This window comes from Arthrobacter parietis (assembly GCF_039530425.1).
Taxonomy (GTDB): Bacteria; Actinomycetota; Actinomycetes; order Actinomycetales; family Micrococcaceae; genus Arthrobacter_D; species Arthrobacter_D parietis.
The window spans coordinates 1412557-1526741 of record NZ_BAAAON010000001.1 but is presented as its reverse complement, the minus strand read 5'-3'; the positions used below and the strand labels follow the sequence as shown (position 1 = coordinate 1526741).

Annotated in this window: 107 protein-coding genes, 2 pseudogenes and 1 riboswitch (2 of these 110 only partly in view); of the genes and pseudogenes, 55 read left to right on the top strand and 54 right to left on the bottom strand. The window is 63.6% G+C overall.

Going from position 1 to position 114185, the window contains the following annotated elements; translation table 11 throughout:
- Positions 1-1922, top strand: the 3' portion of a protein-coding gene (locus ABFX19_RS07265) for a DNA polymerase III subunit gamma and tau (protein ID WP_346027913.1). The gene continues 634 nt to the left of window position 1, outside the view; only the last 1922 of its 2556 coding nucleotides appear in the window; the start codon falls outside the window, past its left edge; the stop codon is at positions 1920-1922.
- 51 nt (positions 1923-1973) lie between these two features.
- Positions 1974-2570: a recombination mediator RecR gene (gene recR / locus ABFX19_RS07260; RefSeq protein ID WP_056546101.1), complete on the top strand. Its 597-nt coding sequence runs from the start codon at positions 1974-1976 to the stop codon at positions 2568-2570.
- Between the two features lie 68 nt (positions 2571-2638).
- Here recR and ABFX19_RS07255 read toward each other — a convergent pair whose 3' ends face one another.
- Together ABFX19_RS07255 and ABFX19_RS07250 are read right to left on the bottom strand one after the other, a co-directional pair.
- Positions 2639-3769 (bottom strand): ABC transporter permease, encoded by a 1131-nt coding sequence (locus tag ABFX19_RS07255; protein ID WP_277358806.1) that lies wholly within the window; start codon positions 3767-3769, stop codon positions 2639-2641.
- The gene (locus ABFX19_RS07250; RefSeq protein WP_277358807.1) at positions 3766-4698 is read right to left on the bottom strand and encodes an ABC transporter ATP-binding protein; all 933 of its coding nucleotides are present in this window, start codon (positions 4696-4698) and stop codon (positions 3766-3768) included. The genes ABFX19_RS07255 and ABFX19_RS07250 overlap by 4 nt, the downstream gene beginning before the upstream one ends.
- A gap of 215 nt (positions 4699-4913) precedes the next feature.
- Between ABFX19_RS07250 and ABFX19_RS07245 the strand changes: the two genes are divergently transcribed.
- The gene (locus ABFX19_RS07245; RefSeq protein WP_277358808.1) at positions 4914-6200 is read left to right on the top strand and encodes an aspartate kinase; all 1287 of its coding nucleotides are present in this window, start codon (positions 4914-4916) and stop codon (positions 6198-6200) included.
- Positions 6201-6208: 8 nt separating this feature from the next.
- On the opposite strand, the gene ABFX19_RS07240 is transcribed toward ABFX19_RS07245, so the two are convergent.
- Both ABFX19_RS07240 and ABFX19_RS07235 read right to left on the bottom strand, forming a co-directional pair.
- Entirely contained in the window at positions 6209-6487 is a 279-nt protein-coding gene (locus tag ABFX19_RS07240; RefSeq protein ID WP_346027912.1) for a hypothetical protein, read from the bottom strand.
- A 138-nt stretch (positions 6488-6625) separates the two neighbouring features.
- A complete protein-coding gene (locus ABFX19_RS07235) occupies positions 6626-9700 on the bottom strand; it encodes a S8 family peptidase (protein WP_346028051.1) in 3075 nt (1024 codons plus the stop codon).
- A gap of 346 nt (positions 9701-10046) precedes the next feature.
- Here ABFX19_RS07235 and ABFX19_RS07230 point away from each other — a divergent pair, with 346 nt between their 5' ends.
- From ABFX19_RS07230 to ABFX19_RS07205, 6 genes are all read left to right on the top strand, one after another.
- Positions 10047-10979 (top strand): 3-methyladenine DNA glycosylase, encoded by a 933-nt coding sequence (locus ABFX19_RS07230; RefSeq protein WP_346027911.1) that lies wholly within the window; start codon positions 10047-10049, stop codon positions 10977-10979.
- A gap of 239 nt (positions 10980-11218) precedes the next feature.
- Entirely contained in the window at positions 11219-11614 is a 396-nt protein-coding gene (locus ABFX19_RS07225; RefSeq protein ID WP_346027910.1) for an SSI family serine proteinase inhibitor, read from the top strand.
- A 193-nt stretch (positions 11615-11807) separates the two neighbouring features.
- Positions 11808-12065: a phosphoribosylformylglycinamidine synthase subunit PurS gene (gene purS / locus ABFX19_RS07220; protein WP_277358811.1), complete on the top strand. Its 258-nt coding sequence runs from the start codon at positions 11808-11810 to the stop codon at positions 12063-12065.
- Complete coding sequence (gene purQ, locus ABFX19_RS07215) at positions 12062-12838, top strand: phosphoribosylformylglycinamidine synthase subunit PurQ (RefSeq protein ID WP_056546083.1); 777 nt, start codon at positions 12062-12064, stop codon at positions 12836-12838. Before purS ends, purQ begins: the two co-directional genes overlap by 4 nt.
- Before the next feature lie 11 nt (positions 12839-12849).
- Positions 12850-15123, top strand: a complete 2274-nt coding sequence (gene purL / locus ABFX19_RS07210; protein WP_428831026.1) for a phosphoribosylformylglycinamidine synthase subunit PurL — start codon at positions 12850-12852, stop codon at positions 15121-15123.
- Positions 15124-15237: 114 nt separating this feature from the next.
- Positions 15238-15624, top strand: a complete 387-nt coding sequence (locus ABFX19_RS07205; protein WP_346027908.1) for a DUF1304 domain-containing protein — start codon at positions 15238-15240, stop codon at positions 15622-15624.
- A gap of 6 nt (positions 15625-15630) precedes the next feature.
- Here the strand turns inward: ABFX19_RS07205 and ABFX19_RS07200 are convergent, their stop codons facing one another.
- Both ABFX19_RS07200 and ABFX19_RS07195 read right to left on the bottom strand, forming a co-directional pair.
- Positions 15631-16179, bottom strand: a complete 549-nt coding sequence (locus ABFX19_RS07200) for a DUF1990 domain-containing protein (protein WP_277358814.1) — start codon at positions 16177-16179, stop codon at positions 15631-15633.
- A gap of 10 nt (positions 16180-16189) precedes the next feature.
- Positions 16190-16288 (bottom strand): annotated as a pseudogene (locus ABFX19_RS07195) (MmcQ/YjbR family DNA-binding protein); the annotation flags it as partial.
- Positions 16289-16346: 58 nt separating this feature from the next.
- Here ABFX19_RS07195 and ABFX19_RS07190 point away from each other — a divergent pair.
- A complete protein-coding gene (locus tag ABFX19_RS07190; protein WP_346027907.1) occupies positions 16347-17174 on the top strand; it encodes a DUF1206 domain-containing protein in 828 nt (275 codons plus the stop codon).
- Between the two features lie 17 nt (positions 17175-17191).
- Here ABFX19_RS07190 and ABFX19_RS07185 read toward each other — a convergent pair whose 3' ends face one another.
- The 3 genes from ABFX19_RS07185 to ABFX19_RS07175 form a co-directional block, all read right to left on the bottom strand.
- Positions 17192-17608: a CoA-binding protein gene (locus ABFX19_RS07185; protein WP_277358815.1), complete on the bottom strand. Its 417-nt coding sequence runs from the start codon at positions 17606-17608 to the stop codon at positions 17192-17194.
- A gap of 67 nt (positions 17609-17675) precedes the next feature.
- Positions 17676-18455: an alpha/beta fold hydrolase gene (locus ABFX19_RS07180; RefSeq protein WP_277358816.1), complete on the bottom strand. Its 780-nt coding sequence runs from the start codon at positions 18453-18455 to the stop codon at positions 17676-17678.
- A gap of 12 nt (positions 18456-18467) precedes the next feature.
- A complete protein-coding gene (locus ABFX19_RS07175; RefSeq protein ID WP_346027906.1) occupies positions 18468-19421 on the bottom strand; it encodes an aldo/keto reductase in 954 nt (317 codons plus the stop codon).
- Positions 19422-19558: 137 nt separating this feature from the next.
- On the opposite strand from ABFX19_RS07175, the gene ABFX19_RS07170 reads away from it, so the two are divergent.
- A complete protein-coding gene (locus ABFX19_RS07170) occupies positions 19559-20605 on the top strand; it encodes a D-2-hydroxyacid dehydrogenase (protein WP_346027905.1) in 1047 nt (348 codons plus the stop codon).
- A 25-nt stretch (positions 20606-20630) separates the two neighbouring features.
- Here the strand turns inward: ABFX19_RS07170 and corA are convergent, their stop codons facing one another.
- The 4 genes from corA to ABFX19_RS07150 all read right to left on the bottom strand — a co-directional run bounded on the left by corA (position 20631) and on the right by ABFX19_RS07150 (position 23322).
- Positions 20631-21647, bottom strand: coding sequence for a magnesium/cobalt transporter CorA (gene corA / locus ABFX19_RS07165; RefSeq protein WP_277358819.1), 1017 nt, complete (start codon positions 21645-21647; stop codon positions 20631-20633).
- 124 nt (positions 21648-21771) lie between these two features.
- On the bottom strand, positions 21772-22023 hold the full coding sequence (locus tag ABFX19_RS07160; protein WP_346027904.1) for a helix-turn-helix domain-containing protein: 252 nt from the start codon (positions 22021-22023) through the stop codon (positions 21772-21774).
- On the bottom strand, positions 22023-22514 hold the full coding sequence (locus ABFX19_RS07155; protein ID WP_346027903.1) for a DUF2975 domain-containing protein: 492 nt from the start codon (positions 22512-22514) through the stop codon (positions 22023-22025). The genes ABFX19_RS07160 and ABFX19_RS07155 overlap by 1 nt, the downstream gene beginning before the upstream one ends.
- A 166-nt stretch (positions 22515-22680) precedes the next feature.
- On the bottom strand, positions 22681-23322 hold the full coding sequence (locus tag ABFX19_RS07150; RefSeq protein WP_346027902.1) for a nucleoside/nucleotide kinase family protein: 642 nt from the start codon (positions 23320-23322) through the stop codon (positions 22681-22683).
- A gap of 59 nt (positions 23323-23381) precedes the next feature.
- Between ABFX19_RS07150 and ABFX19_RS07145 the strand changes: the two genes are divergently transcribed.
- Entirely contained in the window at positions 23382-24050 is a 669-nt protein-coding gene (locus ABFX19_RS07145; protein ID WP_346027901.1) for a ThuA domain-containing protein, read from the top strand.
- Here ABFX19_RS07145 and map read toward each other — a convergent pair.
- A complete protein-coding gene (map, locus tag ABFX19_RS07140; RefSeq protein WP_346027900.1) occupies positions 24047-24823 on the bottom strand; it encodes a type I methionyl aminopeptidase in 777 nt (258 codons plus the stop codon). The genes ABFX19_RS07145 and map overlap by 4 nt on opposite strands.
- A 96-nt stretch (positions 24824-24919) precedes the next feature.
- Positions 24920-25017: riboswitch (SAM riboswitch) on the top strand.
- 5 nt (positions 25018-25022) lie between these two features.
- On the opposite strand from map, the gene ABFX19_RS07135 reads away from it, so the two are divergent.
- The 8 genes from ABFX19_RS07135 (at position 25023) to ABFX19_RS07100 (ending at position 33894) form a co-directional block, all read left to right on the top strand.
- Positions 25023-25847 carry an ABC transporter ATP-binding protein gene (locus ABFX19_RS07135; protein WP_346027899.1) on the top strand — a complete coding sequence of 275 codons (825 nt, stop codon included), beginning with the start codon at positions 25023-25025 and terminating at the stop codon, positions 25845-25847.
- A 132-nt stretch (positions 25848-25979) separates the two neighbouring features.
- Positions 25980-27008 (top strand): aliphatic sulfonate ABC transporter substrate-binding protein, encoded by a 1029-nt coding sequence (locus ABFX19_RS07130; RefSeq protein ID WP_277358826.1) that lies wholly within the window; start codon positions 25980-25982, stop codon positions 27006-27008.
- A gap of 68 nt (positions 27009-27076) precedes the next feature.
- On the top strand, positions 27077-27922 hold the full coding sequence (locus ABFX19_RS07125) for an ABC transporter permease (protein WP_346028050.1): 846 nt from the start codon (positions 27077-27079) through the stop codon (positions 27920-27922).
- Positions 27913-29955 (top strand): acetate--CoA ligase, encoded by a 2043-nt coding sequence (gene acs, locus ABFX19_RS07120; protein ID WP_346027898.1) that lies wholly within the window; start codon positions 27913-27915, stop codon positions 29953-29955. Before ABFX19_RS07125 ends, acs begins: the two co-directional genes overlap by 10 nt.
- On the top strand, positions 29945-31306 hold the full coding sequence (locus ABFX19_RS07115; RefSeq protein WP_346027897.1) for an O-acetylhomoserine aminocarboxypropyltransferase/cysteine synthase family protein: 1362 nt from the start codon (positions 29945-29947) through the stop codon (positions 31304-31306). The genes acs and ABFX19_RS07115 overlap by 11 nt, the downstream gene beginning before the upstream one ends.
- Positions 31303-31797 carry a CoA-binding protein gene (locus ABFX19_RS07110; RefSeq protein ID WP_277358830.1) on the top strand — a complete coding sequence of 165 codons (495 nt, stop codon included), beginning with the start codon at positions 31303-31305 and terminating at the stop codon, positions 31795-31797. Before ABFX19_RS07115 ends, ABFX19_RS07110 begins: the two co-directional genes overlap by 4 nt.
- Before the next feature lie 196 nt (positions 31798-31993).
- Positions 31994-32767: an ATP-binding cassette domain-containing protein gene (locus tag ABFX19_RS07105; RefSeq protein ID WP_277358831.1), complete on the top strand. Its 774-nt coding sequence runs from the start codon at positions 31994-31996 to the stop codon at positions 32765-32767.
- Between the two features lie 263 nt (positions 32768-33030).
- Positions 33031-33894, top strand: coding sequence for a hypothetical protein (locus tag ABFX19_RS07100; protein WP_346027896.1), 864 nt, complete (start codon positions 33031-33033; stop codon positions 33892-33894).
- Here the strand turns inward: ABFX19_RS07100 and ABFX19_RS07095 are convergent.
- From ABFX19_RS07095 to ABFX19_RS07085, 3 genes are all read right to left on the bottom strand, one after another.
- Positions 33881-35140 carry an FAD-binding protein gene (locus ABFX19_RS07095; protein ID WP_346027895.1) on the bottom strand — a complete coding sequence of 420 codons (1260 nt, stop codon included), beginning with the start codon at positions 35138-35140 and terminating at the stop codon, positions 33881-33883. The genes ABFX19_RS07100 and ABFX19_RS07095 overlap by 14 nt on opposite strands.
- Positions 35141-35218: 78 nt before the next feature.
- Complete coding sequence (gene araA / locus ABFX19_RS07090) at positions 35219-36733, bottom strand: L-arabinose isomerase (protein ID WP_277359335.1); 1515 nt, start codon at positions 36731-36733, stop codon at positions 35219-35221.
- A complete protein-coding gene (locus ABFX19_RS07085) occupies positions 36730-37461 on the bottom strand; it encodes an L-ribulose-5-phosphate 4-epimerase (protein ID WP_277359334.1) in 732 nt (243 codons plus the stop codon). The genes araA and ABFX19_RS07085 overlap by 4 nt, the downstream gene beginning before the upstream one ends.
- A gap of 186 nt (positions 37462-37647) precedes the next feature.
- On the opposite strand from ABFX19_RS07085, the gene ABFX19_RS07080 reads away from it, so the two are divergent.
- On the top strand, positions 37648-39273 hold the full coding sequence (locus tag ABFX19_RS07080) for a xylulokinase (protein WP_277359333.1): 1626 nt from the start codon (positions 37648-37650) through the stop codon (positions 39271-39273).
- Positions 39274-39312: 39 nt separating this feature from the next.
- Here the strand turns inward: ABFX19_RS07080 and ABFX19_RS07075 are convergent, their stop codons facing one another.
- Positions 39313-40362 (bottom strand): LacI family DNA-binding transcriptional regulator, encoded by a 1050-nt coding sequence (locus ABFX19_RS07075; protein ID WP_277359332.1) that lies wholly within the window; start codon positions 40360-40362, stop codon positions 39313-39315.
- A gap of 662 nt (positions 40363-41024) precedes the next feature.
- On the opposite strand from ABFX19_RS07075, the gene ABFX19_RS07070 reads away from it, so the two are divergent.
- The gene (locus ABFX19_RS07070) at positions 41025-41474 is read left to right on the top strand and encodes a GreA/GreB family elongation factor (RefSeq protein WP_277359331.1); all 450 of its coding nucleotides are present in this window, start codon (positions 41025-41027) and stop codon (positions 41472-41474) included.
- Here the strand turns inward: ABFX19_RS07070 and ABFX19_RS07065 are convergent.
- Positions 41471-42127, bottom strand: coding sequence for a cyclodeaminase/cyclohydrolase family protein (locus ABFX19_RS07065; protein ID WP_346027894.1), 657 nt, complete (start codon positions 42125-42127; stop codon positions 41471-41473). The two genes, ABFX19_RS07070 and ABFX19_RS07065, sit on opposite strands and share 4 nt — an antisense overlap.
- Before the next feature lie 73 nt (positions 42128-42200).
- On the opposite strand from ABFX19_RS07065, the gene ABFX19_RS07060 reads away from it, so the two are divergent.
- On the top strand, positions 42201-42572 hold the full coding sequence (locus ABFX19_RS07060) for a hypothetical protein (protein WP_346027893.1): 372 nt from the start codon (positions 42201-42203) through the stop codon (positions 42570-42572).
- Between the two features lie 29 nt (positions 42573-42601).
- A complete protein-coding gene (locus ABFX19_RS07055) occupies positions 42602-42958 on the top strand; it encodes a VOC family protein (RefSeq protein WP_346027892.1) in 357 nt (118 codons plus the stop codon).
- A gap of 34 nt (positions 42959-42992) precedes the next feature.
- Here ABFX19_RS07055 and ABFX19_RS07050 read toward each other — a convergent pair whose 3' ends face one another.
- The 5 genes from ABFX19_RS07050 to ABFX19_RS07030 form a co-directional block, all read right to left on the bottom strand.
- Positions 42993-43979, bottom strand: a complete 987-nt coding sequence (locus ABFX19_RS07050) for an AEC family transporter (protein ID WP_346027891.1) — start codon at positions 43977-43979, stop codon at positions 42993-42995.
- Positions 43980-44019: 40 nt separating this feature from the next.
- Entirely contained in the window at positions 44020-45348 is a 1329-nt protein-coding gene (locus tag ABFX19_RS07045) for an enolase C-terminal domain-like protein (RefSeq protein ID WP_346027890.1), read from the bottom strand.
- Entirely contained in the window at positions 45345-46991 is a 1647-nt protein-coding gene (locus ABFX19_RS07040; protein ID WP_277359326.1) for an aldehyde dehydrogenase (NADP(+)), read from the bottom strand. The genes ABFX19_RS07045 and ABFX19_RS07040 overlap by 4 nt, the downstream gene beginning before the upstream one ends.
- A gap of 51 nt (positions 46992-47042) precedes the next feature.
- Positions 47043-47990, bottom strand: coding sequence for a 5-dehydro-4-deoxyglucarate dehydratase (kdgD, locus tag ABFX19_RS07035; protein WP_346027889.1), 948 nt, complete (start codon positions 47988-47990; stop codon positions 47043-47045).
- A gap of 142 nt (positions 47991-48132) precedes the next feature.
- Positions 48133-49017 carry a LysR family transcriptional regulator gene (locus tag ABFX19_RS07030; RefSeq protein ID WP_056546006.1) on the bottom strand — a complete coding sequence of 295 codons (885 nt, stop codon included), beginning with the start codon at positions 49015-49017 and terminating at the stop codon, positions 48133-48135.
- Between the two features lie 156 nt (positions 49018-49173).
- Between ABFX19_RS07030 and ABFX19_RS07025 the strand changes: the two genes are divergently transcribed.
- From ABFX19_RS07025 to ABFX19_RS07010, 4 genes are read left to right on the top strand one after another with little or no spacing between them, the layout of a single operon-like run.
- Positions 49174-50178 carry a Bug family tripartite tricarboxylate transporter substrate binding protein gene (locus tag ABFX19_RS07025; RefSeq protein ID WP_056546004.1) on the top strand — a complete coding sequence of 335 codons (1005 nt, stop codon included), beginning with the start codon at positions 49174-49176 and terminating at the stop codon, positions 50176-50178.
- Positions 50179-50228: 50 nt separating this feature from the next.
- Positions 50229-50780 (top strand): tripartite tricarboxylate transporter TctB family protein, encoded by a 552-nt coding sequence (locus ABFX19_RS07020; protein WP_346027888.1) that lies wholly within the window; start codon positions 50229-50231, stop codon positions 50778-50780.
- Between the two features lie 25 nt (positions 50781-50805).
- Positions 50806-52320, top strand: a complete 1515-nt coding sequence (locus ABFX19_RS07015) for a tripartite tricarboxylate transporter permease (protein WP_277359322.1) — start codon at positions 50806-50808, stop codon at positions 52318-52320.
- A gap of 22 nt (positions 52321-52342) precedes the next feature.
- On the top strand, positions 52343-52744 hold the full coding sequence (locus ABFX19_RS07010; protein ID WP_056545999.1) for a universal stress protein: 402 nt from the start codon (positions 52343-52345) through the stop codon (positions 52742-52744).
- Here ABFX19_RS07010 and ABFX19_RS07005 read toward each other — a convergent pair whose 3' ends face one another.
- From ABFX19_RS07005 to ABFX19_RS06990, 4 genes are all read right to left on the bottom strand, one after another.
- Positions 52745-53008: a glutaredoxin family protein gene (locus ABFX19_RS07005; protein WP_277359321.1), complete on the bottom strand. Its 264-nt coding sequence runs from the start codon at positions 53006-53008 to the stop codon at positions 52745-52747. It abuts the gene before it with no gap.
- 19 nt (positions 53009-53027) lie between these two features.
- Positions 53028-53726, bottom strand: a complete 699-nt coding sequence (locus ABFX19_RS07000) for a FadR/GntR family transcriptional regulator (RefSeq protein ID WP_346027887.1) — start codon at positions 53724-53726, stop codon at positions 53028-53030.
- Positions 53727-53794: 68 nt separating this feature from the next.
- Complete coding sequence (locus ABFX19_RS06995; protein WP_346027886.1) at positions 53795-54928, bottom strand: L-talarate/galactarate dehydratase; 1134 nt, start codon at positions 54926-54928, stop codon at positions 53795-53797.
- Between the two features lie 65 nt (positions 54929-54993).
- The gene (locus tag ABFX19_RS06990; RefSeq protein WP_277359769.1) at positions 54994-55800 is read right to left on the bottom strand and encodes a carbon-nitrogen hydrolase family protein; all 807 of its coding nucleotides are present in this window, start codon (positions 55798-55800) and stop codon (positions 54994-54996) included.
- Between the two features lie 61 nt (positions 55801-55861).
- Here ABFX19_RS06990 and ABFX19_RS06985 point away from each other — a divergent pair, with 61 nt between their 5' ends.
- Positions 55862-56356, top strand: coding sequence for a DUF427 domain-containing protein (locus ABFX19_RS06985; protein ID WP_277359770.1), 495 nt, complete (start codon positions 55862-55864; stop codon positions 56354-56356).
- Between the two features lie 3 nt (positions 56357-56359).
- On the opposite strand, the gene ABFX19_RS06980 is transcribed toward ABFX19_RS06985, so the two are convergent.
- Positions 56360-57472 (bottom strand): alanine racemase, encoded by a 1113-nt coding sequence (locus tag ABFX19_RS06980; protein ID WP_346027885.1) that lies wholly within the window; start codon positions 57470-57472, stop codon positions 56360-56362.
- A gap of 101 nt (positions 57473-57573) precedes the next feature.
- Here ABFX19_RS06980 and ABFX19_RS06975 point away from each other — a divergent pair, with 101 nt between their 5' ends.
- Positions 57574-58314, top strand: a complete 741-nt coding sequence (locus tag ABFX19_RS06975; protein ID WP_346027884.1) for a SurA N-terminal domain-containing protein — start codon at positions 57574-57576, stop codon at positions 58312-58314.
- 66 nt (positions 58315-58380) lie between these two features.
- Here the strand turns inward: ABFX19_RS06975 and ABFX19_RS06970 are convergent, their stop codons facing one another.
- Both ABFX19_RS06970 and ABFX19_RS06965 read right to left on the bottom strand, forming a co-directional pair.
- Positions 58381-59670 (bottom strand): adenylosuccinate synthase, encoded by a 1290-nt coding sequence (locus ABFX19_RS06970; protein WP_277359773.1) that lies wholly within the window; start codon positions 59668-59670, stop codon positions 58381-58383.
- A gap of 145 nt (positions 59671-59815) precedes the next feature.
- Positions 59816-60385 carry a hypothetical protein gene (locus ABFX19_RS06965; protein ID WP_277359774.1) on the bottom strand — a complete coding sequence of 190 codons (570 nt, stop codon included), beginning with the start codon at positions 60383-60385 and terminating at the stop codon, positions 59816-59818.
- A 203-nt stretch (positions 60386-60588) separates the two neighbouring features.
- Between ABFX19_RS06965 and ABFX19_RS06960 the strand changes: the two genes are divergently transcribed.
- The 8 genes from ABFX19_RS06960 to ABFX19_RS06925 all read left to right on the top strand — a co-directional run bounded on the left by ABFX19_RS06960 (position 60589) and on the right by ABFX19_RS06925 (position 68133).
- A complete protein-coding gene (locus ABFX19_RS06960; protein ID WP_346027883.1) occupies positions 60589-61473 on the top strand; it encodes a DUF72 domain-containing protein in 885 nt (294 codons plus the stop codon).
- Between the two features lie 76 nt (positions 61474-61549).
- On the top strand, positions 61550-62782 hold the full coding sequence (locus ABFX19_RS06955; RefSeq protein ID WP_346027882.1) for a saccharopine dehydrogenase family protein: 1233 nt from the start codon (positions 61550-61552) through the stop codon (positions 62780-62782).
- A gap of 107 nt (positions 62783-62889) precedes the next feature.
- The gene (locus tag ABFX19_RS06950; protein ID WP_277359933.1) at positions 62890-63669 is read left to right on the top strand and encodes a GAF domain-containing protein; all 780 of its coding nucleotides are present in this window, start codon (positions 62890-62892) and stop codon (positions 63667-63669) included.
- 244 nt (positions 63670-63913) lie between these two features.
- Positions 63914-64153 (top strand): hypothetical protein, encoded by a 240-nt coding sequence (locus tag ABFX19_RS06945; RefSeq protein ID WP_277359932.1) that lies wholly within the window; start codon positions 63914-63916, stop codon positions 64151-64153.
- Positions 64154-64275: 122 nt separating this feature from the next.
- Positions 64276-64779, top strand: a complete 504-nt coding sequence (locus tag ABFX19_RS06940; protein ID WP_277359931.1) for a MarR family winged helix-turn-helix transcriptional regulator — start codon at positions 64276-64278, stop codon at positions 64777-64779.
- Between the two features lie 189 nt (positions 64780-64968).
- Positions 64969-66087, top strand: coding sequence for a tyrosine-type recombinase/integrase (locus tag ABFX19_RS06935; protein WP_346027881.1), 1119 nt, complete (start codon positions 64969-64971; stop codon positions 66085-66087).
- 4 nt (positions 66088-66091) lie between these two features.
- Positions 66092-66412, top strand: coding sequence for a helix-turn-helix domain-containing protein (locus ABFX19_RS06930; protein WP_277357932.1), 321 nt, complete (start codon positions 66092-66094; stop codon positions 66410-66412).
- Positions 66413-66876: 464 nt separating this feature from the next.
- Positions 66877-68133 carry a hypothetical protein gene (locus ABFX19_RS06925; RefSeq protein ID WP_346027880.1) on the top strand — a complete coding sequence of 419 codons (1257 nt, stop codon included), beginning with the start codon at positions 66877-66879 and terminating at the stop codon, positions 68131-68133.
- A 129-nt stretch (positions 68134-68262) separates the two neighbouring features.
- Here ABFX19_RS06925 and ABFX19_RS06920 read toward each other — a convergent pair whose 3' ends face one another.
- Positions 68263-68793, bottom strand: a complete 531-nt coding sequence (locus tag ABFX19_RS06920) for a hypothetical protein (RefSeq protein WP_277359943.1) — start codon at positions 68791-68793, stop codon at positions 68263-68265.
- A gap of 38 nt (positions 68794-68831) precedes the next feature.
- Positions 68832-69302 carry a M57 family metalloprotease gene (locus tag ABFX19_RS16080; protein ID WP_428831014.1) on the bottom strand — a complete coding sequence of 157 codons (471 nt, stop codon included), beginning with the start codon at positions 69300-69302 and terminating at the stop codon, positions 68832-68834.
- Positions 69303-70141: 839 nt separating this feature from the next.
- On the opposite strand from ABFX19_RS16080, the gene ABFX19_RS06915 reads away from it, so the two are divergent.
- Positions 70142-71170, top strand: coding sequence for a trypsin-like serine peptidase (locus ABFX19_RS06915; protein ID WP_346027879.1), 1029 nt, complete (start codon positions 70142-70144; stop codon positions 71168-71170).
- Positions 71171-72040: 870 nt separating this feature from the next.
- A complete protein-coding gene (locus ABFX19_RS06910) occupies positions 72041-72352 on the top strand; it encodes a hypothetical protein (protein ID WP_346027878.1) in 312 nt (103 codons plus the stop codon).
- Positions 72353-72382: 30 nt separating this feature from the next.
- On the opposite strand, the gene ABFX19_RS06905 is transcribed toward ABFX19_RS06910, so the two are convergent.
- Positions 72383-73498, bottom strand: coding sequence for an FUSC family protein (locus tag ABFX19_RS06905; protein WP_346027877.1), 1116 nt, complete (start codon positions 73496-73498; stop codon positions 72383-72385).
- Between the two features lie 156 nt (positions 73499-73654).
- Here ABFX19_RS06905 and ABFX19_RS06900 point away from each other — a divergent pair, with 156 nt between their 5' ends.
- From ABFX19_RS06900 to ABFX19_RS06890, 3 genes and pseudogenes are all read left to right on the top strand, one after another.
- On the top strand, positions 73655-74839 hold the full coding sequence (locus tag ABFX19_RS06900) for a N(5)-(carboxyethyl)ornithine synthase (RefSeq protein ID WP_277357346.1): 1185 nt from the start codon (positions 73655-73657) through the stop codon (positions 74837-74839).
- A gap of 24 nt (positions 74840-74863) precedes the next feature.
- Positions 74864-75028: pseudogene (locus ABFX19_RS06895) on the top strand (spore photoproduct lyase family protein); the annotation flags it as partial.
- Between the two features lie 148 nt (positions 75029-75176).
- On the top strand, positions 75177-75650 hold the full coding sequence (locus tag ABFX19_RS06890) for a cupin domain-containing protein (protein ID WP_277357344.1): 474 nt from the start codon (positions 75177-75179) through the stop codon (positions 75648-75650).
- Positions 75651-75728: 78 nt separating this feature from the next.
- On the opposite strand, the gene ABFX19_RS06885 is transcribed toward ABFX19_RS06890, so the two are convergent.
- The 3 genes from ABFX19_RS06885 to ABFX19_RS06875 are packed head-to-tail and all read right to left on the bottom strand — an operon-like array spanning position 75729 to position 79784.
- The gene (locus ABFX19_RS06885) at positions 75729-76880 is read right to left on the bottom strand and encodes a mannitol-1-phosphate 5-dehydrogenase (RefSeq protein ID WP_346027876.1); all 1152 of its coding nucleotides are present in this window, start codon (positions 76878-76880) and stop codon (positions 75729-75731) included.
- The gene (locus ABFX19_RS06880) at positions 76880-78997 is read right to left on the bottom strand and encodes a PTS mannitol transporter subunit IICBA (protein WP_346027875.1); all 2118 of its coding nucleotides are present in this window, start codon (positions 78995-78997) and stop codon (positions 76880-76882) included. Before ABFX19_RS06880 ends, ABFX19_RS06885 begins: the two co-directional genes overlap by 1 nt.
- Positions 78998-79055: 58 nt before the next feature.
- Positions 79056-79784: a TetR/AcrR family transcriptional regulator gene (locus ABFX19_RS06875; protein WP_346027874.1), complete on the bottom strand. Its 729-nt coding sequence runs from the start codon at positions 79782-79784 to the stop codon at positions 79056-79058.
- Between the two features lie 66 nt (positions 79785-79850).
- Here ABFX19_RS06875 and ptsP point away from each other — a divergent pair, with 66 nt between their 5' ends.
- Positions 79851-81551: a phosphoenolpyruvate--protein phosphotransferase gene (gene ptsP, locus ABFX19_RS06870; protein WP_346027873.1), complete on the top strand. Its 1701-nt coding sequence runs from the start codon at positions 79851-79853 to the stop codon at positions 81549-81551.
- A gap of 91 nt (positions 81552-81642) precedes the next feature.
- Positions 81643-81858: a hypothetical protein gene (locus ABFX19_RS06865; RefSeq protein WP_346027872.1), complete on the top strand. Its 216-nt coding sequence runs from the start codon at positions 81643-81645 to the stop codon at positions 81856-81858.
- A 25-nt stretch (positions 81859-81883) separates the two neighbouring features.
- Here ABFX19_RS06865 and ABFX19_RS06860 read toward each other — a convergent pair whose 3' ends face one another.
- The 8 genes from ABFX19_RS06860 to ABFX19_RS06825 form a co-directional block, all read right to left on the bottom strand.
- Positions 81884-84577 carry a multicopper oxidase domain-containing protein gene (locus tag ABFX19_RS06860; RefSeq protein ID WP_346027871.1) on the bottom strand — a complete coding sequence of 898 codons (2694 nt, stop codon included), beginning with the start codon at positions 84575-84577 and terminating at the stop codon, positions 81884-81886.
- Positions 84578-84617: 40 nt separating this feature from the next.
- Positions 84618-85787, bottom strand: coding sequence for a globin domain-containing protein (locus ABFX19_RS06855; protein ID WP_277357337.1), 1170 nt, complete (start codon positions 85785-85787; stop codon positions 84618-84620).
- Between the two features lie 105 nt (positions 85788-85892).
- Positions 85893-86342, bottom strand: a complete 450-nt coding sequence (locus ABFX19_RS06850; protein WP_056545952.1) for an RrF2 family transcriptional regulator — start codon at positions 86340-86342, stop codon at positions 85893-85895.
- 57 nt (positions 86343-86399) lie between these two features.
- Positions 86400-87638, bottom strand: a complete 1239-nt coding sequence (locus tag ABFX19_RS06845; protein WP_056545950.1) for an MFS transporter — start codon at positions 87636-87638, stop codon at positions 86400-86402.
- A 21-nt stretch (positions 87639-87659) separates the two neighbouring features.
- Positions 87660-88412: a respiratory nitrate reductase subunit gamma gene (narI, locus tag ABFX19_RS06840; RefSeq protein ID WP_056545949.1), complete on the bottom strand. Its 753-nt coding sequence runs from the start codon at positions 88410-88412 to the stop codon at positions 87660-87662.
- Positions 88413-88414: 2 nt separating this feature from the next.
- Positions 88415-89092 carry a nitrate reductase molybdenum cofactor assembly chaperone gene (gene narJ / locus ABFX19_RS06835; protein ID WP_277357335.1) on the bottom strand — a complete coding sequence of 226 codons (678 nt, stop codon included), beginning with the start codon at positions 89090-89092 and terminating at the stop codon, positions 88415-88417.
- Entirely contained in the window at positions 89089-90789 is a 1701-nt protein-coding gene (narH, locus tag ABFX19_RS06830; RefSeq protein ID WP_346027870.1) for a nitrate reductase subunit beta, read from the bottom strand. Before narH ends, narJ begins: the two co-directional genes overlap by 4 nt.
- A complete protein-coding gene (locus tag ABFX19_RS06825; RefSeq protein ID WP_346027869.1) occupies positions 90789-94505 on the bottom strand; it encodes a nitrate reductase subunit alpha in 3717 nt (1238 codons plus the stop codon). Before ABFX19_RS06825 ends, narH begins: the two co-directional genes overlap by 1 nt.
- 173 nt (positions 94506-94678) lie before the next feature.
- Between ABFX19_RS06825 and ABFX19_RS06820 the strand changes: the two genes are divergently transcribed.
- Positions 94679-95314: a hypothetical protein gene (locus ABFX19_RS06820; RefSeq protein ID WP_277357332.1), complete on the top strand. Its 636-nt coding sequence runs from the start codon at positions 94679-94681 to the stop codon at positions 95312-95314.
- A gap of 5 nt (positions 95315-95319) precedes the next feature.
- Here the strand turns inward: ABFX19_RS06820 and ABFX19_RS06815 are convergent, their stop codons facing one another.
- From ABFX19_RS06815 to sigK, 4 genes are all read right to left on the bottom strand, one after another.
- Entirely contained in the window at positions 95320-96705 is a 1386-nt protein-coding gene (locus ABFX19_RS06815) for an MFS transporter (RefSeq protein WP_346027868.1), read from the bottom strand.
- A gap of 180 nt (positions 96706-96885) precedes the next feature.
- Complete coding sequence (locus ABFX19_RS06810) at positions 96886-97308, bottom strand: DUF3151 domain-containing protein (RefSeq protein ID WP_056545938.1); 423 nt, start codon at positions 97306-97308, stop codon at positions 96886-96888.
- Positions 97308-98327, bottom strand: a complete 1020-nt coding sequence (gene fbaA / locus ABFX19_RS06805; protein WP_277357329.1) for a class II fructose-bisphosphate aldolase — start codon at positions 98325-98327, stop codon at positions 97308-97310. The genes ABFX19_RS06810 and fbaA overlap by 1 nt, the downstream gene beginning before the upstream one ends.
- A 96-nt stretch (positions 98328-98423) precedes the next feature.
- Complete coding sequence (gene sigK / locus ABFX19_RS06800; RefSeq protein WP_346027867.1) at positions 98424-99029, bottom strand: ECF RNA polymerase sigma factor SigK; 606 nt, start codon at positions 99027-99029, stop codon at positions 98424-98426.
- A gap of 168 nt (positions 99030-99197) precedes the next feature.
- Between sigK and ABFX19_RS06795 the strand changes: the two genes are divergently transcribed.
- Positions 99198-99707 carry a MarR family winged helix-turn-helix transcriptional regulator gene (locus ABFX19_RS06795; RefSeq protein ID WP_346027866.1) on the top strand — a complete coding sequence of 170 codons (510 nt, stop codon included), beginning with the start codon at positions 99198-99200 and terminating at the stop codon, positions 99705-99707.
- On the opposite strand, the gene ABFX19_RS06790 is transcribed toward ABFX19_RS06795, so the two are convergent.
- Entirely contained in the window at positions 99708-100352 is a 645-nt protein-coding gene (locus tag ABFX19_RS06790) for a TrmH family RNA methyltransferase (protein WP_346027865.1), read from the bottom strand.
- Between the two features lie 69 nt (positions 100353-100421).
- On the opposite strand from ABFX19_RS06790, the gene ABFX19_RS06785 reads away from it, so the two are divergent.
- Positions 100422-101201 carry an HAD-IIA family hydrolase gene (locus tag ABFX19_RS06785; protein WP_157359012.1) on the top strand — a complete coding sequence of 260 codons (780 nt, stop codon included), beginning with the start codon at positions 100422-100424 and terminating at the stop codon, positions 101199-101201.
- Between the two features lie 122 nt (positions 101202-101323).
- Here ABFX19_RS06785 and ABFX19_RS06780 read toward each other — a convergent pair whose 3' ends face one another.
- The 4 genes from ABFX19_RS06780 to ABFX19_RS06765 form a co-directional block, all read right to left on the bottom strand.
- Positions 101324-102322, bottom strand: a complete 999-nt coding sequence (locus tag ABFX19_RS06780) for a thioesterase domain-containing protein (RefSeq protein WP_346027864.1) — start codon at positions 102320-102322, stop codon at positions 101324-101326.
- Positions 102323-102332: 10 nt separating this feature from the next.
- Complete coding sequence (pyrE, locus tag ABFX19_RS06775; RefSeq protein ID WP_056545924.1) at positions 102333-102896, bottom strand: orotate phosphoribosyltransferase; 564 nt, start codon at positions 102894-102896, stop codon at positions 102333-102335.
- Positions 102897-103134: 238 nt separating this feature from the next.
- On the bottom strand, positions 103135-103968 hold the full coding sequence (locus tag ABFX19_RS06770; RefSeq protein WP_346027863.1) for a sugar phosphate isomerase/epimerase family protein: 834 nt from the start codon (positions 103966-103968) through the stop codon (positions 103135-103137).
- A gap of 557 nt (positions 103969-104525) precedes the next feature.
- Complete coding sequence (locus ABFX19_RS06765) at positions 104526-105734, bottom strand: ROK family transcriptional regulator (RefSeq protein ID WP_346027862.1); 1209 nt, start codon at positions 105732-105734, stop codon at positions 104526-104528.
- A 240-nt stretch (positions 105735-105974) separates the two neighbouring features.
- On the opposite strand from ABFX19_RS06765, the gene ABFX19_RS06760 reads away from it, so the two are divergent.
- From ABFX19_RS06760 to ABFX19_RS06730, 7 genes are all read left to right on the top strand, one after another.
- Positions 105975-107042, top strand: a complete 1068-nt coding sequence (locus ABFX19_RS06760; RefSeq protein ID WP_277357322.1) for a sugar phosphate isomerase/epimerase family protein — start codon at positions 105975-105977, stop codon at positions 107040-107042.
- An 80-nt stretch (positions 107043-107122) separates the two neighbouring features.
- Positions 107123-108373, top strand: a complete 1251-nt coding sequence (locus tag ABFX19_RS06755; RefSeq protein ID WP_346027861.1) for an inositol-3-phosphate synthase — start codon at positions 107123-107125, stop codon at positions 108371-108373.
- Complete coding sequence (locus ABFX19_RS06750) at positions 108370-109263, top strand: SCO3242 family prenyltransferase (protein WP_346027860.1); 894 nt, start codon at positions 108370-108372, stop codon at positions 109261-109263. Before ABFX19_RS06755 ends, ABFX19_RS06750 begins: the two co-directional genes overlap by 4 nt.
- The gene (locus ABFX19_RS06745; RefSeq protein WP_346027859.1) at positions 109260-110747 is read left to right on the top strand and encodes an EboA domain-containing protein; all 1488 of its coding nucleotides are present in this window, start codon (positions 109260-109262) and stop codon (positions 110745-110747) included. Before ABFX19_RS06750 ends, ABFX19_RS06745 begins: the two co-directional genes overlap by 4 nt.
- 13 nt (positions 110748-110760) lie before the next feature.
- Positions 110761-111639: a TatD family hydrolase gene (locus ABFX19_RS06740; protein WP_346027858.1), complete on the top strand. Its 879-nt coding sequence runs from the start codon at positions 110761-110763 to the stop codon at positions 111637-111639.
- The gene (gene eboE / locus ABFX19_RS06735) at positions 111639-112763 is read left to right on the top strand and encodes a metabolite traffic protein EboE (protein ID WP_277359035.1); all 1125 of its coding nucleotides are present in this window, start codon (positions 111639-111641) and stop codon (positions 112761-112763) included. The genes ABFX19_RS06740 and eboE overlap by 1 nt, the downstream gene beginning before the upstream one ends.
- Positions 112764-112822: 59 nt before the next feature.
- A protein-coding gene (locus tag ABFX19_RS06730) for an alkaline phosphatase family protein (RefSeq protein WP_346027857.1) crosses the window boundary here: on the top strand, positions 112823-114185 show its 5' portion. It continues 59 nt past the right edge of the window; 1363 of the gene's 1422 nt are visible here — the first part of the coding sequence; it begins with the start codon at positions 112823-112825; the stop codon falls past the right edge of the window.

Below are 114185 nucleotides of genomic sequence, written 5' to 3'. Positions count from 1 at the left end.
GCGGATCAGTCCGCGATTCCCTGTCCGTGCTGGATCAGCTGATGGCCGGGGCGGGGGCGTCCGGCCTTGATTACGAGCTGGCGGTTTCGCTGCTCGGTTACACGCACGCATCCCTGCTCGACGACGTCGTCGATGCCATTGCAGCCGGTGATTCCGCGACCGTCTTCGGTGCCGTTGATCGCGTCATCCAGACGGGCCATGACCCGCGTCGCTTTGTTGAGGACCTGCTGGAGCGCTTTCGGGACCTGATCATCGTCAATGCAGTCCCCGACGCCGCCGCGTCCATCCTCCGGGGCATCCCTGATGACCAACTGAACCGGATGCGGACCCAGTCGCAGCAGCTTGGACGCGCCGAGCTTTCCCGAGCTGCTGACATCACCAATACCGCGTTGACCGAAATGACTGGCGCAACCTCTCCGCGATTGCACCTCGAACTGCTCTGTGCCCGCATCCTGCTGCCCGCTGCGGACCAGTCGGAGCAGGGCACGCTTGCCCGTGTTGACCGGATTGAGCGCCGGCTCAGCTACGCGAGCGGCCTCCCCGAGGCGGGAGGCTCCGCTGGTGCGGGTACAGCGGGATCGCTGCCCGCGCCATCCGTGGTTCCGGCTGGTCCTGCCTCGGCTGCGAAGCCGGAACCGGCGCCGGCCGCCGTTCTCCAACCCGCTGCCTCCAACACATCAGAAGATGCACCGCCCGCAGTTTCGGCATCCCGAGGCGCCGGCCAACAGCCGCCCGAGACTCAGCAGGAAGCTCCGGCTTCAGCGGCAACACCGGCCCCCGCAGAGAAACTGGAGCGGGTCTCGGAGCCTGCCCAGGAACCTGGTGCTGCCGACTGGGGCGGCGGATGGGGTTTGCCCTCCGATGCACCCAACACCGAAGAGCGTCCTTCGACCGCTACGCGCGAGCCGCACGCGCCGGCATCTCCCGCCACGCAACCCTCGCAGGAGCAGGCAGCGCAGTCTCCTTCGCAATCAGCGCAGGCGTCCGGTCAGATCGAGATGATCCGCAGGGCGTGGCCGGAGATCATGGACGAGCTGGCTCGTATCAAGCGCAGCACCTGGCTGAACGTCAACGCCGACGCGAAGCCGCGTTCCTTCAGCGACAACCAGCTCATACTGGCGTTCGCTTCGCAGGGCAATGCGCTCGGTTTCCAGCGCGGCCAGCACACAGACAACCTGAAGCAGGCCATCAATAAGGTGCTCGGCCTGAGCTGCAGCATCGAAGCCATCCACGACGGCTCCGCGGCAGCGGGTGAACCCGACCCAAAAGTATTAACTAGCCGGGATCAGCCGGCAGAGGCGCAGGAACCGCGGGTCGTCAGTCCAGCCGTTACCGCCGTCGCTCCAGCCGTCACTCCCGTCACCCCCGTCACCCCCGTCACACCCGTTCCATCAGCTACGCCCGTTCCGGCGGGCGAAGCCAAGTCAGCAATGGTGGACGATGCGTGGGGGCTTCCTACCGCCGCTCCGGCGTCCCAGCCGAGCGGTGGCACGACCTCAGTGCCGTCAACACCCGTAGCTGCGCCTGCGCCCGCCGTTCAACCTACTCCCCCAGACCGGTCACCAGCCGATCGGGCAACAGGAGACCCGTCACCAGCCGACCCGTCACCAGCCGCCGACAGTTGGCTGGCGGCGGAACCGGCGAAGGATCCTGATGACCCGGGCCCTGAGGAACCCTCGTTCGAGGGGGAACCTCCGGCCCGTCCCAGCCGCTACCAACAGCTGCTCGATGAAGCTGCACGTGCAGAAGCCGCCCGACCGAAGCAGCAGGAGCGCCCGGCCGGCGCCGTAGACTTGAGCTACGTTGAGGACATTCCCAGTGCGGATGATGAGACCATCGAACAATCCGGATTGGTCGGCCGCCAGGCCATCGAACGGATCCTCAACGGCCGGTTGATCGAGGAACGCAGCCTCGATCAGTAGTCGGGCCGTCCAGAACCAGCCCAGCACCACCTACAGCTAAGGCATACACCCGTGTACGAAGGCGCAGTTCAGGAGCTCATCGACGAGCTGGGACGCCTTCCCGGCGTGGGCCCCAAATCGGCACAGCGCATCGCGTTCTACATCCTCGAATCTGACGGGGAAGACACCAAGCGCCTCGTCAACGCCATTGTCACCGTGAAGGAACGGGTCAAATTCTGCACCATCTGCGGCAACGTTGCAGAGCAGGAAACCTGCGGGATCTGCCGCGATCCGCGGCGGGACCCAAGCGCAATCTGCGTGGTCGAAGAGTCCAAGGACGTCATCGCCGTTGAACGCACCCGTTCTTTCCGCGGCAAGTACCACGTTCTCGGGGGGTCCATCAACCCGATCGCGGGAATCGGTCCCGAGCAGTTGCGCATCCGTGAACTGTTAAGCCGCCTCTCGGATGACCAGGTCCAGGAGATCATCATCGCCACCGACCCCAACCTCGAGGGCGAAGCAACAGCAACGTACCTGGTGCGCATGCTGAAAACCATCGGCATCAAGGTCACGCGCCTGGCCTCCGGACTCCCCGTGGGCGGGGACCTCGAGTATGCCGACGAGATCACCCTTGGCCGCGCCTTCGAGGGCCGCCGCACCGTCTCCTGAATTTTGCGCTGGCCAAGCGTGCCCGCTCCGGTTTCATCAGGCTGGTGCGCAACTTCCATCAGGCGCGGTCACGCGATGCGCGTGCCCCGCGCGAGACGACGAACCGGCGTCACCAGCTTCCGACGGCCCGCCCATAGCACCAGGCCAGCCAGTGCACCCTGCAGGGCAAGGCCCAGCGGCCAGATCGGCAGTGGCTCGGAGTCGATGTCACGGGAACCGGGTCCAAAGAACTGCGCCTCCTCACAGGTGACCTCGTAGTCCGGACCGGCTTGGGCAAGGCGGACCTGCTCGCTGATGCTTTCCATCACTCCGGGAGCACGGTAGTTTGCGGTCAGTACGCCGGAGTTCGCATCTCCGGCATCACGGTCATACGGCACCGCGTCGGCCACAAGCACAAACGGATTGGCAGCGAGAAGCCACGCAGTTCTTTCGGTGTGCAGGACCGGCGTGAGCACCTCGTTGGTGACGCACTCCAGATCCTCCTCGGTGAGCATCTGCCCGCTCTCGATGGCTTCCTGGGGATAGTCGTAAAAGGACTGCGTGACCCGCACGTCCTCCTCGATCACCAGCGACATGCTCAGGCCGAAGGCAATCAGCGTACCGATGCACAGCAGCGCAACCATCATGTAGGTGGTGACGATCGAGAACAGGGGCCTGCCCGCAAGCGCCGAAATCCCGACACCGAGTGCGCACACAAGACCCAACTCAATGGCCAGCACCAGCAGCGAGACGAACGCCTCAAGCGGGTTGACCCCTCCCAGGGCCAGCGCCCAGAAGATAAACGGCGAGCTCAGTGCAAGAAACCCCAGTGACGCAACCCAGGACGCCAGCCATTTACCCCACAGGATCTGCCCTGGCGTGAGCAGCGTGATCTGGAGAATGGCAAGGGTTCCGCCAGTCCGGTCGCCATTGATTGCGTTCGCTGAAAGCCCCGGCGCCACCAGCAGGCCAAAGAGCAGGACAAAGCCGACCACCAGGTCAAACAGGAACGGACCCGCGCCGTCCATGGTCGCCGTCGTCAGTGTGGCGAGCAGGAACACCAGGCCGATCACAAGGAACCAGACGGCCATCATGATGTACCAGGCACGGCCCCGCAGCCGCTGCTTCATCTCCAACCCGAAGATGGTGCGCACTCCCGTCACGTAGCCAAGGTGGTGTGTACTGCTCTCCTGCAGGGACTGGGTCTCCATGGCGCTCATTGCCGCTCCGTATCCAGGCTCATGTAAGTCTCTTCAAGGGCGCCGCCCGCAGGCGCGAAGGCGGTGACGACGACGTCCGCCAGGATGAGCGTGCGCAACAGCCACGCTGCCTGTTCGGTGCTGCTGAGGAGCACCTGATACTCGACGCGCCGGGAATCACCGGGCTCCTCGAAGACGACGCCGTGGCTCGTCAAGGCGTCGGCGAGCGCTCCCATCGGTTCAGCCTGAATGCAGTATCTGCGCAGCTGCGTTCCTGCCTCATCCAGTGTCTGGCTCTTCACGGATTCACCGCGGTTGACGAAAACGGCGCGGTCCGCGATCTCATCCAATTCCGACAGGACGTGGCTGGACACAACGATGGTCTTGCCTTCTCCTGCCAGCCGCCTCAGCATGATCCGCAGTTCCACCCGGGAACCCGGGTCCAGTCCGGATGCCGGTTCATCCAGAAGGAGGACCTCCGGGTTGTGAATGAGCGCCCGGGCCAGGCTGAGCCGCTGCTGCTGGCCACGGGACAGTACCCTCGCGGGGGCATCGGCGTAGTCGCTGAGCCGAACTTCTGCCAGCAGTTCAGCGGCGCGGTGAGCCGCCGCCGTCGGGCTCAGTCCGTAGAGCGCACCGACGGTGGTGAGAATCTCCCGGGCCTTGAGGGATTCCCACACGCCCAGCGTGTCAGGCATCCAGCCGACCTTGCGCCGTACGGCCGCCGTGTCCTTCCCCGGATCTGATCCGCCGACGGACAAAGTGCCGGCATCCGGCGCCAACAGCGAGGCGAGGATCAGCAGCAGGGTGGTCTTGCCGGACCCATTGGGCCCGATCAGCGCTGTCACCTCTCCCGGCGGCGCCTCAAAATCGATGTTGCGGACGGCAGCAACCGAACCGAAACTTCGTTGAATACCCCTGGCAATGATTCCCCCATACCCATTGGTCATGATGTGACACTAGCAAGGCACACTGACATCCCGGCACAATTCGACTTCCAATTGGGTGAGCCGAATCCGAACAGTTAACATGGTGTGCGGTTACCGGTGGTTCATTTCGATCCCACGGCCGGTCTCCAGCACGGGAGCAATCCCGCGCAACTGACCAGTTTCGGGCGCCGAAGACGCCGCCGGACATCATCTCCCAAGTTTCAGCGAGCGTGCGCATGGCCCTAATTGTCCAGAAGTTCGGTGGCTCGTCCGTGGCGGACGCCGAAGGAATCAAACGCGTCGCCAAACGCGTCGTCGAGACACAGGCCGCAGGCAACCGGGTCGTCGTCGTCGTTTCCGCCATGGGAGACAGCACCGATGAACTGCTTGATCTGGCCGGGCAGGTCAGCTCGTCCTCCAACCCGCGGGAGATGGACATGCTCCTCAGCGCGGGGGAACGCATCTCCATGGCACTGCTCGCCATGGCCATCCATGAAGCAGGCTCCAGCGCGCAGTCCTTCACCGGCAGCCAGGCCGGCATGATCACCGATGCCATCCACGGCAAGGCCCGGATCATCGCCGTATCGCCGCACCGGATCAAGACCTCAATCGACAAAGGCGACATCGCGATTGTCGCCGGGTTCCAGGGGATGAGCCAGGACAGCAATGACATCACCACTCTCGGCCGCGGAGGTTCGGACACCACGGCTGTTGCGCTCGCAGCGGCGCTGAATGCCGACGTCTGCGAAATTTATACCGACGTCGACGGCGTCTACACGGCTGATCCGCGTGTTGTCCCTGCCGCCCGGAAGATCTCCACCATCTCCAGCGAGGAAATGCTCGAGATGGCCGCCTCAGGGGCAAAAATCCTGCACCTTCGCTGCGTGGAGTACGCTCGCCGGTTCGGCGTTCCGCTGCACGTCCGCTCATCCTTCAGCCAGCTCGAGGGGACCTGGGTACTGCCCAACCCCGATGACACCATCAAGATTCAAGAGGGAGAACCCTTGGAACAGCCCATCATCTCCGGTGTTGCCCATGATCGGTCAGAAGCAAAGGTCACCGTGGTCGGCGTGCCGGACATCCCGGGCAAGGCAGCTGAGATTTTCGGGATCGTTGCAGGCGCCCACTCGAACATCGACATGATCGTCCAGAACGTTTCGACGCACGGCTCCGGGCGCACGGATATTTCCTTCACCCTGCCGATTGTTGAAGGCGCAGATGCCCGCGCGGCATTGAAGACCGCCCAGGCGGATGTCGGCTACGAGAGTGTTGAATACGACGAGCAGATCGGCAAGCTGTCGCTCATCGGCGCCGGCATGCGATCAAATCCCGGCGTCTCCTACAAGTTCTTCAAGGCACTGTCCGACGCCGGTGTGAACATCGACATGATCTCCACCTCCGAGATCCGTATCTCGGTAGTGACCAGCGCAGATTTGCTCGACACTGCGGTACGCGCGGTGCATGCCGCGTTCGACCTCGACGGTGAGGCCGTCGCCACCGTCTATGCGGGCACGGGTCGCTAAACCACGCGTCAATCCTCGGTGTGAAGGACAGGCTTCGTGAAGTAGTCCGGGTACTTCTGGACCGGTTCGGTACGGCGCACCGCCTCGTGGTCCGGATGCCTCCGGACGGCGTAGTGATGCCCGTCCGAGTCCACCTCGATGTTGAGTTCAGCGAGTTCAGTTTCTGAAGCCAGCTCGAACTCATCATGCCGGTGTACTACAGGCCCATCGAGATCGTCCCTCTCGGCAGGACCGAGGAAGATCGGTATCGGATTCCTGATCCAGCGGCGCCGGTTTCTCTCAGCCATGGGTATCGCCTTCTCTCTGCGGCTGGTCGAGTACCCACATCTTAAGTCCGTACGGGGTAAAAAGAGCCTGCTGAACGCAGAAATCCCCCGCACCGTTACCAGTGCGGGGGATTTGCTGTGCTTTCCTACCGGCGAATGCTACTTACCGTTTGTCGAAGTAGCGTCCCCCTGAGGGGCAGTGCGCAGCTTGTCTGCATCACCGGTCGATGACACTGCCGTCGGTGCCGCTACACCGTCAGCGCCTACAACAACCGAAACGAACGTTACGGCTGCGGACCCTTCGTAGGTCACGCGACCTACGTAGGAGCCCGGCTCGAGGCCGGTCCAGTTCAGCGTGACTTCACCGGACTCACCGTTGGCGAGCTCCAGCGGGTTCGGTGTGAGCGAGGCGTTGCCCTCATCGGCGCCCAGGATGGCGGCGTCGAAGGTTCCGGCAGTTGCCCGACCGTCAGGGCTAGCGAACAGGTTGACGATCACCCTGTAGGTACCCGGAGTGGGATTCTGCAGGTTCAGGCTCTCGCTTGCCGAGCCCGTAGCTGCCTGATAAGCAATCTGATTGCGCGAGTTGACCACGAAGAAGTCAAAGTCCGCAGTCGGATCGGCGGAGACAACGGACAGCTTCGCGAACGGAGTGCCCTCAGGGATAGTCAGGGTACTCACGTAGTTTGATGCGTTCGTTGAGAGGGAAAGTCCTCCGCCATTCGGGACCAGTGAGAAGTCTTCACTGGTTGCCTTGGACAAACCGAGAAGTTCCATGGCGATAGGAGCGTTGGATCCCGAGGTTACCGGGATCGTTCCGCTGCCGTCAGGACCCTCGGAGGTGAAGGACACCTCGGACGGAGCCTCTACCGACTGGGGCCGAACTGCAACAGGCGACGTAACCGCTTCCTGCTTGCTCTGCCAGGTGAGCGAGCCCTTGGCGAACTGGCCGAGGGCCGCTGTGTCGTTCTCGAAGGTCACCGTGAAGCTCTGGCTCTCGCCCGGCTTGGTGAACTTCAGGACCGACGGGGTAACCGTCACATCCACACCAGGCACGTTCGCTGATGCGGTGTAGGTGCCCGGCTTCATACCGGTGACCGTACGGGTGACGGTGACCTTACCGGTCAGGTTGCCCACGGCGAAGGACGGGACGTTCATGTCCTTGGCGTCGATGCCCTCGAGGCCATCGACGTCCGCAAAGCCGGTTCCCTCAACGAACTGCAGGTATTCTTTCAGACCGGCGTCGTAGATGAGGCCCGGGCTGAGCACGCCAGAAGGGTTGACCTGGCCTGCGCCGGTTGCGAAGACGTCGCCGTCTACGCCGCCTTCAGCGTTCTTCACGGGGGTTGCAGTGGTCATCATGGCGGACTTGACCGCAGCGGGTGACCACTTGGGGTTCTCGGCCAGAATAAGGGCTCCGACGCCGGCAACATGCGGGGACGCCATTGAGGTTCCGGAAAGGAACCCGAACTCGTCACCACCGGTACCGATCGGTGAAACACCTGCGAGAACGGCCACGCCGGGAGCTGCGATGTCCGGCTTCAGGAGGTCCGAACCCGTTGCGAGCAGCGGACCGCGTGAGGAGAAGCCTGCGATCTGCGGGACGGGAGGCAACGGCTCTCCGGTGGTGTCCTCCGGGACCAGCGCTACCTTGATGTCCGGGTTGGCTGCAACCTTCTCCTTGAGCGCGAGGCTCTGGGGAGCATTGACGTGCACGGTAGGTACCGAGTGCTTGTCCGTGTCCATCGAGGAATCGGTGAGGTTGACCAGGATCATGCCGATGCCGCCCGCTCGTTTCACCTCAGCGGACTTGGCAACGCGGTCAAAGACACCGCGATCACAGACAACGATCTTGCCGGTCACCAGTGCGGGGTCAAGCGAATCGGGTCCACACAGGGCAGGACTGACCCCGCCTGCTGCAGCCGCGTCGGCACTGAGAATAACCGGGCTGGCGGGTACGCCGGCGTTCATGATGCTGGCGCCGCGGAACTTGGTCCCGTCGGAGAACTCGGCAGTGCCCTGCAGCGCGTGGCTGAAGGTGCTCGCGGCGACGGTCGTGACCCATGGCGCACCGTGGTTGACGGTGCTGGCGGTCGGACCGGAGTTACCGGCCGAGGCTGCCACGAAGACTCCTGCGGATGCTGCGCCGAGGAAGGCCAGCGACACAGGATCGGTGGTGGTGGTCGCGCTGCCTGAGATCGAGTAGTTCAGCACGTCTACGCCGTCCAGAGTTGCCTGCTCGATGGCAGCAACTGAGGAGGACGAGTAGCAGCCGCCGGTAGCGGGATCATCATCGGCCCAGCAGACCTTGTAGACCGACAGCTTGGCCGCTGGAGCTACGCCCGCAGACACACCGAAGTCGCGGCCGTCAACGGTCTGCGTGACGCCGCTGTTGCCCGCGGCGGTGCTCGCCGTGTGGGTTCCGTGCGTGTCGACGTCGACCGGGGACAGGAGCTCCTCCGGTGCACGATTCGCTTCGGGAACGAAGCGGATGAAGTCCTCGGCAAAGTACTGTGCCGCAAGAACCTTGGAGTTGCACTCCTCGCCGGTGAAGCCTTCGCCGGCCTGGCACTCACCGAGGAAGGTGGAGCCGTCCGCCTTCAACATGGCGATCTGGCCTTCAGCGTTGAGGTAGGGGACGCCGACCTTCGGCTTCGCGTTGCCCTTGAGCGGCTGTACTTCCTCGCCGGCGAAGAACGCGCTGCCCGGTGCGTACCCGGTGTCGATGACGCCGACAACTGTCCCGGCGCCTGCGTTCTTCTCGCCGCCGAACTCGGTCTTCCAGGCACCCTTCTTACCGCGGAGTTCAAGGATGTCCATGCTCGAGTAATCGTCCGGCGCGTTTTCGACGTCCGGAGCAACCATGCGCACGTTCGGATCCTTGGCGAGTTCAACCGCCTGCTCCGATGTCAGCTTGGCACTGAAGCCGTTGAGCGCGGCAGCGTAGGAGCGGTTGATTTCCACACCCTCCGCGGCGGCCACAGCCCGCTGATTTTGCTCCAGGTGCTTCTTGTACTTCTGGAAGTCCTTCTTGCCGGTGAGTTTTTCGCCCTTCCCCGGCTTGGTGGCTTCGATGCCGGGCACACCGCCGTCGTATGTAGCCGCAGGCTCTTCATTGAGCACAACGATGTAGCGGCCGTCCGGGTAGTTGCTGGGGTCCACTTTCTTGACCGGCTGGATCTGCTGGGTAGCAGTAGGACCAGCGGGTGCTGCAGCGGCAGGTACCGCTGTCATGGATCCGAGAATCAGCGGCAGGCCAAGTACGAGAGCTGTAGCTCCACGCAGACCACCTGCCCGCGGATTCCTGTGTTGGGGGTCTTTCACGCGAGATTACCTTTCATCGAAAAAGCGCCCGGACCTGCCGGACTGAAAGCAGCTGGTGTGGGGCTGTGCCCTGAATCACAACCGAGCCTCACATAGGCTACCCCCGAGTAACGTCATGAGGGCATACTCCTGAGCAGATCCTGCCGGTAAACAGAGACTTCCAGCAAAATCGGGTTTTCATAACGCTCGTTCATTCACTTTGGACGGCCAGGATGGTAGAAGACGGTTGCTTGAGGCCATCAGGTAATAATGGAGGGTGCCTCTGACTGTCCTTGCTCCGGAAGAGTGGGAGCCGCGAGCCCTCGCCCACGCGGAGCGCGCACGCGCCTACACCGAGCCGTACCTGCGTCGCCGCGCGCAACAGCGCAAGCATCCGGTGGAGGACTTCCTCTTCACTTACTACACCCAGAAGCCCGCCCAACTGCTGCGGTGGCATCCGGGTGCGCATACGGTGCTGACCGGACCGGCCGCCGTCGAACGCGCCGGTTGGAAGTTCTACCGCCCGCTCACGGTCAGGGAACAGCAGCAACTGAACCTGAACGACGACGACGGCGCAGTCACCGTGGATCTCGCCGCATTCCTGGCTGCGCGGCGCGAGGCAGTGGACTTCGCGCGAATCATCCTGTCCGGCACGGCTGCCCGTCCGGCGCAGCTTGGCTGCTTCGGGCTGCATGAGTGGGCCATGGCGTACAAGTCGGAGGACAACGCCATCCGGCACGAATACCTGAACCTCCGGCTTGGCTCCAGCGGGACGGACGAGGTGGTGGAGACTAACCGCATCCGGTGCACCCACTTCGATGCCTTCCGCTTCTATGCGCCGCAGGCGGTCCCGCTGAACGAACTTCAACCGACTCGCACAACACAGCGGACCCTTGAACAGCCAGGCTGCCTGCACGCGAACATGGACCTCTACAAGTGGGCGTACAAGCTGGTGCCGGCGCTTCCGAGCGAGCTCGTGATGGACTGCTTTGAACTCGCCTGGCGGATCCGGATCATGGACATGAAGGCATCTCCCTACGACCTTGCCGAGTGGGGCTACCCTCCGATCGCCATCGAGACGCAGGCAGGCCGGGCAGACTATGTGCGGGCGCAACGTGAGTTCTCGGCTGAATCCCAGCTAAAGCGTGCACAGTTAAGCAAGTACATCAATCAACTTCAGCCGGGAAATCAACCCGGCGTCGGGCGCTGAGCGCGGGGATCACCCTGCGAAAAGGTGCTTCGAGGGTGACTAGGAGTTTTCCCATGGGACTGGCACACGGCGCTGCCGTCAGGATAGCCTGCATCCTTACCGCCACGGCACTTTCGGCTACCCTGGCAGCGTGCGGCACGGCGGGTCAGCCCGCTACGGAGCTGACCGCTGCCCCTCCCACGACGCCCAGTACCGAATCAGCGGGACCATCCTCGTCGCCGACAGCCACGGAGAGCAGCATGCCAACAGATTCACAGAAGCCCACCCCCAGCCTGCCGTCGGACCCCGACGCCGTGGGTACCGCCATGCTGGCCATCAGCATCAAGCCCACCCCGGACTCCCAGCCAACCGAGTACTTCCTCGAATGCACTCCGGACGGCATCGGCGAAACCACAACTGTGCCCAACCCGGAAGCGGCGTGTGCAGCTGTGAAACGTCTGGGCGCTGCCTTCTTCAACGCACAGCCGGACCCCAACCAGATGTGCACCCAGCAGTATGGCGGTCCGCAGACAGCAACAGTCAAGGGCACCGTCGACGGACACCGGGTGTACGCCTCCTTCTCGGCCACGGACGGCTGCGAGATTGCACGATGGAATGCCCTCGAAACCGTGCTGGGCGCTGCCGGCGCACGCTAGTTCTTCGCTGACGCACGCTGATTCCGGGCGAACGGACGCGAGTTTCCGGGCCGGGGAGTTCGGCCGGTAGAATGGAACGGCAAGCTCGCGGAGCGCTGGAACAGGCTGTAAATATCCAAGCGTGAGACGGCACCCGTCGGGCACCCGCATTTAACCGCATTTTCCAGTGCGCACACTTCACAGGAGTTGCCGGATGCCCCGGATCGTTGTTGACGTCATGCCCAAACCCGAAATCCTGGATCCGCAGGGCAAGGCCATTGCCGGCGCCCTCCCCCGCCTCGGATTCACCGGCTTCGCTGAAGTGCGGCAAGGGAAGCGGTTCGAGCTGTCCGTCGAGGGCGATGTCACGGAAGAAGTGCTGCAAGCCGCCCGCGATGCGGCCGCTACCCTGCTCTCCAATCCGGTGATCGAGGACGTGACGCGCGTCGAGGTTATCGAGGACGCCCAGTGACCGTCGAAACTCCGCTGATCGGGCATTCGAATGCCGCGGTGGTGGATTCGAGTTTGTCGGGCGTCCGCGTCGGTGTTGTCACGTTCCCCGGATCGCTCGACGATCGCGATGCCCTCCGGGCCGTCCGCCTCGCAGGAGGCACCGGCGTCGCGCTGTGGCACGGCGACCATGACCTCAAGGATGTGGACGCAGTCATCATCCCCGGCGGTTTTTCCTACGGGGATTACCTGCGTGCAGGCGCAATCTCGCGTTTCGCTCCGCTGATGGAGCAGATCACCGCTGCTGCAACCGGTGGTTCACTCCCCGTGCTCGGCATCTGCAACGGCTTCCAGGTCCTCACCGAGGCACACCTCCTCCCCGGCTCAATGGTCAAGAACAACCACCTGCACTTCCTGTGCAAGGACCAGCGCCTGAAAGTGGAGAACAGCTCGACGGCGTGGACCTCCTCCTACGCCGAGGGCAGTGAGATTGTGGTTCCGCTGAAGAACCAGGACGGCCAGTTCGTTGCCGACGAGCGCACTCTTGACGAGCTTGAGGGCGAGGGGCGCGTGGTCTTTCGTTACCTGGGCGGCAACCCCAACGGCTCACGCCGCGACATCGCCGGCATCACCAATGAGCACGGCAACGTTGTTGGCCTCATGCCCCACCCTGAGCATGCAGTCGAGGCGGGCTTCGGTCCTGACTCCTCAGCTCTCGGTGAGGTTGAGGTCCGCGGCGGCGTGGACGGACTCGGCATTTTCACCTCGGTACTGCAGAAGCTGGTTAACAAGTGACCACAGAGACAATGTCCAAGAAGTTCAATATCGACACGGTCGAGCACGCGGAGCAGACTCCGGAGCAGCCCCTGCCCTGGGCTGAACTGGGCCTGAAGGAAAACGAGTATCTGCGGGTCGTCGAGATTCTCGGACGCCGGCCAACCGCTGCTGAGCTCGCCATGTACTCGGTCATGTGGAGCGAGCACTGCTCCTACAAGTCCTCGAAGGTGCACCTGCGCCAGTTTGGTGACAAGGTCACCGAGGCCATGAAGGAGCACCTGCTCGTCGGTATCGGTGAGAACGCCGGCGTCGTGGATATCGGTGACGGCTGGGCGGTGACCTTCAAGGTCGAGTCCCACAACCACCCCTCGTTCGTGGAGCCCTATCAGGGCGCGGCGACAGGCGTCGGCGGCATTGTCCGCGACATCATCTCGATGGGTGCGCGCCCGGTTGCGGTCATGGATCCGCTGCGTTTCGGAGCTATCGATCACCCGGACACCCCGCGCCTGGTGCACGGCATCGTCTCCGGCATCGGCGGGTACGGCAACTCCCTCGGCCTGCCGAACATCGGCGGCGAGGTGGTGTTCGACTCCGTCTACCAGGGCAACCCGCTGGTCAACGCCCTCGCAGTGGGCGTCCTTCGCCACGAGGATATCCGGCTGGCCAACGCGTCCGGCGTCGGGAACCGCGTGGTGCTCTTCGGTGCGCGGACGGGCGGCGACGGAATCGGCGGCGCATCGGTGCTGGCGTCGGAATCGTTTGATTCCTCCAAGCCGTCGAAGCGGCCCGCCGTTCAGGTAGGTGACCCATTCGCTGAGAAGGTCCTCATTGAGTGCTGCCTTGAGCTGTTCAAGGCCTCAGTGGTGGAGGGCATCCAGGATCTCGGCGCAGCCGGTATCTCCTGCGCAACGTCGGAGCTGGCTTCGAACGGCGACGGCGGTATGCACGTCGAGCTCACCAGCGTCCTGCTGCGGGACCCGTCGCTGACTCCGGGCGAAATCCTCATGTCGGAATCGCAGGAACGCATGATGGCGGTGGTGACACCGGAGAATACCGCCGCGTTCGAGGCCATCATGGACAAGTGGAACGTCGAGTACTCCTGGCTGGGTGAGGTCACGGACACCGGCCGCCTCATCATCGAGTGGGCCGGCGAAAAAATTGTCGACGTCGATCCCCGTACCGTTGCCCACGACGGCCCGGTCTACGAGCGCCCGTACTCCCGCCCCAAGTGGCTGGACGGTGTGCAGGCAGATTCCTTCGCCGGAGACCGGCCTTCCGACCTCAGGGCAGCGGTGCTCGAACTCATGGCCTCCCCAAACATGTGCTCCAAGGACTGGATCACCAACCAGTACGACCGCTACGTCCAGGGCAACACTGCCCTGGCCATGCCGGATGATGCCGGTGTGGTCCGCGTTGACGAGGAAACCGGCCTGGGCATCGCGCTCTCCACTGACGCAAACGGCCGCTACTCCTACCTCAACCCTTACGACGGCGCCCGCCTGGCTCTCGCGGAGGCCTACCGTAACGTTGCTACCTCCGGTGCGAAGCCGATGGCCGTCACTGACTGCCTCAACTTCGGATCCCCCGAGGACCCGGAGGTGATGTGGCAGTTTGCCGAGTCCGTTCGCGGTCTCGCTGACGCCTGCCAGGAACTGGGCGTACCAGTGACAGGCGGCAACGTGTCGCTGTACAACCAGACGGGCGGCGTGGCAATCCACCCCACGCCGGTGGTCGGTGTGCTGGGCGTGTTCGACGACGTCGCCCGCCGCACGCCGTCGGGCTGGCGGGAGGACGGGCAGGCTATCTACCTGCTCGGCACCACCCGCGATGAGCTCGACGGCTCCGAGTGGGCAAACCTTCACGGCCACCTCGGCGGGCAGCCCCCGGCGCTGGATCTCGGTGCCGAGAAGACGCTCGCGGCGATCCTCATCAACTCCTCCCGCGACGGCATGATCGATGCGGCACACGACCTCTCCGAGGGCGGGCTCGCCGCCGCACTGTCGGAGGCAGCCCTGCGCTTCGGTGTAGGTGCGCGGATCGCAATTGACGAGCTGTGCGAGCGCGACGGAATTGACGCGTTTACCGCGCTGTTCAGTGAAAGCCAGGCCCGCGCCGTCGTTTCCGTTCCCCGTTCGGAAGAGGTGCGGTTCAACGATATGTGCGCCGCGCGGAACTTCCCGCGTACGCGGATCGGTGTTGTGGATGTCGAGAGCAACGCGCTCGACGTGCAGGGTCACTTCACCCTCCCGTTGACGGAGCTGAAGGAAGCACACGAAGCCACGCTTCCGAAGCACTTCGCGTAAGCCTTCGGGCGAGCTCTGATATGGCAGAGCACCGGCGTACTGCACGCCGGTGCTCTGCCATATCGTTACGTGAGCTGTCCATGGGTAGAGCAACCCAGCAGATAGGGTTGATGTATGACATTTCCGCTGTTGAGTGCGCTTTTCGCCATGATTGCGGGTCTGTTGCACGTGTACATCTTTGTGCTCGAAAGTGTGCGTTGGCGTCACCCGTCCGCGTGGCGGAAGTTCGGGATTGCCTCCCAGGAACACGCAGACATCATTCGGCCCATGGCGTTCAACCAGGGCTTCTATAACCTCTTCCTGGCTGCCGGTGTGATCGTGGGCCTGGCTCTGTCCGGCACCCTCGTTGGTTACGGCATGATTGTCCTCGCGCTGGCAGTCATGGTGCTCGCCGCCGTCGTGCTCGTGGTCACCAACCGGACGCTATGGATTGCCGCCCTGGTCCAGGGAGCCCCTCCTCTTCTTGCGCTGTTGACCCTGCCCATGGTGCAGCAGGCCTGAATCTGCTTACGCTGGACCCGCCGCCAGCTGGCGGGCAGCATTAAGGTACCAGCGGGTAGCGAGTTCCTGGCAGAACCGCGCTACCGGAGCACCGAGACGGTAGAACCAGTTCCCATGCCGGCTGTAGGCGTGCAGTTCGAAGAACACCGAGCCGTCGGCCTCCAGCACTGCAACGAAACTCTCCTCGCCGGTCTCCGGATGACCCGGCAGGGTGGCGTAACCAAAGCCGGCCCGGCGGGCGCCGCGAGCGGCACCGCCGTCGTCGTCGCTGGTTGGGTTCACTTCTTCCACCCATACCACTTCACACGGCGCATTCAGGCGTAAATTGCCCACACCGAACCCCACGGTTACGGAGCCTCCGACGGCGGCTCGTGGTTCCGCCGCGATACGCAGGTTGGAGCGGCGGTGGAGTTCAAACGTGAGGATGCCCTCGGCCAACCGGCGAAAGGCGGCTTCTCCCGTGCCCACCCGGATTCGGTGGCGCATGGGCCGAAAGCCTGCCGGCCAGGCGCCAAGCCGCGTCCACCCTATTGCGGTGTGAGTGATATCAGGCATCACTGCCCTGTGCGCGCACCTTGAAAACGAAGGCTTCCGGCCCGAACGGGAAGTCCTCGAACGTGCCGGGGAAGGCCAGACAGGCCACCCGAAGCTGTTCTGCATCCACGTAGTGAGCCTACAGCGAAGCGGTGACACACTATAGGGACCACGATCAAGGAGTGCACATGTCAGACCTGGGCCGACAGGCGCGGAAGGTTGCAGACGGAGCCGAAGACGCAGCTGATTCCAAGCCGTTCATCATTGCTGCCCGTGCAGGGTATGTCGCGGCGGGCCTGCTGCACATCCTCATCGGCGTGATTGCTGTGCGCGTTGCCTCGGGAGGATCGGGCAGCCCCGATCAGGCCGGGGCCATGTCATCGCTCGCCAGCACGCCGTTCGGCGGGATCCTGCTGTGGGCCTGTGCAATCGGGTGCTGTGCCCTTGCGCTGTTCCTGCTGAGCGAGGTGTTCTTTCCGCCGCAGCGCCTCGACGGCAAGGAGGATGTCATCTACCGGCTGAAAAACGGTGGAAAAGCCATGGTGTATGCGGCAATCGGAATCGGGTTTGCCCAGTACGCGCTGGGCGGAGGCGGAGGCGGAGGCGGCTCAACCCAGTCGACCAGTGCGGCCCTGATGGCGAGCCCCGCCGGGCCGGCGCTCCTGCTCGCGATCGGCGTCGGTATTCTCATTGTGGCGGGGTACTTCGTCTACAGCGGCGTTACCCAGAAGTTCGAAGAGCATCTGTCAGGCAAGCCCTCGGGCTCGACAGGCAAGGCCATCACCACGCTGGGGACCATCGGCTATGTCGCCAAGGGGATCGCGCTGGGCGTGCTGGGCATTCTAGTCATCACCGCGACCGTCACACACGACCCGGAAAAGTCGAGCGGGTTGGACGGCGCACTCAAGTCACTGCAGGAGCAGCCATTCGGCGTCTACATCCTGGGCGCGGTTGCACTGGGGCTGATCGCGTACGGCGTCTTCATGGTGGTGCGCTCCCGCTACCAGCGCATGTGAGTGCGGGGGCTTCGTGCTTACAGCCCCAACCTCGGAGCCTCGATGGCGGGGCAGGTGTTCATGACAACGTCCAGTCCTGCATCAGCCGCCCGCTGGGCCGCCGCCTCGTCGATCACTCCGAGCTGCAGCCAAACCGCCTTGGCGCCCACTGCGATCGCATCGTCGACCACCGCGCCCACCCGTTGGCTGTTCACGAAGCAGTCGACGACGTCGATCTCTCCCTGCACGTCGGCCAGCCGCTTGTATCCGGTGCGGCCGTAAACGTCGTCACCTTTCAGACTGACCGGAACAACCTCCATTCCGAGCTGGTCGATCAGGAAGCGCGATACCCCCATAGCGGCCCGCCGCGGATTGTTCGAGAGCCCGACGACGGCCCAGCGCGCCGGAGTGGTCAGCAGCCGTTTGATGGTGGCTGGGTCATTGGAGTGCGGCATGGAGTCTCCTTCTCAGACAGGCTGCCAGTGTGGCAGGTTTGCGACCTATAGGTAATATCCAGCCACGCTAGAGATGCGGTGCTTTCCGGGCGATGAACTGTCCGATCCAGTCGACGGTTTCGGGATGGTCGAGATGAAACCCGTGCCGCCCCTTCGCTACTTTCACCAGTACCGAGTGCGGAATAAGTTCACGAAGGGCCAGTGCGTTGTCCAGCGGGGTGAGGGGATCATCTGTGCCGTGAAGGATGAGCGTCGGCGCCTCCAGCGAGCCGAGGAGGTTCCGCGCGTCGTGCTCTGTGCTTGCACGGAAGTGCCGGCGTTTGGCCTGCTTCGATGCGCGTGATGTGAAGAAAGTCCGGACAGCCGAGCTGTGCGCGGTTGCCCAGTCTGCGTCGAAGAAGAGCGGTTCGAGCTGGGCCGGGTCGCCGCTGGTGAGCGCCCGGGTGGCGTCGGGATCGCGGTTCTTCCCGAGGAACCCGCCCGCCGAGGTGGCAGCGAGAATGAGGGCGCCAACCCGGTCCGGATGATCGATCGCGAGCCACTGCGCAACGCGGCCGCCCATCGAGTGCCCGTAAATGTGCGCGCGTTCCACACCGGCGGCGTCGAGGACTACGAGGGCATCGGCGGCGAAGTCCCTGGTGTTGAGGTGTCCGGTGGGGCCGTCATCGCTCTCGCCTACCCCTCGATGGTCAAAGCGAATGACGCGGAAATCCTCGGCCAGACTGGGAACGATCGGTTCCCAGCCGGTCAGCGCGGTTGCCTGGCCGGCGATGAGCAGGAGCGGAGTCCCGGAGCCGTCCGACCGCCAGGCCAGGCGGGTGCGGTCCGCAGTAACCGCGAAGTTCACGGGCCGACCCGCTCAATCGGTGATGGGCGACGGCGGTGTGCCCAGGTTGTCCAGTTCCTCCCAGAACGACGGCGGCACTTCTGACTGCCGCGCTTGTTCGAGCTGGTCGATGCGCTTCACCGATGAGATGCCGACGATGGTGGAATCGACCAGAGGTGAGCGCAGGGAGAAGTGGAGTGCCGCCGTCGGGAGGTCGATTCCATGTTTGGCGCAGAGGCCCTCGACCCGAGCTACCCATTCGAGGAGTTCCGGCGGGGAATCGTTGTAGGCGTAGGTTGCGCCGCTGGCGGAGCCGCGAGCGAGGAGTCCGCCACCGAAGGGCGCAGCGTTGAACACGCCCATCCCCTGCTCCACTGCCTCTTCGATGAGCGGAAGTGCACTTCGGTCGACCAGCGTGAACCGGTTGTGGGTGAGGAGTACGTCGAAGGCTCCGGTGGCGACGTACTGCCGCATCAGGCTGACAGTTCCTGCGGCGATGCCGATGGCATCTACCAGCCCCTCTTCCTTCAGTTCCAGCATTCCGGCGATTGCGCCACCCGGCGCTGCCGCCTCTTCGAAGGTGATGGAGTAGGGGTCGTGCAGGTGCAGCAGTCGAAGCCGGTCCACTCCCAGCCGCCGGCAGCTCTCTTCGAAGGACCGCCGGACCCGGTCCCGGTCGAAGGAGCCGGTTTCGGGGTCCTGGTCCGCCTTGGTGACAACTGACCGGCCCTCGGCAGCGCCGCCGTCGGCGAGGGCAAGCCCCAGGACGGCCTCGCTTCTGCCTTTTGCATAGTTATTGGACGTGTCGACGAGTGCGTACGGACCGTGCAGCATTGCCTGGGCGAGTTCGATGGCGGCCGCCTCCTCACGGTCCCCGGAGCTGGTTCCGGCACCGAGCGATGAGGTGCCGAGCGTGATGGGACTGGCCAGGAGACCGGTACCGCCCAGCGGCCGGGGATCGACGGGGTGGTGAATCTGCTGGGGCACAGTGTCTCCGTTTCGCGGGTCGAGGTGTTTGGCTGGGACTCTGCTTAGGAACTTACCGCGAAGCCCGGGTTCCGGCGAAGAACCGTTGTCAGTGAACTCCCCTATGCTTTTTCAAGAACCCCGTCGACTGGAGAACCGTGGCCGAGCTTCGCGTCTTTGTACCCACTCCCCTGCCCGAGCCCCTCTGCGAACTGATCGTAGAGCTGGAGCCGCGCATCGAGTTGGTCCGGGACCAGTCGCTGCTGCCGCCCCAGCTCTACGCGGGCGACCACCAGGGCGCCAGGGACTTCCGGCGGACGCCGTCGCAACAGGCAAAATACGAACGCCTCATTGACAGCGCGGAGGCCCTGTACGGCGTACCGGGCCAATCGGGGCAGGAGTTGCGCCGCACTGCCCGTGCCAACCCGCACCTTCGGTGGGTCCACACCACGCCTGCAGGCGGCGGCAGCCAGGTGAAAGCGGCGCAGCTCACTCCAGAGGAGCTGGAGCGCATCACGTTCACCACTTCAGGCGGCGTGCACGCCGAACCGCTGGCCGAGTTCGCAGTGTTCGGCGTCCTTGCCGGCGCCCAAGGTGTGCCCGAGCTGTTGGACGATCAACGCAACCGCGTCTGGGGAGCACGGCGCCCGGTGCCGCTCGTGGCAAACCAGCGTGTCGCCGTCGTCGGGCTGGGCGGAATTGGGCGCGCGGTGGCGCGCAAGCTGAGTGCGCTGGGGGCGGACGTCATCGGTGTGCATCGGCGCGAGATTGAAGCGGAAGGTGTCTCGGGCATCGTCCCACCGGAACGCCTTGGCGCTCTTCTTCCGGACGTTGACGCCGTGGTGCTGTGCCTACCCGCTACCGAATCGACCCATCACATGCTCAGCCGGGACCTGCTCGAGCAGGTGAAGGAAGGCATCACCGTGGTCAACGTCGGCCGGGGTGCCACCGTGGACGAGGAAGCGCTCATCGGGGCGCTCAGGGACGGGCGGGTCGGTTTTGCCGCGCTCGACGTTTTCGAACAGGAGCCGCTGCCGGGTGACAGCCCGTTGTGGGAGCTTCCGAACGTCCTCGTAAGCCCCCACAATGCCGGCACATATGAGGAAGAGGAACGGAAAATCGCGGAGCTCTTCGCGGAGAACGCCCGGCGGCTGCTCGACGGCGAACCGCTCCTCAACGTTGTTGACACTGTGGAGTTCTATTGAGCGGGTGTCCCGGTGGGGCGGGGTTCTAGAGCCATTTCTTGCGTTTGAACGTCAGATACAGGCCGACGCCCATCAGCAGCATCAGCGCAAGCGCGAAGGGGTAGCCCAGCGGCCAGTCCAGCTCCGGCATGAATTCGAAGTTCATCCCGTAGACGGTGCCCACCAGGGTGGGCGCGAAGAGGATTGCAGCCCAGGACGAAATGGCCTTGACCTCTTCGCTCTGCGCCAGGCTCGCTTCCGAGAGGTGCCGCATTTCCTCGTTCTGCCGCTGCGTCACGAGGGTCGCATGGACCGAGAGGGCGTTCTGGAGCAGGATCCGGAAGGAGTCGATCCGCTCGATGATGCGCAGCACGTGGTCCTGCACATCCCGCAGGCGGGGCTGCAGTTCCGAATCCATGTCCTCCTTTTCGGCGTCAGCCAGGAGCGCATCGAGCATTGGCCGCAGCGGGTGAGTGGCGCGCTGAAAGCCGATCACTTCGCGGGAGAGGTCATAGATGCGGCGTGCTACGTCAGGAGCGGAGCTGAAAAGCTCGTCCTCGATTTCGTCGATGTCATTCTCGAGCCCCGCGACAACGGGCGCGTACTGGTCAACGACCTCGTCAAGGATTGCGTAGAGCACTGCCTGGGGTCCGAGTGCGAGCAGTTCGGGCCGCGCTTCCAGACGCCGCCGGACCTTCGCGAGGTCGGGTGATTCAGCCTGGCGGATTGTGACAATGAAGTCCGGGCCTACGAAGACGTGCAGTTCCCCGAACTCCACCATTTCCTCGGCATCGAGATACCTGGCCGGCCGGAGGACCGCGAAGAGGGTTTCCCCGTAGCGCTCGAGCTTGGAACGCTGATGGCCGTGCAGCGCATCCTCGACGGCGAGTTCGTGAAGCGCAAACTCATCCGCCACCCGCTGGATTTCAGCATCATCCGGCCGGTACAACCCGATCCAGGCCATTCCGCCGTGATCACGCTTGAGTTCAAACGTCTGGTCCAGATTCTCCGGGTTGGCGGTCCGTTGGCCGTCCACATACACGCCGTTGTCAACGATGGCCACCGTGCCGTCCTCACTCTTGTCTGCTGCGCTCCGCCGCATTCCGTCCGTCGGAAACGGGGCTTAGGCGAGTTTCTCACAGCATCGGCGGCCGCTGCGGTACCGCGCCCGAATCTCGGGTGCGCGGTCAGCGCCTGCTGTTGCCGCCGTCGTCGTCGTTGCTTTCCACAGTGCCTCCCGGCTCCCAACGCAACACGTCTCCGGGCTGGCAATCCAGAATCTCGCAGATCGCCTCGAGGGTGGTGAAGCGGACGGCTTTGGCGCGGCCGTTCTTCAGGACAGCCAGATTCGCCGGTGTGATGCCGATGCGTTCAGCCAGTACTCCCACGGGCATCTTGCGCCTGGCCAGCATCACGTCGATATCCACGATGATGGGCATCAGATGACCTCGTCGAGTTCGTCGCGCAGGTTTTTCGCTTCGGCATCGCGGGCTACTGCCTGGGCGAGCAGCACCCGCAGGACCAGCACGATCAGCGCAACACCGCCGATCAACAATGAGGCACCGCAGATGAGCAGGATGACCCCCGGAGCAATTTCCCCCGGAGCCAGGAGAACCGCGAGACCGAACACCAGGACCGACGCAGCGGCGATGGCCCCGAAGATGATGTCGACATACCGGAATGCTCCATCGGAGAAGACCGTGCCGCTGCGGACCATGGTGAGCAACTTCCACAAGCAGACGGCGCTCACTTGAACCGTCAGGATGCCGAAGACGACGATCGCGTTGAACGTGATGCGCAGCCCAGTGGGCACGCCCGACTGCTCAAGATCAGCGGAGATCAGCGGAACCATCCAGAGCTGGATGAACAACGAGCCCGCAATGACCATCGCGATGACGACCTGCAATGCGAGGACGGCCAACTTTCCCATCGGGATTCTCCTTCGATTGATTAACAAGGAGAATATATCGAGAAACGATAGGTGGTCAAGCGTGGAGCAGCCTTGAGGCAGCAAAGGTGCCGGAGATGCGCAGGAACGTGGTGACGTCCCCACGATCCTGCGCATCCCCGGCACCTTTGCGTTCGAACCCGACCGGCTACTCGACCCGAATCACCAGATCCGCTCGGTTCTTCGTCGCCTCGATCAATCGCGCGTTCGGTTCATCCACCCGCTCTACCCACTCCGCCGCCGCAGCCGGACTCTTTCCGAACAGGATGTGCCGCTGGATCAGCCGGTCCAGCCGCAGGTTCTCATCCTGCTCGCAGTACCAGACCTCAGTGCACTGAGCCTGGGCCTGCCGCCAGCCCGGGCGACCGAGCAGCAGGTAATTGCCCTCCGTGAGAATGGTGCGCACCGACGGATACACAGGGATCACGCCGGCAATGGGCTGCTCGATGGTGCGCTCGAAACCTGGGGCATACACTACAGAATCCCGCCGTCCACGAAGCCGCTTCAACAGAGCAGCATAGCCATGCTCGTCGAACGTCTCGGGTGCGCCCTTGCGTTCCAGAAGACCCAGGCGCGCCAGCTCCTGATCGGACAGATGGAACCCGTCCAAAGGAACATGGGCGAAGCGCTGCTGATCCGGGTCGGGTTTGTTCTGGTTCAGTGAAGCCATCAACTGCTCCGCCAAGGTTGTCTTGCCGACTCCCGGCGCGCCGACAATCCCAACAACCACGACGCCGGCCTCGCGCGCCGATATGCGCTCTATTCGATCAACAAGTTCCGACAGCGTCACCGTGCCATCCTGACATGTGACCCGGGTCGAGAACGCCGTTTATGGGCAGAATGGGTCCCATGACAACGGCACTCATCCTCAGCGGCACCGGCCGGTACGCGGACCCCTGGCACCCGTTCGCGGAAACTTCCGCGGCCATCGCGGACCTGCTCCGCGGTCACGGACTCACCGTAGAAACAGCCGACGACGTCGACACCACCCTCGGTAGCTTCCGTGACTCTGCTGCCTGGCCGGATCTGCTGGTGGTGAATGTCGGCCTCCCGCGGGACGGCGGCACTTCCCCCGGTACAGACGCCGCCCGTGATGGCCTGGACGCCTGGGAAGCCGGCGGCCGTCCGCTGCTCGCCCTGCACTCGAGCGCCACGAGTTTTGTCGATTCCGAGTCCTGGGAAGCGGCGCTCGGCGGACGCTGGGTACGCGACGTGTCCATGCACCCGGAGTACGGCGCGGCAACCATCCTGCTCGAGGGCTCCTTCCCCGTCGGTATTCCCGACTTCACTCTCGCCGACGAACGCTACAGCTGGCTGCGCACCTCACCGGACGTCGTCGTTCACGCCCGCCACGAACACGAGGGGCACTTGCACCCACTGGTGTGGTCGCTGGAGCGACAGGTTGAAACTGGACCGGCACGAAGCTTCTATGACGCGCTCGGGCACGACGCGGCGTCGTACTCCTCACCGGAACACCGCGAACTGATGAAGCGCGCGGTGGACTGGCTGCTTGGCTAGGTCTCTTGTCGCAGGGTCAGGATCTCCGCGCCATCGTCGGTGATCGCGATGGTGTGCTCACTGTGCGCGGTCCGGCAGCCCGTAGCGCTGCGGAGTGTCCACCCGTCGGCGTCGACTGCCAGTTCAGCGGTATCCGCCATGACCCATGGCTCCAGCGCCAGCAAAAGCCCCGGGCGCAGCACGTATCCCCTGCCGGGCCGTCCGGTGTTTGCCACGTGGGGATCCTGGTGCATTGTCGACCCGACGCCGTGACCGCCGAATTCCGTGTTGATCGGATATCCCGCGGCGCTGAGGACTGAACCAATGGCAGCGGAGATGTCGCCGATGCGCGCGCCTGGTCTGGCGGCGGCAATCCCGGCAGTCAATGCACGTTCGGTGGCATCAATCATCGCGACGCTCTCCGCCGGCTTTGACTCGCCAACGATGAAGCTGATGGCGGAGTCTGCGACGATTCCGCGCTGGGAGACGGCGAGGTCCAGGGAGAGCAGGTCGCCGTCGGCAAGCGAGTAGTCATGCGGCAGACCGTGGAGCACGGCATCGTTGACGGACGTGCAGATATAGGCGCCGAACGGGCCGCGCCCAAACGGCGGCTCGTAGTCGACGTAGCAGGACACCCCGCCTGCCTCAGCGATCATCTCTTTGGTCCACTGGTTGATCTCCAGCAGGTTTGTCCCGACCGTGCTGCGGCTCTTCACCGTCTGCAGAATGTTGGCGACCAGCGCACCCGCTTCCTTTGCCCTGGCCAACTCGCTCGCGTTCAGAATTTCAATCATGTAGATGACCCTCTCACGCTGCCGATGTCCGGCTGAAGCGTTCCTTTGTTACGACACATATTGCGCCGGACCCTTGCAAAAGCGTTTAGTGGAATTCCACCATCCCGAGCGGCCGAGAGACCTGGATCGTTGACGCCGCAGCAACCCTTACCTGCTTGCAGGAGAACGGGTGCTACTGCCAGGAGCGATGGAGTTATACATGAGCACCGTTCTTCGAGCGCACCGTACCCAGGCCATTTCCACTGATGGCAACCAGACACTGCCGCTGACTTTCTCTTCGTTGACCCGAAGTTTCGGGAGCGGAAGCGAGCAGCACGTGGTGCTTCGCGACGTGACCCTGGACGTTGAAGCAGGCGAGGTTCTCGCCATTGTGGGCGCCAGCGGTTGCGGGAAATCAACCCTCCTGCGAGCCGCGGCAGGACTGGACGCTCCCACCAGCGGTGCGGTACTCATCGACAGCACAGCAGTGGACGGGATCGATCCCCGCTGCGCCGTCGCGTTCCAGGAACCCCGACTCCTCCCCTGGCTCTCGCTGCGCGAGAACGTTGCTATCGGCCTGCCCAGGGAAACCAGTTCCGCCGCGGGCAAGGCGAAGGTGGAGGAGCTTTTGGGCCTCGTGGAACTCGACGGGTTCGCCGGCCACCGGCCCCGCGAAGTGTCCGGAGGCATGGCACAGCGGGCATCGCTGGCACGTGCACTGGCACGCAACCCGGGCGTCCTGCTCCTCGACGAACCCTTCGGCGCACTCGATGCCCTGACGCGGCTGAAGATGCAGGACCTCCTGCTGCGTATCCACCAAACCACCCCGACCACGGTCCTGCTGGTCACCCATGATGTTGACGAAGCGCTGCAGCTCGCCGACCGGGTGATCGTTCTCGCGAAGGAGCCTGACGTCCAGGGTGCAACCATCAGCCGCGTGCTGGAGGTTCCGGGCGACCGTCCGCGCGACCGCGGCTCAGCCGAACTTGCCGCGCTACGCAGTTCGCTGCTGAGCAGCCTCGGCGTCGACAGCCACCAGCACTAACCGCGCGCCTGCGGCCAGTTCGCAGCGCCGTATCCCAGCGCGTGCGGCGCCCACCGTGCCGCCATGTTGCGCCGACACCCCCAAGAACAAGCCCCCTACACCCGTCCCACGCACTCTCCGAAAAGGATCACCATGAAGAGCACCGCACGTTTTCAGTTCGCCGCCACCGCCGCAATCGCCGCCCTCGCCCTTAGCGGCTGCGTTGCCGGGGAAAACGCCGACGGCTCAGTCGGCGAAGCCGCAGCCGCGACCGGCGGAGAACTCACGGTGGACTTCGCCACCTACAACCCGCTGAGCCTCATCATCAAGGACCAGGGCTGGCTCGAGGCCGAGTTGGAAGATGAGGGCGTAACGGTCAAATGGGTCCAGTCCGCCGGATCGAACAAGGCCAACGAACTGCTCCGCTCCGGCGAAGCTGACGTCGCCTCAACGGCCGGTTCGGCAGCGCTGATGGCCCGCGCCAACGGCTCCCCCATCAAGACCATCGACATCTACTCACAGCCCGAATGGTCCGCACTGGTCACAACGGCGGATACGGGTATCGAATCCGCGGAGGATCTCCGCGGCAAGTCCATCGCCGCCACCAAGGGCACCGACCCCTACTTCTTCCTGCTCCAGTCACTGGCAGAGCACAACGTTGACCCGAGCGAAGTGACCATCCAGAACATCCAGCACGCCGATGGCTGGGCCGCCCTCAACACCGGCTCGGTGGACGCCTGGTCCGGCCTCGATCCCATCATGGCCGCAGCCGAAGAAGACGGCGCCGAGCTGTTCTACCGCAACGTGGACTTCAACACCTACGGCTTCCTCAATGCCACCGAGTCCTTCCTGGAGGAAAGCCCTGAGCTCGCCCAGGCCGTGGTCAACGCCTATGAGAAGGCACGCCAGTGGGCTCAGGAGAACCCGGAGGAAACCGCAGCGATCCTCGCCGAGGTTGCGGGCATTGAAGAATCCGTGGCCACCAAGGTCATCACCGAACGGTCCAACCTCGACGTCAACGGCACCCCCGGTCAGGCCCAGCTGGACGTGCTCGAGGTAGTCGGCCCGATGTTCGTCGAATCCGGTGACGTCGCAAGCCAGGAAAACATCGACGAAGCCCTCTCCACCCTTCTTGATGACACCTACGCAACCAACGCCGATCCGTCCGCTATTGGAGAGTAATGAGCAACCCCTACCTCACCGGTAACAGCATCGTGCCCGGCGGCGTCGGCACCGGCCCCGCCTCGGTCATCTCCTCCAAGGGGACAAGCTCCCCGCACACAACAAACCCGAACGACGACGACGGCAGGCAGGGCAATGCCCTCACCCGGCGCAAGCCGCGAGGCAAGGCAGTCGCCAAGCTCGGACTGGGACTCATTGTTCCGCTGGCGCTGTTGGCGGCCTGGCAACTGGCCGCCGTCGTCGGTTTGATCAGTCCGGTCACCTTGCCGGCGCCAACCGCTGTCTTTGACGCCGCCGTCGATCTGATCCAGCGCGGGGAACTTCGCATCCACATTGCTATTTCGACCCAACGCGTGGTCATCGGCTTCCTGATCGGTGCCATCGCCGGTCTCGTGGTCGGAGCGTTTGTCGGTCTGTCCCGGTGGGTGGACACCCTGTTCTCGCCGACCATCGGTGCCATCCGCGCCGTGCCGTCACTGGCGTGGGTTCCCCTGCTGATGCTCTGGGTGGGAATCGGTGAGGATTCGAAAGTCATCCTTATCTCCATCGGCGCCTTTTTCCCCGTTTTCACCACCGTTGCCATGGCCCTGCAGCACGTGGACAAGAACCTGGTCGAGGCCGGAAGGGCCTTCGGGCTGAACGGGCTGAGGCTGTTCACCACGGTGCAGCTGCCCGCCGTGGTCCCCTCGGTGATCTCGGGGCTGCGGCTGGCGCTCGCGCAGGCGTGGTTGTTCCTCGTCGCGGCTGAGCTCCTGGCGTCCTCGATGGGCCTCGGCTTCCTGCTGACCGATTCTCAGAACAATGGACGGGTGGACCGACTGCTCCTGGCAATAGTGCTGCTGGCAATCCTCGGCAAGCTCACGGACGCGATCCTGGGTGTCTTCGAGAAGTGGGCTATCCGCAAATGGGCGTAACTGCCGTAGATTCCCTTGTTCACGGGGGCTTCACCAACGAGGAAGAGCGGATCGCCTTCTGGGAGGAACAGGCGCGGCGGCTGCACTGGTCCTCCGACTGGCATACGGCCCACACATTCGATCCGGCACGGCAGGGACCGGACGGCGAGCTGTCGGTGCCGCGCATTGAGTGGTTCGCCGGCGGCACCCTGAATGCCGCCTACAACTGCGTGGACCGGCACGTCGCTGCAGGCCTGGGCGACAAGCCTGCCCTGTTCTTCGAGGGCGAGTCGGGAGACCGCCGCACGGTCACCTACTCCGAGCTTCAGGACGAGGTGTGCCGGGCGGCCAACGCCCTGACTGCCCTGGGGATCGGCAAGGGCGACCGCGTGGTCATCTACCTTCCCGTGCTGGTGGAGACCGTCGTCGTGACCCTGGCGTGCGCGCGTATCGGCGCCGTTCACTCGCTCGTCTTCGGTGGCTTTTCCGCCGAGGCGCTGCGCTTCCGGGTCGAGGACACCGGCGCCAAACTGCTGGTGACCACCGATGGGCAGTACCGACGCGGCACCGCGGTGCCGGTGAAGGACAACGCCGATGCCGCCGTCGTCGGGAAGAACGCCATTGAACACGTGCTGGTGATCCGGCGGACGGGCAGCAATGTCGCGTGGACCGAAGGCCGCGACGTGTGGTGGCACGACGTTGTTGGCACCGCCTCCCCCGTACACGAGCCGCAGGCGTTCGACGCCGAGACGCCGCTGTTCATCATGTACACCTCCGGCACCACCGGCAAGCCGAAGGGCCTGGTGCACAGCACCGGCGGTTACCTGACGCAGGCGTCGTGGAGTTACGAGTTTCTCTTCAGTGACCCGGATCCCGCGGGCCGCTTGAACGACGTCCACTGGTGCACCGCCGACCTCGCCTGGGTCACTGCCCACACCTACGAGATCTACGGCCCGCTGTCCAACGGCGCTACTCAGGTGATCTTCGAGGGCACACCGAACACCCCGCATCCCGGGCGGCACTTCGAGATCATCGAACGCTACGGCGTCACCAGCTATTACACGGCGCCCACGCTGATCCGTTCGCTGATGGGCTGGTTTCCCGACGGCGTTCCGTCCTCCTATGACCGCTCTTCCATCAAAGTCCTGGGCACGGTCGGCGAGGCAACCAATCCCGAGGCGTGGCGCTGGTTCCGGGAGAAAATCGGCTCCGGTACCGCTCCCGTTGTGGACACGTGGTGGCAGTCGGAAACCGGCGCGACAATCCTCAGTCCCCGTCCCACCGATGATTCCTTCAAACCCGGCTGCGCCTCACGCGCCCTGCCCGGTGTGAGCACGCGCATCGTGAACGACGACGGCGAGCCAGTCAGTTCCGGAGAGCAGGGGCTGATCGTGGTGGACCGGCATGGCCCGGCGATGGCCCGCACAGTGTGGGGAAATCCGCAGCGTTACCTCGATTCCTACTGGCGGAAGTTCGCTGCGCAGGGCTGGTTCCTTGCCGGTGACGGCGCCAAATACGACGACGACGGCGACACCTGGATCCTCGGGCGCGTTGACGACGTCATCAATGTGTCCGGGCACCGGCTCTCGACAATCGAGATCGAATCAGCGCTGGTGTCCCATCCCCTTGTAGTTGAGGCGGGCGTTTGCCCGGTGGCTGATGCGGTGACGGGGCATGCGATCGCCGCCTTCGTCGTCGTGCATGGCGAGGCAGGTAATCCAGCGTTTGAACAGGACCTGCGCAACCATGTCGCGAAGGCCATCGGTCCGATTGCCAAGCCGCGCGCCGTCGTCGTCGTGGAGGATGTGCCGAAGACGCGTTCCGGGAAGATCATGCGGCGACTGCTGACCCAACTGTACGAGGGAACGCCGCTCGGCGACACCACCTCGCTGCAGAACGAGGGCTGCGTGCCGCGGATCGCGAAAGTCCTCGCCCTGAAGAACCTACCGGGGAAGGCACCGGAAGTTTCGGGCACGTATGGTGGATTTGAACGCCCAGAAGTCACCGCAGGTGCACAAAAGTTGGATCAATTTGGAGGAAACATTGGGCACTGACCGCACCTTCGGCTTCCGCACCCGTGCGTTGCACGCCGGCGGAACCCCGGACGCCACACACGGCGCACGAGCCGTACCGATCTACCAGACCACGTCGTTCGTCTTCAAGGACACCAATGACGCCGCCAACCTTTTCGCGCTGCAGAAGTACGGCAACATCTACTCGCGCATCGGCAATCCCACCGTTGCAGCCTTCGAGGAGCGCATCGCCTCGCTTGAGGGCGGCATCGGTGCCGTAGCGACGGCATCAGGCATGAGCGCAGAGTTCATCATCTTCGCTGCACTGTGCCAGGCCGGCGATCACATCGTTGCAGCAGCCCAGCTCTACGGCGGCACCGTTACGCAGCTCGATGTGACGCTCCGTCGCTTCGGCATCGAAACCACGTTTGTTCCGGGCAGCGATCCGGCCGACTACGCCGCCGCCATCAAGGACAACACCAAGGCGGTCTTCACAGAGATCATCGCGAACCCGAGCGGTGAAATCGCGGACATCGCGGGCCTGGCAAAGATAGCGCACGACGCCGGTGTCCCCCTGATCGTCGACTCCACCCTCAGTACGCCCTACCTCATCCGCCCCCTTGAGCATGGTGCTGACATCGTGATCCACTCGGCCACCAAATTCATTGGCGGGCATGGCACCACGCTGGGCGGGGTCATCGTTGAAAGCGGCAGATTCAACTGGGGCAACGGCAAGTTCCCCACCATGACCGAGCCTGTCGCTTCCTACGGGAACATCCAGTGGTGGGCAAACTTCGGTGAGTACGGTTTCCTCACCAAGCTGCGCACCGAACAGTTACGGGACATCGGGCCGTCGCTGTCGCCGTCGTCGGCCTTCCAATTGCTGCAGGGCGTTGAGACGCTGGCGCAGCGCGTCGATGAGCACGTGGCAAACGCTCAGGCCGTTGCCGAGTGGCTTGAGAAGGATCCGCGGGTTGAGTACGTGAACTATGCGGGGCTCCCCTCGCACGTGCACCATGAGCGGGCGAAACAGTACCTGCCGCAGGGTCCCGGCTCGGTGTTCAGCTTCGGCGTGAAGGGAGGCCGGGAGGCCGGGCAGAAGTTCATCGAAGCCCTGCAGTTGGCGTCCCACCTCGCCAACGTCGGCGATGCCCGGACACTCGTGATCCACCCCGGATCCACCACGCACCAGCAGCTCTCAACCGAACAGCTTGCGGCCGCCGGCATCCCGGAGGATCTCATCCGGATCTCCGTTGGCCTTGAGGATCTGGACGACATCCTCTGGGATATCGACCAGGCGCTCGAGACCGCCGTTGCAGGAACATCCGAGCACCTTGAACGGGCGCTGGACGTCAGCGAAGAGGAAATCGCCGCAGAGGGAGTGAAGGCATGAGCACACAGGACCGCACCTGGGAGGGCCCGTCGGCCCCCGAACGCCTGAACATCCTCCGCAACGCGAAGTCGATCGCCATCGTCGGGGCCTCGGACAAGCCGTCACGAGCGTCGTATTTCGTGGCGACGTACCTGCAGTCATCCGCGCCGTATCGGCTGTACTTCGTGAATCCGACAGCGACCGAGATTCTCGGGCAGCCGGTTTACAAGTCCCTGGCGGACTTGCCGGAGCAGCCGGACATCGTTGACGTGTTCCGCAAGCACGATGACCTCCCCTCGGTCCTGGAGGAATCCAAAGCCGCCGGCGCGAAAACTCTATGGCTTCAGCTGGGTTCCTGGCACGAGGACGTGGCGCGGGACGCCGAAGCTGCCGGCATGAACGTGGTCATGGATCGCTGTGTGAAGATCGAGCACGCACGTTTCCATGGCGGCCTCAACCTGGCTGGCTTCAACACTGGAGTCATCTCCTCGAAGCGTCAGGTGACCGCTTAGCACGACGGCAGGCGGGATCAGCTTGAGTGCGGCAGGAATCGAAGAAGCGTTCCGCCCGTGCCGGTGACATGCCGTTCGTAATGTTTCGAGACATATCCCCGAGGTGGCCATATGCAGTCCAGCTCCGGCTAGGTTAGTGGAGATCACTGGCGGGCGGACGGGGCTGCCCCGCCACCTGGATGCTACGGAGTAACCGATGAGTCCCAGCACGGTTCCACCCCCTCACGCCGCGGTGAAGCGCGCTTCCATGCCGTTGCCCGTCTCCTTTGTGAGCCTCCACGCCGAGGGCTTGCGGGATGTCAATCTCGAAATTCGCGCGGGCGAAGTGCTCGCCTTCGTAGGAGCCACGCCCGGCACCGAGAACCTCGTGGGAACAGAGAGCCTTCTGGGCACAGAGAACGACGGCGCCTCCCGCCTGCTGCGTGCAGTCGCCGGTCTCGATCATCCCCGGTCAGGATCGGTTCTGGTTGGCGGGGAACCTGTTCGCCGGACCGACGACCGCTGTTCCTGGACGCCGAGCGATGCCGCTCTGCAGCCGACCCACTCGCTGCAGGCGAACCTCGCGCTCGGGCTTCGTAAGAGTTCCAGCGCCAGCGAAGGCAAGGCGAAGATCGCTGAACTGCTCGACCTTGCGGGCCTCCATCGCTTCGCGAAGCTGCTGCCGACCGACGTCACCGCTGAAATAGTCCGCCGGGCGGCACTGGCTCGGGCTTTGGCCAGCGGGCCGGGCGTCATGCTGCTGGACAATCCGTTTGCAGCCGTCGAGGGCGCTGCCCGCACCGTGCTGCACAACGTACTGCAGACCCTTCACCGCGCGCTTCCCACCACCGTCCTCCTGGCGACCAACAGCATGGAAGAGGCGCTCCGGCTGGCCGACCGCGTGGTGGTGCTCGGCCGATCAGCCGCCGAAGACGTCACCGGAGCGCTTTCCATCCGCGAGATCCGGGACGGGCAGCGGAAGCAGCGCTGACTGTTCACACCCCGTGGATAACTGAAGCTACGGGGGACCGTTCCCTTCTCCCTGGTTAGCGCACGAACAATGATTCCCGAGTTGATTGCATGGATGGGCGCAGGCTTCGGCGGGTGAAACTGAACCCGGCGGGATACAAATCGGGAGCCGCTGTGTAAACTCGTAAGCACACTGACGGTCAAGCAATCGGCCCTCCATCAAGCGGGCACCAGCCCGCGTTGAGCTGTACCGCGTATTTCGACCGGCAGCGTTGGGAGAATGCCGTGAATAGCACTGAAAACTGGTTCAGATATACCGCAGGGGTTGCACTGATCATCGGTGCAACGCTCACCGCTGCTCCGCCCGCCAGCGCGGATCCCAACTCGGATTCTGGTCCTTCTCCATCAGGTCCTGCAACGGGATCCGACGTCGGGCCGCTATCTCAGGTTGGACCGCCTGACACCGATATCGAGCCGCGACGGAATCGCGATCGCGATGATGACGGCGAGCGTGATCGCGATGATCCGACGACGCCACCTCCCTCGCCAAGCGAGCCGCCGGCAACCGGGCCGGTGACGCCGCCGTCCTCGCCTGCCGAGCCCCCGCCGTCCTCCGAACCCGAGCCCGACCCCGCGCCTGCCCCGCCGGCCAAACCTGCGCCGGCACCGCCGGCCAAACCTGCGCCGGCACCGCCGGCCAAACCTGCGCCGGCACCGCCCGCTCCAGAACCCGCTCCCGCACCTGCCCCGGCACCCGATCCAGAGCCCGCTCCGGTTCCTCCGCCGCCAGCACCAGCACCAGCCCAGATCCCCCAGCAGTTCATATCTCCCGCACTGCCCGCGCCGGTGCTGACCGTGCCGATGCAGATTGTCCCGGCCGAGCAGCCAGCGCCGGAGAAGACCAAGGACGCCGAAAAGGAGCCCGCTCCATTCGCGATGCCGCCCTATGCCTGGGCACCCATGTACGTGGAGCCGACAGAATCACCCACTGCCGCACCACCGGCTGCCGAAAGCGCATCACCGGATGTCGTGTCAGCAAGCTCCCCACCGGTGGTCGGAATCAGTGCTGCGCTGCTGATCCTCCTGGCCGCGGGAGTGGTTGTGCTCGGAAGACGCTCCCGCGGACCGAAGGGCGTTAACGGGCCATAAGGCTTGCGGTGAACGGGTTAGCGAAGATGCCCTCGGGATCCAGCCGCTTGGTCAGGAGCCGGAAGTCCTCAAGCCGCGGGTACAACCGATCGAAGTCGTGCGCTCCGGGGGTGAACACTTTCCCCCAGTGCGGCCGGGCCAAGAATGGTTCCAGTGCAGCCTCGAGGGTGGGCAGCAGTGCCTCGACGGCCGGCTGATCCTGAACCCAGGTGAAGTGCAGCCCAATGGCGTCGGTGGCGTAGCTTGAGCTGAGCCACAAATCGTCAGCGGCAACGGTCCGGATTTCATTGACCTGCAGCAACGGCACAATCTCCGGGCTGAGCTCCCGAACCGCACGAATCGCGTCAACGGCGTGTTCGCGGGGAACCAGGTACTCGGATTGAAGTTCCACGCCGTTGCTCGGCGTGAAGTCCAGCTTGAAATGCGGCAGCCTGTTGTACCAGGGACCGGCCACGCCCAGCTGCGGAGTACAGCCGATTGCAGGCAGCCCGGGAAGCGGGTGACGCTCATCCTTTGCAGCCACCGCACCGAACAGAGTCTCCTCAAGGGGCGCATCCTGATCGGGGCGGCGCTTCACCCATACCGAGTCGGCAACATCCGGATCCCGCCAGGTGGTGAAGACGCTGACGCTGTACGCGGCGCCGGTCACGCCGTCGAAATTTTGAAGCAGGTTCTCCAGCGGAAGCCGCTCGAAAACAGTTTGCTCAACCTCGAAAGCGGGCTCAACCTTGAGCTCCAGTCTGGTCACAATACCCAGCACCCCGAGGTTGATCACCGCACCCTCGAAGTCCGGGTCGCTGGTAGTGAACCGCACCAGGTCACCACTGCCGGTCACCAGCTCCAGCCCGACGACGGCGGCAGCCAGACTGCGGTTCCGCTTACCGGACCCGTGGGTCCCCGTAGCGACAGCCCCTCCCACCGAGATGTGCGGCAAGGACGCAAGATTCGCCAGCGCAATGCCTTCCCGTTCCAGTTCCTGCGCCAGTTCTCCGTAGCGGATCCCGGCGCCGACAGTCACGGTCGAGCGATCCCGGTCAACCGTCACCGGACCGGTCAAAGCCGCCGTCGACAGCAGCTCAGCTGTGCCGTCCGCAATGCTATTGAAGGAATGCCGCGAACCCAGCGCACGGATGGACGACACCCCGGCGACTATCCGGCGCACCTCGTCCACCGACGTCGGCTCATGCAGGGTGGAAGCTCCATAGGCGAGGTTCCCCGCCCAGTTGGTGCCGACGTCGTTCGCCATCATGTTCTCCTCGCGTGAGTTGGCAGGACACTCCCCTAATGGAGACCCATAAGGGGTGTGTCCTGCGAAATGAACGGGTTAAAGCTTCTGCGCCAGCCGGTAGTAGGCCGAGTTCCACCGCAGTTCACGCTGGAACTCGCGCAACGTCGTCGTGCTGTCGATGCGCAGGAGCTCCGTGCCGGCAATGTCTGCGAAGTCCTCGAACACATCAAGCCCGACGGCGGTGCTCATCACAGTGTGGTGCGCAGCACCCGCGCTCAACCAGGCCGCTGCGGACGTCGCCAAATCCGGCTGCGGCTTCCAGACGGCGCGCGCCACCGGAAGGTTGGGCAGCGGCGCGTCCGGCGGAACCACTTCGACGGCGTTGGCAGTCAGCCGGAAGCGGTCGCGCATGTCGGACATGGCGACCACGACGGCGTCCCCTGAGTCCGTATCGAATACCAGCCGGACGGGGTCCTCCTTGCCGCCGATTCCCAGCGGGTGCACCTCGAGGGTGGGCTTCGAGGTGGTGAGCGTTGGACAGATTTCCAGCATGTGCGCGCCGAGGATCTTCTCCTCCCCAGGTACCAGGTGATATGTGTAGTCCTCCATCAGCGACGCGCCTCCCGGAAGCCCTGCGCCCATCACCTTGGCTGCGCGGACCAGCACAGCGGTCTTCCAGTCGCCTTCCGCGCCGAAACCGTAACCGGCGGCCATGAGCCGTTGGACTGCCAGTCCGGGAAGCTGGCGCAGACCGCCGAGGTCTTCGAACGTCGTGGTGAACGCACCGAAGGAGCCTTCCTCCAGGAAGGACTTCAGCGCCAGCTCCTGACGCGCGCCGTACCGGAGGGACTCGTGACGGTTCCCTCCGCGCCGCAGTTCAGGAACGACGTCGTACGTCGCCTCGTATTCCTCGACGAGGGCGTCGATGTCGGCATCGGACTGCGCATCGACCACCTCGACGAGCTCGTTGACTCCCCAGGTGTTGATGGAGACGCCGAAGCGCAGCTCTGCCTCGGTCTTGTCACCCTCGGTAACGGCGACGTTGCGCATGTTGTCACCGAACCGGGCAACCTTGAGCTCGTGGACGGCGGCCCAGCCGGCTGCGGCGCGGGACCAGGTGGAGATCTGGACAGTCACGGCCGGGTTGGAGACATGCCCGACGACGGTCTTCCGCGCCACGGACAGGCGCGTCTGGATGTAGCCGAACTCGCGGTCGCCGTGGGCGGCCTGGTTGAGGTTCATGAAGTCGAAGTCGATGTCCGCCCAGGGCAGCTCGACGTTGATCTGGGTGTGCAGGTGGAGCAGCGGCTTGCGCAGCGTGTCCAGGCCGGCGATCCACATTTTGGCGGGGCTGAACGTATGCATCCAGGCGATGACGCCGATGGTCTTGTCGCTCGCGTTCGCCTCAAGCGCCATCCGGCGGATTGAGGACGAGTCCTTCAGCGTCGGTTTCCAGACCACCTTGACCGGTACGTCGGACGCTTCGATCATTTTCACGATCTGCTGGGACTGCTCGGCGACCTGGCGGAGTGTGTCTTCGCCGTAGAGGTCCTGGCTTCCAGTGAGGAACCAGATCTCGTACTGGTCGAGTGAGGTATTCAGGGTAGTCACAGTGCTGCTCCGGTTCTAAGCGGGTTTGGCTGCCCGTACACGTTTTGGTAGCGGTCAAAGAGGGATTCAATGTGGCGCTGTTCGATTGGCAGCGGCTCCCCGAGCTGGCGGGAAATGTGGATGGTGCGCGCAACGTCCTCGAGCATGACGGCGGCCTTGACGGCGTCGCGCGCGTCCTTGCCGATGGTGAAGGGCCCGTGGTTCTGCATCAGGACGGCACGCGAGCGGTGGCCGGTAAGGGTTTCCACGACGCCGCGGCCGATCGAATCGTCTCCGATGATCGCGAACGGACCTACCGGGATCTCCCCGCCGAACTCGTCCGCCATGGCGGTGATGACGCACGGGATGGATTCGCCGCGCGCAGCCCACGCTGTGGCATAGGTCGAGTGGGTATGCACCACTCCACCGACGCGGGGCATGTTGCGGTAGACGTATGCATGGGCGGCAGTGTCGCTCGAAGGCGACCGCTCCGAACCCGGCGTTCCTTCGATGACGGCTCCGTCGAGGGTGCACAGGATCTGGTTCTCGGGCGTCAGCTCGTCATAGTCGACGCCGCTGGGCTTGATCACAAAGAGGTCCATCCCCGGCACGCGTCCGGACACGTTCCCGCCGGTCCACACCACCAGGTTGTAACGGACCAGCTCTGCGTGGAGCTTGGCCACATCGCGGCGGACGGCGTTGATGGCGTCCGTTTCACGATCTGAAAAGGACCGGGTGGTGCTAGTCATGCTTGACCATCGCTTTCGAGTAGGCGGTCCGGCGGAGTTCCTTGAACTACCCAATGTGACCGTTCACACTATATGCTCGACGTCACGTTCACTGTCAAGCACCACCGGGTCCGGACATTTCTCATCGCAGGGAATCGCCGGAAGGTCGCGTGGAGCGGCGACGTCTATTTGAAGGAGATTCTGCTCATGACCGATTTCAAGGACGTTATAGCCGGCGGCCGCACCAGCCTCGGAATCGAACTCGGCTCAACACGAATCAAGGCATGCCTCATCGGTGAGGATCCTTCGACGGTCCTGGGGGTAGGCAGCCATGAGTGGGAGAACCAACTCGTCGACCGCCTGTGGACCTACTCGCTGGCAGATGTCTGGAAGGGCGTCCAGGCCGCCTATGCGGAGCTGGTTGCCGACGTCGAACGCCGGTACGGTACGCGGCTCGAGAATCTCGGGTCGATCGGCGTCTCGGCGATGATGCACGGCTACCTTGCCTTCGACGACGCCGATGAACTGCTTGTGCCCTTCCGTACCTGGCGCAACACCAACACCGGAGCGGCTTCAGCGGAGCTCACCGAGCTCTTCGGAGTCAATATCCCGCTGCGGTGGTCAATCGCCCACCTGCACCAGGCTGTACTGGACGGTGAACCTCATTTAGCGCAGGTTCGCTCGATCACAACCCTGGCCGGCTACGTCCATCGTGAATTGACCGGCCGCAATGTCCTTGGCGTGGGCGATGCCTCCGGAATGTTCCCCATCGACTCCGGCACCAGCAACTACGACGCCGGGCTGCTCACCCGCTATGACACCCTGGCAGCCGAAACCGTACCCGGCCTGAAGCTATCCGAACTTCTGCCCGAGGTCCTGGTGGCCGGCCAGCCGGCAGGCGAACTGACTGCTGAGGGGGCCGCTCTCCTTGACCCCACCGGCGGCCTCCGCCCGGGTGCCCTGCTGTGTCCGCCGGAGGGCGACGCCGGCACCGGGATGGTGGCAACGTCCTCGGTTGCCCCCCGTACCGGCAATGTAAGCGCCGGCACGAGCATCTTCGCGATGGTGGTTCTCGAACGTCCGCTCGAGCGGGTGCACCATGAACTGGACCTGGTCACGACCCCTTCCGGTGACCCCGTTGCCATGGTGCACTGCAACAACGGTGCCAGTGAACTCGCCGCGTGGGTGGGCCTCTTCTCCCGCTTCGCAGCGGCTTCGGGAGCCGTGTCGGCTTCCGGTGCTGCCCTGAATTCGGACGACGTCTTCACTACCCTCTTCCGGGAAGCGCTCGACGGCGCTCCCGACGCCGGCGGCCTGCTCGCCTACAACCACCTCGCCGGAGAACCGATCGCCGAAATTCCTGAAGGCCGGCCCCTGTTCCTGCGGACCCCGGACAGCGAATTCACCCTGGCCAATTTCATGCGCGCGCAGCTCTACGGGGTCTTCGGCACGCTCGCCCTCGGGATGCGTGTTCTTTCCGGAGAGGGCGTTGAGCTGGACCGCATGTTTGCGCACGGAGGTATGTTCCGTACCGCGGACGTGGCGCAGCGTTTCCTCTCCGGCGCTCTCGCCGCACCCGTCTCCGTCGCGGCAACGGCCTCGGAAGGCGGCCCCTGGGGGATGGCGGTGCTGGCTTCCTATGCTTCGGCCAACGCCGCCGGCGATGAACTGGACCTGGACGCCTACCTTCGTAAACACGTCTTCGCCGACGCAGAATTCGAAACAACCGAACCTGACGCGGCCGACGTCGCCGGCTTCGCAACCTACCTCGACCGCTACCACACGGGTCTGCAGGTCGAAGGCGCCGCGATCAGCGCCCTGCCAGTGGAATAGTCCGGGACGAATCCCCGCGGCGGATGTCCGACGGGCGGTCTACCGGGGGGAGGCGGCTGACTGCCGGACGATGAGTTCGGGAACAACGGTCCGCGGTGCGCTCTGTACGGGCACTCCCAGTTGAGTGAGCAGGTGCGCCACGCAGCGCCGTCCCAGTTCGTCGAAGTCCTGGCGAACCGTCGTGAGGGGTGGGGCGAAATGCCGCGCATCAGGCACATCGTCGAACCCAACAATGCTGATGTCCTCAGGAACCCGGAGACCGCGGTCACCGCAGGCATGCGTGAGCCCCAACGCCATCTGGTCATTGGAGGAGAAGACTGCCGTGGGCGGGTCTGCGGCAAGGAGCTCCTGGCCTATCCGGAAACCGCTGTCGGAGGTCCAGTCACCGGTGACAATCCGGGACGAATCCAAACCCCAGTTCGCCATTTCAGTACGAAACCCCCGAATTCTCTCCTTCGACTCCACCCAGCCGTCCGGTCCCGCAACATGCGCGATGCTGCGGTGGCCCAACTCCAGCAGATGTCGGGTTGCGAGCCTGGCGCCGGCCACCTGATCAACCGAGAGCCCGTGATCGTCCGCTGCTGATGTCGAATGCACCGTGACCATGGGCAACTTGACGGGCAAGTGAACGAGCTGGCGCAGGGTAGCCTCCTGCGGCGCCAGGACAATGAGTCCCTCAACCGCGTGATCAACCAGCCGTCCAAGGGCTTCTTTGAAAGCGGTCTCTTCAAGGGACGTAAGCGTAGCCGTATCGACAAGGTAGCCGGCAGTGGAGGCTGCAGATTCAATTGCAGCCCTGGTCGACGCCGGACCGAAGTAGGTGCCGTTTGTGACCAACACGCCGATCATGCCGGAGCGGCTGGTGACCAGCGAGCGGGCCGCGCGGTTGGGGCGGAACTGGAGTGCTTCCATCGCGTCGAGAACCCGCTGCCGCGTGCTCTCGCGCAGGCTCGGGTGCCCGTTGATCACGCGCGAGACTGTCTGGTGAGAGACACCTGCCGCCTTCGCGACGTCGCGGATGTTCGCGGAGCGGCTGCGCGCGGGCGGCTGCCCGGCAGACGACGGCGTCGGTTCACTGTTCACGGTCACACAGGAAACGGTACTTGATCAGGGAAAAACTCTGCAGAAATAGCACAGCCAGTCGCGTCGAAATGTTCATCCGCACCACGCCATAAAATACCCAAAACCCCTTGAACCGTGCTCCGAAAAGAGAAGGTTTGACTACTTATCAGGAATTTAACTGAACCCGGCGAGCGCGATATTCCGCCGCGAACAGTTCACCCGGAAAAGGACCCGAATTGCATACAAAACCGATCAGCGGCATCCCGCTCACGCCCGATCTTCACCAACCCGTGGGAGGAACGTCGACTGGCGGAAGGCATGAGCGGGACACCACTGAAGCTTCAGCTACCGCTGGTTCTTGCGGGGCTTGGCGAACAGCGATTCGCTGGACTCTGCCTTTGCCCTCTTCTGGGCACGCTTTTCAAGGATGGACTTTCCTTGCTTTTTCACGCCAGCGCTCCGGGGAGACTTTCCTGACACGGGGATCACCGCCTTCCTCATCAATACCGAGAACCATACCCATTTATATTTTTAAAGCCAGTCCTGACGCTGTCGAAGAAATATGCAGCCCTCACGATCTCCGGAATTGCTAAAAAACAGGAATGGGCTATGCTCAAACATTCATCACCGCCCCGGACCTTCGTTCACTCGGTTCTTCCGGTGGTGCCCGCACGTATTTTAGGAGTGAAATGCTGCATTCAGTTGCCCCCGCTACCTGGCTCACACAGGAGGCCTATACGCGTCTGAAGCGGGAACTGGACGTATTGCTCAATGCACGGGGGCAGCAGGAAGAGTCCAGCCAACAAATGGCCAGGGAATCACGCATCAGGCAGCTGACGGCACTGCTGAAGAACGTGAACATCCATTCACCCGCAGATGATGGAATCGTAGAGCCGGGCATGCTGATTGAAGCCTGCATCGACGGGCAGCCCGAAGTGTTCCTGATGGGAAACCGAGTCATCCTGGGAACGGAGGAGCTAAACGTTTTCAGCGAACAGAGCCCTCTGGGTGTAGCCATCCGCGGTCTGCGACCCGGGGATGTCACCTCTTACACGGCGCCGAACAAGCGGCAGGTCACCATCTCGATCATCGCTGCCACTCCGTACACGGGACCCGGCCAGGCGGGCGGCCAGCGTTAGGCCGAGTCGGTGGGGGCAGCACGGTGGTCCACGGCAGCCGTCGCCTCATCGATCCGCACAATTGCTGCATCAAGCTTCTCGACGGCTGCCCAGAGGCGGGGTTGCTGCTCGCGGACCTGCTCGAGTGTGAGGCCGGAAGATCTCAGCGTGGCCAGATCGAAGCTGACATTCGTTCGGGCTCCGGTCACGGCCGCGCGAAGTGCACCAAAGGCCACCACGACGTCCGCTATCAGTGCCTTATTGCCGTTCTCCGCCAACCAGGACAGGTCATCAATCGCAGCGATGGCGTGATCTCCCAGCATTGCGGATGACCGCGCGGCGCCCAGCGATGCCTCGCGGATGGCCCGGTCGCGCTCGTCGCCCTCGTTCAATCGGAACGCGGAACCGAAGGCGCGCGAAGCGGCCGCGTCATCATCCGCCAACCGCAGGGCGGTCCGGCGCAGCTCCTGCGCCCGGGCCAGCAGCCTCTCCAACTGCTCTCCCTGCTCAGCGCCGGGATCGGTGTACCCCGCGACCATAGAGGTCAGCGACGCTGCAATGGCGAGCATGACCCCTGCTCCTGCACCGCCGCCGGGCGAACCCACCGATTCCCCGAGAGCCTGTGTCCATTCCTCGACTGTGGAGCCGGAAGTTGTGATTTCTGAATCAACCATGAGGCAAGTCTGTCCCAATGTACGCATGTATGAAATGGAGCGGGATGTCAGAGCCGGCTTCTATGCTGACGCCATGCTTGCGAGAGACCCTCAGATTGTCGCTTCATGGGTGGCCGGGACCGCCATCCGTCACGCAACAACACGGCCCTTCGACCTCGGCAGCGCCGTCAGCGAAATCAGGACTATTCACGGCGTCAGCCCGCAGGTCCTCGCGGAGGTCGCCGGAATGTATCTCGGATCGATCGAGGGCAAACCGACCAGCAGCTGGTCGCATCCCCTCGTTGCACAGATCTGCTTTGAGGCCGGTGCGGACCTGTCCCTTGTACCTGCCGCGATGAAGCGCGCACGCGGCCGGTCCAAGATTGTCTGGCCGGGCATCACCCTGCCGGACGAATCCGTGTTGCACGCAGTGACCGCAGGAAAAGACCCCTCATGCGGACACTAATCGACCGCAACTGTACGTACGGTATGGGCATGGCTATCGCAAGGTTTCCCACGACCGTTATTGATTGTCCCGATCCCCTTGCCCTCGCACGGTTTTACGGGACCATGCTGGACTGGAAGGTCAAGCAAGAGCCTGACTGGGTTGAGGTCCAGGCGGACTACGGCCAGTGCATCTGCTTCCAGAAGGTGGGGGACTATTCGCCGCCTGAGTGGCCGGGCCAGCACTCCCCGCAGCAAATGCACCTGGACGTGATAGTGGATGATCTGGATGCAGCCGAAGCCGCCGTACTCGAACTCGGAGCAATCAAGCACGAGCACCAGCCGGGCGAATCATTCCGCGTTTTTCTGGACCCGGCTGGACACCCCTTCTGCCTCTGCTCGGGATAGCCCCGGCACAGCCCTGTCCCTCCCGGCGGATCGCTTATCCCAGCAGAACCGCCACCAACAGAGACGCCGGCAGTGCCAGCAACGAACTCATCAGGATGATGTCGCGGACCAGCGTGACCTTCAACCCGAACTGGGCGGAGAACAGGAACACGTTCTGCGCGGTGGGCAGCGCCGCCATGGCCACCACGCCGAGCAGCGCTGTGCCCTCGACACGGAAGAGGTAGTAAGCAACCACCCACGCGATGACCGGCATCAGCGCGAGCTTCACCACACTTCCGAGCACGACGTCGGCACGCAGGCTCCGCTGTGCCAGCGGCTTCTGTCCCCGGAGACTCATACCGAAAACCATCAGGAGCAGCGGGATTGACGCTTGGCCAAGCATCTCCAGCGGCGTCCAGATTATTGCCGGCAGCGTGAGCGAGGTTGCGGCAAACAGTGCCCCTGCGGCCGTCCCGAGAGTGACGGGATTGGCCACCGACCGCAGAACCGTCCGCGCAAGCGTCGGTGACCTGCGCTGAGACTGGGAACCACCGGCGGGCCCGGGCGCCGTCGATGAGCCGGCAGGGCTTGTCTTCCTGCCGCACCAGGCGAAGATTGTGAGGAAGACCGGCGCGATCACCAGCAATTGGGCCAGCAGCACCGAGACCACCGGGGCGGAACTCCCCACCGCATACAGGGCAATAGGTATGCCGATGTTGCCGGCGTTGACGTAGCAGGACGCCATCGCCCCCACCGCTGTCTGTGCCGCCGGGCGTTTGAGGATGAAGCGGCTGAACAGCGCATAGACAACGGCGGTCGCGGCAGCAACCAGGAGCGCGATCGGCGTGTAGATGCTCAGGACTTCAGCAAGTTCGGTCTCGGCGAGCAGGATGAACATGAGCGCCGGGTTGGTGATGTAGTAAATCACCGGCGTGAGCCCCTCCTGCATGGCCCGGGTGCGGGTTGGGAGGAGGATCGAGGCGACAATGCCAACGCCGACCAGCGCCAGGACAATGCCGAACCCGAGGAGAACCCCCTCCACAAACCCTCCTGTTTACCTGTCGATTCCTACTGACCCTGCATCAGCGGACCAGGCAGGGCCTCTTCGGGTCAAACGTCCACTCGGAGATCAGGTATTGCATGGACGCGGCATCATCGCGGGCGCCAAGACCGTGCTCAAGATACAATGCATGCGCTTCTTCGAGGCGGCCGCGGTCCAACTCGATCCCTAGTCCGGGTGCGTCCGGAACCCTGATCTCGCCGCCACGGATCTGCAGCGGGCTGGTGGTGAGCCCTTGGCCGTCCTGCCAGATCCAGTGCGTGTCCATCGCCGTGATTTCGCCAGGAGCGGCAGCGCCGACGTGGGTGAACATGGCCAGCGAGATGTCGAAGTGGTTGTTGGAGTGCGATCCCCAGGTCAACCCGAACTCGTTGCAGAGCTGCGCCACCCGGACCGAGCCGGCCATAGTCCAGAAGTGCGGATCAGCGAGCGGGATGTCCACGGCGTTGGAGCGAACGGCATGGGCCATCTCCCGCCAGTCCGTCGCGATCATGTTGGTCGCCGTCCTCAGCCCGGTGGCGCGGCGGAACTCCGCCATGACCTCACGGCCGGAGAACCGTCCTTCGGCGCCGCAGGGATCCTCGGCGTAGGCCACAACGCCCTGCATCCGCTTCCCCAGCCGGATGGCATCCTCCAGCAGCCAGCCCCCGTTCGGATCGAGCGTGATCCTCGCGTCCGGGAAGCGTTCCTTGAGCGCGACGACGGCGTCCACCTCGTCATCGCCCGCGTGCACTCCGCCCTTGAGCTTGAAGTCCGCGAAACCGTAGCGTGCCTGTGCTGCTTCGGCCAGGCGGACGACGGCGGCAGGCGTCATCGCTTCTTCCCGCCGGACACGCACCCAGTCGTCGGAGGAATCCTGCTCGCGCAGGTACGGCAGGTCGGTGGAATCCGGATTTCCCACGTAAAAGAGGTAGCCGACCATCGGCACGGCGTCGCGCTGCTGACCGTCGCCCAGGAGCTCGGCAACGGGAACCCCAAGGAATTGGCCGTGCAGGTCCAGCAGGGCCGACTCGATCGCGGTAACCGCGTGGACAGCTGTGCGCAGGTCGAACGTCTGGAGCCCGCGCCCACCGGCGTCGCGATCAGCGAACGCGGCGGCGACGATGCGCAGGAGACTGCGGAAACGCGCTACCGGCTTGCCCTTCAGCAACCGGCCTGCTTCCTCGATGGTGGAGCGGATCGCCTCCCCTCCGGGAACCTCGCCCAGCCCGGTACGGCCGTCGGAATCGGTGATAATGATGACGTTGCGGGTGAAGAACGGCCCGTGCGCTCCCGAGAGGTTGAGCAGCATCGAGTCGTGCCCGGCAACCGGGACAACCTCGACGACGGCGATGGTTGGCTGGGCGGTCACGCGTCCTCCCCGGTGGCCTTGATGGTTGTACCGTTGCCCTCACCCTCCGTCGCCGGCACTACCGTGCCGTCAATCCGGCGGTTCAGCTGCCAGGGATTGCCGTCCTGGATTGCGGCGGGGCGGAGCACCTCTGGAATGTTCTGGTAGGCGACCGGCCGCAGGAAACGCTCGATCGCGAGGGTGCCGACCGACGTCGTGCGGGTATCCGAGGTGGCAGGGAACGGGCCGCCGTGAACCATCGCGTGACCAACCTCGACGCCGGTGGGCCAGCCGTTGGCGAGAATGCGGCCAACCTTGCGCTCCAGCACGGGCAGGACGCTCGCCGCGGTCTCGTAGTCCGAGTCGGTGAGGTGCAGGGTAGCGGTCAACTGCCCTTCGAGGCGCTTCGCTGCCGCCACCAATTCCTTTGTGGAGGAGTAGTGCACCACGAGCGACGCGGCACCGAAGATTTCCTCGTGCAGAACAGGGTTGCTGAGAAACGTCTCTGCCTGGGTGCCGTAGACAACCGGTGCGGGCGCGTTCTCTGTGGCCCCGTCTGTGCCCTGGGCAACCAGCTCGACCCCGGCCTGCGATCCCAGCGCTTCAACGCCTGCATTCCAGGAGTCCGCGATTCCACGCGTGAGCATGGTCTGTCCCGCCGAAGGTTCGAGCGCACGGGTGACCGCGGCAAGGAAGTTGTCGCCGGCCTCGCCGGTTGGCACGAAGACCAGGCCGGGTGAGGTGCACAGCTGTCCACTGGATCCGGTGACGGAGGTGACATACGCGGCAGCGAGCCCGTCGAGATCGCCCTGCAGGGCACCCTCAAAGAAGATGACCGGGTTGATCGAGCTCATTTCCGCGTACACCGGAATGGGCTGGGGCCGCGCGGCGGCTGTTGCCATGAGCGCCGTGCCACCGGAACGCGAGCCGGTGAAGCCGACCGCCTGAATGACCGGATCCGAGACGAGGGCCTGGCCAATACTGGCACCGGGACCGTAGATGAGGGAGAAGACGCCCGGGTGGAGGCCGGCGTCGTTCACGGCCTCCGTGATAGCGCGGCCAACCAGCTCGCTGGTGCCGGGGTGGGCGTTATGCGCCTTGAAGATCACCGGGCAGCCCGCGGCGAGCGCCGACGCAGTGTCACCACCGGCAGTGGAGAAAGCCAGTGGGAAGTTGCTCGCGCCGAAGACGGCAACGGGACCGAGGGGCACCTTCCGCTGCCGGATGTCCGCGCGTGGCATCGGGGTGCGGTCGGGTTGTGCAGGGTCTATCCGGACGCCGCGGTGATCGCCCTGGCGAACCACCGAAGCGAAGAGACGAAGCTGGGCGGTGGTGCGGGCAAGCTCGCCGCGCATGCGTGGTTCCGGCAGGCCGGTCTCGAGCATGGCACGGGCAACGATTTCCTCACCCGCTGCTTCAATGCGGTCGGCAATGCTCGCCAAAAAAGCCGCATGGGTTTCGGGATCGAGGGTGCTGAGGGAGTCGAAGGCTTCCTCCGCGGCGGAGGTCGCTTCACTGAGCTGTGCCTCGTCGATCAGGGAGTAGGCGGGCTCCAGCGTCTCGTTGGTGGCCGGATTGAAGCCGCAGACGGTCTTGCCGTTCCCGGCAGTTCCCTGCCCGGCGATGATGGAGTGACCCTGAAGTGTGGCGTGCTGCGTAGGCATGAAAGCTCCTTACCGATGGTGTCCGGTTGGTTTTTTCTGGAAGTGCTGGTGTCAGGCGTGGGTGAGCGCGGCGGGTGCAGGACGGATACCGGCGGCGTCGATGAGCGCCCCGAGGTCAGCGAGATCAGCCTCCGTCAGGTTCTGCAGCGGCGGGCGGACGCCGCCGACATCGCGGCCGACGACCTTCAGCCCGCCCTTGACGATCGAGACGCCGTAACCGCGCACCCGGTCGCGGATGTCGAGGTAGGGCAGCACAAAGCGCTGCAGCTTCTCGGTGACCGCTGCGTGGTCCTGCCTCCGGACGTCGCCATAGAACTCAAGCGCGAACTCGGGAACGAAGTTGTACAGCGCCGAAGAGTAGGTGCTCATTCCCAGCTGCAGCAGCGGGAGGGCGAAGGTCTCGGCGGTGGGCAGGCCACCCAGGTAGAAGAGCCGGTCGCCGTTCCTGGCGTAGACCTTGGTGAGATGCTCGATGTCCCCGATGGCGTCCTTGAACCCGATGAAGTTCGGGTGGCGCTCGGCGAGGCGGGCAACGGTATCTGCCGAGTAGATGGCATTGGCGCGGTTGTAGACGATGACGCCGATGTTCGTAGCGGAGCAGACCGCGCTGACGTGGGCCAGGAGCCCCTCCTGGTCGCACTCGGTGAGGTACGGCGGGAGCAGCAGGAGGCCCTCGGCGCCGGCAGCCTCGGCGTCCTGAGCGTTCTGGATGGCCTGGGCGGTGGAACCACCTGCGGAGGCGAGGACAGGCACCTTGGTGCCGACCTCCTCGACGGCCGCGCGGATGACCTGAGCCGCTTCTGCGGGCGTCAGGCTGAAACCCTCACCGGTGCCGCCGGCCGCGAAGAGACCTGCGACGCCGAAACTCGCCTGCCAGGACAGGTGCTGCCGGTAGGCGTCCTCGTCCACGGCCAGCTCCGGCGTGAAGGCGGTTACCGGGAAGGACAGCAGGCCGTCCTTCAGCTTTTGGGCAAGTTCCTGGGGCTCGTACTGGGCCACGATGCATCTTCCTTAGGGCAGATCGCCGTGAACGGCGAGGGGTGGTGCTTCCTTGATGGATTACTTCAACCGTAGGAAATCGGGTGATGCCTGTCCAAGCCCACTTTTGAATGGACTGATGCCCTGCGGGTATCAAAAGGACCTACAGGTCCTTGGTCCGGATGACCTCAAGGAGCCTGCCGAGGGCCGGGTTACGCAGCTCCCTGCTCCAAATGGCATAAAGCTCGACGGCGTCCGGTTCAATATCCGCCAGGCGCAGGTAGGAGACACCCTCTACCCCCAAGAGGCTTGTCGACTCCGGAACGAAGGCCACTCCCCGCCCGGCAGCAACCAGCGCCACCATCGTGAGGACCTGGCTCACCGTATGAACTACATTGCCGTGCTCCACCGGAATGGTGCGGACCACCAGGTCGTAGAAGTACCGGGCCTTGGTCGGCGAATGCATGATCAGCGGGACGCCCTTGAGGTCCGCCACCGTCAACAAGCGGTTCAGCTGGTCAAGCTCGTGCCCCGATGGGACTGCCAGCAGAAGATCCTCGGTGAACATCAGATGCGACTCGAAGAGATCAGCGTCGAAAGCCGGCCGGGCGAGGCCAAGGTCCAGGTCGCCGTCGATGAGCGCTGCCAGCTGCTCACCGGTGACGAGCTCCTGAAGCTCCACATCGACGTCGGGCAGTTCCGTTGCGATCTCCGTCAGCAGCGGCCCAAGGAGGCTGAAACCGGAAGCGGCGGTGAACCCGACCCGCAGTTGACCGGACTTGCCTGCCGCAATGCGCTGCGCCGTCCGCGGTGCCCTCTCGGCGGCGACGACGAGCTTCCTGGCTTCCACCAGGAAGGCGCGGCCGGCAGCAGTGAGCGACACTTTCCGGTTGTCGCGCAACAGCAGCTCGACGCCGACACTGCGCTCCAGTTTCTGGATCTGGCGGCTCAGCGGGGGCTGGGTCATATTGAGCCGTTCGGCTGCCCGGCCGAAGTGCAGCTCTTCGGCGACGATGACAAAACTGTGTGCCTGATCAAGAGTGAACATGATGCCTTCCGGGTATCACTTCATGCATATGTTGGCTTGGACATGCATCATAACCGCTCCGTACAGTCTTCTCAGGGCCGAGCCGTGAGTGCCATCACACCTTTGCTCCAGGCCTGTAGCCGAACAACGCCGTTCCTGAATGAGGAGTACCAACACGTGAAAGCATCATCTACCCGCCGCACCCTGATCACAACCACTGCCGCTGCCGGTGTTCTCGCCCTGTCAGCCTGCGGCGGTAACGTGGCCGGGGGCAGCGCTGAATCCGGCGAAGCGTTCCCCAGCGGCCCCGTAACGATCACTGTTGGCCAGGATGCCGGTGGTTCGACCGATCGCATCGCACGCGCCGTTGCCGAGGGGATGGCGGAAGACCTCGGCGTTGCCGTGCCCGTGGTTAATAAGGCTGGAGCCAACGGCGCGCTGGCCACCAAGGAAGTTGCCGCCATGGAGGCGGATGGACAGAATCTCATCCTCCTCAACGCCTCCCTCATCACCATCACGCCGCTCGCTGTCGGCGAGGACGAGGCAGTGAATCTGGACAATCTGGACGTCATCGCGGGTCTTTCCCAGGACGATTACGTATTGGTAGCCAGCCCGGAGTCCGGGTTTGAGACCCTCGCAGATATTCAGGAAAGCACCGAAGAACTGAACTTCGGCACCACCGGCGTCGGCACCGGCTCCCAGCTGGCCCAGGCGGTTCTTTTCGCCCAGGCCGAGATTGACGGAACCGCAGTACCGTTCGATTCAGGCTCGCCGGCCCTGACCGCTGTCATGGGTGACCAGGTCGACGTCGCCACAATCCAGCTTGGTGAAGCTCTCCCCCAGATTGAAGCCGGCACCGTCACGCCGATCGTTACCTTCGCTGAAGAGCGCCCCGAGTTCCTTCCCGACACCCCGACCGCCATCGAAGAAGGCTATGAGGTTCCCGTGTCGCAGTACCGCGCACTGGCTGCGCCCAAGGGTCTTCCCGAGGACGTGAAAGAGCGACTCATCGAGTCCGTGCAGTCGGTCCGTGACTCCGAGACCTACCAGGAGTTCAACCAGCAGAACATCCTGACCCCGTGGGAAGTAACCGGTGAAGAGGTTGTCGAGGAGTGGAACGCCCTCGCAGAGCAGTACAAGGCACTGGTTGAGGAGTACGACATCTCGCTTTCCGGCGAGTAAGAGCCCGTTTCCTGTCCCAGCCGAGACCATCAGCTGAAATGAGCATCACCATGAAGCGGAATCACGACTTCGAAGCCGAAAGCACAGGCACCGATGTCCCTGGTGTTCCAGATCTGACGCCGGAGGAACTCGCCGCCGAATGGGCGGCAGATTCTCCACCGCCGTCGGGCTCCACGGCCAACCTTGCCGCCTCACTCGTGGCGGCCGGCGTCGGCGTCGCAGGCATGGTCATTGCTGTTGGTCTCGGCCTGGGCACACCGGGCGAGCCACGCCCCGGGACGTGGCCGTTCATTATCAGTCTCATCATCGCCGTCCTCGCCCTCGCGCAGCTGGTTGTCGGCCGGCGCGGGGGTGTGGACGGCGAAAGATTCTCCCCGCTGTCCCGCATGGCAGGCTTCGGCTTCGTCACGCTGTTGGCCATGGTGTGGCTGATGCCGGTCATCGGCTTCGAGATTCCGGCGCTACTGCTGTGCTTCGTCTGGATGAAGTTCCTCGGTGGCGAGACCTGGCGTTCAGCCACTCTCTATTCAGTGCTCGTTGTTGCCGCTTTCTACGCCATCTTCATCCTGGGTCTGGGGACGTCCATCCCCCACCTGTTCTAAGACCTGACGGACCAAAGGACCCACCATGGATTTCTTCGACCCGGTTCTGAACGGCTTCGGCGTAGTGCTGGACCCGCAGAACCTCCTCTACTGCCTGATGGGCGTCGTCATCGGCATGCTCATCGGCGTGCTGCCCGGCCTCGGCCCCGCAGCAACCATCGCAATCCTGCTGCCCCTGACCTACGGCATTGACCCCGTCACCGCGATCATCATGCTCGCCGGCATCTTCTACGGCGCCCAATACGGCGGAACCATCACCTCCGTCCTCCTGCGGCTCCCCGGCGAGGCGAGCTCCGTGGTGACCGTGTTTGACGGTTACGTCCTCGCCAAGCAGGGCAAAGCCGGAACCGCCCTGGGCATCGCGGCCATCGGTTCATTCATCGGCGGGACGGTCGCCATTATCGGCCTCACCTTCCTGGCGCCGCTCGTAGCCAGCTTCGCGCTCGACTTCGGCCCGCCGGAGTACACGGCCTTGGCGCTTGTCGGCATCCTGCTGGTTGCAACCATCAGCGGTGGAACCAAGATCAAGGCACTCATCGCCGCCGCCGTCGGCCTGCTACTGGCGACCGTCGGCCGCGACGTCTTCACCGGCGCCGAACGGTTCACCTTCGGTAACCTGAGCCTCGCCGACGGCATCGACTTCGTACCCATTGCGATGGGTCTGTTCGGAATCGGCGAGATCCTCTACAACCTTGAGGAGCGCCACCGGGCGGTCAGCGCACCGGCGAAGGTTGCCAATGTGTGGCCCTCCCGTGCGGACCTGCGCAAATCCTCCGGCGCTATCGGCCGTGGCTCCGTCCTGGGCTTCTTCCTCGGCATCCTTCCCGGCGGAGGGGCAACGATCTCCTCCATGGTGTCCTACGCGGTGGAGAAGAAGCGGGCCAAGGACCCCTCCCGCTTCGGCAAAGGTGCCGTCGAGGGCGTAGCCGGACCGGAGACCGCCAACAACGCGGCTGCGACGAGCTCCTTTATCCCGCTGCTCACGCTTGGCATCCCGGCCAACGCCACGATGGCCATCATCTTTGGCGCGCTGCTGATCCACGGCATCACCCCTGGACCTCAGCTGATCTCCGAAGACCCGGAGCTGTTTTGGGGCGTGGTGAACTCCATGTACATCGGGAACATCCTGCTCCTGATCCTGTCCATCCCGCTGGTGGGGTTGTTCGTGAAGATCCTGCGGGTTCGGGCCGCCATCCTCGCCCCTATCACGGCGCTGATCACCATCCTCGGCGCGTACACCATCCGTAATTCAATGTTCGATGTGCTGCTCGTGGTGCTCTTCGGGGCGCTCGGCTATCTGATGAAGAAGTTCGGCTTCGAGCCCGGGCCGCTGGTTCTGGCGTTCGTGCTCGGTGAGCTCCTCGAGTCGAACCTCCGCCGCTCGCTGCTGGTACTCGAAGGCGACGTCTCGGGCTTCCTCACCCGCCCCATCTCGGCCACCCTGCTGGTGATCTTCGTCCTGGTAGCAGTGGGCCCCATGATCAAGTCCGCCCTGGCCCGCCGCCAGCGCGACACCACCCGCGTTAACGCAGATTCCTAATCGCACACTTCTAGGAGAACCCATGAGCATCATGGTCGGCTACGTGCCCACACCCGTCGGCGAAGCGGCCGTCGCAGCAGCAATCACCGAGGCGAAGCTCCGCGGCGAGGAGCTGCTGATCGTCAACTCCGTGCGCGAGGGCTCCCGCGTGGACAAGTCGGTTGCCAGCGACGAAGACCTTTCGCGGCTGCAAAAATCAGCCGCCGACGCCGGCATCACCGCGCGCGTTCTTCGCCCCTCCCACAGGGATGACCTCGCGGACGAAATCCTCGAGCTCGCGGTCGAACACGACGTCTCGCTGATCGTGATCGGCCTTCGCCAGCGCACGCAGGTGGGCAAGTTCATCATGGGCTCACACGCGCAGCGCATCCTCCTGCAGGCGGACCGCCCGGTACTCGCGGTGAAGCCGGACGGCCGCGACTGACTAACCGAGCAGGTTCAGCTCGCGAAGCTTCGCCTCGACGTCAGGGTTGGTCGGTTCGACCTGGTGCGCGCCGTCCGGGTACACCACTACCGGAATGTTGGTCCTGCCGGAGATGCTCTTGGCTTCTTCAGCGGCATCCGGCGTTTCAACGAGGTTGATGTACTCGTAGCTGATGCCGAGTTCATCCAGCTGCCGCTTGGTGCGGATGCAGTCACGGCACCAGTCGGCCCCGTACATCCGGATGGTTTCTGGGTTTTTGGTCATGCGTCCATCGTACGGCGAGCTAGGAGCCGGACTCCTGGCCCAGCCGGGACCGCGAGTTGACCAGGTGCAGCCGCATGGCAGCGGCGGCGGTCAGTGAATCCCCCGCAGCTATCGCGTTGCGTACCGCACGATGCTCTGCGGCGACGCGCTGCAACCGCTCTGACTGGCCGCCGTCGTCGGCTGGTTCAAGACGCTCCGGCGGCATCGCAATCATGGCGGGCCCCAGCGACAGCAGCGCGTCAACGAAGTAGAAGTTTCCGCTGGCCTCGGCCACAGCCCGGTGGAACGCGAAGTCGCAGGAGACCGCCGTTGCCGCGTGGTTGCCGGCTGCGTCGAAGGCCTCGAGGGTGCTATCGAGCGCGGCAATCATGGCAGGCGTGGCGTTACCGGCCGCAAGCGCAGCCGCCTCACTCTCCACCCCCGCGCGAAATGACAGCAGCGCGTGCCGCTCCGCCCGGGTCCGGGGCCGCCGCATGCCGCCCGTCGAGTCTTCGTCCGGGGACGGCGGGGTCAGCGCGAAACTGCCGCTCCCCCGCCGGGTGTACACAAGCCCCTCGGCCTGGAGACGCGATACCGCCTCCCGCACCACTGTGCGGCTGACGCCGAACTCGCCGATGAGCGCGCTTTCGCTCGGCAGCTTCTCGCCGGAAGGGATGGTGCCATCCACAATCCGACGGCGGAGGCTGTCGACGAGCGAGACTGCCAGCGTTTGCTTCATGCGCTTAATGCTCACACGACGTCACGCCTGACACGGCCAGGGCCGCTGCCTGCCACAGCCAGCCGACGTCAGCGCCGGCCGAACTCGACACTGTCCGTGGTCCACGCCCGCGCCTGGTCGCTGAAGGTCACGCCCAGCCCCGGGCGGTCGGGGACGATCATGCGGCCTTCACGGGTCTCGAGCCGCTCGTTGAACAGCGGGTCCAGCCAGTCGAAGTGCTCAACCCACGGCTCGCGCGGATACGCAGCGGCGAGATGCAGGTGAATTTCCATGGCGAAATGCGGCGCAAGGTCCAGCCCCGCCTGGTCCGCCAGGGTGGCGAGCCTGAGGAACTGGGTAATGCCGCCGACGCGCGGGGCGTCAGGCTGGATGATGTCGCAGGCGCGGCTGGCAATCAGCCGCTCATGCTCAGCGACGGAGGCGAGCATCTCGCCCGTGGCGATGGGGGTATCAAGTGCCAGTGCCAGCGCGGCGTGCCCCTCGGCGTCGTACGCGTCCAGAGGTTCTTCAATCCAGACCAGATCAAACTGCTCAAGCTTGCGCCCCATGCGCAGGGCGGTGGCGCGGTCCCACTGCTGATTCGCGTCCACCATGAGCGGCACGTCCGGGCCGATGTGCTCGCGGACTGCTGCAACGCGGCGCAGGTCCTCCGCCGAATCCGGCAGGCCCACCTTGATCTTAATGCCGCCGATTCCCTCGGCGAGTGACTGCGAGGCACGCTCCTTCACCTCGTCAATCGACGCGTTGAGGAAGCCGCCGGAGGTGTTGTAGGTACGCACCGAGTCCCGGTAGGAACCGAGCAGCTTGGCGAGCGGCAACCCGGCGCGCTTCGCTTTCAAGTCATACAGTGCGATGTCGAGTGCCGCGAGCGCTTGGGTGGCAACACCGGAGCGTCCCACAGAGGCGCCGGCCCAGAGCAACTTGTTATACAGCTTGGCGATGTCGTTGGGATCCTCACCGATCAGAATCTCGGCGACTTCCCTCGCGTGTGCATACTGCGCCGGGCCGCCTGCCCGCTTCGAGTAGGAGAAGCCGAGCCCGGACACCCCCTGCTCCGTGAGGATCTCCGCGAGGAGGAAGACCACTTCGGTCATGGGCTTCTGCCTGCCGGTGAAAACCTTGGCGTCGGAGATCGGTGTGGCCAGCGGCAGCGTGACGGTGGAGAGTTGAACGTGGCGGATCGCATCGGGCGTGTAAGTCATCGCGGAAGCCTTCTAAAGAGCGGATCGGATAACTTATAGTACAACTACATAACTTGTCCTACAAGTTAGTGACCCTCGACGATCTCCTCATTCCGCGCGAACCGGCGGTTCCGCAGCACGGGCAGGAATTCACGCACTTCTTCGATGCGCTTCCGGGTCACCTCGGCCGTCACCACACCCTGCTCCTCGTCGTTCAGGAAAACCTGCGGAACGCCCATCGGATCGAGGATGGCCGAGTGCCCGATCGTGTGTGAGGACGACGTCCCCGCCGCCGCGATCCACACCGTATTCTCGATGGCCCGCGCGCGCAGCAGCGTCTCCCAGTGCTCGATTTTGTGGTCCCCCTTGAACCACGCAGCAGGCACCAGCACGACGTCGGCACCACGGTCTGCGAGCGCCCTCGCCTGCTCCGGGAAACGGAGGTCGTAGCAGGTCATCAGCCCCACATTGAGGCTACCGACCGGCACCACGGTGATTCCGCCGTCGCCCGGTTTGATGCGCTGCGACTCGGAGTAGCTGAAGGCGTCATAGAGGTGCAGTTTGCGGTAGGTGTCCACAATCCGTCCGGTGTCCTCGATGAGCACCAGCGTGTTGTACGGGCGTTCTTCGCCGCTGGACTCATACCCGCCGGCGACGACGGCGATCTTCAGTTCCGCCGCCAGGAAAGAGAGCTGCTGCACGAAGACGGACCAGCCTGCGTCCACAGCAGCAGCGAGCGCACCCTCAACTTTCCCGATCGAGAACATGGATTCCTCGGGGAAGACGATCAGCTCCGACCCGTCCTCCACCGCCTGGCCGGCGAGCTCCCGCATGGTCGCGACATTTGCGGAGACGTCCCCGCCCGGCCTGAATTGTCCAACACTGATCTTCATCGCGGACCTCTCGGATAGGAAGTGGGGCTGTTTCAAGGGTACCGAAGAGTAGCGTGGCCCCATGGGTATCAGCAGAGAGAAGCCGGGGCCGGGCCAGGAGTCGGTGTGGGACTACCCGCGCCCGCCCCGCGTCGAGAACTATCCGGGCGTCGTCGTTCTCGAATTCGGCGGTCAGGAGATCGCGCGGACTCAGCGCGCCATGCGCGTCCTGGAAACGAGCCATCCGCCCGTCTTTTATGTGCCGCAGGCGGATTTCGCTCCGGGCACCCTGCACCGGGTGGATGGAACCACCTGGTGTGAATTCAAGGGAGCGGCTACCTATTACGACGTCGTTGCCGGCTCAGCACGCGCGGAACGGTCCGCTTGGACGTACCTTGAACCCACGGCCGGCTTTGAGCAGCTGACCGGAACCATTGCCGTGTATCCGGGCCGGATGGACCGTTGCCTCGTTGACAATGAGGTGGTCCAGGCTCAGCCCGGCGACTTCTACGGCGGCTGGATCACCTCGAAGGTGGTGGGTCCCTTCAAGGGCGCGCCGGGCACCTGGGGCTGGTAGCCCTCAGAACTGCGGGTGCCACAGCTCCGTTGAGTTGCCGTGCACTGCAAGCGCCGTTCGCCACCGGTCAAAGACGGAGCAGGGGTGGGAAATGCCGAGATCAACGGTGTCGCCCACCTGAAGGGATCCGGCACTGTCCACCACCGCATGGTGGTCAAACAACCGAACGACGACGCCCGTTGGCTCAGGCAGCGCCTCACCGTCCCGGTGGTGTGCCACGAGGGTGGGCAGGCCGGCGTCGTATGCCAGCTCCCGCTTCCCCGCACCCACGATTGCCCGCCCCTCTTCCGGCACGGAAAGCACGACGGCGCGCACCACCGCTGCGGCCCGCAGGTCCGGCAACGGGGAAACATCCGCGTAGGTGCCGTGGTCGTGAATGACGTAGCAGCCGGAACGGAGCACGCTCAATGCTCCTTCCGGAAGGAATTGTGCAGCACGGTCCTGAAAGGCCGACCCGCCGACCGAGAAGAGTGGCCGCTCGACCTCGAACTGGCTCCGCAGCGCATCGAAGACTTCCATCGCCGTCCGGCAGTGCGCGTCGATCACCGCCAGGTTCTCGGGAGTCCTTACATTCGGCGCGATCCCCTCGTAGGCGCTGATGCCCGCGAGGCGGAGACCGCGGGCATCCTTCACCGCTGCGACGAGACGGGGAGCCTCCGCAGGATGTCGGATGCCGGTGCGCCCGCCCGGAATACCGACGTCAAGCAGCACGAACAGCTGCCGGTCAGTGTCCTCGAATCCGCGCGCGAGTGCTGAGACGGCAGCCGAAGAGTCAGCCAGGCAGTACACCTCGACGGACGGATTGATCTCCAGCAGCCGGCGCAGTTCGCGGACCAGCGGAGGAAACACCACTTCGTTGGCAATCAGGATCCGCCGGGCACCCCAGCCCACGGCATGGGCTGCCTGCGCCGTCGTCGCGACTGTTACTCCCCACGAACCCGGAAGCTGACGCTGGACTATTTCGCGGGTCATCGTTGTTTTGATATGCGGAGCCAGCACCATGGAGTGTTCCACCGCCCACTGCTCCTTGAGCTCAATGTTGGCATCAATGGCATCAACATCAAGCAGCAGCTGCGGGAGGCTGGTCAGGTGCAGGTCGGCGCTGAAGTTCGGCATCTTGCGCATCCTACCGTCCAGCGTCCGTCCAGCCGACGCCGAGCCGACACACATTCCCGATTGCTACAGTTTTACGTCGGTCATCAACATGAGGAGAGTCCGTGAAGAAGAAGTTGCTCTTGAGCGTTGTCCTGGCGGGCTCGCTCGCCTTCGCAACTGGCTGCGCCGGTAACACCGAGGCAGAGCCTGCACCGAGTGAAAGTGCAGCAAGCACACCGGCTGAAGCCCCTACCCCCGATCTTGAAGGGGTCCCGGACGTCGTCGCAACCGTCAATGGCATCGAGGTCACCAAGGAAGAATTCACCACTTCCTATGAGGGCGCCTTCACGCAAATGTCCATGCAGTCCCAGGTAACCGGGCAGGAAGTCGACCAGGAACAGCTGAAGACGCAGACACTCGACAACCTCATCGGCAACAAGCTTCTCATCCAGGAGGCTGACGCCCGTGGGATCGAAGCCAGCGAGGAAGCCATCACAGCGACAACTGATGAGCTGGTTGCATCGAACCAGTTCACGTCCGCTGACGAGCTGTTCGCGGCGCTTGAAGAGAAGCAGGGCATTCCCAAGGAGGAAGCCATCGAGCAAATCAAGCAGCAGGTCCGAATCGATGCGCTGCTCGCAGAGGAAGGCGCTGACGCCGCGCCGACCGAGGAGGAATTGAAGGCTCTGTACGAAGAGGCCAAGGCCTCGGGAGCCGCGGCCGCGCAGGGCGCAGAAATCCCGCCGTATGAGGAAGTGAAGTCGCAGCTTGAGCAGCAGGCCAAGCAGCAGAAAACGTCGGAAGTCGCGCTTGCGCTGGTAGAGAAGCTGCGTGAAGAGGCCGACGTCGTCAGTAATCTTTGAGCCAACCCGGACAATAAGAACGGCCAGGTCCCCGCAACGGGAACCTGGCCGTTCTTATGAGGAAAGCTAACCGCCGATCAGATCATTGATCACGATCGTCTGGTCGCGGTCCGGGCCAACGCCGATCGCGGAGAACCGGGCACCGGACATCTTCTCGAGCGCCCGCACGTAGGCCTGGGCGTTCTCCGGCAGGTCCTCAAGGGTGCGTGCGCCGGTAATGTCTTCGGTCCAGCCGGCAAAGTACTCGAAGATCGGCTTGGCGTGGTGGAACTCGGTCTGCGTCATGGGCATTTCATCGTGGCGGACGCCATCCACGTCATAGGCCACGCAGACAGGGATGCTCTCGATCCCGGTCAGGACATCGAGCTTGGTCACGAAGTAGTCGGTGAAGCCGTTGACCCGCGCAGCGTGGCGGGCCAGTACGGCGTCATACCAGCCGCAGCGGCGCGGCCGGCCGGTGTTCACGCCGAACTCACCGCCGGTCTTCTGCAGGTAGATGCCCATGTCATCGAACAGTTCGGTGGGAAACGGCCCCGCGCCTACCCGGGTGGTGTAGGCCTTGATGATGCCGACGGCGCGGCTGATCCGGGTGGGCCCGATGCCGGAGCCCACCGACGCTCCACCCGCGGTCGGGTTGGATGACGTCACGAACGGGTAGGTGCCGTGGTCCACGTCGAGGAACGTGGCCTGGCCGCCCTCCATGAGGACCACCTTGCCGGCGTCGAGCGCTTCGTTGAGCACGTACGTGGAATCGATGACCAGCGGGCGCAGCCGGTCGGCGAAGGACACGAAGTACTGGACGATTTCCTCGACCTCGACGTCCCGTCGGTTGTACACCTTGAGCAGGAGTTCGTTTTTCTGCTTGAGCGATCCCTCAACCTTCTGGCGGAGGATCGACTCGTCGAAGACGTCCTGTACGCGGATGCCAAGGCGCGCGACCTTGTCCATGTAGGCCGGTCCGATGCCGCGACCGGTGGTTCCGATGGCGCGCTTGCCGAGGAAGCGTTCCGTGACCTTGTCGAGGACCTGGTGGTAGGGAGCAACGAGGTGTGCGTTGGCGGAAACGCGCAGCTTCGAGGTGTCAGCGCCGCGTGCCTCCAGCCCGTCGATCTCCTGGAACAGAGCCTCGAGGTTGATGACGCAGCCGTTGCCGATGATCGGAATGGCGTTGGGGCTGAGAATGCCGGCGGGAAGGAGCTTGAGCTCGTACTTCTCTCCGCCGACGACGACGGTGTGCCCGGCGTTGTTGCCGCCGTTTGGCTTCACGACGTAGTCCACACGCCCGCCGAGCAGGTCTGTGGCCTTGCCTTTGCCTTCATCGCCCCACTGGGCTCCGACGATCACGATTGCTGGCATGGGATCCTCCCCCATTGTTTGGCGGCAACAAGTGCGCGCCGCGTGCCGCGCGAAAAGGTGCCGCCGTGCATGAGAATGCCCCAAGACTTGTAAGAAGTCCGGGGCTCTTACCACCCAAGTTTAGCGGACAACATAAAAGGAGACGCTAGAGAAGGTCTGAGCTGTTGATGAACCCGACAACCATCGCCGTCCACCAGCAGGTTTGCGAAATTGCGAGGCAGATCAGCAGGTGAACCCGCATCCCGGCGGGGACGTCGCCAAACCGGGTCCCTGCCGGCATGGAGTTCAGCCGTCGCATGCACGGTATGAGGAGGATCCCGTTGAGCATCAGCACCAGCACCGCGGAGACCTTGATGATGGTCAGGGGATTTTCCATGGCCGGGTTGATCAGGGCGCCGGTGACCAGCAAGCCTGCGAGCCCACCCCAGATGATGGGCATGGCCGCAGACTCTATCCGGCTGGTCTCGACCAGTTTCCGCCGCGAGATCAGCCAGAGGAACCCCACCCAGTCGACCAGCAGGACAGCACCGAATGCCGCGACCAGGGAGATGGTATGCACAATGAGGGCAACCTTCGCGACCCCCGGATCAACCTCGAGCAAAGCGCCGATCGTCACGGACAAAATCCAGGCTGCCGTGGCGCCGACGGCAAAGAGTGCAATGCGCGGAGGTGAATAGGAGGTTCGCAGGGAAACGCGGGGTAGGGCGGAATCCATGATGTTCAGCTTCTCTGGGGTGCCACGCTGGTCGCGGCGGACGTGAGGGAACGGGTGTCTCCGACTCCTTTCACGTCGGCCCCCAACAGTGAACTGAGGACTGCATTTTACGCCCGACACAACTGCCCCAACAAGGACAATTGCCTCTGCCAACTGTCCGGCGCCACTGGTGCCGGAAGCGCCGCGCGGGGTAGCGTTCGCCCATGTCGGATTCCCAGGCCCGAGCCCGCTGCGGCATCTCCGGTTGGCGGTACGCACCCTGGCGTAAGTCCTTCTACCCGGCCGGCCTTCCGCAGCGCCTCGAACTTGAGTACGCCGCGTCCCAGCTCGACACCATCGAGATCAACGGGACCTTCTACTCGCTCCAGCATCGCGACAGCTTCCTCCGCTGGCGGGAGACCGTGCCGGGTGACTTCCGGTTCTCCGTCAAGGGCCCGCGCTACATCACGCACATGCTCGGACTACGGAATGCCGAGACCGCGCTGGCCAACTTCTTCGCCTCCGGAGTGCTTGCCCTTGGCGAGAAACTCGGGCCCGTTCTCTGGCAGCTGCCAGCTACCCGCCGCTTCGATCCGGAACTCCTGGATACCTTCTTCTCTCAACTACCCAGAACGACGACGGCGGCCGCCTCCCTCGCCCGCGGCCACGATGAGCGGCTCAAGGACCGGGACTGGGTCACAACTGACGCGGACCGGCCCATTCACCATGTGCTTGAGCCTAGGCATGAGAGTTTCGGCGCCGAGCAAAGTTATGAGATTCTGCGTCGTCACGGCGTCGGGCTGGTGGTGGCGGACTCGGCAGAGAAGTGGCCGCAGTTCCGGGAGGTGACCGGCGACGTCGTCTATGTCCGGCTGCACGGCAGCACCGAGCTCTACACCAGCGGTTACACGGAGACAGAGCTGGACGAGTGGGCGGCGCTCAGTGAGGGCTGGCTGTCCGGACGTGCCTGCCCGGACGGGCGCGGTCGCGACGTCTACCTGTATTTCGACAACGATGTGAAGGTCCACGCCCCGTTCAACGCGATCGGACTCGCTCAGCGATTGGGCGGGCGCAAACCCCAGAACGACGACGGCCCTGCACCTTCGTAAGGCCAGGAGTGGTTGCATCAGCTCCAGGAATCCGCCCACATATGTCGCGAAGACGCTGCCATGGAAGACTGCTGGCATGGAGGCACCAACGCGCGACCACGACCTCGTCCTTTTCGGTGCGACTGGTTTCGTCGGTGAACTGATCGCCGGATATCTTGCGGACCACGCTCCGCCGGACCTGCGCGTGGGACTCGCCGGAAGGTCGAGAGGAAAGCTGGAGACCGTACGGTCCAGGCTGCCCGTCACCGCACACGATTGGGCTCTCATCGAGGCTGACTCGGAGAACCCTGACTCGCTCGCTGCGCTGGCCGCGGGCACCAGGGTTCTCTTCACCACGGTCGGTCCCTACGCAAAGTATGGGCTGCCCGTCGTCGAGGCATGTGCCCGCGCCGGCACCCACTACGGTGACCTGACGGGCGAGGTGTCCTTCATTCGCGAAGCCATCGACCGCTGCGACACTCTGGCAAGGACTACCGGCGCACGGATCGTCCATGCGTGCGGCTACGACTCCGTCCCGTCGGACCTCGCAGTGCTCCTCCTGCACCACGCCGCGGAGACTGACGGCGCGGGCGGACTGATCGAAGTGCAGCTCGTCGCCAGGGCGAAGGGTGGCTTCAGCGGCGGCACCATCGAGTCGATGCGCGGGCAGCTCGACGGCATGCGGTCGGATCCTGTGCTGCGTTTCCTCGCGGGTGATCCCTATTCCCTCAGTCCGGACCGGACGGCGGAGCCCTCCACCCGGCAACCGGCGGACCTGGGATGGGTCGGCCGCACGGAGGGCGGCCTGTGGACCGCTCCCTTTCTCATGGCGTCAGTGAACACGCGGATCGTTCGTCGCAGCAATGCCCTGCAGGGTTGGGCCTACGGACAGTCCCTGCGATATGGCGAGGTGATGGGTATGCAGCGCGGGCCCGCCGGGGCCGTTCTTGCCGGAGCGACGGCGCTCGGCCTGCGGGTGTTCGGCACCGCACTGGCCCTACCGCTCACGAGGAAATTACTGGACCGCGTCCTTCCCTCGCCCGGGGCGGGCCCGAGCGAGGCCGCGCGGCGATCTGGCTGGTTCCGTTCCCAGGTGACTGCTTCCACCCAGAGCGGCCGGCGGTACCGGGCCGTCGCAGCCGGATCCGGGGACCCGGGATACGCCGCCACCGCCGTCATGGCCGGAGAGGCAGCGCTCTCGCTTGCCCTCGACGGCGACCGCCTGCCGCCCGCGGCAGGATCGCTGACCCCGGCGACCGCCCTCGGCGACGTCCTGGTTGAGCGGCTTCGCGCGGCAGGCCATACCTACGAGGTCATTCCCCTCACCTGACGAAAAGCGTCTAGGCTGGGATGATCAGCACGCTTATCATCCCAGCCTCCTGCTTCCTACCGCTCGGCTGCTGCTGGGATCGCTAGTTGGATTGCCCTGGAGGTACGTTGAACGAGCAAGTGCAGATTGACATGACGTCCACGGCTTTGTCTGAGGCGGAGTTGAGTGTTGAGGATCTGTGGATCCGTTACTACGGACTTGGAGGCGGCATCTCAGCGTTCGAGGTGCAGTGCTACCTGACGGGCCAACTGTCATTGCCGTCTCTGGAACGAAATCTTCTGGCCGAAGCCGCCAATGAACTGCTTGAGCTGACAACGGTGCAGACCCGTGTACCGGTTCATTCCGAGAGCGACGCCGACTCCCCTGACAGGGACCCGCGACGGGGACTCGGTGCGGCAGGGGCATTCCTGTTCAGCGCCGTCGAACAGGAGAATGAACGCTTGGCCGCATTGGACCGGACCCGCTTACTGGACTCCTTCCCCGAGGCCCGGTTTGATCGGTACACGCAACAGGCAAAGGAGCACTTCCAGGTCAGCTCGTCAATCATCGCTTTGCTCGATGACCGGCGCTTGTTTCTCAAATCAGTGCTTGGGCCGATTGAGCAGAATCTGCCGCGGGAGATCACTTTCTGCGATACGACGGTCCGGAACGCCGGCCCGCTCATCATCAATGATGCACTTGAGGACGAACGGTTCCGGCAGAACCCACTCGTGCTGGGCGAGCCATTCATCCGCTTCTATGCCGGTTACCCCTTACGGGGACCCGGTGGATGGACCGTGGGCACACTGTGCGTCATCGATCAGAAACCACGCGACTTTTCCGTCGAAGACGGGCAGTTCCTCAAGGACCTGGCCCGCCTCGTCCAGGAAGAAATTCTCAACCGTTGATCCCGGGCGCGAGCTTCGTGGGCTCACGGCGCGAGTCGGGTCAGGTGAAATGGGTTTGGACGGGCGCGGACTGTTACTGTCTCGCAGCGAAAGCCGCCGGATGCTGAGTAGTGCTACGCACTCTCAATCCACGTGAAACGCATCAGGATTGCGGGACGGTTATGATTCTGACTGCCACGAGATTTCACATCTCGGGCTGGGGTCCAGAAGCAGGCCCGAAAGTGCTGATCGATAGGCGATTACTTTGAGTTCCAAACTCGGCCCCTCTGACCCATTCCCCGAAGACCTCAGTGAGCTCGCGCTCACTGAGGTGGAGATCCTCAACAGCAAGGTGCACCGCGAGCTTGACCTTGAATACGTTCGGGACGGCACGCCGTCGTTCGAGACGGAAATCCGCAAGGAAGAACTTACGGATGAACTTGACCGCCGCGATGCTGAACTGGACGAACAGGACGCTCCCCTGATCCGGCTTGTCCAGGGTTGAGCGTTTCTTGTGTGAAACCACGGCATAATACTCAGGTGAAATAGGGCCACCATCAGTAGGCTTACCTATCAACAGCCCGCGAGTGAGGTGACCGGGCTGGCACAAAGGGAAGTTGGGAACCAGTGGAAATCAACTCATGGTCGATCGGTCGGCTGCTCAATACGGCAGCCCGGATGAACGAACGCTACGAGAACGAGCGGCTGAAAGCCCATGGGATCACCCACTCCGGCCTGACTCTGTTGCGGGTCCTCTCCGATCGATCGGCGGTTGCCCAGGCCCGCCTGGCCGCCGTGCTGCATATTCAGCCGCAGACTGTGGGCAAGACCGTGGAGCGGCTGGAGCTGCGAGGCTTTGTGCACCGGGTGCGTGACCAAGAGGACCGCCGTGTCCTCCTGGTCGAGCTCACTGCTATCGGCCGGCAACTCCTGTCGACTCTGGAGGCAGAAGAGGAAGAATTCGATCGGTCCACCGGGCTGGCTAATCAGAACCTTCGCGCCGCGTTGGAGAACGTCATAGTTTCTCTTCATCCTGCAGTCTCCAACGTCGATCAGCAGCAGGCCGGCTTGGCGAATTCGGAGCTGATTTCACTTTCAGCTTCGGTTCGCGGTGACCGCCAGAGCGCCTGAAACCGGAGAATTTCGCGGCTTTGGCTGCAGGTTGAAGTGGTCGAACGACCGTCGTCTGTCTGGAATCCCGCAGGTTCGTTCATGAGTAGCTAACCTCCAGTCCATGCGGGATCTGGCCAAGACCCGACTTTTGACCGGCGGAACAAATTGTGACGCGATTTCATAATTCCTGAAGCTTCCGTGATATTCATGATCAGTGCTAAATATTACCGAACCCAGGTGTATGTGATGGCGCTTGCTACCGTCCGCTCCATCGGTTTCAGCCGGGCACTGCAATCTTTGCAGGACGAGGAGGATTTCGAGCAGGAGTTGGTGGATCAGTTTGCGCTGGCCCAGGTGGGTGCGGGGCTTACTGATCAGTTCGTGCGGACGGAGCGTTCGGTGATTTTCGAGTTCACCCGTTTCTTGGGGCAGCCGGTCTGGACGGCCTCCCCATCTGATGCGGACCGGTTCCTGACTTATCTGCGGCAGGAGCGACGAAACACTCGGAGCACACGGGAAAGTAAGGCAGGAACCCTTGCCCGGTTTTTCGACTTCCTGATTGCCAGATACCAAGGGGACGTCCACGCGCTTACCGGTTATGTGCTGACGCAGCCGATCGACGAGTTCAACCGACCTTCAAGTTCCTCTTCACCCGCTGCCCGAGTCCCGCCCAGTGATCCTGAAGTTGAGACTCTCTTCGGGCAGTGGCGTGATGCGCTACCCACCGCACGCAAGTACCTACCCGCTGCCCGCGACTATCTCGCCGCTTCCCTCTGGCGCCGGGCAGGACTACGAATCAACGAGACCGTGATGCTCGACGTCAAGGACTGGCGCCCGGACCTCGGCGACCACGGCAAGCTCCACATCCGTTACGGGAAGGGCAGCCGCGGCCGCGGCCCGAAACCCAGGCTTGTTCCCGCGATCAATTCCGTCGACGCACTGCTGGACTGGTGGTTCACCGACGTGCGTCACCAATTCGGCGATGACTACCTGAACCCTGACGCCCCGCTACTTCCCAGCGAGCGGCACGACCAGCACACAGGAGGCTGCGCTCGGGCCGGCGATGATGCCCTGCGCGCCGGCCTGGCAGGGGCTGTGGAACGTTGGCTGCCAGCGTGGAAAGGGCGACTGAGCCCACACGGCTTACGCCACTACTGCGCTTCCTCCCTCTATGCTCGTGGCCTGGACCTGAAAGCAGTGCAGGAACTACTCGGACACGAATGGCTGTCGACCACAACCCGCTATATCCATGTCCACGAGAACCACGTTAACCATGCGTGGGCGGTCGCTAACGAACGAGTGGCCGCCCGGCTGACAGGAGAGTGACACGATGCGTTGGAATTTACGGATGGTCGCCGCCGAGCGCGGAATCTGGAAATCGACCGAACTGCGCCGCCAACTCGCTGATGCCGGCCTGGAAATCAGTGCTGGCAAAATGTCCGGTCTCTGGACCGGGACCCCGACCACCATCCGCCTCGAAGACCTCGACATCATCTGCTTCGTACTCAACTGCTCGCCCACTGAACTGCTGATCCGCGAGCCGGAGAAAGTCACCGCGGCACGCCCACAGAAGGCGCAGGCCTCATCGGGCGGGTCCGTGCCTTCCATGGTTCCCCGGCTCGGCCGTAACCGAACCACACCTCCCGCATGAGGGGATCCAATCCACCACCGAACTGCACGATCTGCGCCCAGCGGCCCGTCGCATGGAGCGCACCCCGGCGCACGAAGTTTTGCTACGACTGCATGCCCGGCGGACCCTACGTCCCGCCACCGTGCCGGCGCTGCGGACGCACTGACGGCTACTACTCCGCCGGCCTGTGCAACCAGTGCCACCGCAGCTCACCCCAACCAGTGGCCGCATGCAGGGACTGCCATGCCTGGGGCGTGACACGGACCCACCAATGGCTCTGCGACGCGTGCCGGCACTGGCGAAAGAAGCACCCTCAAGGGTGCTGCAGAATCTGCTCTGCGGACGTCGCCGTCAACGATGACCAGGCATGTCGGCTCTGCCGGAGCCAATTCATCACCAGTGGAGGTAGGAAAAGCGGGATCAGTTTGGTGGAGGCCAACCGGTTCGGACAGCAACTGTTCCTGGCGAATCTCCGACATGCCAGAGTGGGGCAGCACCGCGGCACCCGCCGGAAGCGCACAAAGGCCCCCATCACGAGCCCGGCACCAACCTTCGAAGCGTTCGACCACCGCCAGCTCACCCTGTTCCCGGCATTCCGTGACCTTGCCAACGGAGCCATCCACGGGTTCCCGGCACCTGCTGAACCGAAAATGGCTGCATTCCTCGATCAGATCCTGATCGAACACGCCCGCGAACACGGATGGAGTCTCACAACCACGAAAAGGACACGCCGCGGACTGGCCATCGCACTTGGCCTGCAGGACACACCCGGCGCTCCGATGCTCGCCACCGACATCCTCAACTTGCAAAGCATCGGAATTACGACCCTTCGGCTGCTGGAAGTCTGCGCAGCATCAGGCCTACTCGAAGACAACAGGGAACCCGCCGTAGACAGATGGTTTGAGACCACCGTGGCTGAGCTCCCAGAGCAGTTGAGAACCGAGCTCGAGCGCTGGTACACCATCATGCTCCAAGGCAGTACCACCCCGCCCCGCAGCAAACCCCGCTCAGAAATAACAACACGCCTGTACCTGCGCTGGTCACTGCCCGCCCTGCGCTCCTGGGCTGCCGCTGGACGGACTTCCCTTCGGGAGATCACGCCGGAGGATGTCAGAGAAGTCCTTCCAGAAGCTGGCAACGCACGTGCCAGGATGGGACAAGGATTACGTTGCCTGTTCCGTGTGCTGAAGAGCCACCGACTCATATTCCTCAACCCGATCGACCCCATACGAACCGGCACCCATGCGACCCGCATCCCGCTGCCTCTGGCCTCCGCCCCGCTGCGCGACGCAATCAACTCCGCAGACCCGGCACGGGCAGCTGTCACATCTATCGTCGCTTTTCACGGTCTTAGATCAGGGCAACTGCGGAAGCTGCAGTTGACCGATCTCCATGACGGACGCCTACGTCTGGGGCAGCGCACCATTCCACTGGCACAACCGGTCCGGGACCGGATTTCTCTCTGGCTGGCCTACCGCGAACAACGCTGGCCTTCAACGAGGAACCCGCACGTCTTTATCAGCCGACGCACAGCCCTCGACAGCGCACCAGTCGGCGTCCAATGGATCACCACCTCGATAGGGATGACCGCCCAACAAGCCCGCGAAGACCGGATCCTGCACGAGCTACATGCCAGCGGCGGCGACCTCCGCCGCATCTGCGACATGTTCGGCCTAAGCATCGCCGGAGCAAGCCGCTACTCCACCGTCCTAGCCCACCCAGACCTCCTCGGAGAAGGCTAGGTAGCGCCCGTTCATCGCCCAGAGCGCCATGCGCGGGTCCGCTAGATATTGGGCAGAGCTGCAGTTCATAGCCACATGGGGCAAGCTTCGTATGACAGCTGAAGCACCTCTATCCTGGGGGTTCCATCCTTATCCCGCTAGATCGGCAGTAGTCAATTGGTTCGGCAGCTGATCCCCCGAGTCCCTCACTAAACGAGAAAATGTTCCCGCGTCGGCGACGAAAATCCCGGCTACGCCGCCTACGACGTAGAACAGTTCACTAGCTTCCCCTGGCAGCTCCGTTGGACGCAGGAAGAGTAGGTAGCTCTGTCCCACTTCCAAGATGGGCGCCGGTGTCTCGGACATGTCCGGAGTCCCTAGCTGACGGACGCCCACAGAATCACCAGAACCGAGAATGGGAAGCTCGGGTAACCCTATTGCTTCGCCGAGCGCTGGAGGGGTTTCGATCGAATTGATAGCGACAGTGGAAACGGTGTTCTTCTCACTGTCGGTCTCTTGAGCAATAACTTCACCGACGACGACAGTACTGCTGTCTGAAACTAGTTCGGTGACGCTCTCATATAGCTTTTCCCTGGAAGCCGACATTCCGGAGTCGCCATCCGGAGAACTGCTGCATCCGGCAAGAAGCGCGACAACTATCGATGCAATGCCGAAGGTCATTCTGGTTCGATGATGTTGGTTCTGTTGCACTTTTCCCCCTAGTAGCGCGCGTTCATGCCCGCGATATCATCGGACTGCGGGTCACTGTAGTAATAGTTGTTATAGACACACGCCGGACAGGTATACATGACGGCGTTGGAGTACTGACTGTGGTGCAACCCGACCGCGTGTCCGATCTCGTGAACGAAAACCGTCTTCTTCTTCAGAGTTGGGTATGCGTCGGCGTAGTAGGTGTTAAGCCTTGCTTCTGCACTGATTGTCTGCCCGTAATACGGGCAACTCCAGTATGAATAGCCGGCATATCCGTCTGCTCCCGTGTACGACTGATATACACGGATGTTGCCCCCGGTCGCCGACAGATTGACATCTGACAACTGTGACCATCGGTTTCCGGCTGCCAATGCCGCCGTCGAATATGTACCGGAAGTTTGATTACTCCAAGCGATATTCGCACTAGGCCATTTGCACCCGGTAAACGTGTAAGCACTGGCGCCGCTAGGCACTGACATTAAGAGCACGATTGCAAGAACGCCAACGATAGAAGTTATGCGATTACCACGGCTTTGAGTTCGATTCTGAAAACCTTGATGTGACACTGGTCCACCCCCATGTGGTCTATAGGAAGCTTCACCATGCCACGTCAGCGTGCGGCGAACAATACCCAAGGTGGATACTGATACAAAATTGATGACTTACATAACCGTCCAAAGGAGCCAGCACCGATCCGAAGTCATCTACAGATCAACCATGCAGGTGGTCCCCGGCAGGACGGTCATCAGCGACGCGGCGAACTCACGGTGTCCTACCGATGGACTTAGGCTCGGTCGCTTGGGTTCCCACCGACGGAGGCTTCGGTTTTCCTGAACCCACGGGGGACGGGAGCGGATCTTCCTCTGGTTGGCCTACCGCGAACAACGCTGGCCGTCAACGAGGAACCCGCACGTTTTCGTCAGCAGGCGCACAGCCCTGGACAGCGCCCCGGTGGGCGTCCAGTGGATCACCACCTCAATTGGGATGACCGCCCAACAAGCCCGCGAAGACCGGATCCTCCACGAACTACATGCCAGCGGTGGCGACCTCCGCCGCATCTGCGACATGTTCGGCCTAAGCATCGCCGGAGCAAGTCGCTACTCCACCGTCCTAGCCCACCCAGACCTTCAGAATGGCTGACGGCGCTTGCCTTACAGCCGAATAACTTATCGGTAACGATCGACGAAGTTGCTAGGTAAGGCCACGGCATTGCCAGATGCTGAGTACATCACATTGAACGGCAGATTTGGGGAAATTGCCCTGTTCATGATCTTTATTTCTGCTGCCTTCCAAGCTGCTATTCATTCAGCTTGCGCGCATGGAAAATACGGTTACAGCACCGCAGAAAGCAGTCTCATCAGTGAAAAATCTTAGGTCTCGAAAATCATTTGTCATCTATTTGGCGGCTATCACACTAGCTGTCACGGGGTTTACTATTCCCGCTCAAGCGTCTCCGGACGTAGCGTCTGAAAAGTCACCCTCAGCATCCGAGAGCTTCTCCACTTTAGCAGCACCTCAAGACCTCACGAGGGAAGAGATGCTCAACGCGATACCGTTAGACGCCCCGAAGGGCCCGGTAGCAAAACCCTCTGATGTTTCCTCATTCACTACCGACGCCACTGAAGAACCGGTCGTCGGCTCACACCCTGTGGAGCCTGAGCAGCAAGAAGATTTCCAGATCCAGTCGGCGTTCAACCCGCAGATAGGGAAAGTGTTCATGCGGAAGGCTGGCACTGACACGGTGATCTCTTGTTCTGGATCCGTGATTAACAGTGAGGGCAAGAACATGGTCCTCACTGCTGGCCACTGCAACTACAACCACACTTCCGGTTGGTATATCGGCGCGAATTGGAATTGGACGTTCGTTCCCGGATACGATCACGGTCGCTCACCCTACGGGCAATGGCATGCCCACACGCTGGTCACCACCAATGACTGGTACAACAGCAGGGACTTCAATGACGACGTCGGATTGGCACTGGTCAACTCGCGGTATGGCGTGTCGCTGGTTTCCGCTATGGGCGCCCTTGGAGTGACGTGGGGACGGCCAGCTATCGGACAATTCACTGTCCAGGGTTACCCTGCTGAAGGTAAGTACGATGGCCAGTGGCAGCACTATTGCACCGGAACCTCCAGACACCACAGCACCAACCAGATAGAGCTTTCCTGCGACATGACACGCGGAGTCAGCGGTTCTCCCTGGTTGATCGGATACAACACCAGCAGCGGTTACGCCAACGGGGTGGCGAGCAATATAGACAGGGTGGTTAACCCGACAGTCCTACGTTCCCCATATTTCTCTAGTTCCAATATCGGTACCATTTATAACGAGTACCGGTATGGGTAAGAAGCGAGTTCCGATGTCATCACGATCGAAGCGAACCAGCACTCTCCGCGGAGCACTGTTCATCATTATGGTTTCGTTGGTCGTTACCGTGACGGCGTGCGGATCGCCGAACGGTCAGCCGCCGGGCGAGGAACCGTTGCCGCCTGCAACCTCAACTCCTTCCGCTGAGGAGACGAGCGAAAATCCTGAGGATAAGTGTGAGGAAGGCGCTCAGCCCACAGGCGATGGAGACGGACCGTCGTCCCCCTCATCGAACAGTGAGCAGACACAGTCCTCGAAGAACCCGAGCGCCCACGAATGCGCCGGTGAAGTACCCGAGGATCTAACAGAGGATGAAATGCGCAGCGCCGAACCCGCGCCTATGCCCGTAGATCCATGATCGAGTTGAGGGCAAGTTAGACGGTATCACCGGGGCTCGTGACGTGCCCCGGTGATACGCGCTCGGTCAAGGACAAGATGCGATCAATCAGTTGCTACACCCTTTCGGTGTGAAACGGCAGCCGTTAAGAACGTCTGCGTGCACGCACCCCGGACCCATGTCAGCCCTTCGGGAGTTTCATCTGTTTCTACAGCCAACTCACGGTGTTAGACCGACACATTTAGAACTGATCGCTTGGGTTCCCGCCCACCGGCGCTTCAGTTTTCGTGAACCCACGGGGGACGCGCCCATATCGCAACCCTGCGATCTTGTTCCCCTTGAACCGCGTGGAGCAAACTTCTAGCGCACTATCAGGGAATACGAAGCGGGCTTGCACACTGCTGTCAGCCATCTCTCGGGTCCTAGCCATGCCCTTTCTCTAGCGTTGAAGGCGTAACGCTTCAATGACAGGGAATGAAAACATGGCAGGTTTGAGCAGGATTCGTATTGGTATGGCCGTACTTGATCGGACCGGCGCTCTCATCGGTGTCGTGAAAGCTCTAGAGCTTGCTCAGGGCGTGAAACCATCACCGGACCTGGTACTTGATGGAGCACAGGCCCGAAGAATGCTGGCCGCAGGAGTGCGCTGCAATGACGGCACACATACGCCCTCTTTCAAAGGGCGGCTGGTAATCGAAACCCCCGACGGCGATGACGTTGTCGAATCGTTGGACTCGATCCACCGAGTCGCGGACACTGCTGTCCACCTTGGAGTGGTGCGTCGTGTCGAGAAATCCGGCGAGGGTTCACTCGAAGGTGTGTGAGACGACGCAGCTATCCAATCAACATTTCCGTCAGTCCGCGTGACCCGCGCGGGCGCCCTCCAGCCGGATCCTGACGGCTGCCAGTATCCGCTGCAGGGCCATGGCAACAGTGGCACCGGCGCTCATCGATGCCGGACCCCCGGAACGATGCTCATCAAGTCCAGCGTGGAGCCGTTCAATACTGCGTTCTGCATGCTTGATGGGTTCCTGTGGGTCCGCCTGCCCGTCCCAAGCGTCCAGCACGTCGGCTACCGCGAGAATCGCTTGGCTGAGTGGTTCACATAGGGTTGCCGGCAGTTCCACCGGGAAAGGCTTTCCCCACACCGCCCCCGCGAGTACCTCGGTTAGGTCGCGGATATGGAAGGTGACGTTCTCAAGGGCAGCCAAGTCCTCATAATCTGCTTCCAGGTTCCGCTTATGAATTTTTGCCCGCGGGTTGCCCTTCCTGCTGTCATCAGCGAGGTGGATGGTCCCCCGCACTTCCGCTGCCGCTGCAGCCAATGCATCATTTTGGCCGGCCCAGTCCTCGCGGGTGGGAGGCCAGCTCTCCGTCAGCGCGGTACCGACGTCGTTGAGGTGACGCGACAGGCTCCGACGGAAGCGTGATGCCTTCTGTACAGCAGAATCGAATGTCAGGGGCGGAAGAACCAGGAGGTTGACCAGGAGCCCTACGGCTATGCCCACGATCATCTGCACAAGGTAGCCGATCGCGTACCCGCTTGCGTCCTGGCCGCCCACAATCAGGACGAATAGTGCCGCGATGGGCAAGTATTCCTGGCCCGGGGCTCCAAGCCAGCGCATGCTGCCAATCAACACACCGACGGCGACCACGAGCGAGATAGTCAGGAAGTTTGGCGCACCGACAACCAGCACGATCGCGGCGAGGAGAATACCGAGGGCGAGCCCTGCGAGGATCTGCAGACCGTATTTCGCCGACCCTTTGAGCGTTGAATGCATGCTGAGCAACGCGCCGAGCGGGGCGTAGTAGGGGTATTCATCCACGACTCCGGGCATTAGCGGCGCAACCACCCAGGCTATACCTACGGCGAGGGCAGCCTTGCAGGCGAGTAGCAGCTTCGAGCGTGTGACGGAGGGCTTCAGCCAGCCCAGCCTGTTCACTAGTGTGCGTTGCGTGTCCTGTGGCAAAAATTCCTATCTTGGAAGAGGTCGATTAACAAGCATACTTACTATCGTATGCCGGGGTGAAATGCAGTGGTTCCTTGATATAGCTTCCCGCAGAGCCCCGGCATGCCTGTAACGTTCAAAGCAAGGAACCCCTTCGGTTCCGCGACAGGAGCGATCATGGCAGATAAGTCCCCCCGCCAGGCACCATCCGAGACCGATCGCCTCACCCTCGGCGTCCTTTCCAGCACCCGAAAACCTGATGAGCGGCGCCTGCCGATACACCCCCTGCATCTGACACGCATTGCCCCCGAATTGCTGCAGCACCTGATCCTGGAAGAAGGGTACGGTGAGCGTTTCGGTGTTTCAGACTCCCAGCTGGCACCACTCGTAGGCGGCATCGTCCCACGCGAGCGTGTACTGGCGGAGGCCGACGTCGTTCTCCTGCCCAAACCGCAACCCGAGGATCTCGCCGAACTCCGCGACGGGCAGATCCTGTGGGGATGGCCGCACTGCGTTCAGGATCGGGCCATCACCCAACTGGCAATCGACAAAAAGCTCACGCTGATCGCCTTCGAGGCGATGAACCACTGGGCCAGCGACGGCGGCTTCGGCCTGCACGTGTTCCACAAGAACAACGAACTGGCCGGCTACTGCTCAGTGCTGCACTCCCTCGCCCTGACCGGCGCTACCGGCGACTACGGACGGCGGCTGAGCGCCGTCGTCATCGGCTTCGGGGCAACGGCACGCGGGGCCGTCACCGCCCTCAATGCCCACGGCATCCATGACGTCCAGGTTCTGACCAACCGGGGAGTGGCCGCCGTCGGATCACCCATCCATTCGGTACGGATCGCCCAGTTTGACCACAATCATGAGGCACCGTTCCTCAGCGAGGTCATCACCGAACGCGGACGGGTACCGCTGGCGCCATTCCTGGCCGAAAGGGACATCGTGGTCAACTGCACTCTGCAGGACCCAAATGCACCGTTGACCTACCTGAGCACCAAGGACCTGGACGCTTTCAGGCCCGGCAGCCTGATTGTTGATGTTTCCTGCGATGAGGGTATGGGCTTCAGTTGGGCCAAGCCGACCACCTTTGCCCAGCCTATGTTCACGGTGGGCGACCACATCGACTACTACGCGGTCGATCACAGCCCCTCCTACCTCTGGAATTCCGCCAGTTGGGAGATCAGCGAGGCTCTGCTGCCCTTCCTGGAAACCGTCATCACAGGCCCGGCGGCCTGGGCTCGGAGCGAGACCATCAGCCGCGCGATCGAAATCCGCGAGGGGGTCATCCTGAACCCGGACGTACTGCAATTCCAGCAACGAGAACCCGAGTACCCACACCTCCCAGTGCCTGCTTGAAGGAGGAACACCGCAGCCCTTCGCGCGGTATCGACGGCCGGCTATCGGGTGGGTCTGACGATCGCGCCCATCATGCCCGTACCCGGTTGGCAGGAGCAGTATGGCGCCCTGCTGAATGACGTCTCCGAGGCAGTCGACGGCGTCAGCGACCTCGACCTGACGGCCGAAATAATCACCCTCCGTTTTTGATCCTGGGATACCAGCGCAGCAGCACTTCCTTGCTCGCGGGAGTAACTTCTTTACTGGACCTGAACCGAAGGCCCATCAGCCTTCCGAGGCCGGCGGGTGGCCCGCCATCACTCTGGCGGTCCTGGCCGGGATGGTCAAGGATGGATTCATGGACATCACTGACAACGGACCGAACCCCAACGCGTTCAACATCGAGGACGCCACAACGGAAAACGCCGCCTACCGTCGCGTCGCCTGGACAGGCAAGCACCTGCAGGTGACGCTCATGTCGATTGAGCCGGGCGGTGCAATAGGCCTCGAAGTGCATCACGGCACTGACCAGTTCCTGCGTATTGACGCAGGAACTGGTCGCGTGAAGATGGGGCCGTCGAAGGACGACCTCTCCTACCAGCAGGATGTCGAGGACGGCTGGAGCATTCAGGTGCCAGCCGGAACCTGGCATGACGTCGAAAACACCGGCGACGAAGCACTCCGCCTCTACACCATTTACGCGCCTACCCACCACGCCCAGGGCATCGTGCAGCAAACCCCGGAAGACGCCGAGAAGGACGAGGACCAGGGCAAGGACGAGCCGCCGAGCTGGGTTGAGGAAGTCGACACCAAGGGCGAAGAGAGCGCCTGAGTCAGCGCACCCTCAAGAAGAACGACGACGGCGCCGCACCCCTGATGGGGTACGGCGCCGTTTCGGTGGGCTCAGAACTCAGACCAGCGCGCTCTGCCGCTCCTCCACAAGCTTCAGCACATCCGGGAACAACGGATGGTCCGATGAGAGCCCGGTGATCTGTTGAGTAGCTTCGGCTGCCCCTGAGGACCGGAGGAGCTTCTGTAGCTCAACCGCCTCGGCATCCGCCGGGTCATCAAAACGCAGCGCTGACGCAATCGCCTTCAGCAAAGCCGAGGGCGTAGTACCGCGCTCGGCGAGCTCGGCAGCGGGACCGATGAACCGCTCATTCCGGCTGAGCTTGCGCAGGGGTGCACGCCCTACCCGGATCACGGTGTCCGGAAGGTGCGGGTTGGTGAAGCGCCCAAGGATCTTCTGGACGTACGCCTCCTGCTCGGCCTCATCGAAGCCGTGCTTGTCCACGAGGAGCTGCTTGGTTTCCCCGAGCACCGCTCGAACATCCGCGGCTACTGACGGATCAGCCATAGCCTCGGAGATCCTCTCCAGGCCCGCCTGGTACCCGAAGTAGGCCGCCGACGCGTGTCCCGTGTTCACGGTGAACAGCTTCCGCTCGATATACGGGCCGAGCCGGTCCACGAACATCGCCCCCGGAATCACCGGCGGATTGTTCCCGAACGGCGTCCGGTCGATCACCCACTCGTAGAAGGTCTCCACCGTCACGTCCAGGCCTTGGCCGGGCTCCTGATTTGGAACGATGCGGTCCACTGCAGTGTTGGCGAAGACCGCACGGTCTGCCAGGTCCCCGCCTGCCTCATCCCAGGATGCAGCGACGAACTCCCGAAGGATGTCGGTCGCGTTGATCGCGTTTTCACAGGCCATGACCTGCAGCGGAGCGGATCCGCCGGCCCGGGCGGCTATCCCCTTCGCGATCACCGGTGCCACGAACTTCAGAATGTGCGGGCCCACAGCTGTGGTTACGATGTCAGCCGACGCGATCTCCTCGACCAGCCGGCTCTCCTCCGTAGTGGAGTTCACCGCACGGAAGTTGTCGACTGCATGCACGGCCGGCTGCTCACCCACCTCGTGGACGCGGTAATTCTCCGCGCCCGCCAGCTCGCTGATGAGAGCGTCCGCGACATCCGCGAACACCACCTCGTAGCCGGCCTGATGGAGGAGCAGCCCAACAAAGCCGCGCCCAATGTTCCCTGCTCCAAAGTGGACTGCCTTCACTATGCGTTGACCTTCCGGAAGATTTCGAGGATCTCCTCAGTCGAGGTCGCTGCCTCCAGCTGGGCCACCTGCCCCTTGTCCGTGAAGACTTTCGCGATGGAGGACAGAATGTGCAGGTGCTCGTTGTTCACACCGGCCACGCCGACCACGAACTTGACCTCCTTGCCGTTCCAGTCGATTCCCTCCGGGTAGCGGACAAAGGACACCGCGGACTTGCGGATGTGGCCCTTCGCCGCGTTGGTGCCGTGCGGAATCGCCAGGAAGCTGCCCATGTAGGTGGAGACGGATTCCTCGCGTTCATGCATGGCGCGGAGGTAGCCCTCATCCACTGCGTCGCGAGCCAGCAGCAGCTGCCCTGCCTCGTCGATGGCTGCATCCCTGTTGGTCGAGGAACCGCTGAGCACAACACTTTCGGCAACCAGGATGTCCGACGCCGATTCCTCACCATCCGCAGACGCTGCGGCAGCGTGTGCGCCGGCTCCTCGAGCATCAGGAGACGTCCCGCCGGCTGCCTCTTCCGCGGCATTTCCCGCCGCGTGCGCTCCGGCAGCGTGTGCGCCGCCGAAGGATCCGGCAGCAGCATCCGAGCCGGCGCCGGTACCCGCTGCTGCACCTGCATCCGCCCTGTCACTGCGGCTTTCCTTGACCAGGTCCACGATTTCCTCATACCGGGGGCTGTTCATAAAGTTGTCCACAGAGACGTGCACTGCGCTGGAGGTAGCGGGCTTGGCCCGTTCCGTCAGGTCCTGGTGGGTTACCACGACGTCGTAATCATCCCGTAGATTCGCGATCGAAGCATTGGTGACCTTGACGTCCGGGTAGCCGGCCGCCTTGATCTTGTTCCGCAGTACCGATGCGCCCATCGCGCTTGAACCCATGCCGGCGTCGCAGGCAAAAACAATGTTCTGGATCGGTCCGGCCATCACAGCAACGTTCCCGCCACCGGTCAGGTTGGAGGCAACAGAGCTCTTCTTGCCCTTCATCGATTCCATCCGCGAGGTGGCGGCCGCAAGACCGCCTTCATCGCCGTCGTCGTCTTTCTGCTTCGAGGTCTTCAGGATCACCGAGGCAACCAGGAAGGACACGGCGGCCGCAAGGATCACCGACAGAATCACACCGAAGTAGCTGTCACGGGCCGTCTGGGCGAGTACAGCAATGATCGAACCGGGAGCGGCAGGGGCGACCAGGCCGGAGTTGGTGACGGCGAGCGTCGCGATTCCGGTCATGCCGCCGGCAATGGCGGCCAGGATCAGCAGCGGGCGCATCAGGACGTATGGGAAGTAAATCTCGTGGATGCCGCCGAGGAAGTGGATGATTGCAGCTCCGGGAGCGGACGCCTTGGCAATGCCGCGGCCGAAGAACATGTACGCCAGCAGGATGCCGAGGCCCGGGCCGGGGTTTGCTTCGAGGAGGAACAGGATGGACTTGCCGTCCTCCAGTGACTGTTGGACACCCAGCGGGGTGAGGACGCCGTGGTTGATGGCGTTGTTCAGGAACAGGACCTTGGCGGGCTCGATGAAGATGCTGGTGAGCGGCAGGAGCCCGTTGTTCACCAGGAACTGGACCACGTTGCCCGCAGCCGTGCTGAATGCCTCGACCAGCGGGGAGATACCGTAGAAGCCGATCAGCGCGAGTGCTGCTCCCCAGATGCCGGCGGAGAAGTTGTTGACCAGCATCTCGAAACCGGGCTTGATCTTGCCGTCCCAGATTTTGTCGATCTTCTTCATGGTCCAGCCGCCGAGCGGGCCCATGATCATGGCGCCGATGAACATGGGAATACCAGCGCCTACAATCACGCCCATGGTGCCGATTGCACCGACGACGCCACCGCGGACGTCATAGACCATCCGGCCGCCGGTGTAGGCGATGAGGAGCGGCAACAGGTAGGTGATCATGGGGCCCACAAGGCCGGTATTCGGGTTGCCCTCCGCATCCGTTCCGAAGCCGCCCAGCTCCGCAACCGGAAGCCAGCCCGCTTCAATGAAGAGCGCGGTAATGAGTCCCCACGCAATGAATGCACCGATATTGGGCATGATCATGCCGGACAGGAACGTCCCGAACTTCTGGACGCCGACGCGCATGCTGCCCTTGGGCTTCGCAGCTGTCTCTGTTGCCATGTGATTTCCTAACCGTGAGTCCCGCGCCAGCGCAGGATGGTCCGATAGATGTGGAGCACTATGTGGTGGAACTGGTTGAGATCCGGTGGAGCCACTCAAGGAAGAGCTTGAGTTCGGAACTGGACAGCTGATCGGAGTGCGATGACTGCAGTGCTGCATTCAACGCGATCGCAGCCACCACAACCGACGATTTTCCAGACGTTTCGTTCCCGTTCTGCTCCGCCTGATCCGAAGCCACCGCATAGATCATGGCGTCCCGGGTCATGGTGGACAGATCGAGGTTCCGGTCAACGGCAGCTTCTGCGATCAGCATGAGCGTTACTCCCACGTTGGCTGCCAGGATGCTCCTGGCCGCCTCCCGCGGCTGAACGCTCAACTGGCCGGCAGCAGCGGCCTTGTTCAGCATCTCCTCCATGAGCGCCTCGGCATCTGCAACGATGGCCGGGCGGCTTTCCGGGCGGATATTGCCGAACATCACCAAATAGAGCTCCGGCTGGTTGAGCCCGAATTGCACGTGGTTGTCCCACATCCGCCGGATGTCCACCAGCGGCTGTCCGGACGGGGCAAAATCTCTCTCGCCCGCCACATACTCTTCGAAACCAGCTGAAACCACCGCATCAAACAGGCCTTCTTTATCACCGAAATGGTGGTACAGGGTAGGCGCGCTCACCCCCGCCAGCTGGGTGATCTGGCGGGTGGAAACGGGAGCTCCAGCAGAGTTGGCCAACAGTTCTGCGGCTGCACGCAGCAGTCTCATCTTCGCCGGTGGCTGGCCTTCGAAACTCATGGCCGCTAGCCTAGCACCTATAGCAACGCTATATGAACTGCGTCACAACGAAAATGAGGACCTCCAGTGCAGAACTTTCAAGGAGTAGGCGTCAGCCCCGGTCGAGTGATCGGACCGGCCCGCCAGATGCCCAAACCCGTCAGTGAACCTCCGGCCGGGGAACAGCTTCCCGACGGCGTGAGCGTCGAGGAGGCAACGGCGGAGCTGAAACAGGCAGCAACGGCGGTCCACGACGAACTCAAGTCGCGTGCCGAGCGTGCCTCAGGTGACGGCAAGGCGGTCCTTGAGGCAACGGCGCTGATGGCCAGGGACACGATGTTGCTCAAAGGCGCCGGGAAGCTGATCGCGAAAGGCCTGTCCAACCAGCGGGCCGTCTGGGAATCGGCGGCCTCAGTGTCCGAGATGCTGCACAACCTCGGCGGGTACATGGCCGAACGCGCAACGGACGTCCTCGATGTCCGCGCCCGCATCGTCGCCGAGCTCCGCGGCCAGGCAGCACCCGGCATCCCCGCCTCCGCCACACCGTTTGTCCTCGTCGCCGAGGACCTTGCGCCGGCCGACACCGCCACGCTGGACCCCGCCGTTGTCCTCGCCCTCGTCACATCGGGCGGCGGCCCGCAGTCGCACACCGCCATCATTGCCCGCTCCCTCGGGCTGCCTGCCGTAGTGGCAGCACCCGGCGTCGACGACCTGCCCGACGGCGCGGAAGTGTACGTCGACGGCGCGGCCGGCACGCTTGTCGAGGAACCAGGGGATGCCGAACGGAGCGCGGCTGCCGCGTGGGAGGAAACAGCTTCACTGCTGGCTGACTTTGACGGCCAGGGCACGACGGCGGACGGTCATCTGGTGCCCCTCCTCGCCAATGTGGGCGGAGCGAAAGACGCTGTGGCTGCAGCCGAGCTTGGGGCCGAAGGAGTTGGCCTGTTCCGGACCGAGTTCTGTTTCCTTGAGCGGGACAGCGAGCCGACCGTCGATGAGCAGGCAGCTGCCTATCAGGGCGTCTTCGACGCTTTTCCCGGCAAGAAGGTTGTACTCCGTACCCTCGATGCCGGAGCGGACAAGCCGCTCCCCTTCCTCACGGACGCGACGGAGCCTAACCCGGCATTGGGGGTCCGCGGTTACCGCACGGACCTCACCTCCCCCGGCGTGCTGCAGCGGCAGCTCGAGGCAATTGCCCGCGCCGCTGAACAGTCGGAAGCAGACGTGTGGGTGATGGCACCCATGATCTCGACGGCGGACGAGGCTGCGAAGTTCGCCTCCATGTGTGCCGACGCCGGCCTGAAGACGCCCGGCGTGATGGTGGAAGTGCCGTCCGCTGCCCTGACCGCGGACGCCATCCTCCGCGAGGTGTCGTTCGCGAGCCTCGGCACCAACGACCTCACGCAGTACGCCATGGCGGCGGACCGCCAGCTTGGCCCCCTTGCAGCGCTCAACACACCCTGGCAGCCGGCCGTGCTGCGACTGGTCCGCCTTTCAGCCGAAGGCGCGGCAACCGAGGGCGCAGCCGCAGAACGTAACGCCAAACCGGTGGGAGTCTGCGGTGAGGCGGCAGCGGACCCTGCGCTCGCCGTCGTACTGGTGGGTCTGGGCGTCACCACGCTGTCCATGACCGCGCGGTCCCTGGCCGCGGTGGCAGCTGTGCTCAAGACCGTGACGTTGGCGCAGGCGCAGGAACTGGCAGAGCTTGCACTCTCCGCGCGCACCGCTGAAGATGCCCGGAGCGCCGTGCGGGGCAAGCTACCCGTATTGGAAGACCTCGGCCTCTGACCTGCCCGGCGCCCCGGTGACGGCCTTGACGCGGACCGTCGCCGGGGCATAGGACTCAGGTATCAGCTATTCGGATACGCGAGGAGAGACCATGAGCGAAAGCACGTCGGACAAGCCGCAGGAAATCGACGAGGACCTGCCGGGCAAGCCGCCGGTCGATCCGGATGTCCAGTCCGATCCCGCCGCCGACGCCAGCGATCAGGGCGACTGGACAGGCGAGGGTGGGGCAACGCCGTCGGGCGCGGCAACTGACGCGGCAGATGACGACCGCCCCACCAACGAGGAGGACGAGCAGGGCGGTCAGTGAGGCTTTTCGACGAGAGTCGGTGACATCACGGTGCCTCGGTGACCGCGATCATCCCCTGCGCACCCCGCTCGGCATCAGCGAGGGAATGATTGAGGAACATGTAGTTTCCAGGTTGGTCGAACTGAAGTTCCACGTAACCGCCCTGAGCCGGCGCAAGGTCGAGTGATTGGGCACCGCCCTGCTCCGGATTGTCCTTTCTCAAAAGGTAGGCGCCTTCCTTGAAGACGGTGTCGAACTGATCGCCGACGATGTGGAAGCTGGTACCGCGCGAAGGCCCGGCCGCCAACACCCACACGCGGACGCGTTCACCGGTCTCCGCCTGAAGCGGCTGGAACATGTACTGGTTGGCGTGTCCGTTCCATATGACGGCGTCCGGTTGCCCCGCAGCGATCGCCCTTACATCCACCGCACCGGAGCCGTCCTCAAGGTAGGCCTCCGACTGCACCAGGAGGTACTCGCGGTCGGCGGGTGGCAGGTTCGGCGGATCAATAATCACCGCACCGAACATCCCGGAGGCAATGTGGGCCGAGACAGGCGCGGTGGCGCAGTGGTACAGCCAGATGCCGGACCGCTCGGCGCGGAACCGGTAGACCAGGGATTCCCCGGGCGGGATGGAGCGCATGACTTCGTCAGGAGAGACCGCGCCCGCATGGAAGTCGATTGAATGCCCGATGCTCCCGTTGTTGACCAGCGTGATCTCGAAGGTGTCGCCGACCCTACCGCGCAGGGTTGGGCCGTTAACCTGCCCGTTGTAGGTCCACGCTTCCTGGAGAACCCCCGGAGCGATGGCGCGCTGCTCCTGCTTGATCTCGAAAGTGAAGCGGTGCACCGTGCCTGCCGGCGCCGGTTGGAGGGCCGCTTCGCGCGCCACAAAGCCGGGGCCGGGGTCCTCGCTGAGGTTGAGCGGCCCGCCGGTACCGCCGCTCCCGCCATGGCCGCCATGGTTGCTCTCGCCACCGTGGTTGGCCCCGGCTGCCGCAGCCGGATCATCGTTGGGGCCGCCAATCACGTTGACCTCGAACACCATCCCCATGCTCCGGTGCCCGACGACGGTGCACCAGCCGTCCGTGCCTGCCGTGATGAGGCCGGCGTCCAGGATGGCTGTTTCTCCCGGGCGGAGGCGCTCCGACCGTTCGCCCGTTTCGAGCGCGAGGTCGTGCACGGTGGTGGGATCATCATTGCTCAGTTCGATGACCAGCGTGTTCCCGGCAGGCACGTCCACGGACGCCGGGTGGAACTGCATGTCCCGCGCAGAAACCTTGACGCGGGTTTCTTCACCGGTTGCCTCTACCTCGGCGGTCCCGGCCCGGTGGGCCAGGTTCAGTCCAACCGCCGCCGGGTCCAGCATGATGCCCGCTCCTGCTCCCGCCAGGACGATCACGATGCCGGCCGCTGCCCCGGCCAGATGGCGTTGCGGAGCCGGAGGAGGCTCGATGGTCACCCGCACCGGGCGCCGGAGTCCGTTGGACCCATCCTGGTCGCGGAACGTCGCTTTCCGCGCAGCCACCGAGACCCTTACCGCGCGGACCATGAGCGGCAGGAAGGACACATAAGCGGCGAGAACCAGCGCTGAGGTAATCACCCTGACCCAACTGGCCTCACTGAACACGAAGATGAGCAGGCCGAAGTTGATGACTGCGATCCGCAGCATCGCGAAGCGGTTGGTTTCCTGCAGCGCGTTGCGGACAGCCACCGGACCGCCGCCCATAACGGTGGGCATCAGGAAGCTCATGGCGCCCAGGAGTACCTGGGCGGCGAAACCGGCAACCACCGGAACGGTGAGCAGGTGCAACCGCTCCGGGTCCGCCGGCCCGGTGACGATCAGGAGGAAGAGTCCCAGCAGTGAACCGGTGAGCCAGAACAGTCCCGCAGCCACAGAGAATGTGGAATAGTCGTTGGGCCGCTTCTGCAGGGCGCACTTGACGAAGTAGAACCCGGTGATCACTATGCCGTCGAGGTAGACGAGCACCCCCAGCGCAGCGGGAACGGCCCACCCAGCCAGCGCCCCAACGGTCGTCAACAGCGTCCCGGCGAGCATGGCCGCGAGACCCCAGCGCCCCGCGCGCGCAAGCCCGTCCACCATGCGGGTCCTCAGCATGGTCGGCCAGAGCGTCACCAGCGTTCCGATGACCGTGAGACCGACAAAGCCCAGCACATTCAGCGCCTGGTGAGCCAGCAGGAACCGCGCATGCGCGCGCTCATCGAGCCCGTACGCCAGAACTGCGCCGAAGGCAGCACCGACCGGCAGCAACAGCGCGGCTGCGATGTAGTACTTGATCGTTGACCCGAAGCGGGACGGCAGAGCCGTCCGCAGCTGTTGCATCAGGGACACTGCATGCCAGGTCACCATGGCTCCGATAACGACGGCGCCCACCAGCGTCAGCGCCCAGATGCCGGTCAGTACACCCGCAACAGTGGCTGCGATGCCGAGGTTCAGCAAACGGATGCGGAGCACCTGGATGTTCCGCTGCTCCTCGCCGAGCCGGTTCTTCAGCAAAGCCTCTGCGAAGTGCTGGCTCCAGATGAGGATGGAGTTCGTGACCATTCCCAGCACGAACATGTGGACCAGCAACCAGCGGGACTCCGGCACCCACCGGTGAACCAGCGCCAGCACTAGCAGCAGCACAAACCAGACCAGCACCGGCCTGCTGGCCTTCCGATGCCAGGACGCCCGTGCGGCCGGCAGCCGGCCCGTCGTCGTCGTCGTCGTCGTTCTCATAGTGCTTACCGCCGCTTCATGGTGCTAGCCGCCCACCGGATCAGTTGGCTGAATTCATCCAGAGGTCAGGACCGAAGACCTCGTAGTGGATGCGGTCGGCCGGGACCCCGGCGGCGAGCGCCTCCGCGCGGATGTTCTTCATGAAGGGAAGCGGACCGCACAGGTACACAGACGCGCCATCGGGAATGTCCAGCCCCTTCAGGGACATGAACCCGGGGTGTGCAGTGCCGGTCGGGTTCTCCAGCCATAGTGTCAGCCGGGCGCCGGTGAGTGCATCGACGTCGGCATTCATCTGGTCCTTCAACGCCCACTGGTCGAGGCTGCGCTCGGCATGGAGCACCAGGACCTCACGCTCAGAGCCGCGCTCCACCAGTGAGCGCAGGATGGACGCTGACGGAGTGCAGCCGATGCCTGCGGTGGCGAGCACCAGCGGCGCGTTCCCGTCAGCAAGAGTGACGTCACCATATGGGTTGGATACCTCGATCACGTCCCCGACAGCGACGTCGTTGTACAGGACCGGCGAAACCTCTCCGTTGTCATCGCGCTTCGTGGTGAAGACCCGCCGGCGGGAGCTGGTCTCCGCCGACAGCGAGTACTGGCGCACCTGACGGAGGCCGTCGGCCAACTGCACGCGGACGCTGACAAACTGACCGGGCTTGGCGAGGGTTACCGGCGTGTCATCCGCCGGCTCAAGCGTGAAGGTCATGGCCGCGGTTCCCGCCGGCTGCTTGGCGACGACGGTCCAGGAACTCCAGGGCTGAGTGTTGGCCTGTTCGGCGTAGAGCCCCTTTTCGATCTTGATAAGGGCGTGGGCCATGAGCCAGTACACCTCGCTCCAGGCAGCAGCGATCTCGCTGGTGATGACGTCGCTGAGCTCATGGGCGATTGCCTCAAACAGGTATTTGTAGACGACGTCGTACTGTTCGGGTGCGATTCCCAGGGAGGCATGTTTGTGTGCGATGCGCGAAAGCATCACCTCGGGGTAGGTGTCCGGGTTGCGGACCAGGTGCGCAGCGAATCCGGCAACGCTTCCGGCGAGCGCCTGTTGCTGGGAGCCGTTCTTCTGATTGGCCCGGCTGAACAGACCGTCCAGCAGTTCGGGATGCGCTGCGAAGAGGCGCCCATAGAAGTTCTTTGCGATGCCCGGCATGCGCTCTCCAACGAGCGGGAGGGTGGCTTCAATAATGGGAAAGGACTGGTCCGAGAGCATCGTTTTCTCCTGCGTAGAAGGGCTTACACAAGAAAAGTAGCATTTCTGATACCAGTTTTTGCAGGGATTTCTACACCACGTAGAAAGTTCCTTGAATTTGAGCTGTCAGGCCGACTTACGTGTGTGCAAAGTCACGAAGACCGGGCCCATCTGCTCCGTTCTAGGCAGTTCTGAAATGACGAGGTCATCCAGTTCCGAGTAGAAGGCCTCGCGTGCCCGGCGCAGTGCAGCGCGCAGCGAACAGCGATGGTTCAGCGGGCATCCGCCTGCGGCACTTTCACAGTCGACGACATCGGCACGGTCATCCAGCTGCCTGAGGAGCCAACCCACCGTGGCGTGCCGCCCGGCTTGGCTGAGGGTCACGCCCCCGCTGCGTCCCCGCGTAATGTCAACGAGTCCAAGCGTACGCAGACGCGCGATGGCCTTGCTGACGTGGTTGTAAGGAGTGCCGATGCCGTCCGCGATGTCCCGGGATGTGAGCAGGTCCCCTTCCGGGGCCGCCGACAGCAGCATGACTGCGCGCAGGCATACGTCTGCAAACGCGTTGATCCTCATGCTTTAAGTCTAGGTCAGCTAACAAAATCAATGCACCGCCACCCCATGCTCCGCGGGTCAGGACGGCGGCTGAGAGTTTTCGGGCTTGCCCTTCACCGCGAAGAGAGTGAAAAGGAGCGCAACCAGTGCTGTGACCGTGAGCAACATCAGCCCGATGAAGTAACTGTTGTCCTCGGCGTCGTAGGTGGCGCCCATAATCAATGGCGGAAAGTAGCCGCCCAAACCGCCCGCAGCGCTGACAATCCCTGCAACCGCACCTACCTTCTCCGGCGGAGACAGTACCCCCACCCATGCGAAGACGCCGCCCGCACCGAGACCGAGCGCCGCAGCCATTGCAAGGAAGGTCAGCCCCGCCGGCACCTCGCCGGCCGGCTTGAGGTTCACCACCCAGGCGAGGATGGCAACAGCGGCAAGGGAGGTGAGAACCACTGGTTTCGCCCCGATCCGGTCCGCCAGGATACCGCCCACCGGGCGAGCCAGCACCGCCGCGAGAGCAAAGCCCGCTGTGCGTGTTCCGGCCGCCGTGAGGTCGAACTCATAGATGTCCCGCAGGTAGGTGGGCAAGTAGGTCGAAAATGACACGAACCCGCCAAAGACCACGGCGTAGAGGAAACACATCCGCCACGTCACTCCCAGCCGGGCGGCGCCCAGGAGTTTCGCGGCGACTCCGGTTGACGGGACCGACGGTCTCGCAGGTGCCTCCTGCATGAAAAGCCACACCACGATGGCCGTGGCCACCAGCAGCCCGGCAATGAGAAGGTGCGTGGCAAGATAGCCGATCAGGTCCACGAGCCGCGGTGTGAAGAAGGCAGACAGTGCGGTTCCGCCCATGCCGGCACCGAAGACGCCGGTGGCGAATCCCCGCCTTTCGGGCTCGTACCAGGCGGAGACAAAAGGTATCCCGACGGCGAAGACGGTTCCGGCGATCCCCAGCAGGAACCCTGCCGCAATGAGGAGGAGATAGGAATTGATGGTTCCCCCCAGGGCCACCAGCAGGATCGGCGGGACGGCTGCGAGCAGTACGGCAGTGAACATGACCCTTCCGCCGTAACGGTCCGTGAGGACACCGACCACAATCCGCCCGACCGACCCCACCAGCACGGGCATCGCTACCAGTGCTGCCGTTGCGGAGGGGGCAAGGCCCAGCTGCGCAGTGTACGTGCCGCTGAGTGGTGCAATGACCGTCCACGCGAGGAAACCAACCACTGAGGCGAGCGTTGCCAGCGCCAGGTTGCGGGTCTTCCCCGGTGTATGGGTAGCCGGCGGAGTTGCGCTGGCCGGCGTCTGTGGACCCATCTCTTCCCCTCTGCCTCGTCCTTATCGCCTGCGGTTATCGCGGTCCGGTGTACCGACGGGCGCCCAGCCCCGACGCGAGGGTGAACTGCCCGAACCTCTGCGATCCCTCGACCTGTAGACGATGTAGGGCCGGAACAGGTAATGGAGGGGAGCAGTGAACGCATGCACCAGGCGGGTGAATGGCCAGATGACAAACAGCAGCATGCCCACCAGCGTGTGCAGGTGGAAGGAGAACGGAGCGGCCGCCATGGATGCAATGTCTGGTTGGAAAATGAAGAGGGAACGGAACCAGGGCGCTACCGTCTCACGGTAGTTGTGCCCGTGCCCGCCAAGGAAGACACTCGCCAGCGTGGTCCACAATCCGAAGACGATCGCGGCCGCGAGAACCACGTACATCATCTTGTCATTGCGTGTTGTCGCCATGAAGACAGGGCCTGTCTTACGGCGGCGGTAGATCAGGATCGCGATCCCGCCAAGAGTGCCGATTCCTGCAATCCCCCCGACGAAGAGCGCGTTGAAGTGATAGAAGTCCTGACTCATCCCCACTGCTTCGGTCCAGGACATGGGAATGACCAGACCAAAGAAGTGGCCGGCCACTACCGCCAGAATGCCGAAGTGAAACAGCGGTGATCCGATCCGCAGCAGCCGGGACTCGTACAGCTGCGAGGAGCGCGTCGTCCAGCCGAACTGGTCATAGCGGTACCTCCAAATGAGCCCGCCGATGAGCACCGCCATTGAGACGTACGGGGCAATTCCCCAGAGCAGGACGTCCATGGTCAACCTTTCGATGAACTCAGGGGGAGCAGGCGCGGATCATACGGATCGAGGCCCACGGATTCCGTCTGCGGCCCCTGTCTGGCCAGCCGCATGACGGCGTTGCGGTCCGCGGGTGACGGGCCGGGCAGGGTGTCGCACACTGCACGCACGAGGTCGGCGTGCGCCAGCTTGTCGTCCTCGAGAGCCAACCGGATCAGTTCGACGCTCGGGCGGAATCCCAGCAACAGATCCCTTCCTGCAGCCGGGTCCACCGTGGCTGCGAACTCAAGGACCATCGGCAGGTAGTCAGGCAATTCACCGTCCAGGTCCACCAACACCTCGCTGCGCCGGTACACCCGCTTGAATTCGCCCAGCACCTCGCCCCTGCGCCGGGTATCGCCGTCGGTCCAGTAGGACAGATGGAGCGAGTGCCGCCGGCTCAGGTCGAATTCCTGCACATACGTCGCCTGGACCTCGGGCAGTGCACTGGTCTCGAGCTGACGGAGGACGGACTCAAATGGTGCAAGCGCGCCGTCGTGCTCGGAGAGAGCCGCCCGGATCAGCGGGATCCGGCCGAGCAGCTCCTCATCGGGATAGGACAGGCACCAGGCCGCGGCGAGGTAGGTGACGGCCTCCCTTCCCTCGCGTCCCTCCTGCGTAGACCTCTTCGACGTCCAGCCGCCAAAGAGCTTGCTCATCGCCGTTCCTTCCCATCGGAGTGATCGTATTCCTGCGGATCATCGCGCGGCTGGTCAGGGAACATGCCCTCAGGCACTCCATTGCCGTCCCAATTCAGCAGATTGACCCGACCACGCAGCGTCTCCCGACCTCCGGGAGCGTCGGAGGTCTGCCGCTGCTGCAGCGCATTGAACGTTTCCACTGCGACCGGTGTCGGTACGCCGCTGGCCTCCCCGAAGGGGGAGTCCTGCATGCCGGGGCCGCCGTCGAAATCGAGGGAACATCCCAGCTCCTCGAGATCGTGTGCCTGCTCCACGTGGGCTTTCGGAATCACATAGCGTTCGTCGTACTTGGCGATAGCCATCAACCGGTACATCTCATACATCGTTTCGCCCTCCATCCCGACGGAAGCCGGAATGGAATCGTCCGGATCGTTGCCCAGGCTGATGCCGCGCAGATAGGAGCGCATGGCAGCGAGCTTCTTCAACACACCGGTAACCATCTCGGAATCGCCCGCGGTGAAAAGCTCGGCAAGGTACTCAACCGGAATGCGCAACTCGTCGATGGCGCCGAACAGGTTTCCGTGGTCTTCAGCGTCATGCCCCTGGTCGCGCAGCAGGTCAACAATCGGAGAGAGCGGCGGAACGTACCAGACCATTGGCATGGTGCGGTACTCCGGGTGCAGCGGAAGGGCTATCTTGTAGACTTTCGCGAGCGCGTAGACGGGCGAGCGCTGCGCGGCATCGATCCAGTCGTCCGGGATGTCCTGCTCGCGGGCAGCCGCAACCACGGCCGGGTCATTGGGATCCAGCAGTACGTCCAGCTGCGCCTGGTAAAGGTCCTTGTCATCCGGAACCGATGCCGCTTCGGTTACTTTGTCTGCGTCATACAGGAACAGGCCCAGATAGCGCAGGCGGCCAACACAAGTTTCCGAGCATACGGTGGGCAGTCCCACCTCGATCCTGGGGTAGCAGAACGTGCACTTCTCCGCCTTCCCGGTCTTGTGGTTGAAGTAGACCTTCTTGTACGGGCAGCCCGTGATGCACTGACGCCACCCGCGGCAGCGGTCCTGGTCAATCAGCACGATTCCGTCTTCCACCCGCTTGTAGATAGCGCCGGAGGGGCAGGAGGCCATGCAGGAGGGGTTGAGGCAGTGCTCGCAGATCCGCGGCAGGTAGAACATGAAGGTCTGCTCGAACTCGAACTTGATCTTGTCTGCGGACTCCTTTCGGACTTTCTCGACCATCGGGTCCAGATGGCCCATCTCCGTTGTGCCGGCCAGGTTGTCATCCCAGTTGGCGGACCAGGTCACCTTGGTGTCTTCCCCGGTGATGAGCGACTTCGGCCTGGCAACGGGGAAGTCGTCGCCGAGCGGGGCGTCCACGAGGTTCTTGTAGTCATACGTCCAGGGCTCGTAGTAGTCGGCCAGCTCAGGCTGCACGGGACTCGCGAAGAGCCCAAGCATCTTCTTCAGCCGCCCGCCGCCCTTCAGCTTCAGGCGGCCGCGCTTGTTCAACTCCCAACCCCCGCGCCATTTATCCTGGTCCTCGTAACGCCGGGGGTACCCCTGCCCGGGCCGGGTTTCAACATTGTTGAACCAGACATACTCGGTGCCCGCCCGGTTGGTCCAGGCCTGCTTGCAGGTCACCGAGCAGGTGTGACACCCGATGCACTTGTCCAGGTTCATCACCATGCCCATCTGAGCCATGACACGCATCAGTACTTCACCTCCTGTGAACGACGGCGGACCCTCGTAACCATGTCCCGCTGGTTTCCCGTTGGGCCCAGATAGTTGAAGGCGTAGGCGAGCTGGGCGTAGCCGCCGATCATGTGGGTCGGTTTAACCAGCAGCCTGGTGACCGAGTTGTGAATTCCGCCGCGCCGGCCGGTCGCCTCGGACTTCGGTACATCGATCGTCCGTTCCTGTGCGTGGTAGACAAAAACGACGCCGGACGGCATCCGGTGGCTGACGATCGCCCGGCCGACCAGTACGCCGTTGGTGTTGACGCACTCAACCCAGTCGTTGTCCTTCACCTCAATGGAGGCAGCGTCCGCAGGGCTCATCCAGACGGTCGGGCCGCCGCGTGAAAGCGAAAGCATCAGCAGGTTGTCCTGATACTCCGAGTGGATGGACCATTTCGAGTGGGGGGTGAGGTACCGTACCGTGATTTCCCTGGTGCCGTCGGGGCCCAGCTTCGGCTCACCGAACAGCCGGTTCATGTCGAGCGGCGGCCGGTAGATGGGCAGGGCCTCCCCGACGTCACGCATCCAGTCGTGATCCAGGAAGAAGTGCATGCGTCCCGTCAGTGTGTGCCAAGGCTTCAACCGTTCAACGTTGACGGTGAACGGAGCGTAACGGCGGCCCCCGGTCTCCGAGCCGGACCATTCCGGCGAGGTGATCACAGGAACCGGTCCTGCCTGCGTCTGGGCGAAGGTAATGCGTTTCTCCTCCGACCCCTCCGCCAGGTCCGCCAACTTCACTCCGGTGCGTTTCTCGAGGTCCTTGAAACCCTGGACGGCAAGCTCACCGTTTGTGGTTCCGGAGAACGCCAGGATTGCCTCAGCCATTTTCGAATCGGTGTCGATCGCCGGCCGGCCGTTGCCCGCGCCGCCCTGCATGACCCCGTTTGAGTGCCCCAGCCGGTCAACTTCCCGTTTGACACGGTAAGTGATGTTTTTGACGGTGAAGCCCAGCGTGTCGGCCAGCGGCCCCACGGACGCGAGCTTGTCGGCAATAGCGGTGTAGTCCCGCTCGACAATATGGAAATTGGGCATGTTCTGGCCGGGAACAGCCGGAATGTCCTCCCGGCGCCAATCACGCACCACACCTCCCGGCTGAGCAACCTGCCCGGGGGTGTCATGCTGCAGCGGCACACTCACCAGGTCTTTGCGCACACCGAGGTGCGTCTTGGCCTGGCGGGAAAACTCCCTGGCCAGCAGGTGGAAGGTCTCAAAATCCGACTTCGATTGCCACGGCGGGTCAATAGCCGGGGTGAAGGCGTGGACAAATGGGTGCATGTCGGTGGAGGAGAGATCGTGTTTCTCATACCAGGTTGCGGCGGGGAAGACGATGTCCGAGAGCAGCGTGCTCGACGTCATCCGGAAGTCCGCGGTGACCAATAGGTCCAGCTTCCCCTGCGGCGCTTCCTCATGCCACGTGACGTCCTCGGGAAGCTGGCCGCTGGAATGGTCCTCGCCCATCACGTTGTTGTGGGTCCCGAGCAGGTTGCGGAGAAAGTACTCGTTTCCCTTTGCCGAGCTTCCGAACAGATTGGACCGCCAGAGCATCAGGGTGCGCGGCCAGTTTTTCGGGGAGTCGACGTCCTCAATGGCGGGATTGAGCTTGCGGCTTTTCAGCTGATCCGCAATGTACGACGGCGCGTCGGCCACCTCACCGCGATCCACCGCGTCTTGGGCTTCCTCGGCCAGATCCAGCGGGTTCCGGTCGAACTGCGGGTAGAAGGGCATCCAGCCGAGCCGGTTGGACTGCGCCAGGGCATCGGCGGTGTGCATGCCGTCGAGGTTTCCGGTGGACAGCGGTGACTTCAGCGCGTCAGCGGAGTAGCCGTCCTGGCGCCACTGGTCAGTGTGCATGTACCAGTAACCCGTGCCGATCATGGTGCGCGGCGGCCGGGACCAGTCCAACGCGTTGGCCAGTGAGATCCATCCGGTGATCGGCCTGCATTTCTCCTGGCCGACGTAGTGGGCCCAACCGCCGCCGTTGCGGCCCATGCACCCGGTGAGCATCAGAAGCGACAACACTGCCCGGTAGGTTGCATCCCCGTGGAACCACTGGCAGATTCCCGCGCCCATGATGATCATCGAGCGGCCGTTGGACTGCTCGGCATTGCGGGCGAACTCGCGCGCCACCCGGATGCAGGCCTGCGCGGGGACGCTCGTGATCTCCTCCTGCCACGCCGGCGTGTAGGGAGTAGAAGCATCGTCGTAACTGCCCGCCCACTCCCCCGGCAGCCCCTCGCGGCCCACACCGTACTGGGCAAGCATGAGGTCGAACACCGTGGTGACGAGGTGCCCTTCGACCTCCAGAACGGGAACGCCGCGGCGCTGGACTCCCGCCTCGCCGGACGGGTCATCGAAGCGCGGCATGAGGATCTCGGCGCTGCCGGCACCGGAGGTTTCCAGCATGGACAGCGCGGGGTCAATCTCTCCCAGGTCGAGGTTCCACTTGCCCATGCCGCCGTCGTTGTAGCGGTGTCCCATGGTGCCGTTGGGGACGGCGACCCGGCCGGTCTTCTGGTCGAACAGGACCGTCTTGAACGCATCATCCTCGCCCGGAGCATGTGAGCTCAGATCCGCGGCGGTGAGGAATTTGGTCGGGACCAGTGCGCCGCCGTCGTGCTGTTCCAACCGGACAAGGAATGGCAGGTCCGTGAACTGGCGGACGTAGTTGCGGAAGAACGGGACCTCCCGGTCCACGAAGAACTCCTTGAGCATCACGTGGCCCATGCCCATGGCCAGCGCGGCGTCCGTGCCTGCCTGGGCAGGCAGCCACTCGTCGGCGAACTTGGTGTTGTCCGCGTAGTCGGGGCTCACCGAGACCACCTTGGTTCCGCGGTAACGCACCTCCGTCATCCAGTGCGCGTCCGGCGTACGGGTCACAGGTACGTTCGAGCCCCACATCATCAGGTAGGTCGCGTCCCACCAGTCGCCCGACTCCGGAACATCCGTCTGGTCACCGAACACCTGCGGGCTGGCCACCGGCAGGTCCGCGTACCAGTCGTAGAAGGACGTCATCACTCCGCCGATGAGCTGGATGAAGCGGTTACCCGCGGCGTGGGACACCATGGACATCGCGGGAATCGGCGAGAAGCCGGCCACCCGGTCCGGTCCGTGGGCTTTGATGGTGTGGACATGCGCAGCCGCGGCGATCTCGATTGCTTCCTGCCAGGGAATCCGGACGAGGCCGCCCTTGCCGCGGGCCTGCTGGTAGCGCCGCCGCCGGTCGGGATCGTTCACAATGTCTGCCCATGCCAGCACCGGGTCCTTCAGCCGGGCCTTTGCCTCCCGGTACATCTCAATGAGCACACCGCGTCCGTACGGGTAGCGGACCCGGGTTGGGGAATAGGTGTACCAGGAAAAGGCCGCTCCGCGCGGACAGCCGCGCGGTTCATATTCCGGGCTGTCGGGACCTACGGAAGGGTAGTCGGTCTGCTGCGATTCCCAGGTGATGATGCCGTCCTTGACGTACACCTTCCAGGAGCACGAGCCCGTGCAATTGACCCCGTGCGTGGAGCGGACCACTTTGTCATGGCTCCAGCGGTCCCGGTAGAAGATGTCGCCGCTTCTTCCGCCTTCCCTGAAAACCGCCCGGCCGTCATCGGTTTCTTCCCACTTGCTGAAGAAACGCCCCAGCTTCAACAACGCGTCAGAGGCCGTACCATCAAGCCCCGCACGAACAGGTCCCTGTGCCATAAAACTAACCTAGGCGAGGCAAGTATTACTGACCAGCGTTTCTCAGCTGTTTGGAATAAGTCAACGCAAATGTGTGGTATTTGCGGGCAACAAGTTCGATCGGGCGCATCAACATCGGGCGCACCAGCCTCCGGTTCTCGGCGGCCGAACGCACACCGTACATAATGGAAACCATGAGCGCCGAGACCGAACAATTCGTTGGACACATCGCCAGCCTGGGCACCACATCGGGAGTGCGCATCGTCATCGGCATGTGGGGCGCGTCCCCGTACGGTGCGTTCACCGACGTGATGGTGCAGAGCGCCGAAGGAACGCGCACGCTGCTCGCTCCGACGTCGGCCGTCGCCGACTACGTGTCCGGAGCCTATTCCTTCGACATTGTGCGCACCGTTCCGCTGACAGTCAGTATGGGAGAGGATTCGCTCGCCCTCGATGCCGGCCCGCTCAGTATCCGCGCGGAACTGGGTGAGTCAACCGTCGTCGGGCGTGTGCTCGGCCTGATTCCTACCATGATCGCCACCCATCCGCGCTGGCTGACTGCCATCAACCCCATCTCCAAAATCATCATGCCCGGCGTGCGCACAGCAGGTACCACGAAGGACGGCCGCCGGCAGTTCTACGGCGTCACCGGCGCCCGGGTCATCACCGCCGCAACGGCGTCGTGGGCGGGCGATCCACTCGGCGAGCTCACGAGCGTGCGTCCCCGCGTGCGGTTCGGGTTCAGCTCGGTGCCGAAGAAGCCGCAGGTGGTGGACGTAACGACGACGGTGCTGCCGCTCACCGAATCAACGGCAGTTTCCGGTACCTGACGCCGCTAGGCAGCTTCTGCCGCCACTTTGCTGCCGGGTGTGTTGCGTCCGCGCAGCGAGAGGCCCGCGGTCTCGGGAGTCTTGATGAGCGCGAGAGCTCCGATCACGCACGCGCCCATCATGTACATGGCCGGGACCAGATTGTTCCCGGTGCTTTCCACGAGTGCTCCGTTGACCACCGGGGCTGTTCCGCCGAACAGGGCAGTGGCGACGTTGTAGGTAATGGCAAAGCCGGCAAACCGTACGTGGGTGGGAAACAGGGATGGGAACATCGCCGAAATGGTCGCAAGCTGCGGCAGGTAGAGGAGTCCGAGGACCGCAAACGCCAGCAGTGCAAATCCGAACCCCAATCCCATGAGCATGTACATCGGCACTGCCAGGACAAACAGCCCGATCAGAGAGAACCACCACAGAGGCTTGCGTCCGACCCGGTCGGACAGTGCTCCAAAAAAGGGGATCAAGGCCATCAACACGACTTGTCCGATGAGCAGCAGGGTAAAAGTGGCGTCCGCGTCCATGTCGATCGTGACCTGAAGGTAGGTAGGCATGTACTGCAGGAACGTGTAGTTCACTACGTTGAGGGCGATTACGAGCCCTGACATCGAGAGGATCGGACGCCAGTACTTGGTCAGCAGGTCCTTCAGCGCCACCCCGGCTTTGGATTCGGTTTCGCCCTTCGACTCCGCCTCCCGGAAGACGGGAGTGTCCTCGAGCTTCTTGCGAAGGTACCAACCAACCGCTCCCATGGGACCCGCGATGAGGAACGGAATGCGCCAGCCCCAGTCGGCCATGGCGTCGGCGCCGATGATCAATTGGCACAACAGAGCGACCAGGCTGCCCAAGGCAAACCCCGCGAGCGTGCCGAACTCCAGGAAGCTGCCGTAGAAACCGCGTTTCCTGTCCGGGGAGTATTCAGCCATGAAGGTCGCCGCGCCACCATACTCACCGCCGGCAGAGAAGCCCTGAATCAACCTCAGCAGAACCAGCAGCGCCGGAGCGAGGAAGCCGGCGGCGTCATACGTTGGCAGCAGACCGATGCAGAAAGTGGAACCCGCCATCAACAGGATGGTCATCGCCAGCACGGACTTCCGTCCGATCTTGTCACCCAACGGACCCCAGAAGAACCCGCCGAATGGCCGCACCAGAAATGAGACGGCGAAGGTTCCCAGCGCCCAGACCGTTGCCTGGTCTCCCGGGAAGAAAATGGAACTGATGTACACCACCATCAGTCCGTAGATGCTGTAGTCGAACCACTCGACACCATTGCCGATCGCGGAGGCGCCGATCGCCTTCCGAAGTGTCCGTTTCCCTTCGGGAGTTTCGGAATCCGGAGTGGCGAATTCCCCTGCGTCCGTTGTGGGAGGTCCGGTTGTTCTCTCCTGCTCAGCCATGCGTCTCCTTCGTGTGGAGGCGCCCACGGCGCCCATGGGTCTCACAACGAAACTATGAGTTCGGCTGCGGGAGTGTCAAAGGGCGCCCACCACCAAGGGAACTTTTGGGCAGGTCCGGCGACTTGCCGACGTCGTCAGCTCACCAGACCTGCGCAAAAGTTCCTGTTCAAGGTGCGCCGGCTAGGAACCGGAAAGCTTCTCGCTTGCCTCCGGGTCCGATTCGCGCAGGAACTTCGCAATGCGCTCCGCCTCATCGATCTCACCGATCGAGGCCGCCGCACGGCCGAGCGCGTTCAGCGCGCGCAGGAAGCCGCGGTTCGGCTCATGCGAGTACGGCACCGGACCCGCTCCCCGCCACCCGTTCCGGCGGAGCGCATCCAGCCCGCGGTGGTAGCCGGTGCGTGCGTAGGCGTAGGACTCGATGGTGCGTCCGTCGCCATACGCCTCGTCGGCGAGGATGGCCCACAATAACGACGACGTCGGGTGCTTGGCTGCCAGATCGACAGCCTCGTCCCCTGCCGCCAGCCGGGACACAACATCCGGTTCCTCGGGAAGGAGCGTAGGCTCCGGGCCCAGGAGGTTCTTGCGGAACTCGTCCGACATCAGAGCTTCTTGCCCGCTGATCCAAGCGACTTGGCGGCCTCGACAACACGGGCTGCCAGGCCGGCTTCTGCGGACGCACCCCAGACGCGCGGATCATAGGTCTTCTTGTTGCCCACCTCGCCGTCGACCTTCAGGACGCCGTCGTAGTTCTTGAGCATGTGGTCCGCCACCGGGCGGGTGAAGGCGTACTGCGTATCCGTGTCGATGTTCATCTTGATCACGCCGTAGGAAACGGCGTCAGCGATTTCCTGGTCCGAGGAGCCGGAACCACCGTGGAACACGAGGTCGAAGGGCTTGTCCTTTCCGATCTTCTGACCCACCTGCTCCTGAATGTCCTTCAGGATTTCGGGGCGCAGCTTCACGCCGCCCGGCTTGTAGACTCCGTGTACGTTTCCGAAGGTCAGCGCAGTGATGTAACGGCCGTGCTCGCCGGCTCCGAGGGCGTCAATGGTTGCCATTGCGTCTTCCACCGTGGTGTAGAGCTTGTCATTGATCGCGTTTTCGACTCCGTCTTCCTCACCGCCAACGGTGCCGATTTCAACCTCGAGAATGATCTTCGCCGCAGCGGCGCGGGGCAGGATTTCCTTGGCGATCCGCAGGTTTTCCTCGAGCGTCTCGGCCGAACCGTCCCACATATGGGACTGGAAAAGCGGGTCTTCACCGCGCTTGACTGCTTCCTCCGATGCGGCCAGCAGCGGCAGCACGAAGTCGTCAAGCTTGTCCTTCGGGCAGTGGTCCGTGTGCAGCGCAATGTTGACGTCGTAGCTCTTGGCGACCTCGCGCGCAAAGGCTGCAAAGCCGAGGGATCCGGCAACCATGTTCTTGACGGAGGCGCCGGACCAGTAGGCTGCACCGCCCGTGGAAACCTGGATGATGCCGTCAGAGCCCGCTTCGGCGAAACCCCGAATGGCCGCATTCAACGTCTGGGAGGACGTTACGTTCACCGCCGGGTAGGCGAAGCCGCCGGCCTTGGCGCGGTCGATCATCTCGGCGTAACTGTCCGGTGTGGCGATGGGCATGGCAACTCCTCGTATGGGTTTCGGGCACTCAAGGCTCACGCAGGTGAAGCCTCGCTTCTGTCCCATCCTAACGAGGGCGCTAATTGCGCGGAAACCTTACGGCGCGAGTGATGAATTGGGTTCGAGTGCATCCTTGAGCCGTGCAAGGCCGTCGCGGATCCGGGCCTTCACCGTGCCGAGAGGGGTTCCCAACACTTCCGCCACCTGCGCGTAGGTGAGCCCCTTGTAGTACGCCATCTCGATTGCCTGCCTCTGCTTCTCGGTCAGCACACCGAAGGCAGCCTTCACCGCCTGGGACTCGTCCTGCGCCAGAACCGATTCCATGACGCAGTCAAAAGGCGTCAGCACCTCGCCAGTGGACCACCGGTTGAACCTGTTCCGATGAGCCTGCTCCGACCGGATCCTGTCCACTGCACGACGATGCGCGAGTGTCATGAGCCACGCGATGGGCGATCCGAGTGCCGGTGAGAATTCCGGCGCCTTGTTCCATACCTGAAGGAAAACCTCCTGGGTCACTTCCTCCGACATCGTGGGGTCTACGACGATCCTCCGCACCAGCCCGAAGATCCGCGCGCTCGTGGCCCGGTAAAGGGCGGTGAATGCACGTTCGTCACCCAACCCCACCTGCATGAGGAGAGAGGCGAGGTCCGGCTCCGGCATCTCACTCAGCGAAGGAAGTCTCTCCGCAACGGTCACCGACATGAGACAACCTGACGTGAGATCCGGGGCGGTCTGTTAATTCTCATCGTCATCGCGGTTGTTCCTTCTGATAGTTAGCCTCCTAGCAGTTCTACACCCATTTCCCTAGGAAAACTAGCTACATGGTAAGCGTCCTGCAAGGCTCGCTAACAAAATGCTAGGCTGACAGACATGAGCACTCTTCCGCAGGCTGTTCCCGTCACGGGGGGAACCTTGACTGACCGGTTGGATCCGGGTATCTCCGTGCTCAACGCCTTACGGGACTACCGTGCCTCCGAAACAGCCATGCGCCGACGCACTCGCTCCTCCACCGGCATGGGCGAAACCGACTTCCTTGCGCTGCGCTACCTGCTTGAGGCGCAGCATGATCATCGCGAAGTCAGCCCCAAGGAACTCGCTGTTCGGCTGGGGATCTCCTCTGCCTCCACCACGAGCCTCATCGACAGGCTGGCCCGGACAGGGCACGTGCGGCGCAAACCGCACCCCAGCGACCGCCGGGCACTGGTCCTGGAGGCGAGCGCAGAGCCGGATTGCGACGCCCGGCGGACCATGAGCAATACACACCAGCGGATGATGGATGTCGCTCAGACGCTCCCACCGGGGGATGCGGCCGTCGTCGTTGACTTCCTTGTCCGGTTGCGCGAGGCCGTGGACGGGATCGACGCGGACCAGCAGGGCTGACTACTGCGGAATGGTGTGTTGCCCAAACACGTGGCGCCGCACCCAGCCGTGCATGGCGATGGCCGCTGCTGCTGATGCGTTGATCGAACGGGTGGAACCGAACTGGGCGATGGACAGCGTGGCATCGGCGGCGGCATGGACTTCCGGAGTGAGGCCCGGGCCCTCCTGCCCGAACACGAGCACGCAATCGCGCGGCAATTCATACGTTTCCAACGGCACGGAATCGGGGAAATTATCGATACCGATCACACGTAGCCCGGCTGCCTGCGCCCACTCGACAAACTCCTCAACCGTGGGATGGTGCCGAACGTGCTGGTAGCGGTCGGTGACCATGGCTCCGCGGCGGTTCCACCGTCGTCGTCCGATGATGTGCACTTCACGCGCCAGGAAAGCGTTGGCCGTGCGGACCACTGAGCCGATATTCAGGTCATGCTGCCAGTTCTCGATGGCCACGTGGAAGTTATGGCGCTTGGAATCGAGGTCGGCAACGATGGCGTCATGCTGCCAGTAGCGGTATTCATCAACTACGTTCCGGGTATCCCCGTGTGCCAGCAAATCCGGGTCCCAGTGCGGACCAGAGGGCCACACGCCCTCCCAGGGACCCACACCCACGGTTGCCGGAGCGTTTTCCACAGTTTCTTCCACCCCCCAAGACTAGAGTGAAAGACTGATGCCGGGTTTATGTCCCCTCCAACGTCGTCACGGAAGAAGCAAATGCGCGAAAACGAACACATCGAGTGCTGGCTGACTGATATGGATGGCGTCCTGGTCCACGAGAATCAGGCCATCCCGGGAGCTGCGGAGCTAATTGACCGGTGGGTGGCAACCTCCCGCCGCTTCCTCGTTCTGACGAACAACTCGATCTACACCCCGCGTGACCTGGCTGCACGGCTGAAGGCCTCCGGACTCGAGGTTCCGGAGGAGAATCTGTGGACTTCGGCGCTCGCCACAGCGCAGTTCCTGCGCGATCAGCTGCCCGGCGGCCGAGCTTATGTGATTGGTGAAGCCGGACTGACGACGGCGCTGCACGAGGCCGGCTTTGTCCTCACCGACCAGAATCCGGACTATGTGGTGCTCGGCGAAACGCGAACCTACTCGTTCGAAGCGATCACAAAGGCCATTCGCCTGATCCTGGACGGCGCCCGGTTCATTGCCACCAACCCGGACACCACCGGCCCCTCCAAGGAGGGCCCGCTTCCCGCCACCGGGGCAATAGCGGCGCTCATCACAGCGGCAACCAACCGCGAGCCGTACATCGTGGGCAAGCCGAACCCGATGATGTTCCGCTCGGCAATGAACCAGATCGACGCGCATTCGGAGACCACCGCCATGGTGGGTGACCGCATGGACACGGACATCATCGCGGGCATGGAGGCCGGTCTCCATACTGTCCTGGTGCTTACCGGCATCACCAAGCGGGAAGACGTCGATGCCTACCCGTTCCGGCCGGCGCAGATCGTGGACTCCGTGCAGGACCTCATCGAGCAGGTCTGATGCCCGGCATCCTCAACCTGCGGGACATCGCCGCCTAGCTCTGGGCTGCATTCCGCGCAAGTGCGAGGTCTGCCACCGTTCTGAAGCGACTATAGGCAGGTTGGCGCCGGTTCTGCACGAAACTAGGAGATGCTCTTCACTGCTCCACCGGTGGGAATCGGAAGGAATTCCTGCTGCAGTTCGCGCACCACAGCCTGGTAAATCAGCGGGTTCCACTGGGGGCTGGCGTGGGGCGGGAGAGCACCCTCGGTAATGAGGTCCGCTGAAACCATGCTGTCCGGGAAGGCCGCCGCCCAGCCGGGACGCGCCGTCGCGTAATCCACCGTGCCGTCATTCGGGTTGCCGATGAACGCCAGTTCGGTGCTGCTGCCCAGACTGAACCGGGCAACGTTGTAATGAAAGATGTACGACGCCTGGGACTGGATCAGCACACTGGACGGAGCCAACGGTGAGAGCTGCTCAAGGGTCTGATCGACGATCTGCGACCAGGTGCGCTCGTTCTTGTGCACAATGCGCTCAGCCAGCTCGTAACTGCCGCGAAGAACGGTGGGAACACGGTAACCGGCCTCGTAAAGGTAGACAACGCCATCGAACATTGCCTGGTCGATCACGTCAAACCGGTCATGCGGGCTCGAATCCAGCAGGATGAACCGGACGTCGATACCCACCTCACGAAGCCGGGAAGCAACCTCCACAGCCACCATTCCCCCGAAGCTGTGTCCGTAGAAATACAGGGTGTCAATCTGCTGGGTGCGGATGTAGCGCCGCAGGGAGCCGACGATGGTGGAGATATCCAGGCCCCGGTTGGAGTAGCCCATGACGGCCAACCGTGCCCGCCGGCTGAGCACCGGCCGGAGCGAGTTCATGATCCAGACACCTTCTTCCCAGCTCGTCTTGTATCCCGGGAACAGGATCCAGCGAGCGTTGGGGAAGGTGGCGTCTGCGTACTCATCCTCCACAGGGATAATGGTGAATTCTTCGCGGGCTTCCTGGATCTGGCGCGTAACGAACAGGTCCGTGGCCAGGGCCAGCCCAAGAGCGGAGCCGGTAAGGAAGCGCCGGCGCGACATGCCTTTCAGGCCATGCGCATAGGTGAGGAGCCGCTCCGGATCGTTGGTCATGGGTTGGCCATTACTCCAGACCGAGTTCGTCCTTGCTGAACGCGAAGAGGTAGGGCACGCCCGCTTCGGATTCGATCCGCTCCTTCGAACCGGTATCGCGGTCCACGATGACCGCGACTGCCACTACATTCCCGCCGGCCTTCCGCACGCCCTCCACTGCGGTGAGCGCGGATCCGCCGGTAGTGGAGGTGTCCTCAAGAACGACGACGTCGCGACCTGCTACATCCGGGCCCTCGACCTGGCGGCCCATTCCGTATGTCTTCTGCGCCTTGCGCACCACGAAGGCGTCAATAGCGCGTCCGTCCCGGGTGGCGGCGTGCATCAGCGCTGTTCCCACCGGGTCCGCCCCCATTGTCAGGCCGCCCGCGCTCTGGAAGGTGATGCCGGCGTCGTCGAGCAGGCCCAGCATGACCTCTCCCACCAGCGCCGACGCTTCATGATGCAGCGTCACCCGGCGGAGGTCGATGTAGTAGTCCGCCTCCTTGCCGCTGGAAAGTGTGACCTTCCCCCGCACCACCGCCAGTTCCAAAATGAGATCGCGGAGTCGGTCACGGGCGGTGGGGATATCGGTCATGGGAATCAGTTTAGACGGGGCGACGGTTGCACATTTCAGCTCAGCGCATCATTCCGGTGACGATTGCGTGGGCGTTTGCCGGGTGAAACCTGCCATTCGGCTGTACATGGGCTTTCCCAAGCCCCGACGACGACGAAAGCCGGGCAGGTGCCTCTGTGGGAGACATCTACCCGGCTTTCACCGGACGGCTCGACTGGGAGCGTCGGTTCGCTCTACGGCTCTACTGGAGCAGTTCCCGCTAGAAGCGGAGCGCACGCAGGTAGTCGTAGCCCACCTCTGCGGTCTGCAGGGGCGTGACGTCCGGCTGGTCGTTCTCGACGATGTATTCCTTCGGTGTGTGGGCTCGGAAGATACGCGCGAAGTCGATGGTTCCGGTTCCGAGGTCGGCGAATCCGCCCGCAGTATCCCGATCCTTCACGTGATACTGCAGAACCTTTTGCGGCGCCTGCTGAATGGTGTCGATGGCGAACTGAACGGGATCTTTCGCGCCCACGCCAACACCGCCGGTGACAGCCCAGTACAGGTCTACCTCCAGGTGGACCAGTTTGGGATCAAGGCGGCTGGTGAAGATGTCCCATGGGGTCTCTCCGCCGCCGACGTCGGTTGTGAACTCGTGCGCGTGATTGTGGTAACCGTACTTGAGCCCCGCTGCGCGGGCGGCTGCGGCCTCCACGTTCATCTGGTCCGCCCAGCGGCGCCAGTCATCCCCGGAGGTTGAAGCCAGATACGGCACGTTGATGTGCGTCTGGCCGAGGGTGACGGCGTTCGCGATCTTCGCCTCCAGTGCGGCCGGCGAGGAACTGATGCCGTCGTGGCTCGACGATGGGGTGATGCCAAGCGAATCAAGGGTTGAGCGCATCGATTCAGCGGTGCGTCCGTAGAGGCCGGCAAGCTCAACCTTGGTGTAGCCGAAGTCAGCAAGGCTCGCCAGAGTTGCATCCACTCCCTCGCCGCGCATGATGTCGCGCAGCGTGTACAGCTGGATGCTGATGAGTCCGGGAGGCACCGGCCGGCCCTTCCTGCCACCGGGAGCGGCGATGGCAGCAGTCCCGCCAACGCCGGCCAGACCCATTCCTACACCTACCGCTGCGGCTCCCCTCAGGAAGCTGCGCCGGTCAACCCCCTTCTCTTCCAATGAACGACGAAGGGCGCCTGGGGCATTGAATCCAAAGCACATATGTTTGCCTTTCCTGGCACTGGATGCGTTCCGCCGCCGACCTTGGTGCGGAAGCATGTGAAGCTGCGGTGCAGCAATTGGTTACGGGGCTCACGGCAGGAACCGAAGCAGCCGGGCAGCAGCGCTACCCACGGTTGGTTGCCTCACCCACAGCGTCCTCGCCGTGCGCTCAACACACCACCGTTGCCGTCAATCGGTGCCAGACGCGATAGTGGCAGGAAGTCATGGTGCTGATGTAATCCGAGCTTTCACAACCACAACTTCCCCGATTTCAAGAGCAATTGCACCTGAAATCCGGGCAGGAAGGTGTTGACCCTCCCGCCTGGCCAGCCGGCGGCGACGCTTACCGGGAAGGTCAGTGCCGCCGTCGTTCGGGCTTGTGGTCTGACCCTAATTCGGGGTTTTGTTGTCTGTCAAGCAAAAGTCGGAAGGGTGTCAGAAGAAGTCGGCGGCTAGCCCGCCATCGAGTCAGACAGGCCCAGGACCATGGCATCGATGCGCTGTGGGGACATGGCATGGTGGATGGCCAGCATGCTGGCGCCGAGCACGCCGGCATCGAGTCCGGAACTTGACTGCACAATCTGCAGGTGCTGGGTAGCCAGGGGGATAGTTCGGGAGTAGACCACTTCGCGGATGCCCGCGATGAAGTGCTCGCCAGTGAGTGCCATCGAGCCACCGATGACAATGACGGACGGATTGATGAGGCTGACACAGGCAGAGAGCACCTCACCTACATCCCTGCCGGCCTGGCGCACGGCATGCACGGCTTCGGTGGTTCCCGCGCCAACCAGCCGAACCACATCCTCGCTGGTAGCGGCTTCCAGTCCGAGGGCGCGCAATTTCGACGCGACGGCCGGCCCGGATGCCACTGCTTCCAGGCAGTCCTTGTTCCCGCAGTGGCAGGGCACGCCACCGCCGTTGTGCACGCGGATATGGCCGATGTCCCCGGCGACGCCGTCTGCACCGCGCTGCAGCATACCGCTGGAGACGATGCCCGAGCCGATGCCGGTGGCGACCTTGACGAAGATGAGGTTGTCTACTGTGGGCCAGGCGACGTTGCGCTCACCGAGCGCCATGATGTTCACATCGTTGTCTACGAGGACCGGCACGTGGAAGTGGGCCTGCAGGTGGCCCGGCACGTCGAAACCGTTCCAGCCGGGCATGATCGGCGGGTTGATCGGCCTGCCGGTCCGGTGCTCCACCGGGCCGGGCACGCCGATGCCGATGGCCAGCAGGTCTTTGACGCCCCGCCCTGATTGCTCGAGCAACTCGGTGCCCAACTCCACAACTGCCTGCAACACAACATCGGGGCCCTGCGTGACTTCGATGGCCCGCGAAGCTTCATGCAGGCGGTGGCCCGTCAGGTCCGTAACCGCGACGTGCAGATGCGAAGCGCCAATGTCCACACCGAGTACTACCTTGCTGCCGGCCTTCAACGCGATACGCGAGGAGGGACGCCCGCCGGTCGAAACCGCATCATCCACGAAACCAACAAGACCGAGTTCCATGAGCGCCTCAATGCGCAGCGTGATGGTGGAACGGGCAAGGCCCATTTGCTCGGCGAGCTCGGTCCGCGTACGCGGACGGCCATCGCGCAGGATCTGGAACAACTCGCTCGCGCCGGATGAACCAAGGCCATTGAAGCTGCTTATGTCACTCATCGACTAATTACAGCACACCTTTCGACGAAACAGAGGGCTGGAAGCGGGCTCGGTGGGCACCCGGAAGAAAGGGCGCGTGCATGCGCTTCAACCGCTTCCACCGCCGTCGAAATGATCGAATGCCACGCAATCCGCGTTACTGCCCGCAATTTCGCCTTATTGGTCACGTTGAGTTGCGCGAATATATCGAAGGAACCACTACATCCGTTGGTCATCGTCATTAGTCGTGTTAGGTTCTTTGTGACCGGCGTCTCTCCACAGGTCTCCCAGCAGGAGAGAACCTCCGGCACAGCTACGACGCAGCATCACTTCAAGGAGGAAGCTTTGATCAAGGACACCCGTACCGGCAGCACCCGCTCACACCGGGGGGCTATTCGCAGGCTGGCAGGCGCCGCTTCACTTGCCATCGCGGCGACCGCTCTATTGACCGGGCCCGCTGCTGCGGCTCCCGCGTCCAGCAATGCAAACCCGGCAGCCGACTGCGCAGGCAAGAGCATTCCGGCCAGCAAGATTTCGTTCCAGCTCTACAGTTACGCGGGCTGGCAGGGGGAGATCGGTACCGAGGCCGTCCTCGCCGAGCTGGCTGAGATCGGCTACAAGAACGTGGAGCCGTTCGGCGGTTCCTATGAAGGACGAAGCGCGGAGGAGTTCCGTGCACTGCTCAAGGAATACAAGCTCAAGGCTCCGTCGGCGCACGGAAGCACAGCTGAAGCGACCTTCGACCAGACCCTTGCGTACGCCAAGACCATCGGCCAGAAGTACACGGGATCCGGCGGCTGGGCCGCACCCGGTATCAACAGGGATGGAAGCAGCACCTACGCAGACGTGCTGGCCACCGCCGAGGCAATGAACCATCTCGGCCAGCTCTCCGTCGAGGCCGGCACCGGCAAGCACTTCGGGCATAACCACTGGTGGGAGTTCACCACGCTGGTTACCAACCCGGAGACCGGCGAGCAGACAACCGCCTATGAAGTGCTCCTGGCGAACACCGACCCGCGTTACGTGGCCTTCCAGCTGGACGTGTACTGGGCATCTGACGCGGGAGTCGACGTCGTCGACCTGCTTGAGCGCCACGGTGACCGGATTGAACTGCTGCACATCAAGGATGGCGCCCTGCCGGCCGACACCCTCGGTTTCGAGAGCTTTCCCCTGCTGACCGACGTCGGAGAAGGGGACATTGACTGGGCGCCCATTCTCGACGCCGCGCAGGGCCATGTGAAGTACTACGTCATTGAACGCGACGGCGCCCCGGCGACGGCGGAGTTCGCCGAGGACAGCTTCAACTTCCTCACCTGCTACTCCTACTGACGCGCAAGCTCTCCGGGTGGTCCTGAACAGGTCCGCCCGGAGGGCCTCAGCGCTGCCGAACTTTCGAAAGGAACACCGAATTGGGTACATCAGCCGAAGGAACTCAGAGCCAGGCCGAAAGGTCAGAATCAACCGCTCATGCCTATGGCAGGACCGGCATCTGGCTCATCGGTGCGCGCGGATCCGTGGCCACCACTGCCACGGTGGGACTCGCTGCCATCTCTTCGGGCCTTGCCCCCGCCACGGGCTGCGTCACGGACCAGCACTCCTTCAATGCGGCTCTGCTTCCCGACTTCACCGACCTCGTGGTGGGCGGACACGACATCAGCGGCGTCTGCATGACCAAGCGTGCCGAGGCACTCGTTGATTCGGGAATGCTGCCGTCTCACCTGCTCGAATCCGTCCGCTCACAGCTCGGTGAGGCGGACCAGCGCGTGCGGCCGGGTTACGACCCCGCACAGAAGTCCGAGTCACAGGAAAAGGTGGCCCAGCGGCTCGCGCAGGACATCACCGACTTCAAGCAGGCCAATAACCTTGACCGCGTCGTCGTTCTTGATGTCGCTTCCACCGAGGCACCCGTTGAACCGATCGCCGAGTTCTACAACGTAGACCTGCTTCTCGCCGCCCTGAAGGATCCGGCCCGCCGCGTGTTGCCGCCGAGCTCGGTGGGCGCCTACGCAGCTATCCTGGCCGGTTCCCCCTATGTGTGTTTCACACCCTCCACGGCTCTCACCATCCCAGCGCTGCGTGAGCTCGCCGCCCGGCATCAGGTGCCGTCCGCCGGCCAGGACGGCAAGACCGGCCAGACCTGGCTGCGGTCAGTCCTCGCACCCGCTTTCGCAGCTCGCGGGCTCCGTGTCCTGTCCTGGGCCGGCACCAACCTGCTCGGCGGTGGGGACGGCGCAACCCTCGCCGATCCGCAGGCCGTCTCAGGCAAGCTTCAGTCCAAGAACCGCGGCCTGCAGGAGCTGACGGGGGGTGCGGTCACTCCGCTTCACATTGACAATGTCCAGGATCTCGGTGAAACGAAGGTGGCCTGGGACCACATCAACGTTGAGGGTTTCCTCGGATCGCGCCTGACCCTGCAAACCACCTGGAGCGCCTACGACTCCATGCTCGCCGCTCCCATGGTGCTCGACCTCGCCCGGCTGATGGCCCTCGCCCACGCTGCGGGAGAGGAAGGCCATGTCGAGGCACTGGGGTTTTTCTTCAAGGATCCCTGGGGCAGCGACGAGCACTCGTTCGCCAACCAGACCCGCAACCTCGTGGAGTGGGCGGAGACGGCAAGTGCCCGGTTGGCGGCCGGCGGCGGGAGCTCAGAGCAGCCGTGAGCGTCAACGACTACCTTGAGCTCGTGCGCGCGCCGGCCGTGCTGACGGTACTTGGCGACACTCTCGCGGGCGGATCTGCAGCCGGGCATGCACTAGGCGGCCGCCGGGTGGCTCTCCCTTTGGCGAGCGCGTGCCTTTACGCCGGCGGCATGGCACTCAACGACTACGCCGACCGCACAATCGATGCCCGCGAGCGCCCCGAGCGCCCCATTCCGTCCGGGAGGATCAGCGCACGCAGCGCTCTTGCTGCCGCCGCGGGTTTGACCGTCGCCGGGCTGGGCCTCAGTGCGGCCGGCGGAGGCAGGCCGGCGCTGGCGGTGGGAGTTCCGCTCGCAGCCTCCATCTGGACTTATGACCTGATCGCCAAGAATCATGCCGTCCCCGGCGCGCTCACCATGGGCGCCTGCCGTGCCCTTGACGTCCTCATGGGTGCCGGTTTCGGGCACCTGCGCCCCGCCCTGAGTGCGGCGGTCATCATGGGCGGCCACACGGCCGGAGTCACCGTCCTCTCCCGCGGGGAAGTCCACGGAACAACGCCGACGACGGCTTCCGGCGTCGCTGCCGGCACCGCCCTGCTTGCCAGTGCAGTAGTGGGCGGCACTCTGCAATCCGGTGGCAAAGAGTCCCGCAACCAAATCCTTGCCCTGCTTGCCGCTACAGCTGCCTACGCCGGCCGGTGCGCCCCGGCGCAGGTGCGCGCTGCCCGCAACCCGGTGGCAACAAATGCACTCGACGCCACTAAGGCGGGCATTCGCGCAATGGTGCCGCTGCAGGCAGCGCTCACGGTTCGCCACGGAAACCTGGCCGCCGCAGGCGTGCTTGCGTCGGTGGACCTGTTCGGGAAGCTCATGCGCACACGTTCGTGGAACAGGAAGTTGAGCGAGTCATGACGGCATCACCATTGCCCTTCAGCCTGGGATACGGCACCAACGGATTCACCGACCACCCCCTTTCAGTGGCCCTGGATCTCCTCGCCGAGCAGGGCTATGGAGCAGTGGCTCTGACCCTGGGGCATCCACACCTGGACCCGTTCGCCGAGGACCTGGCTGAACAACTGCAGGCCCTGCGGAAGACGCTCGGTGAGCTGAAGCTTCGCGTGGTCATCGAAACGGGTACCCGCTTCCTGCTCGATCCGCGCCACAAGCACCGTCCCGCCCTGGTGGATGAGGAGGCCGAAAGCCGCGTTGCCTTCCTGCGCCGCGCCGTCGACATCGCGGCAGCGCTGGAGGCAGAGTGTGTCTCCTTCTTCTCCGGGGTCCTCCCGGAGGGAACGTCCCCGGAAACGGGGTGGCAGCGGCTCACCGAACGTGTGGCGGGCGTCGTTGAGTATGCCCGCGACAAAGGCGTGCTGCTGGCCGTGGAGCCTGAGCCGGGCATGCTGGTGGAGACGGTGTCGGACGCCCTGCGCCTCCGGGCAGAGCTCGACAACCCGGACAACCTGCGGATCACCGTGGACATCGGGCACTGTGTAGTGGTCGAACCGGACGGCATACGCGGGGCACTTCTTGAGGCCGGGCCGCTGCTGGCGAACGTCCAGCTGGATGACATGCGCCCGCACGCCCACGAGCATCTGCCGTTCGGCGAAGGAACCGTGGATTTGCCCCTCGCGCTCGGCACCCTGGCCGAGTTGAACTACCGCGGTGTGGCCGCCGTCGAACTGCCGCGGCACTCCTACGACGCCCCGGGACTCGCCGCCCGCAGCATCGCGGCGCTCGGCGACGCCTGGGCGGAATCAGTACGCAGCAGGGAATCTGAGCGCTGGCTTCAGGAGAGCACGACGGCGGTCACCGCCGATCCCTCCACCCTCACCACCGTCTTCGCCCAGGCCGGGCGCCGGCTGGGCCGCACGCCCCTGTACCCGGATGCCGACCCCACCGGCGTACTCTTCGGTACCACCAGCGACTCCGCCCGTGGCCTGCTGCTCGGCCGACTCGGTGAACTGCTTCCGCGCGAAGAGCTGGCGCTTGCGCTGTCGGCACTTTACGACGGCGGTGACTCCGCGGAGCGCCGCGGCGTGCTTCGCGGACTGGCAGCGCTGGCCGCGCGCTCACCGAAGCTTCCCGACGTCGTCGTAATCGCGGGATTGAGGCTCACCACTGAGGCCCTGAGAACCAACGAAAGCGGCCTTGTTGCCGCCGCCGTCGGGCCGTTTGCAGCCGCCTACCTGGACCAGCACAGCTGGCGCCACGCCGTGCTGAAGCTGGTGTTCATGGGGGTCAGCCTCCGTGCCGTCACGGACCTGCAGGAACGTGCGGATGACGAGCTTGCCCGGATGGCAGGCGACTTCGCCGCCGAACGGACAGCCGCTGGGCGGCCGGTCCCGGACGACGTCACGCTGCTCCTGGCCACCTCCAGCCATTCGACCACTTCCTAAGGGGAAACCAGCCATGCGCATTTTTGACCCTCACATCCATATGACCAGCCGCACCACCAATGACTACGAGGCGCTGTACGCCAGCGGTGTGCGCGCGCTCGTTGAGCCGGCTTTCTGGTTGGGGCAGCCGCGCACCAATGTCGGTTCCTTTCTCGACTACTTCGACTCGCTGCTTGGCTGGGAGCGGTTCCGTGCCGCGCAGTTCGGCATCCGGCATCACGCCACGATCGCCCTCAACCCCAAGGAGGCGAATGACCCGCGCTGCGTTCCCGTCCTCGAGGAGATCCCCCGTTACCTCGTGAAGGAGGGCGTGGTCGCCGTCGGCGAGATCGGGTACGACTCCATGACTCCCGCCGAGGACCACGCGTTCAGCCGCCAGTTGGAGCTTGCCCTCGAATATTCGCTGCCGGTCATGGTGCACACACCGCATCGGGAGAAGCTGGCCGGCACCCACCGGACCCTTGATGTTGTCCGCGAATCCGGCATCGCCCCCGGCATGGTGGTGGTGGACCACCTCAATGAGACCAACGTCGAAATAGTGAAGGACGCGGGCGCGTGGATGGGCTTCTCCATTTATCCCGACACCAAAATGGATGAGCAGCGCATGGTCGCAATTCTCAGCCGCTACGGAACAGAGCGCGTGCTCGTCAACTCCGCTGCCGACTGGGGCCGGTCTGATCCGCTCAAGACCTCAAGCACCGCACACGCCATGCTTGATGCCGGTTTCACCGCCGACGACGTCGATCAGGTCCTCTGGCGCAACCCTGTCGAGTTCTACGGTCAAAGCGGCCAGCTGATCCTCGACCCGATCCCCGGCTTCCACGCGGCAGAGCCTCCCAACGCTACAGCGGGATTCGAGGGCAACTCGGTCCTGCGGGGTGCACGCGCCTGATGCTCCTCTCCTACTGCACGAACGTCCATCCGGCCGAGGACTTCGACGGGCTGATCCGGCAGCTTCACGAGTACTCCGGCCCCATCCGGCGGAAGGCGGGCCTGAACATTCTCGGCGTGGGGCTCTGGCTTCCCGCCGGGCTGGCGCGCCGGCTGGCCCACAATGCCGATGATCTGGCGGCGCTCCGTGAGGTCCTGTTGGTGGAAGGCCTCCAGCTGCACACCATCAACGCCTTTCCCTACGGCGGTTTCCACAACGAGGTGGTCAAACTCGACGTCTACAAGCCCACCTGGGCTGAGCCGAGGCGGCTGGAATACACCCTCGACTGCGCTGAGATCCTGGCTGCGCTCCTGCCGGAAAACACAGCCGGCTCGATCTCGACGCTGCCCCTTGCCTGGCGGGAACCCTGGACACAAGCCGACGACGACGCCGCCACCGCCGCTTTTGTGGAGCTAAGTTCCCGCTTGCGGGAGCTGAAGGAGCGTACGGGAAAAACTGTCCGCATCGCCGTCGAACCGGAGCCGGGCTGCGTACTAGATACGGTCGCCGATGTTGCCGGCTGGCTGGAAGCGCGGATTGACCGCGGCATTGATCCCGAGTTCATCGGCCTGTGTGTGGACACCTGTCACCTCGCTGTGTCCTTCGCTGACCCGGTTGACGCCGTCAACCGGATCGAAGCGGCAGGCCTAAGAGTGGTCAAGATTCAGGCCTCGGCCGCCCTGCACGTAACCGACCCCTCCAGCGCCGCCGCACGGGCCGCACTCACGGCCTTCGCCGAACCGCGCTACCTTCACCAGGTGCGGGAACAGGGTGAGAACGGGATCCTGGCTGCCGATGACCTGACGGAGGCCCTCGACACCCTGCCCGGGAAGGCGCCCTGGCGGGTTCATTTCCACATCCCGCTCCACCACATCCCCTCCTCCCCGCTGGAGACAACTGCCGCTGTGCTGCGGCACACCGTGGCCGAGGTTTCCCGCAGGCACTACGGCTGGGAAGTGCACCTGGACATCGAAACCTACACCTGGAGCGTCCTGCCCAGCGGGCAGGTGGGAATTGTCGACGGCATCGCCGCCGAGATCGGGTGGGCCGAGTCCCATCTGCTCGCGGCAGCACCGGCGTCGTAATCGCTGGGAGCACTTGAGCATTCATCCGTATTTAGGTAAGACAACTGCAAGGAAGAACCGTGAAACCAGTACTGCTGCTGGATGTTGTGGGGCTGACTGCCCTGTCCCTCCGTTCAATGCCCCGCCTGAGCAAACTCGCGTCACAGGGATGGTCGTCCGAACTGACGACGGTCCTGCCGGCGGTGACCTGCACCGTGCAATCGACCATGCTGACCGGACTGGCTCCGGCGCAGCACGGCATTGTTGGGAACGGCTGGTATTTCCGCGAACTGGGAGATGTGCACCTTTGGCGCCAGCACAACAGGCTGGTTTCCGGAGAGAAGATCTGGGAGGCCGCCCGGCAGCAGGATCCCGGGTACCGGGCAGGTAATATTTGCTGGTGGTACGCCATGGGAATGACCACTGATCTTACTGTGACCCCTCGACCGATCTACCATGCGGACGGACGGAAATCACCGGACGCGTACGTGCGTCCGCCAGCCCTGCATGATGAGCTGGTGGGACACTACGGCGAGTTCCCGCTATTCCAGTACTGGGGACCGACCGCGGCTATCCAGTCGACGCAGTGGATTGTGAATTCCACCCGCCATGTCCTGCGGAACCAGGCGCCGGATCTCCTGATGGCTTACGTGCCGCATCTTGATTACGATCTTCAACGGTTCGGACCGGATTCACTCCAGGCAGCCCAGGCAGCAACCGACCTGGACGGGGTCCTCGCCCCGTTGCTGGACGAAGCCGAGGCGCGCGGCTACGCGGTGATTGTCGTCTCGGAGTACGGCATCGAGGAAGCGCGAAAGCCGGTGGACATCAACCGGACGCTTCGGCGTGAGGGTCTGCTCGAAGTGTATGTGCAGGACGGGAAGGAGCAGTTGGACCCGTGGACCTCGCGGGCCTTCGCCGTTGCAGACCACCAGGTTGCCCACGTATACGTCTCCGACCCGGCGGATGTTAAGCGCGCGGCTGTGATTCTTCGCGCAACCGACGGGGTCGATGAGGTCCTCGACCGCGAAGCGCAAGCCCGTTACGGGCTCGACCATGAGCGGTCCGGTGAGCTGGTAGTGGTTGCCGAACCCGGCGCATGGTTCACGTATTACTTCTGGCTCGACGATGACCGGGCTCCGGAATACGCGCGCGGGGTCGATATCCACCGAAAGCCCGGATACGACCCGGCTGAACTTTTCTTCAACCCCGCGGACAGACTGGCCAAGGCAAAGGCCGGCCTGAATCTGGCCAAGAAGAAGCTCGGCCTGCGGTATGCCATGAACACCGTGCCGCTGGACCCGACGCACGTTCGCGGAACGCATGGACGGTTACCCGATTCGAAGAACGGCACGCCCCTGATCATCGCTTCCCACGACCAGGTCCCGGCGTCCATCGAAACCCTCGTGAACGGTGGCAGGCAGGTGCCGGCGGCTGCGGTGA

Excerpts from the sequence above, each read along its gene's own strand:
- ABFX19_RS06890 (WP_277357344.1), top strand. The coding sequence starts at position 75,177 with ATGGACATCACTGACAACGGACCGAACCCCAACGCGTTCAACATCGAG.
- ABFX19_RS07130 (WP_277358826.1), top strand. The coding sequence starts at position 25,980 with ATGAAGAGCACCGCACGTTTTCAGTTCGCCGCCACCGCCGCAATCGCC.
- ABFX19_RS06815 (WP_346027868.1), bottom strand. The coding sequence starts at position 96,705 with ATGGCTGAGCAGGAGAGAACAACCGGACCTCCCACAACGGACGCAGGG.
- ABFX19_RS06920 (WP_277359943.1), bottom strand. The coding sequence starts at position 68,793 with ATGACCTTCGGCATTGCATCGATAGTTGTCGCGCTTCTTGCCGGATGC.
- narH (WP_346027870.1), bottom strand. The coding sequence starts at position 90,789 with ATGCGTGTCATGGCTCAGATGGGCATGGTGATGAACCTGGACAAGTGC.
- ABFX19_RS16080 (WP_428831014.1), bottom strand. The coding sequence starts at position 69,302 with ATGTCAGTGCCTAGCGGCGCCAGTGCTTACACGTTTACCGGGTGCAAA.
- ABFX19_RS06745 (WP_346027859.1), top strand. The coding sequence starts at position 109,260 with ATGACGGCATCACCATTGCCCTTCAGCCTGGGATACGGCACCAACGGA.
- ABFX19_RS07005 (WP_277359321.1), bottom strand. The coding sequence starts at position 53,008 with ATGACCAAAAACCCAGAAACCATCCGGATGTACGGGGCCGACTGGTGC.
- ABFX19_RS06865 (WP_346027872.1), top strand. The coding sequence starts at position 81,643 with ATGAGCGAAAGCACGTCGGACAAGCCGCAGGAAATCGACGAGGACCTG.
- ABFX19_RS06915 (WP_346027879.1), top strand. The coding sequence starts at position 70,142 with ATGGAAAATACGGTTACAGCACCGCAGAAAGCAGTCTCATCAGTGAAA.
- ABFX19_RS07060 (WP_346027893.1), top strand. The coding sequence starts at position 42,201 with ATGCTTGCGAGAGACCCTCAGATTGTCGCTTCATGGGTGGCCGGGACC.
- ABFX19_RS06795 (WP_346027866.1), top strand. The coding sequence starts at position 99,198 with ATGAGCACTCTTCCGCAGGCTGTTCCCGTCACGGGGGGAACCTTGACT.
- narJ (WP_277357335.1), bottom strand. The coding sequence starts at position 89,092 with ATGAGCAAGCTCTTTGGCGGCTGGACGTCGAAGAGGTCTACGCAGGAG.
- ABFX19_RS06860 (WP_346027871.1), bottom strand. The coding sequence starts at position 84,577 with ATGAGAACGACGACGACGACGACGACGGGCCGGCTGCCGGCCGCACGG.
- ABFX19_RS07015 (WP_277359322.1), top strand. The coding sequence starts at position 50,806 with ATGGATTTCTTCGACCCGGTTCTGAACGGCTTCGGCGTAGTGCTGGAC.
- ABFX19_RS07080 (WP_277359333.1), top strand. The coding sequence starts at position 37,648 with ATGACCGATTTCAAGGACGTTATAGCCGGCGGCCGCACCAGCCTCGGA.
- ABFX19_RS07055 (WP_346027892.1), top strand. The coding sequence starts at position 42,602 with ATGGCTATCGCAAGGTTTCCCACGACCGTTATTGATTGTCCCGATCCC.
- ABFX19_RS07135 (WP_346027899.1), top strand. The coding sequence starts at position 25,023 with ATGAGCACCGTTCTTCGAGCGCACCGTACCCAGGCCATTTCCACTGAT.
- map (WP_346027900.1), bottom strand. The coding sequence starts at position 24,823 with ATGATTGAAATTCTGAACGCGAGCGAGTTGGCCAGGGCAAAGGAAGCG.
- ABFX19_RS07040 (WP_277359326.1), bottom strand. The coding sequence starts at position 46,991 with ATGCCTACGCAGCACGCCACACTTCAGGGTCACTCCATCATCGCCGGG.
- fbaA (WP_277357329.1), bottom strand. The coding sequence starts at position 98,327 with ATGCCCATCGCCACACCGGACAGTTACGCCGAGATGATCGACCGCGCC.
- ABFX19_RS07105 (WP_277358831.1), top strand. The coding sequence starts at position 31,994 with ATGAGTCCCAGCACGGTTCCACCCCCTCACGCCGCGGTGAAGCGCGCT.
- ABFX19_RS07030 (WP_056546006.1), bottom strand. The coding sequence starts at position 49,017 with ATGTTCACTCTTGATCAGGCACACAGTTTTGTCATCGTCGCCGAAGAG.
- ABFX19_RS06900 (WP_277357346.1), top strand. The coding sequence starts at position 73,655 with ATGGCAGATAAGTCCCCCCGCCAGGCACCATCCGAGACCGATCGCCTC.
- ABFX19_RS07085 (WP_277359334.1), bottom strand. The coding sequence starts at position 37,461 with ATGACTAGCACCACCCGGTCCTTTTCAGATCGTGAAACGGACGCCATC.
- ABFX19_RS06820 (WP_277357332.1), top strand. The coding sequence starts at position 94,679 with ATGAGCGCCGAGACCGAACAATTCGTTGGACACATCGCCAGCCTGGGC.
- ABFX19_RS06810 (WP_056545938.1), bottom strand. The coding sequence starts at position 97,308 with ATGTCGGACGAGTTCCGCAAGAACCTCCTGGGCCCGGAGCCTACGCTC.
- ABFX19_RS07255 (WP_277358806.1), bottom strand. The coding sequence starts at position 3,769 with ATGAGCGCCATGGAGACCCAGTCCCTGCAGGAGAGCAGTACACACCAC.
- ABFX19_RS06770 (WP_346027863.1), bottom strand. The coding sequence starts at position 103,968 with ATGGGTCTGGCCGGCGTTGGCGGGACTGCTGCCATCGCCGCTCCCGGT.
- ABFX19_RS07185 (WP_277358815.1), bottom strand. The coding sequence starts at position 17,608 with ATGCCGCACTCCAATGACCCAGCCACCATCAAACGGCTGCTGACCACT.
- ABFX19_RS07070 (WP_277359331.1), top strand. The coding sequence starts at position 41,025 with ATGCTGCATTCAGTTGCCCCCGCTACCTGGCTCACACAGGAGGCCTAT.
- ABFX19_RS06985 (WP_277359770.1), top strand. The coding sequence starts at position 55,862 with ATGGGTATCAGCAGAGAGAAGCCGGGGCCGGGCCAGGAGTCGGTGTGG.
- ABFX19_RS06970 (WP_277359773.1), bottom strand. The coding sequence starts at position 59,670 with ATGCCAGCAATCGTGATCGTCGGAGCCCAGTGGGGCGATGAAGGCAAA.
- ABFX19_RS07250 (WP_277358807.1), bottom strand. The coding sequence starts at position 4,698 with ATGACCAATGGGTATGGGGGAATCATTGCCAGGGGTATTCAACGAAGT.
- ABFX19_RS07010 (WP_056545999.1), top strand. The coding sequence starts at position 52,343 with ATGAGCATCATGGTCGGCTACGTGCCCACACCCGTCGGCGAAGCGGCC.
- ABFX19_RS06845 (WP_056545950.1), bottom strand. The coding sequence starts at position 87,638 with ATGGGTCCACAGACGCCGGCCAGCGCAACTCCGCCGGCTACCCATACA.
- ABFX19_RS06910 (WP_346027878.1), top strand. The coding sequence starts at position 72,041 with ATGGCCGTACTTGATCGGACCGGCGCTCTCATCGGTGTCGTGAAAGCT.
- ABFX19_RS06965 (WP_277359774.1), bottom strand. The coding sequence starts at position 60,385 with ATGGATTCCGCCCTACCCCGCGTTTCCCTGCGAACCTCCTATTCACCT.
- ABFX19_RS07145 (WP_346027901.1), top strand. The coding sequence starts at position 23,382 with ATGACAACGGCACTCATCCTCAGCGGCACCGGCCGGTACGCGGACCCC.
- ABFX19_RS06855 (WP_277357337.1), bottom strand. The coding sequence starts at position 85,787 with ATGCTCTCGGACCAGTCCTTTCCCATTATTGAAGCCACCCTCCCGCTC.
- ABFX19_RS06740 (WP_346027858.1), top strand. The coding sequence starts at position 110,761 with ATGCGCATTTTTGACCCTCACATCCATATGACCAGCCGCACCACCAAT.
- ABFX19_RS07155 (WP_346027903.1), bottom strand. The coding sequence starts at position 22,514 with ATGGGAAAGTTGGCCGTCCTCGCATTGCAGGTCGTCATCGCGATGGTC.
- ABFX19_RS06825 (WP_346027869.1), bottom strand. The coding sequence starts at position 94,505 with ATGGCACAGGGACCTGTTCGTGCGGGGCTTGATGGTACGGCCTCTGAC.
- ABFX19_RS07000 (WP_346027887.1), bottom strand. The coding sequence starts at position 53,726 with ATGAAGCAAACGCTGGCAGTCTCGCTCGTCGACAGCCTCCGCCGTCGG.
- ABFX19_RS06990 (WP_277359769.1), bottom strand. The coding sequence starts at position 55,800 with ATGAAGATCAGTGTTGGACAATTCAGGCCGGGCGGGGACGTCTCCGCA.
- pyrE (WP_056545924.1), bottom strand. The coding sequence starts at position 102,896 with ATGACCGATATCCCCACCGCCCGTGACCGACTCCGCGATCTCATTTTG.
- purL (WP_428831026.1), top strand. The coding sequence starts at position 12,850 with ATGTCCAAGAAGTTCAATATCGACACGGTCGAGCACGCGGAGCAGACT.
- ABFX19_RS06955 (WP_346027882.1), top strand. The coding sequence starts at position 61,550 with ATGGAGGCACCAACGCGCGACCACGACCTCGTCCTTTTCGGTGCGACT.
- ABFX19_RS06930 (WP_277357932.1), top strand. The coding sequence starts at position 66,092 with ATGCGTTGGAATTTACGGATGGTCGCCGCCGAGCGCGGAATCTGGAAA.
- ABFX19_RS06880 (WP_346027875.1), bottom strand. The coding sequence starts at position 78,997 with ATGGCAACAGAGACAGCTGCGAAGCCCAAGGGCAGCATGCGCGTCGGC.
- ABFX19_RS07240 (WP_346027912.1), bottom strand. The coding sequence starts at position 6,487 with ATGGCTGAGAGAAACCGGCGCCGCTGGATCAGGAATCCGATACCGATC.
- ABFX19_RS06850 (WP_056545952.1), bottom strand. The coding sequence starts at position 86,342 with ATGAGGATCAACGCGTTTGCAGACGTATGCCTGCGCGCAGTCATGCTG.
- ABFX19_RS07020 (WP_346027888.1), top strand. The coding sequence starts at position 50,229 with ATGAAGCGGAATCACGACTTCGAAGCCGAAAGCACAGGCACCGATGTC.
- ABFX19_RS07095 (WP_346027895.1), bottom strand. The coding sequence starts at position 35,140 with ATGGCGAACGACGTCGGCACCAACTGGGCGGGGAACCTCGCCTATGGA.
- eboE (WP_277359035.1), top strand. The coding sequence starts at position 111,639 with ATGCTCCTCTCCTACTGCACGAACGTCCATCCGGCCGAGGACTTCGAC.
- ABFX19_RS07200 (WP_277358814.1), bottom strand. The coding sequence starts at position 16,179 with ATGCCTGATATCACTCACACCGCAATAGGGTGGACGCGGCTTGGCGCC.
- ABFX19_RS06780 (WP_346027864.1), bottom strand. The coding sequence starts at position 102,322 with ATGACCAACGATCCGGAGCGGCTCCTCACCTATGCGCATGGCCTGAAA.
- ABFX19_RS07225 (WP_346027910.1), top strand. The coding sequence starts at position 11,219 with ATGCCAACAGATTCACAGAAGCCCACCCCCAGCCTGCCGTCGGACCCC.
- narI (WP_056545949.1), bottom strand. The coding sequence starts at position 88,412 with ATGGACGTCCTGCTCTGGGGAATTGCCCCGTACGTCTCAATGGCGGTG.
- ABFX19_RS06980 (WP_346027885.1), bottom strand. The coding sequence starts at position 57,472 with ATGCCGAACTTCAGCGCCGACCTGCACCTGACCAGCCTCCCGCAGCTG.
- purS (WP_277358811.1), top strand. The coding sequence starts at position 11,808 with ATGCCCCGGATCGTTGTTGACGTCATGCCCAAACCCGAAATCCTGGAT.
- ABFX19_RS07235 (WP_346028051.1), bottom strand. The coding sequence starts at position 9,700 with ATGACAGCGGTACCTGCCGCTGCAGCACCCGCTGGTCCTACTGCTACC.
- ABFX19_RS06935 (WP_346027881.1), top strand. The coding sequence starts at position 64,969 with ATGATCAGTGCTAAATATTACCGAACCCAGGTGTATGTGATGGCGCTT.
- ABFX19_RS06875 (WP_346027874.1), bottom strand. The coding sequence starts at position 79,784 with ATGAGTTTCGAAGGCCAGCCACCGGCGAAGATGAGACTGCTGCGTGCA.
- sigK (WP_346027867.1), bottom strand. The coding sequence starts at position 99,029 with ATGTCGGTGACCGTTGCGGAGAGACTTCCTTCGCTGAGTGAGATGCCG.
- ABFX19_RS07245 (WP_277358808.1), top strand. The coding sequence starts at position 4,914 with ATGGCCCTAATTGTCCAGAAGTTCGGTGGCTCGTCCGTGGCGGACGCC.
- ABFX19_RS07160 (WP_346027904.1), bottom strand. The coding sequence starts at position 22,023 with ATGCCCATCATCGTGGATATCGACGTGATGCTGGCCAGGCGCAAGATG.
- ABFX19_RS06960 (WP_346027883.1), top strand. The coding sequence starts at position 60,589 with ATGTCGGATTCCCAGGCCCGAGCCCGCTGCGGCATCTCCGGTTGGCGG.
- acs (WP_346027898.1), top strand. The coding sequence starts at position 27,913 with ATGGGCGTAACTGCCGTAGATTCCCTTGTTCACGGGGGCTTCACCAAC.
- ABFX19_RS07110 (WP_277358830.1), top strand. The coding sequence starts at position 31,303 with ATGAGCACACAGGACCGCACCTGGGAGGGCCCGTCGGCCCCCGAACGC.
- ABFX19_RS07065 (WP_346027894.1), bottom strand. The coding sequence starts at position 42,127 with ATGGTTGATTCAGAAATCACAACTTCCGGCTCCACAGTCGAGGAATGG.
- ABFX19_RS06995 (WP_346027886.1), bottom strand. The coding sequence starts at position 54,928 with ATGACTTACACGCCCGATGCGATCCGCCACGTTCAACTCTCCACCGTC.
- ABFX19_RS07190 (WP_346027907.1), top strand. The coding sequence starts at position 16,347 with ATGTCAGACCTGGGCCGACAGGCGCGGAAGGTTGCAGACGGAGCCGAA.
- ABFX19_RS06765 (WP_346027862.1), bottom strand. The coding sequence starts at position 105,734 with ATGAGTGACATAAGCAGCTTCAATGGCCTTGGTTCATCCGGCGCGAGC.
- ABFX19_RS06785 (WP_157359012.1), top strand. The coding sequence starts at position 100,422 with ATGCGCGAAAACGAACACATCGAGTGCTGGCTGACTGATATGGATGGC.
- ABFX19_RS07205 (WP_346027908.1), top strand. The coding sequence starts at position 15,238 with ATGACATTTCCGCTGTTGAGTGCGCTTTTCGCCATGATTGCGGGTCTG.